Source organism: Amycolatopsis sp. H20-H5 (assembly GCF_035828755.1).
GTDB lineage: Bacteria > Actinomycetota > Actinomycetes > Mycobacteriales > Pseudonocardiaceae > Amycolatopsis.
Genome location: NZ_JAYMZS010000023.1, coordinates 1 through 97,856, shown reverse-complemented (window position 1 = coordinate 97,856; position 97,856 = coordinate 1). Strand labels below are relative to the sequence as shown.

General features: G+C 69.9%; 86 protein-coding genes, 4 tRNA genes and 1 pseudogene. 58 read left to right on the top strand and 33 right to left on the bottom strand.

Features of this window, described 5'->3' with window-relative positions:
* Nucleotides 1-10,546, top strand: a 10,546-nt coding sequence (locus QMK34_RS16040) for an SDR family NAD(P)-dependent oxidoreductase (RefSeq protein WP_442785159.1), incomplete at its 5' end; no start/stop codon positions are given.
* A 522-nt stretch (nucleotides 10,547-11,068) separates the two neighbouring features.
* Here QMK34_RS16040 and QMK34_RS16035 read toward each other — a convergent pair.
* Complete coding sequence (locus QMK34_RS16035; protein WP_326414781.1) at nucleotides 11,069-11,968, bottom strand: LysR family transcriptional regulator; 900 nt, start codon at nucleotides 11,966-11,968, stop codon at nucleotides 11,069-11,071.
* Nucleotides 11,969-12,061: 93 nt separating this feature from the next.
* On the opposite strand from QMK34_RS16035, the gene QMK34_RS16030 reads away from it, so the two are divergent.
* Nucleotides 12,062-13,147 carry an alcohol dehydrogenase catalytic domain-containing protein gene (locus tag QMK34_RS16030; RefSeq protein WP_326414780.1) on the top strand — a complete coding sequence of 362 codons (1,086 nt, stop codon included), beginning with the start codon at nucleotides 12,062-12,064 and terminating at the stop codon, nucleotides 13,145-13,147.
* Nucleotides 13,148-13,746: 599 nt separating this feature from the next.
* On the opposite strand, the gene QMK34_RS16025 is transcribed toward QMK34_RS16030, so the two are convergent.
* From QMK34_RS16025 to QMK34_RS16005, 5 genes are all read right to left on the bottom strand, one after another.
* Nucleotides 13,747-14,682 carry a hypothetical protein gene (locus QMK34_RS16025; protein WP_326414779.1) on the bottom strand — a complete coding sequence of 312 codons (936 nt, stop codon included), beginning with the start codon at nucleotides 14,680-14,682 and terminating at the stop codon, nucleotides 13,747-13,749.
* Nucleotides 14,683-14,777: 95 nt separating this feature from the next.
* Nucleotides 14,778-16,466 carry an ABC transporter family substrate-binding protein gene (locus tag QMK34_RS16020; RefSeq protein ID WP_326414778.1) on the bottom strand — a complete coding sequence of 563 codons (1,689 nt, stop codon included), beginning with the start codon at nucleotides 16,464-16,466 and terminating at the stop codon, nucleotides 14,778-14,780.
* 41 nt (nucleotides 16,467-16,507) lie between these two features.
* On the bottom strand, nucleotides 16,508-18,634 hold the full coding sequence (locus QMK34_RS16015) for an ABC transporter ATP-binding protein (RefSeq protein WP_326414777.1): 2,127 nt from the start codon (nucleotides 18,632-18,634) through the stop codon (nucleotides 16,508-16,510).
* Nucleotides 18,631-19,632, bottom strand: a complete 1,002-nt coding sequence (locus QMK34_RS16010) for an ABC transporter permease (protein ID WP_326414776.1) — start codon at nucleotides 19,630-19,632, stop codon at nucleotides 18,631-18,633. Before QMK34_RS16010 ends, QMK34_RS16015 begins: the two co-directional genes overlap by 4 nt.
* Nucleotides 19,632-20,609 (bottom strand): ABC transporter permease, encoded by a 978-nt coding sequence (locus QMK34_RS16005; protein ID WP_326414775.1) that lies wholly within the window; start codon nucleotides 20,607-20,609, stop codon nucleotides 19,632-19,634. The genes QMK34_RS16010 and QMK34_RS16005 overlap by 1 nt, the downstream gene beginning before the upstream one ends.
* Nucleotides 20,610-20,993: 384 nt before the next feature.
* Here QMK34_RS16005 and QMK34_RS16000 point away from each other — a divergent pair, with 384 nt between their 5' ends.
* From QMK34_RS16000 to QMK34_RS15985, 4 genes are all read left to right on the top strand, one after another.
* A complete protein-coding gene (locus tag QMK34_RS16000; RefSeq protein ID WP_326414774.1) occupies nucleotides 20,994-21,977 on the top strand; it encodes a phosphotransferase family protein in 984 nt (327 codons plus the stop codon).
* Between the two features lie 895 nt (nucleotides 21,978-22,872).
* Nucleotides 22,873-24,681, top strand: coding sequence for an MFS transporter (locus QMK34_RS15995; RefSeq protein ID WP_326414773.1), 1,809 nt, complete (start codon nucleotides 22,873-22,875; stop codon nucleotides 24,679-24,681).
* A gap of 131 nt (nucleotides 24,682-24,812) precedes the next feature.
* Nucleotides 24,813-25,037, top strand: coding sequence for a hypothetical protein (locus QMK34_RS15990; protein WP_326414771.1), 225 nt, complete (start codon nucleotides 24,813-24,815; stop codon nucleotides 25,035-25,037).
* Between the two features lie 29 nt (nucleotides 25,038-25,066).
* On the top strand, nucleotides 25,067-25,702 hold the full coding sequence (locus QMK34_RS15985) for a hypothetical protein (RefSeq protein ID WP_326414770.1): 636 nt from the start codon (nucleotides 25,067-25,069) through the stop codon (nucleotides 25,700-25,702).
* Nucleotides 25,703-25,751: 49 nt separating this feature from the next.
* Here QMK34_RS15985 and QMK34_RS15980 read toward each other — a convergent pair.
* The 4 genes from QMK34_RS15980 to QMK34_RS15965 all read right to left on the bottom strand — a co-directional run bounded on the left by QMK34_RS15980 (nucleotide 25,752) and on the right by QMK34_RS15965 (nucleotide 26,561).
* Nucleotides 25,752-25,826, bottom strand: a tRNA-Val gene (locus tag QMK34_RS15980).
* Between the two features lies 1 nt (nucleotide 25,827).
* A tRNA-Cys gene (locus QMK34_RS15975) sits at nucleotides 25,828-25,898 on the bottom strand.
* Nucleotides 25,899-25,923: 25 nt separating this feature from the next.
* A tRNA-Gly gene (locus QMK34_RS15970) sits at nucleotides 25,924-25,996 on the bottom strand.
* Between the two features lie 139 nt (nucleotides 25,997-26,135).
* The gene (locus QMK34_RS15965; protein ID WP_220241370.1) at nucleotides 26,136-26,561 is read right to left on the bottom strand and encodes an SsgA family sporulation/cell division regulator; all 426 of its coding nucleotides are present in this window, start codon (nucleotides 26,559-26,561) and stop codon (nucleotides 26,136-26,138) included.
* 394 nt (nucleotides 26,562-26,955) lie between these two features.
* Between QMK34_RS15965 and QMK34_RS15960 the strand changes: the two genes are divergently transcribed.
* The 5 genes from QMK34_RS15960 to QMK34_RS15940 all read left to right on the top strand — a co-directional run bounded on the left by QMK34_RS15960 (nucleotide 26,956) and on the right by QMK34_RS15940 (nucleotide 32,910).
* A tRNA-Val gene (locus tag QMK34_RS15960) sits at nucleotides 26,956-27,027 on the top strand.
* An 860-nt stretch (nucleotides 27,028-27,887) separates the two neighbouring features.
* Nucleotides 27,888-29,423 (top strand): sugar transferase, encoded by a 1,536-nt coding sequence (locus QMK34_RS15955; RefSeq protein ID WP_326414769.1) that lies wholly within the window; start codon nucleotides 27,888-27,890, stop codon nucleotides 29,421-29,423.
* Between the two features lie 164 nt (nucleotides 29,424-29,587).
* Nucleotides 29,588-30,202, top strand: a complete 615-nt coding sequence (locus QMK34_RS15950) for a malonic semialdehyde reductase (RefSeq protein WP_326414768.1) — start codon at nucleotides 29,588-29,590, stop codon at nucleotides 30,200-30,202.
* Between the two features lie 141 nt (nucleotides 30,203-30,343).
* On the top strand, nucleotides 30,344-32,371 hold the full coding sequence (thrS, locus tag QMK34_RS15945; RefSeq protein WP_326414767.1) for a threonine--tRNA ligase: 2,028 nt from the start codon (nucleotides 30,344-30,346) through the stop codon (nucleotides 32,369-32,371).
* The gene (locus QMK34_RS15940; protein WP_326414766.1) at nucleotides 32,368-32,910 is read left to right on the top strand and encodes an HIT family protein; all 543 of its coding nucleotides are present in this window, start codon (nucleotides 32,368-32,370) and stop codon (nucleotides 32,908-32,910) included. Before thrS ends, QMK34_RS15940 begins: the two co-directional genes overlap by 4 nt.
* Before the next feature lie 4 nt (nucleotides 32,911-32,914).
* On the opposite strand, the gene QMK34_RS15935 is transcribed toward QMK34_RS15940, so the two are convergent.
* Nucleotides 32,915-33,460, bottom strand: a complete 546-nt coding sequence (locus tag QMK34_RS15935; protein WP_326414765.1) for a YceI family protein — start codon at nucleotides 33,458-33,460, stop codon at nucleotides 32,915-32,917.
* A gap of 110 nt (nucleotides 33,461-33,570) precedes the next feature.
* On the opposite strand from QMK34_RS15935, the gene QMK34_RS15930 reads away from it, so the two are divergent.
* The 6 genes from QMK34_RS15930 to QMK34_RS15905 all read left to right on the top strand — a co-directional run bounded on the left by QMK34_RS15930 (nucleotide 33,571) and on the right by QMK34_RS15905 (nucleotide 37,995).
* Nucleotides 33,571-34,107, top strand: coding sequence for a MarR family winged helix-turn-helix transcriptional regulator (locus QMK34_RS15930; RefSeq protein ID WP_326414763.1), 537 nt, complete (start codon nucleotides 33,571-33,573; stop codon nucleotides 34,105-34,107).
* A 119-nt stretch (nucleotides 34,108-34,226) separates the two neighbouring features.
* Nucleotides 34,227-34,838 carry a phosphatidylinositol phosphate synthase gene (gene pgsA / locus QMK34_RS15925; protein WP_326414761.1) on the top strand — a complete coding sequence of 204 codons (612 nt, stop codon included), beginning with the start codon at nucleotides 34,227-34,229 and terminating at the stop codon, nucleotides 34,836-34,838.
* Nucleotides 34,835-35,752 (top strand): phosphatidylinositol mannoside acyltransferase, encoded by a 918-nt coding sequence (locus QMK34_RS15920; protein WP_326414760.1) that lies wholly within the window; start codon nucleotides 34,835-34,837, stop codon nucleotides 35,750-35,752. The genes pgsA and QMK34_RS15920 overlap by 4 nt, the downstream gene beginning before the upstream one ends.
* A gap of 26 nt (nucleotides 35,753-35,778) precedes the next feature.
* Nucleotides 35,779-36,924, top strand: a complete 1,146-nt coding sequence (locus tag QMK34_RS15915; RefSeq protein ID WP_326414785.1) for a glycosyltransferase family 4 protein — start codon at nucleotides 35,779-35,781, stop codon at nucleotides 36,922-36,924.
* The gene (locus tag QMK34_RS15910; protein ID WP_326414759.1) at nucleotides 36,921-37,412 is read left to right on the top strand and encodes an NUDIX hydrolase; all 492 of its coding nucleotides are present in this window, start codon (nucleotides 36,921-36,923) and stop codon (nucleotides 37,410-37,412) included. The genes QMK34_RS15915 and QMK34_RS15910 overlap by 4 nt, the downstream gene beginning before the upstream one ends.
* Nucleotides 37,413-37,479: 67 nt before the next feature.
* The gene (locus tag QMK34_RS15905; protein ID WP_326414784.1) at nucleotides 37,480-37,995 is read left to right on the top strand and encodes an XdhC family protein; all 516 of its coding nucleotides are present in this window, start codon (nucleotides 37,480-37,482) and stop codon (nucleotides 37,993-37,995) included.
* A gap of 13 nt (nucleotides 37,996-38,008) precedes the next feature.
* On the opposite strand, the gene QMK34_RS15900 is transcribed toward QMK34_RS15905, so the two are convergent.
* On the bottom strand, nucleotides 38,009-40,120 hold the full coding sequence (locus QMK34_RS15900) for an elongation factor G-like protein EF-G2 (RefSeq protein WP_326414758.1): 2,112 nt from the start codon (nucleotides 40,118-40,120) through the stop codon (nucleotides 38,009-38,011).
* A 32-nt stretch (nucleotides 40,121-40,152) separates the two neighbouring features.
* On the opposite strand from QMK34_RS15900, the pseudogene QMK34_RS15895 reads away from it, so the two are divergent.
* From QMK34_RS15895 to QMK34_RS15865, 7 genes and pseudogenes are all read left to right on the top strand, one after another.
* Nucleotides 40,153-40,833: pseudogene (locus tag QMK34_RS15895) on the top strand (FAD-binding oxidoreductase); the annotation flags it as partial.
* A 271-nt stretch (nucleotides 40,834-41,104) separates the two neighbouring features.
* Entirely contained in the window at nucleotides 41,105-41,755 is a 651-nt protein-coding gene (locus tag QMK34_RS15890) for a BBE domain-containing protein (RefSeq protein WP_326414756.1), read from the top strand.
* A 61-nt stretch (nucleotides 41,756-41,816) separates the two neighbouring features.
* Nucleotides 41,817-42,809, top strand: coding sequence for a DUF5937 family protein (locus tag QMK34_RS15885; RefSeq protein ID WP_326414755.1), 993 nt, complete (start codon nucleotides 41,817-41,819; stop codon nucleotides 42,807-42,809).
* A 133-nt stretch (nucleotides 42,810-42,942) separates the two neighbouring features.
* Nucleotides 42,943-43,857: a pyridoxal 5'-phosphate synthase lyase subunit PdxS gene (gene pdxS, locus QMK34_RS15880; protein ID WP_326414754.1), complete on the top strand. Its 915-nt coding sequence runs from the start codon at nucleotides 42,943-42,945 to the stop codon at nucleotides 43,855-43,857.
* Between the two features lie 93 nt (nucleotides 43,858-43,950).
* The gene (locus tag QMK34_RS15875; RefSeq protein ID WP_326414753.1) at nucleotides 43,951-44,448 is read left to right on the top strand and encodes a peptidase inhibitor family I36 protein; all 498 of its coding nucleotides are present in this window, start codon (nucleotides 43,951-43,953) and stop codon (nucleotides 44,446-44,448) included.
* A 487-nt stretch (nucleotides 44,449-44,935) separates the two neighbouring features.
* Nucleotides 44,936-45,301: a peptidase inhibitor family I36 protein gene (locus tag QMK34_RS15870; RefSeq protein ID WP_326414752.1), complete on the top strand. Its 366-nt coding sequence runs from the start codon at nucleotides 44,936-44,938 to the stop codon at nucleotides 45,299-45,301.
* A 63-nt stretch (nucleotides 45,302-45,364) separates the two neighbouring features.
* Nucleotides 45,365-48,205, top strand: coding sequence for an AfsR/SARP family transcriptional regulator (locus QMK34_RS15865; RefSeq protein WP_326414750.1), 2,841 nt, complete (start codon nucleotides 45,365-45,367; stop codon nucleotides 48,203-48,205).
* A gap of 97 nt (nucleotides 48,206-48,302) precedes the next feature.
* On the opposite strand, the gene QMK34_RS15860 is transcribed toward QMK34_RS15865, so the two are convergent.
* Entirely contained in the window at nucleotides 48,303-48,872 is a 570-nt protein-coding gene (locus QMK34_RS15860) for a helix-turn-helix domain-containing protein (protein ID WP_326414748.1), read from the bottom strand.
* Nucleotides 48,873-48,939: 67 nt separating this feature from the next.
* Here QMK34_RS15860 and QMK34_RS15855 point away from each other — a divergent pair, with 67 nt between their 5' ends.
* From QMK34_RS15855 to QMK34_RS15835, 5 genes are all read left to right on the top strand, one after another.
* Nucleotides 48,940-49,656, top strand: a complete 717-nt coding sequence (locus QMK34_RS15855; protein ID WP_326414746.1) for an AzlC family ABC transporter permease — start codon at nucleotides 48,940-48,942, stop codon at nucleotides 49,654-49,656.
* Nucleotides 49,656-49,976, top strand: coding sequence for an AzlD domain-containing protein (locus QMK34_RS15850; RefSeq protein ID WP_326414744.1), 321 nt, complete (start codon nucleotides 49,656-49,658; stop codon nucleotides 49,974-49,976). Before QMK34_RS15855 ends, QMK34_RS15850 begins: the two co-directional genes overlap by 1 nt.
* Before the next feature lie 61 nt (nucleotides 49,977-50,037).
* Complete coding sequence (gene pdxT, locus QMK34_RS15845) at nucleotides 50,038-50,667, top strand: pyridoxal 5'-phosphate synthase glutaminase subunit PdxT (RefSeq protein ID WP_326414743.1); 630 nt, start codon at nucleotides 50,038-50,040, stop codon at nucleotides 50,665-50,667.
* 59 nt (nucleotides 50,668-50,726) lie between these two features.
* Nucleotides 50,727-51,485, top strand: a complete 759-nt coding sequence (locus QMK34_RS15840; RefSeq protein WP_326414742.1) for a YebC/PmpR family DNA-binding transcriptional regulator — start codon at nucleotides 50,727-50,729, stop codon at nucleotides 51,483-51,485.
* A gap of 86 nt (nucleotides 51,486-51,571) precedes the next feature.
* The gene (locus QMK34_RS15835; RefSeq protein ID WP_326414741.1) at nucleotides 51,572-52,093 is read left to right on the top strand and encodes a DUF4262 domain-containing protein; all 522 of its coding nucleotides are present in this window, start codon (nucleotides 51,572-51,574) and stop codon (nucleotides 52,091-52,093) included.
* Between the two features lie 45 nt (nucleotides 52,094-52,138).
* On the opposite strand, the gene QMK34_RS15830 is transcribed toward QMK34_RS15835, so the two are convergent.
* Nucleotides 52,139-52,585: a cupin domain-containing protein gene (locus tag QMK34_RS15830; RefSeq protein WP_326414739.1), complete on the bottom strand. Its 447-nt coding sequence runs from the start codon at nucleotides 52,583-52,585 to the stop codon at nucleotides 52,139-52,141.
* A gap of 72 nt (nucleotides 52,586-52,657) precedes the next feature.
* Here QMK34_RS15830 and ruvC point away from each other — a divergent pair, with 72 nt between their 5' ends.
* From ruvC to QMK34_RS15785, 9 genes are all read left to right on the top strand, one after another.
* Nucleotides 52,658-53,251 (top strand): crossover junction endodeoxyribonuclease RuvC, encoded by a 594-nt coding sequence (gene ruvC / locus QMK34_RS15825; protein WP_326414737.1) that lies wholly within the window; start codon nucleotides 52,658-52,660, stop codon nucleotides 53,249-53,251.
* Entirely contained in the window at nucleotides 53,248-53,847 is a 600-nt protein-coding gene (gene ruvA, locus QMK34_RS15820) for a Holliday junction branch migration protein RuvA (RefSeq protein ID WP_326414736.1), read from the top strand. The genes ruvC and ruvA overlap by 4 nt, the downstream gene beginning before the upstream one ends.
* Before the next feature lie 8 nt (nucleotides 53,848-53,855).
* Complete coding sequence (ruvB, locus tag QMK34_RS15815) at nucleotides 53,856-54,962, top strand: Holliday junction branch migration DNA helicase RuvB (protein WP_326414735.1); 1,107 nt, start codon at nucleotides 53,856-53,858, stop codon at nucleotides 54,960-54,962.
* Nucleotides 54,963-55,115: 153 nt separating this feature from the next.
* The gene (gene yajC, locus QMK34_RS15810) at nucleotides 55,116-55,550 is read left to right on the top strand and encodes a preprotein translocase subunit YajC (protein ID WP_326414734.1); all 435 of its coding nucleotides are present in this window, start codon (nucleotides 55,116-55,118) and stop codon (nucleotides 55,548-55,550) included.
* A 208-nt stretch (nucleotides 55,551-55,758) separates the two neighbouring features.
* The gene (gene secD, locus QMK34_RS15805) at nucleotides 55,759-57,552 is read left to right on the top strand and encodes a protein translocase subunit SecD (protein ID WP_326414733.1); all 1,794 of its coding nucleotides are present in this window, start codon (nucleotides 55,759-55,761) and stop codon (nucleotides 57,550-57,552) included.
* Between the two features lies 1 nt (nucleotide 57,553).
* Nucleotides 57,554-58,798, top strand: a complete 1,245-nt coding sequence (gene secF / locus QMK34_RS15800; protein WP_326414732.1) for a protein translocase subunit SecF — start codon at nucleotides 57,554-57,556, stop codon at nucleotides 58,796-58,798.
* A 7-nt stretch (nucleotides 58,799-58,805) separates the two neighbouring features.
* Nucleotides 58,806-59,324 carry an adenine phosphoribosyltransferase gene (locus QMK34_RS15795; RefSeq protein ID WP_326414730.1) on the top strand — a complete coding sequence of 173 codons (519 nt, stop codon included), beginning with the start codon at nucleotides 58,806-58,808 and terminating at the stop codon, nucleotides 59,322-59,324.
* A gap of 189 nt (nucleotides 59,325-59,513) precedes the next feature.
* The gene (locus QMK34_RS15790; RefSeq protein ID WP_326414729.1) at nucleotides 59,514-61,853 is read left to right on the top strand and encodes a RelA/SpoT family protein; all 2,340 of its coding nucleotides are present in this window, start codon (nucleotides 59,514-59,516) and stop codon (nucleotides 61,851-61,853) included.
* A 29-nt stretch (nucleotides 61,854-61,882) separates the two neighbouring features.
* Entirely contained in the window at nucleotides 61,883-62,662 is a 780-nt protein-coding gene (locus QMK34_RS15785) for an enoyl-CoA hydratase-related protein (protein ID WP_326414728.1), read from the top strand.
* A 30-nt stretch (nucleotides 62,663-62,692) separates the two neighbouring features.
* On the opposite strand, the gene QMK34_RS15780 is transcribed toward QMK34_RS15785, so the two are convergent.
* Nucleotides 62,693-64,045, bottom strand: coding sequence for a diaminopimelate decarboxylase (locus QMK34_RS15780; RefSeq protein WP_326414726.1), 1,353 nt, complete (start codon nucleotides 64,043-64,045; stop codon nucleotides 62,693-62,695).
* Nucleotides 64,046-64,128: 83 nt separating this feature from the next.
* Between QMK34_RS15780 and QMK34_RS15775 the strand changes: the two genes are divergently transcribed.
* Nucleotides 64,129-64,995, top strand: a complete 867-nt coding sequence (locus QMK34_RS15775) for a LysR family transcriptional regulator (protein WP_326414725.1) — start codon at nucleotides 64,129-64,131, stop codon at nucleotides 64,993-64,995.
* A gap of 69 nt (nucleotides 64,996-65,064) precedes the next feature.
* Here the strand turns inward: QMK34_RS15775 and QMK34_RS15770 are convergent, their stop codons facing one another.
* The 4 genes from QMK34_RS15770 to QMK34_RS15755 all read right to left on the bottom strand — a co-directional run bounded on the left by QMK34_RS15770 (nucleotide 65,065) and on the right by QMK34_RS15755 (nucleotide 68,033).
* Nucleotides 65,065-65,253 (bottom strand): DUF397 domain-containing protein, encoded by a 189-nt coding sequence (locus QMK34_RS15770; RefSeq protein ID WP_326414724.1) that lies wholly within the window; start codon nucleotides 65,251-65,253, stop codon nucleotides 65,065-65,067.
* Between the two features lie 4 nt (nucleotides 65,254-65,257).
* Nucleotides 65,258-66,112 carry a helix-turn-helix domain-containing protein gene (locus QMK34_RS15765; protein WP_326414723.1) on the bottom strand — a complete coding sequence of 285 codons (855 nt, stop codon included), beginning with the start codon at nucleotides 66,110-66,112 and terminating at the stop codon, nucleotides 65,258-65,260.
* A gap of 234 nt (nucleotides 66,113-66,346) precedes the next feature.
* Nucleotides 66,347-67,141: an aminotransferase class IV family protein gene (locus tag QMK34_RS15760; RefSeq protein ID WP_326414722.1), complete on the bottom strand. Its 795-nt coding sequence runs from the start codon at nucleotides 67,139-67,141 to the stop codon at nucleotides 66,347-66,349.
* A gap of 10 nt (nucleotides 67,142-67,151) precedes the next feature.
* On the bottom strand, nucleotides 67,152-68,033 hold the full coding sequence (locus tag QMK34_RS15755; protein WP_326414720.1) for a peptidylprolyl isomerase: 882 nt from the start codon (nucleotides 68,031-68,033) through the stop codon (nucleotides 67,152-67,154).
* A 284-nt stretch (nucleotides 68,034-68,317) separates the two neighbouring features.
* On the opposite strand from QMK34_RS15755, the gene QMK34_RS15750 reads away from it, so the two are divergent.
* Both QMK34_RS15750 and QMK34_RS15745 read left to right on the top strand, forming a co-directional pair.
* Entirely contained in the window at nucleotides 68,318-68,905 is a 588-nt protein-coding gene (locus tag QMK34_RS15750) for an MBL fold metallo-hydrolase (protein WP_326414719.1), read from the top strand.
* A gap of 5 nt (nucleotides 68,906-68,910) precedes the next feature.
* Entirely contained in the window at nucleotides 68,911-69,558 is a 648-nt protein-coding gene (locus tag QMK34_RS15745) for a hypothetical protein (protein ID WP_326414718.1), read from the top strand.
* On the opposite strand, the gene QMK34_RS15740 is transcribed toward QMK34_RS15745, so the two are convergent.
* The 3 genes from QMK34_RS15740 to QMK34_RS15730 are packed head-to-tail and all read right to left on the bottom strand — an operon-like array spanning nucleotide 69,530 to nucleotide 72,460.
* On the bottom strand, nucleotides 69,530-69,817 hold the full coding sequence (locus QMK34_RS15740; RefSeq protein ID WP_326414717.1) for a hypothetical protein: 288 nt from the start codon (nucleotides 69,815-69,817) through the stop codon (nucleotides 69,530-69,532). The two genes, QMK34_RS15745 and QMK34_RS15740, sit on opposite strands and share 29 nt — an antisense overlap.
* Nucleotides 69,818-69,854: 37 nt before the next feature.
* Nucleotides 69,855-71,423: a YibE/F family protein gene (locus QMK34_RS15735; RefSeq protein WP_326414716.1), complete on the bottom strand. Its 1,569-nt coding sequence runs from the start codon at nucleotides 71,421-71,423 to the stop codon at nucleotides 69,855-69,857.
* A gap of 59 nt (nucleotides 71,424-71,482) precedes the next feature.
* Complete coding sequence (locus tag QMK34_RS15730) at nucleotides 71,483-72,460, bottom strand: GlxA family transcriptional regulator (protein ID WP_326414715.1); 978 nt, start codon at nucleotides 72,458-72,460, stop codon at nucleotides 71,483-71,485.
* A gap of 133 nt (nucleotides 72,461-72,593) precedes the next feature.
* Between QMK34_RS15730 and QMK34_RS15725 the strand changes: the two genes are divergently transcribed.
* The 9 genes from QMK34_RS15725 (at nucleotide 72,594) to QMK34_RS15685 (ending at nucleotide 80,888) form a co-directional block, all read left to right on the top strand.
* A complete protein-coding gene (locus QMK34_RS15725) occupies nucleotides 72,594-73,298 on the top strand; it encodes a DJ-1/PfpI family protein (protein WP_326414713.1) in 705 nt (234 codons plus the stop codon).
* Nucleotides 73,299-73,429: 131 nt separating this feature from the next.
* Nucleotides 73,430-76,456: an AfsR/SARP family transcriptional regulator gene (locus QMK34_RS15720; protein ID WP_326414712.1), complete on the top strand. Its 3,027-nt coding sequence runs from the start codon at nucleotides 73,430-73,432 to the stop codon at nucleotides 76,454-76,456.
* A gap of 93 nt (nucleotides 76,457-76,549) precedes the next feature.
* A complete protein-coding gene (locus QMK34_RS15715; protein WP_326414711.1) occupies nucleotides 76,550-77,050 on the top strand; it encodes a hypothetical protein in 501 nt (166 codons plus the stop codon).
* A 3-nt stretch (nucleotides 77,051-77,053) separates the two neighbouring features.
* A complete protein-coding gene (locus QMK34_RS15710; protein WP_326414709.1) occupies nucleotides 77,054-77,530 on the top strand; it encodes a hypothetical protein in 477 nt (158 codons plus the stop codon).
* Between the two features lie 178 nt (nucleotides 77,531-77,708).
* Entirely contained in the window at nucleotides 77,709-78,182 is a 474-nt protein-coding gene (locus QMK34_RS15705) for a hypothetical protein (protein ID WP_326414708.1), read from the top strand.
* A gap of 7 nt (nucleotides 78,183-78,189) precedes the next feature.
* Nucleotides 78,190-79,311, top strand: a complete 1,122-nt coding sequence (locus tag QMK34_RS15700) for a PPE domain-containing protein (RefSeq protein WP_326414707.1) — start codon at nucleotides 78,190-78,192, stop codon at nucleotides 79,309-79,311.
* Nucleotides 79,308-79,601, top strand: coding sequence for a hypothetical protein (locus QMK34_RS15695; protein WP_326414706.1), 294 nt, complete (start codon nucleotides 79,308-79,310; stop codon nucleotides 79,599-79,601). The genes QMK34_RS15700 and QMK34_RS15695 overlap by 4 nt, the downstream gene beginning before the upstream one ends.
* Nucleotides 79,591-80,337 (top strand): hypothetical protein, encoded by a 747-nt coding sequence (locus tag QMK34_RS15690; protein WP_326414704.1) that lies wholly within the window; start codon nucleotides 79,591-79,593, stop codon nucleotides 80,335-80,337. Before QMK34_RS15695 ends, QMK34_RS15690 begins: the two co-directional genes overlap by 11 nt.
* A complete protein-coding gene (locus QMK34_RS15685; RefSeq protein WP_326414703.1) occupies nucleotides 80,334-80,888 on the top strand; it encodes a hypothetical protein in 555 nt (184 codons plus the stop codon). Before QMK34_RS15690 ends, QMK34_RS15685 begins: the two co-directional genes overlap by 4 nt.
* Here QMK34_RS15685 and QMK34_RS15680 read toward each other — a convergent pair.
* Entirely contained in the window at nucleotides 80,863-81,732 is an 870-nt protein-coding gene (locus QMK34_RS15680; protein WP_326414702.1) for a helix-turn-helix domain-containing protein, read from the bottom strand. The two genes, QMK34_RS15685 and QMK34_RS15680, sit on opposite strands and share 26 nt — an antisense overlap.
* A 66-nt stretch (nucleotides 81,733-81,798) precedes the next feature.
* On the opposite strand from QMK34_RS15680, the gene QMK34_RS15675 reads away from it, so the two are divergent.
* Nucleotides 81,799-82,575: an ESX secretion-associated protein EspG gene (locus QMK34_RS15675; RefSeq protein ID WP_326414699.1), complete on the top strand. Its 777-nt coding sequence runs from the start codon at nucleotides 81,799-81,801 to the stop codon at nucleotides 82,573-82,575.
* An 11-nt stretch (nucleotides 82,576-82,586) separates the two neighbouring features.
* Here QMK34_RS15675 and QMK34_RS15670 read toward each other — a convergent pair whose 3' ends face one another.
* The 6 genes from QMK34_RS15670 to QMK34_RS15645 form a co-directional block, all read right to left on the bottom strand.
* The gene (locus QMK34_RS15670; protein WP_326414698.1) at nucleotides 82,587-82,949 is read right to left on the bottom strand and encodes a hypothetical protein; all 363 of its coding nucleotides are present in this window, start codon (nucleotides 82,947-82,949) and stop codon (nucleotides 82,587-82,589) included.
* Complete coding sequence (locus tag QMK34_RS15665) at nucleotides 82,949-83,236, bottom strand: hypothetical protein (RefSeq protein ID WP_326414697.1); 288 nt, start codon at nucleotides 83,234-83,236, stop codon at nucleotides 82,949-82,951. The genes QMK34_RS15670 and QMK34_RS15665 overlap by 1 nt, the downstream gene beginning before the upstream one ends.
* The gene (locus QMK34_RS15660; protein ID WP_326414696.1) at nucleotides 83,233-84,282 is read right to left on the bottom strand and encodes a CHAP domain-containing protein; all 1,050 of its coding nucleotides are present in this window, start codon (nucleotides 84,280-84,282) and stop codon (nucleotides 83,233-83,235) included. Before QMK34_RS15660 ends, QMK34_RS15665 begins: the two co-directional genes overlap by 4 nt.
* Nucleotides 84,283-84,295: 13 nt before the next feature.
* Complete coding sequence (locus QMK34_RS15655; RefSeq protein ID WP_326414695.1) at nucleotides 84,296-85,027, bottom strand: transglycosylase SLT domain-containing protein; 732 nt, start codon at nucleotides 85,025-85,027, stop codon at nucleotides 84,296-84,298.
* Nucleotides 85,028-85,120: 93 nt separating this feature from the next.
* Entirely contained in the window at nucleotides 85,121-85,492 is a 372-nt protein-coding gene (locus QMK34_RS15650; protein ID WP_442785158.1) for a hypothetical protein, read from the bottom strand.
* 41 nt (nucleotides 85,493-85,533) lie between these two features.
* On the bottom strand, nucleotides 85,534-85,860 hold the full coding sequence (locus QMK34_RS15645) for a plasmid stabilization protein (protein WP_326414692.1): 327 nt from the start codon (nucleotides 85,858-85,860) through the stop codon (nucleotides 85,534-85,536).
* Nucleotides 85,861-85,996: 136 nt separating this feature from the next.
* Between QMK34_RS15645 and QMK34_RS15640 the strand changes: the two genes are divergently transcribed.
* Nucleotides 85,997-87,526, top strand: a complete 1,530-nt coding sequence (locus tag QMK34_RS15640) for a CYTH and CHAD domain-containing protein (protein WP_326414691.1) — start codon at nucleotides 85,997-85,999, stop codon at nucleotides 87,524-87,526.
* Between the two features lie 24 nt (nucleotides 87,527-87,550).
* Here the strand turns inward: QMK34_RS15640 and QMK34_RS15635 are convergent, their stop codons facing one another.
* On the bottom strand, nucleotides 87,551-88,348 hold the full coding sequence (locus QMK34_RS15635; RefSeq protein ID WP_326414689.1) for a SigB/SigF/SigG family RNA polymerase sigma factor: 798 nt from the start codon (nucleotides 88,346-88,348) through the stop codon (nucleotides 87,551-87,553).
* Entirely contained in the window at nucleotides 88,345-88,833 is a 489-nt protein-coding gene (locus QMK34_RS15630; RefSeq protein WP_326414688.1) for an ATP-binding protein, read from the bottom strand. Before QMK34_RS15630 ends, QMK34_RS15635 begins: the two co-directional genes overlap by 4 nt.
* 374 nt (nucleotides 88,834-89,207) lie before the next feature.
* Between QMK34_RS15630 and QMK34_RS15625 the strand changes: the two genes are divergently transcribed.
* The 5 genes from QMK34_RS15625 to ku all read left to right on the top strand — a co-directional run bounded on the left by QMK34_RS15625 (nucleotide 89,208) and on the right by ku (nucleotide 93,300).
* Nucleotides 89,208-89,576 (top strand): STAS domain-containing protein, encoded by a 369-nt coding sequence (locus QMK34_RS15625; protein ID WP_326414687.1) that lies wholly within the window; start codon nucleotides 89,208-89,210, stop codon nucleotides 89,574-89,576.
* Between the two features lie 260 nt (nucleotides 89,577-89,836).
* Complete coding sequence (locus QMK34_RS15620; RefSeq protein WP_326414686.1) at nucleotides 89,837-90,481, top strand: PAS and ANTAR domain-containing protein; 645 nt, start codon at nucleotides 89,837-89,839, stop codon at nucleotides 90,479-90,481.
* Between the two features lie 52 nt (nucleotides 90,482-90,533).
* Nucleotides 90,534-91,484 carry a non-homologous end-joining DNA ligase gene (gene ligD / locus QMK34_RS15615; RefSeq protein WP_442785157.1) on the top strand — a complete coding sequence of 317 codons (951 nt, stop codon included), beginning with the start codon at nucleotides 90,534-90,536 and terminating at the stop codon, nucleotides 91,482-91,484.
* Nucleotides 91,484-92,368, top strand: coding sequence for a non-homologous end-joining DNA ligase (gene ligD, locus QMK34_RS15610; protein WP_326414684.1), 885 nt, complete (start codon nucleotides 91,484-91,486; stop codon nucleotides 92,366-92,368). The genes ligD (QMK34_RS15615) and ligD (QMK34_RS15610) overlap by 1 nt, the downstream gene beginning before the upstream one ends.
* Nucleotides 92,368-93,300 (top strand): non-homologous end joining protein Ku, encoded by a 933-nt coding sequence (gene ku / locus QMK34_RS15605; RefSeq protein WP_326414683.1) that lies wholly within the window; start codon nucleotides 92,368-92,370, stop codon nucleotides 93,298-93,300. Before ligD (QMK34_RS15610) ends, ku begins: the two co-directional genes overlap by 1 nt.
* A 231-nt stretch (nucleotides 93,301-93,531) precedes the next feature.
* Here ku and QMK34_RS15600 read toward each other — a convergent pair whose 3' ends face one another.
* Entirely contained in the window at nucleotides 93,532-94,971 is a 1,440-nt protein-coding gene (locus QMK34_RS15600) for a DNA polymerase ligase N-terminal domain-containing protein (RefSeq protein ID WP_326414682.1), read from the bottom strand.
* Nucleotides 94,972-95,052: 81 nt separating this feature from the next.
* Entirely contained in the window at nucleotides 95,053-95,796 is a 744-nt protein-coding gene (locus tag QMK34_RS15595; protein ID WP_326414680.1) for an SRPBCC family protein, read from the bottom strand.
* 134 nt (nucleotides 95,797-95,930) lie between these two features.
* Between QMK34_RS15595 and QMK34_RS15590 the strand changes: the two genes are divergently transcribed.
* Nucleotides 95,931-97,679, top strand: a complete 1,749-nt coding sequence (locus tag QMK34_RS15590; RefSeq protein WP_326414679.1) for a pyruvate dehydrogenase — start codon at nucleotides 95,931-95,933, stop codon at nucleotides 97,677-97,679.
* The last annotated feature ends 177 nt before the right edge of the window (nucleotides 97,680-97,856 follow it).

The following is a 97,856-nucleotide window of genomic DNA, read 5'->3' as shown; positions in this document are numbered from 1 at the left end:
CTACCCGACGGCGTCCGCGCTGGCCGGGCACCTGCTCGGTGAACTGTTCGGCCCCGACGCCGACACGACCGTCCCCCTGCGGTCGCTGCCGCCGCTGACCGACGACCCGATCGTGATCGTCGGGATGGGCTGCCGCTATCCCGGGGGCGTCGACTCGCCGGAGAGCCTGTGGCAGCTGGTCACCGGCGGAACCGACGCGATCTCGCCGTTCCCTGCCGACCGCGGCTGGGACCTCGAGAACCTCTACCACGCCGATCCCGACCACCTCGGCACCTCCTACACCCGCTCGGGCGGGTTCCTGCATGACGCGGCCGAATTCGACCCCGGCTTCTTCGGGATGAGCCCGCGTGAGGCGACGACCACCGACTCCCAGCAGCGGCTGCTGCTGGAAACCACCTGGGAGGCCCTCGAGCGCGCCGGAATCGACCCGAAGTCCCTGCGGGGCAGCCAGACCGGCGTGTTCGCCGGGGTGATGTACAACGACTACAGCTCCCTGCTCGGCGACGCTTCCTTCGAGGGTTACCAGGGCAGCGGCAGCGCGGGCAGCCTGGCTTCGGGCCGGGTTTCCTACACCTTCGGCTTCGAGGGGCCCGCGGTCACCGTCGACACGGCCTGCTCGTCCTCGCTCGTCGGGCTGCACCTCGCCGCGCAGGCCCTGCGCTCCGGAGAATGCTCGCTCGCGTTGGCCGGTGGTGTCACGGTGATGTCGACGCCGGGCACCTTCGTCGAGTTCTCCCGTCAGCGCGGGCTTTCCGCCGACGGCCGCTGCCGGTCGTTCTCCGACGACGCCGACGGCGTCGGCTGGGCCGAGGGCGTCGGCATGGTCGTGCTGGAGCGGCTTTCCGACGCGGAGCGCAACGGCCACGAGATCCTCGCGGTGCTGCGCGGCTCCGCGATCAACCAGGACGGTGCGTCGAACGGCCTCACCGCGCCGAACGGCCCGTCCCAGCAACGCGTGATCCGCCAGGCACTGGCGAGCGCCGGACTGTCCACTTCGGACGTCGACGCCGTCGAGGCTCACGGCACCGGCACCACGCTGGGCGACCCGATCGAGGCGCAGGCGCTGCTGGCGACCTACGGTCAGGATCGGGAGACCCCGCTGCTGCTGGGTTCGCTCAAGTCGAACATCGGCCACACCCAGGCCGCGGCGGGCATCGCGGGCGTGCTCAAGATGATCATGGCCCTGCGGCACGGCGTGCTGCCGAAGACCTTGCACGCGGATACGCCGTCGTCCAACGTCGACTGGGAGAGCGGTGCCGTGGTGCTGCTGGCCGAGCAGACCCCGTGGCCGCCGGTGGACCGCCCGCGCCGCGCGGGCATCTCGGCGTTCGGCATCAGCGGCACCAATGCGCACGCCATCCTCGAGCAGGCCCCGCCTGTCGTCGCCCCGGCACCTGGTCCCGTCGAACCGGCCGTGGTCCCGTGGATCCTGTCGGGCAGGACCCCGGACGCCCTGCGCGCCCAAGCGTCCCGGCTCCAGCGGTTCGGCGTCCCGGCCAGTCCGCTCGACGTGGGCTTCTCGCTCGCGACCGGCAGGGCCCTGTTCGACCACCGTGCCGTGGTCCTGGTCTCCCCGGAGCTGACGCAAGGCCTGTCGGCGCTGGCCGCGGGGGAGCAGGACGCGACCGTGACCGAGGGCGCGGTGCGCGCGGGTAAGACGGCGTTCTTGTTCTCTGGTCAGGGTTCGCAGCGGCTCGGGATGGGTCGTGAATTGCACGCCCGGTTCGCCGTGTTCGCCGCCGCGTTCGACGCCGTGGTCGGGCACCTTGGTGACGAGGTGCGGGATGTGGTGTGGGGCGAGGATTCCGAGACGCTGAATGAGACCAGGTGGGCGCAGCCCGCGTTGTTCGCGGTTGAGGTGGCGTTGTTCCGGTTGGTCGAGTCCTGGGGTGTGCGGCCTGATTTTGTGGGTGGGCATTCGATTGGTGAGCTCGTGGCTGCTCATGTGGCCGGTGTTTTTTCGCTGGAGGATGCGTGCACGCTGGTGTCGGCGCGGGCTCGGTTGATGGGTGTGTTGCCTACTGGTGGTGCGATGGTGGCGGTTCAGGCCACTGAGGCCGAGGTCGCGCCGTTACTGAGCGGCGGTGTGTCGATCGCGGCGATCAACGGCCCGGAGTCGGTGGTTGTCGCTGGTGACGAGGCCGAGGTTTTGGCGCTGGTGGCCGGGTTTGAGGGGCGCAAGTCGTCGCGTTTGCGAGTCAGTCACGCTTTCCACTCGCCGTTGATGGACCCGATGTTGGCTGAGTTCCGTGCTGTGGTGGAGGGTCTTTCGTTTGCGGCTGCGCGGATTCCGTTGGTGTCGAATGTGACTGGCGCTGTGGCGGCTGGTGAGCTGGGGGATCCGGAGTACTGGGTCCGGCATGTGCGTGAAGCTGTTCGGTTCGCCGACGGCGTGACGGCGTTGGCGGCCGAGGGTGTCCGGAAGTTCGTGGAGTTGGGTCCGGACGGCGTGCTTTCGGCGTTGGCTGTGCAGTCCGTGCCGGACGACGTTGTGGTTGTGCCGGTGCTGCGCAAGGATCGTCCGGAGGAGATCTCCGTGCTGTCCGCGTTGGCCCGGTTGCACGTCCACGGTGTCCGTGTCGACTGGAGCGCGTTGTTCCCCGGCGCTCGCCGGGTAGACCTGCCGACGTATGCCTTCCAGCGCCGGCGTTTCTGGCCGTCGGGAGCCGGTTGCCAGCCTGGCGACGTCCGCGCCGCCGGTCTCGGTGCCACGGACCACCCGCTGCTCGGCGCGGCCGTGCGGGTCGCCGACTCCGCCGCCGTAGTGTTCTCCGGCCTCCTGTCGCTGCGGACGCATCCATGGCTGGGCGACCACATCGTCCTCGGCTCGGCAATCGTTCCCGGCACCGCGTTGCTCGAACTCGCGATCCGCGCGGGCGATGAGGTCGGCTGCGACCTCGTCGAGGAACTCACGCTCGCGGCCCCGCTGGTCCTGCCCGAGCAGGGTGCCGTCCAGCTCCAGGTGACGGTCGCGGCGCCCGAGGAGTCGGCCAGGCGCGCGGTCAAGGTGTACTCCCGGCCCGAAGGCGCCGAAGACGGGCCGTGGGCCTGCCACGCCACCGGCATGCTCGCGATCGGCGAGTACACCGCACAGTTCGACGCGATCGACGGCGTCTGGCCACCCGCGGGAGCGGAGCTGGTCGAGATCGGCGACTTCTACGCGCAGCGTGCCGCCGACGGTTTCAAGTACGGCCCGATGTTCCAAGGCCTGCAAGCGGTGTGGCGCCGCGACGGCGACGTGTTCGCCGAGCTGACACTGCCCGAGGACGCCGACGCGGGCGCGTTCGGCCTGCACCCGGCCCTGCTCGACGCGACCCTGCACGCCGGAGCCTTCGACGGCCGGGCGGCGGACGACCCGTCCAGGCAGTCGGTGCCCTTCGCGTGGACGGACGTTTCGCTGCACGCCAGCGGCGCCTCGGCGATCCGGGTCAAGCTGGGCCGGGACGCCGCGGGCTCGATGTCGATCGCCGTGGCGGACAGCGTTGGCGCGCCCGTCGCGTCGGTTGGCGCTTTGAAGGTCCGTGCCCTCTCGCCCGAGCAGGTGAGCGGCAGCGCGGTGGACCGTGATTCGCTCTTCAGCCTCGACTGGGTTCCGGTGTCCGTGGCCGTCACCGCGGAGCTCGGCACCTCGATCGTGCTCGGCACCGACCCCTTCGGGCTGACCGACACCCTGCTCGCCGCCGGAGTCCCCGTGGACGTCCACGCCGACCTGGCTTCGGTCGGTTCCCCTGCCGGGCCTGTGCTGGTTTCGCTCGTGAGCGAGTCCGGCGACGTCCCCGACTCGGTGCACGCGACGACGTCCCGGGTTCTCGCGCTGCTGCGGGAATGGCTCGCCGAAGAGCGGTTCGCCGATTCCCGGCTGGTCCTCGTCAGCCGCGGTGCCGAGGTCGCGGTGGCCGCCGCACAGGGACTCGTGCGTTCGGCACAGACGGAGAACCCGGGCCGCTTCGGCCTGATCGACTTCGATGACGCCTCCGCCGGGGCACTGGCCCCGGCACTGTGCTCCGCCGAACCGCAGCTCGTGCTGCGCGACGGAGTGGCCAACGCGGGACGTCTGGTGCGGCTCACCGCCACCGGGACGCCCGTCGAGGGCTGGGATCCCGACGGCACTGTGGTGCTGACCGGCGGCACCGGTGGCCTGGGCGCCATCCTCGCCCGCCACCTCGTCGCCGAGCGCGGTGTGCGGCGTCTGCTCCTGCTCAGCCGTCGAGGCTCGGCGGCGGCAGGCGCGGCCGAGCTGGTGGCGGACCTGACCGAGCTCGGCGCCGACGTCAGCGTCGCGGCGTGTGACGTCACCGATCGCGCGGCACTGGCCACCACGCTGGCGGACGTCGCCGTGGTGGCCGTCGTCCACACCGCTGGCGTGCTCGACGACGGCGTGATCGGTTCGCTGACTCCTGAACGGCTGGGCACGGTCCTGCGGCCGAAGGTCGACGCCGTCTGGAACCTGCACGAGCTGACCCGCGATCGCCCGCTCTCGGCATTCGTCGTGTACTCCTCGATCGCCGGAATCTTCGGCAGCGCCGGACAGGGCAACTACGCCGCGGGCAACGCCTTCCTCGACGCACTGATGCGGCAGCGGCGGGCCGAAGGGCTCCCGGGTGTCTCGCTGGCCTGGGGCCCCTGGGCCCAGACCGGCGGCATGACCGGGGACCTGAGCGACGCGGACATGGACCGCATCTCGCGCTCCGGCGTCCCGCCGCTCACCCCCGAACAGGGCGTCGCCCTGTTCGACGCGGCACTGGACAGCGGCGAGCCCGTCGTCCTCCCGGTGCGGCTGGACCTGCCGGTCCTGCGGACCCAGGACGAGATCCCGGCACTGTTGCGCGGCCTGATCCGGGCACCGGGCCGCCGGTCCACGGGTTCGGCCACCGCGGCCGGGCTGGTCCGACGCCTGGCCGCGCTCGCCGAGGCCGAGCGGCGTACCGCCGTGCTGGACCTCGTGTGCACGCAGGTCGCGCTCGTGCTCGGCCACACCGGCTCCGGCGAGATCGAACCGGGACGCGCCTTCCGTGACCTCGGCTTCGACTCGCTGACCTCGGTCGAACTCCGCAACCGGCTCAACACCGGCACCGGGCTCCGGCTGCCCGCGACCCTGGTCTTCGACTACCCGACCCCGAGCGCGCTGGCCGAGTACCTGCTCGACGAGCTGTTCGGTGCCGACGCCGTCATCCCGGCCCCGACGCGGGCGCACGCCCCGGCGGACGACGACCCGATCGTCATCGTCGGCATGAGCTGCCGCTACCCGGGCGGGGTGGACTCGCCGGAAAGCCTGTGGCGGCTGGTCACCGAAGGCGTCGACGCGATCACCGGGTTCCCCGAAGACCGCGGCTGGGACGTGGGCGCGCTGTACAACGCCGATCCCGACCACCACGGCACCTCCTACACCCGCTCCGGTGGGTTCCTGCACGACGCGGGTCAGTTCGACCCCGCGTTCTTCGGGATGAGCCCCCGCGAAGCGATGACCACCGACACCCAGCAACGGCTGCTGCTGGAAGTGTCCTGGGAAGCGCTCGAACGCACCGGAATCGACCCGGTCTCCCTGCGCGGCAGCCAGACCGGTGTGTTCGCCGGGGTCATGTACAACGACTACAGCGCCACCCTCTCGGCCGACGAGTACGAGGGCTACCAGGGCCACGGCAGCGCCGGAAGCGTCGCCTCCGGCCGGGTTTCCTACACGCTCGGCCTGGAAGGGCCCGCGGTCACCGTCGACACGGCCTGCTCTTCGTCGCTGGTCGCGCTGCACTGGGCCGCACAGGCCCTGCGCAGCGGTGAGTGCTCGCTGGCGCTGGCGGGCGGTGTCACGGTGATGTCGACGCCGGGCACCTTCATCGAGTTCTCCCGGCAGAAGGGCATGTCACCCGACGGCCGCTGCAAGGCCTTCGCGAACGCCGCCGACGGCGTCGGCTGGGCCGAGGGCATCGGCATGCTGGTGCTCGAACGGCTCTCGGACGCGAAGCGCAACGGCCATGAGGTGCTCGCGGTGTTGCGCGGGTCCGCGGTGAATCAGGACGGCGCGTCGAACGGCCTGACCGCGCCGAACGGCCCCTCGCAGCAACGCGTGATCCGCCAGGCACTGGCGAGCGCCGGACTGTCCACTTCGGACGTCGACGTGGTCGAAGCGCACGGCACCGGCACGAGCCTCGGCGACCCGATCGAGGCGCAGGCCCTGCTGGCGACCTACGGACAGGACCGGGAATCCCCGCTGCTGCTCGGTTCGGTGAAGTCGAACATCGGCCACACCCAGGCCGCGGCCGGCGTCGCGGGCGTGCTCAAGATGATCATGGCCATGCGGCACGGGATCGTCCCGCGCACCCTGCACGTCGACGCCCCGTCGGACGAGGTCGACTGGGAGGCCGGTGAGGTCACTCTCGTCACCGAGCAGATGCCCTGGCCCGAAAGCGATCGCCCGCGCCGCGCCGGGGTCTCGTCGTTCGGGATCAGCGGCACGAACGTCCACACGATCATCGAACAGCCCGCCCCGGTCATGGGGAGTACGACCGCCGGCCCCGTCACGGCCGAGGTCGTGCCGTGGATCTTGTCGGCGAAGACACCGGCCGCACTGCGGTCTCAGGCCGCGCGTCTGCTCGACAGGGTCTCCGGCGTCGGTGGATCAGGCCGCCCGGTCGACGTCGGTTTCTCACTCACCAGGGGCAGGTCCCGGTTCGACCACCGCGCGGTGGTGCTCGCGGGCGACCACGACGAAACCGTGCGGAGCCTGACGGCGCTGGCGTCCGGCGAACCGGAAACGGGTCTGATCGAAGGATCGGTCAGCGGTGGCAGGACCGCGTTCCTCTTCTCTGGCCAAGGTTCACAGCGGCTCGGCATGGGCCGCGAGCTCTACGAGCGGTTCCCCGTGTTCGCGCAGGCCTTCGACACGGTCACCGCCGAGCTCGACCGCCACCTGGACCGGCCGCTGCGAGAGGTCATCTGGGGCGAGGACGCCGAAGCGCTCAACGACACCGGATGGACCCAACCGGCCCTGTTCGCCGTCGAAGTCGCGCTGTTCCGGCTGACCGAATCCTTCGGGATCATCGCGGACCGGTTCGCCGGCCACTCGATCGGCGAGCTCACCGCCGCGTACGCCGCGGGTGTGTTCACCCTGGAGGACGCTTGCACGGTGGTCGCCGCGCGGGCCACGCTGATGCGGGACCTCCCGGCCACGGGCGCGATGATCTCCTTGCAGGCCAGCGAAGCCGAAGTCGCGTCCCTTGTGGATGGTCGTGAGAAGGAAGCCGGGATCGCCGCGATCAACGGCCCGATGTCCGTCGTGGTCTCCGGCGAGGTGGACGCCGTCGAAGAGATCGCGCACCACCTCGCCGGTGAAGGCCGCCGGACCAAGCGCCTGCCGGTCAGCCACGCGTTCCATTCGCCGCTGATGGAGCCGATGCTGGCGGACTTCCGGTCGGTACTGGAGAGGGTGTCGTTCGCCGAACCGGCTGTCCCGGTGGTGTCGAACCTGACCGGACAGCTCGCGGAGCCCGGTGAGCTGTGCACCCCGGAGTACTGGGTCCGGCACGTGCGTGACGCCGTGCGGTTCGCCGACGGTATCGAAACGCTGGCCGCGAACGGGGTCACCGTCTTCGTGGAGCTCGGCCCGGACGGGGTGCTGAGCGCGATGGCCCGCGAGACGCTGTCGGGCACTGAGGCCGTGCTTCCCTTGCTGCGCAAGGACAAGCCCGAGCCGAGGTCGCTGGCTTCGGCACTGGCCGGGCTGCACGTCCACGGCGCCGACGTCGACTTCGCCGCGTTCTTCCCCGGCGGGCAGCGCGTCGACCTGCCGACCTACGCCTTCCAGCACGAGCGGTTCTGGCCGGCACCCGACTTTTCGACCGGCGACGTGACCTCGGCGGGTCTAGGCGTCGCCGGGCACCCGCTGCTCGGTGCGGCCGTCGAACTGGCCGGTTCGGCAGGCATGTTGTTCACCAGCAGGCTTTCGCTGCGGACCCACCCGTGGTTCGCCGATCATGTGGTGCAGGGCCGGGCGATGGTGCCCGGGACCGCGCTCGTCGAGCTCGCGCTGCTGGCGGGCGACGAGGTCGGCTGTGCCAGGGTCGACGAACTGACCCTGGCCGCGCCGCTCCTGCTGCCGGACGACGGCGCCGTCCAGCTGCAGCTGTGGGTCGGCGACGCCGACGAGTCGGGCCAGCGAGCCGTGACGATCCATTCGCGGATCGAGGGCTCCGGCGAGCGGCCGTGGACCCAGAACGCGAGCGGGCTGCTCGCCGTCGACGGGCACCCGGCGGAGTTCGACGCCACGGTGTGGCCACCTGCCGGCGCGGATGTCCTGCCGCTGGGGAACTGTTACGAGGAGTTCGCCGAGGCCGGGTTCGCCTATGGGCCCGCGTTCCAGGGATTGCGTGCGGCTTGGCAGCGCGGCGACGAGATCTTCGCCGACGTCGTGCTGCCGGAGGCCGCGGGCCCGGACGCGGCGAAGTTCGGTGTCCACCCGGCCCTGCTCGACGCCACTTTGCACGCGTCGATGCTCGCCACGGGCGAAGGTGAAGGCGGGGGACTGCCGTTCTACTGGGAAGGCGTGACACTGCACGCCTCCGGTGCCTCGGCGGTCCGCGTGAAGCTGACGCGGACCTCGGGCGAGTCGATGTCCATCGCGGTCGCCGACACCGCCGGGCGGCCGGTCGTCTCGGTGGATTCGCTGCTCGTCCGCGCGGTCGCCGCGGGGCAGCTGCGGGACGCCGCGGCCGAGGGAGATTCGCTGTTCCGGTTGGACTGGGTCGCGGTCCCCGCGGAATCGGCCCTCACCGGTTCGATCGCCGTACTGGGCAAGCACTCCGCTGTCGTCGAAGCAGCGGACGTGCTGGTCGCCGCTGACCTGAAGGCGCTGGTCGAGGTGCCGGATGTCGTCCTGGTTCCGGTGCGCGGGGACTCGGCCGACGTGCCTGCTTCGGCGCACGGACTGTCGGCGTGGGCGCTGGGCCTGGCGCAGGAATGGCTCGCGGACGCACGCTTCGCGGCTTCCCGCCTCGTCTTCGTGACCCGTGGCGTTCTCGACGGTGACGACGTCGCCGCGGCGGCGGTGTGGGGGCTGGTGCGTTCGGCGCAGGCGGAGAACCCGGATCGGTTCGGCCTGCTGGACGCCGACCGGGACGCGGTGGCCGGACCGGTGCTGCTGGCCGCACTCGGTACCGGCGAACCGCAGGTGGCGGTGCGTGACGAGGCGGTACTCGCGGGACGGCTGGTTCGGGTCTCCGGCGGCGAGGCAACGGACTGGGATTCCGAAGGCACGGTGCTCGTCACCGGCGGCACCGGCGGGCTCGGCGCACTGCTGGCCCGGCATCTCGTGGCCGAGCGGGACGTCCGGCACCTGCTCTTGGTGAGCCGCGGCGGCCTCGCCGCCGAAAACGCCGAGCTGCTCGTCACGGAGCTCGGGGAGCAGGGCGCGGACGTCACCGTCGCCGCCTGCGACGTGACCGATCGGGCCGCGCTGGCCGACCTGCTGGCCACCGTGCCTGCCGCGCACCCGCTGACGGCGATCGTGCACACCGCGGGCGTGCTGGACGACGGCGTCATCGAAGCGCTCACCCCGGACCGGGTTTCCGCCGTGCTGCGGCCGAAGGTCGACGCCGCCTGGTACCTGCACGAGCTCACTCGCGAACTGCCACTGGCGGCGTTCGTGCTGTTCTCGTCCATCGCCGGGACGTTCGGTGGCGCGGGCCAGGCGAACTACGCGGCTGGTAACGCGTTCCTCGACGCGCTGGCAGGACTGCGGCAGGCCCAGGGACTCGCGGGCGTGTCGATGGCGTGGGGCCCGTGGGCTCAGGGCGCCGGGATGACCGGCACGCTGAGCGATGCCGACCTCGACCGGCTGGAGCGATCGGGCATCCCCGCGCTGTCGCCGGAAGAGGGCGTGGCGCTGTTCGACGCGGCGTTGGGCAGCGGCCACCCGGCCGTGGTCCCGGCGCGACTCGATCTCGCCGCAGTGCGGGCACAGGGCGAGATCCCGGCGTTGCTGCGCGGCCTGATCCGGACGCCGCGGCGGGCGGCAGCAGGCCAGGTCACCGCCGACACGCTGATGAACCGCTTGGCCGGCCTGGACGACGACGGCCGGTACGAGGTGCTCCTGGACCTCGTCCGCGGCCAGGTCGCGTTCGTGCTCGGACACACCGGCGGCAGCGTGATCGAGCCGGATCGTGAGTTCCAGAACCTGGGCTTCGACTCGTTGACCGCGGTCGAGTTCCGGAACCGGCTGAACACCGCGACCGGGCTCCGCCTCCCGGCCACCCTGTTGTTCGACTATCCGACCCCGGCCGGGCTCATCGAACACCTCCGCGGCGAACTGGTCACGGCCGGACCCGGTCCGGCGTCGATCCTCGACGAACTCGACAAGCTGGAGGGCAGCTTCGCGACGGCCACCGTCGACGAGCAGCTGTTCAAGCAGATCGAAGGCCGCCTCGAGGTGCTCCGCACCAAGTGGGCGGCCCGCCGGACCGACTCAGCAGGCGGCAAGGACACCGAGTTCGACTTCGACTCGGCTTCCGACGACGACGTCTTCCGCCTCCTGGACGGCCAACTCGGCCTTTCCTGATCCCCGGACAAACTGAACCGCGCCTGCCCGGAACCTGATTCCGGGCAGGCGCGAGTTGTTTGCCCAGGAAATTGCCGGAGATCTTCTTCGCCGGACCTCGCGGCAGGTCAACCGAGGTTGGCCAGCGGCTGGCCGATGGCGGAAGCGGGCGTACCTGAGAAGGCGTCCGGAAACTGATGTCATGGCGTCCAGTTTTGGTGCCTAGGGCCGCGTGACTGACGGGGACTTTCACACGGTCTGTTCTGGTGAAGGGGACTTTTGCGAGGTTGAGTCGAGGGAGAGTCCCCTTCGGTCGTTACCCCAGGTTTGCCGTGTGCCCTGATGGGAGCCTTCACGGCGTTTAACGCTGTCATGGTGGCCTTCAGGGGCACACATGAAACGGTCATAGCGGTATGAAACGGACGAATGGGTGGATTTTCTGTCCTTTGTGGAGGATAGGGGGCTTCGAAGGACAGGCGCTCGAGGCTTCGAGCGGCGGCTGCTGCGACAGTTCTCAGACGCAAGCTGAGAGACGGGTCGTCGTCACGGCTGGACGGTTGCGGTGATCGCCTGGGTGACTGCCGCGATCGTCGGCGTGGTGGTGCCGGGGAGCCGGGCCACGAAAACCCGGCGGATCTCGGGTGGTGCGCCCTGGACCCGCAGGGAGATCACGCCGGGCGGGACAACCGGCGACAAGCCTTCCGGAATCGTGGTGACGCCAAAACCACCGGCGACCAAGTGCAGTTTCGTCAGCCAGTCGCGTGCACTGTGGACGATGCGCGCTCGCCCCGGCAGGCCCGGCCAGACACCGAGCAATGGTTCCGCGCTGGATGAGGGGGTGGCGATCCAGGGCGCGTCGACCAGTTCGTCGACGTGGACGGACGTGCGGCCCGCGAACGTGCCGGTGGCCGGTGCCGCCACAAGAAGTTCGGTGTCGTGAACGGTCGTGATGTGCAGACGTGGTGACTCGCCGTCCGGTGGCCGGTGCGGTGGACGGGAGGTGAGCACGGCGACGTCGATCGAACCGGTGCGCAACGCCCGAGCCAAGCTGGGCGTGGTGCCCTCGCGGGTGGTGACCCGGACCGGTGGCGCTGTCCTGGCGAGTCGGGCGAGCGCGGCGGGCAGGGTCACCGGTCCGGCGCTGAGGACCAACCCGATCCGCACCAGCTCCGTACGAGGCGCCTCACCGATCAGGTCGCGTTCGGCCGCGTCGACCGACTGCAAAATCGTCCGGGCATGGCGCAGCAGTGTCAGTCCGCGCTGGGTGAGCCGCACCCCGTCGGTCCGCCGCTCGAACAGGGTGGCACCGGCGCTGCGTTCGAGGGCGACCGCCTGGCGCGAGACCGCGGACTGGGTGTAGCCCAGCTGCGCGGCGGCCGCGGTGAAGCTGCCCGACTCGGCGATCTGACAAAGCACCCGAAGGCTCATGCTCGACACGTCCATGCTGACTACGCATACCACAGATGCGAGATCATCGCTTCCCGCATGCCCCTGCTCGGCCTAGCGTGGTGAAGGACGAGACAGAAGGGCTTTCCCATGCGTGCAGCGACACTAACCGCGTTCGGCTCCCCGCTCACGGTGCACGACGTACCCGACCCGCAAGCCGGCAGCGGTGAGGTACTGGTCGAGGTCCTGGCGACCTGTGTGCCCCCGTACGCGGCCGAGGTGTTCAGCGGTGAACGGCACTATCCGCTGGAACCGCCGGTCGTGCCGGGTGTCGGCGGTATCGGCCGAGTGGTCCACGTGGGACCGGACGCGACCAAACTGCGGGTGGGGGACCTGGTGTGGTGCGACTCGACGGTCCGCGCCCGCGACGACGCCCTGACACCGGACATCACGCTGCAGGGCTGGAGCTCCCGCGGCGAGGGCGGCGCGCGACTGGCCCGGTACTTGCATGACGGACCGTTCGCCGAACTCATGCGGGTTCCCACCGAGAACGTGTACCCCCTGCCCGCCGGGGCAGCGGCCGATCCCGCACGCTGGTCCGCACTGGGTGTGCACACCATTCCCTACGGTGGACTGCTGGCCGGCCAACTCGCGGCCGGAGAGACGGCGCTGATCAGCGGGGCGACCGGCAACCTCGGCAGCAGCGCGGTAGCCGTCGCGCTCGCCATGGGTGCCGGGCACGTGGTGGCCCCGGGACGCGACCGGGCCGCCCTCGACCTGCTCGCCGACCGGTTCGGCCCACGGGTGAGCCCGGTCGAACTCAGCGGAGACGAAGACACCGACCGCGTGGCAATGGCCGCGGCCACCGACGGCCCGATCGACATCGTGCTCGACCTCCTCCCGCCCCAGGCACCCAGCTCGGTGGCACGTGCGGCAGCCATGACCGTGCGCGAGTACGGGCGGGTCGTGCTGATGGGCGGCGTCGGCATGCTCGGCGGCGCGGATCTCGCCCTGCCCTACCCCTGGATCATGCGTAACTCGGTGACCGTACGCGGCCAATGGATGTACCCACGCCCGGCGAACATCGGCATGATCCGGCTCATCGCGACGGGTGCCCTGGACCTCGCCCCCGAACACGTCACCCGATTCGACCTCGACCAGGCCAACGACGCCGTCACCTACGCGGCCGCACACGGCGGGCCCTTCGACCGCACCATCCTCACGCCAAGGGCCTAAGAACGCGTCTGAGAACCGTCGCAGCAGCCGCCGCTCGAAGCCTCGATCACCTGTCCTTCGAAGCCGCCCACCCTCCACAAAGGACTGAAAATCTGCCCATTCGTCCGTTTCATACCGCTATGACCGTTTCATGTGTGCCCCTGAAGGCCACCATGACAGCGTTAAACGCCGTGAAGGCTCCCATCAGGGCACACGGCAAGCCTGGGGTGGCGACTGAAGGGGACTTTCCCTCGACTCAACCTTGCAAAGTCCCCTTCACTAGAACAGACCGTGTGAAAGTCCCCGTCAGTCACGCGGTCCCAGGCGCCAAACTGGACGACATGACATCAGTTTCCGGACGCCCTCTAAAACCCGGCGCCGCAGGTCTGGGACAGCCGACCCGCGCGGTACATACGGGTTGGTCTGGATGATCCGGCCAGCACACGCACATGCCGCGACAAGCGCGCCTCGGCGGATCGGGAACCCATGTCATCGCCGCGCTGAGACGATCGGCATGCCAAGCTCGGCCGGTGCTCCTGGCGCAGCCGACGTCCGCGGCGCGTGGACAGTCTGCTGACATGCCGGTCAGCACCTTTCGGTCACGCTTCCCGGCGGTCCGGTCAGGATGGGTCGGAGCCGCGGAGCGCGGCCCACCAAAAGCCGAACGCGCCGATCAGCACCGTGACCGAGAGCCAACCGGCGATGCCGGTTCCGTCGACCAGCGCCCAAAACACCCCGACGACCGGGGCGATCGCGAGTACCGGTAGGTCGGCCCTGAGCTGCCGCGCCAAGGAGACCGGGCGGCCGGCCGCGACGAGCCGGTTCTCGTCCGGTTCCGCGGGATTGTCGAGTCGCCGGCCTCGTGGCTCGGTCGGCCGCACCGCACCGGCCGGGTGGATCCGCTCGTCGCCGACGCGCACCATCACCCAGCGGTCGCGGGCCGGGTCGCCGTGCACCACGACGTCCGCGGGGGACGCGAGACCGATCAGCGCCGGGGAGAAATACACCGGGATCCACCGGGGTGTCGCGGTTTCGGTCTCCAGCCACGAGCGGGCCAGCACTCCGCGCTGGATCTTCACCCGGCGGACCGGCAGCCGCACGAGACCGGCGGCGGCGCGCGCGGGCAGCACGAACCGCGATACCAGCACGGCGACGTCCGTGATCAGGACCAGCAGCGCCGCGATCACCGTCACTGTTGCATAGGTGGACGCGCGGTCCGCGGCCACCAGCGGGGTCGCCCCGCGGATGGCGGCGTGCTCGGGCCGGGCCGCGTCGTAGAAGACGGGTAGCTCACTGTCCACTTTGGGCACTACACCGTCGATGACGACGCTCGCGGTCGCCTCGCCTCCGCCAGGCAGACCGAACCGTACGGTGCTGGTGTCCCCGTCGTTGTGCTGCACTGTTGCCGTCGAACGCGCGGTCATGCCCCGCAGCTGGGCGCTCGCGTCGGAGAACGCGAGAAGCTGCAGCACGAAAAGCACCGCACACGCCACCAGCACCAGCGCACTGGTCAGCAAGATGTGGCGCACCGGTCGAAGCCGCAGGATCTCAGTCACCGGCCGAACCTATTCCCGTGGACGGGGCGGCAGAGGCCAGCGGCGTGGTCCGGAGCTGGTTCCCGGGCCCACGCCGCTGTGCACCGCCGCGCGGCTTACTTGACGAAGCCGATCTTGGCGAAATCGTACGGCGTGTTCGCGAAACCGGGCGAACCGTAGTTGGCCACGGTCTTGCGTACCGCGAAAGCACCGGTCGACTGGAAGATCGGCAACTGGTGCCCTGCCGCCCAGATCTCCTTGTCGACCTCGTTCAGGTCGGCGGCACGCTGGGTGTCGTCGAGCTCCTGCGCCGCTTTGTCGTAGAGCTGGTTGATCTTGTCGTTCCCGATGTGGCCGTAGTTCTGGCCGATGTTCTTCGGGTCCTGGTAGTAGATGCCTTGGCCGCCCGCGATCGGGAACGCCGTGCTGATCCAGCGGAACAGCGTGAGGTCGAAGTTGCCCACGTTGACGTACTGCTTGAAGAACTCCGCGTTGGCTACCGCCTGGACGTCCAGGTTCACCCCGACGGCCTTCAGCTGGGACTGCAAGATCTGGCCGGTCTGCTGGCTGATCGGGGTGCCGGTCGGGATGACCAGCCGGATCTTCAGCTCCTTGCCCGCCTTGGCCCGGAACTCGCCCGACTGCGCCCAGCCAAGCCCGTCAAGCGCCTTCTTCGCCGCCTCGACGTCGAACTTGTACGGGCCGGAGTTGTCCTGGTACTGCTTGGCGCCCTTGAGGTAGATGTGGTTGCCCAGCGGCGCGGTGTCCTTCTGCATCTGCCCGAGGATCGACTTCGCGATGCCGACCGTGTCGATGCCCTTCATCACGGCCAGGCGCAGCGCCGGGTCGTTCAGGATCGAGGACGACGCGCCGTTGAAGGTCAGGTGCGTGTAGTCCGGATAAGTGGACTGGCGCACCACCGTGTTCGGGTCCCCCTGCGCCCGCTTGAAGGCGTTGATGTCGTTGTTCAGGTTGTAGAAGTCGATCTGGCCGTTCGCGAACGCGTCAGCCAGCGCGGGACGCTCGACCTTCTTGAACGTGACGGTGTCCAGCTTGGCCTTGTCACCCCACCAGTTCGGGTCACGCTCGAAGACGACGGTCTTTCCGGTCAGGTCGATCTTGCGCACCTTGAACGGGCCGGCGGTGATCAGCGGTTCAGTGGCCCACGCCTTGTTGAAGGTGTTCGCGTCGGCGTCGAGTTCCTTCGGGTACAGCGGCGAGAACAGCGACTTCCACTCCGCGAACTTCTTACCGAAGGTGATCTTGACGCCCAGGTCGTCAGCGCCTTTTTCGACCTTGGCGATGTCCTGGTAGCCGGTGGTCTGCGAGACCTGGTATGCAGGATCCTTACCGTTGAGGACCTTGGCCTGCGCCGCGAAGTCCTCCCAGGAGAAAGCCCGCCCGTTGCTCCACTTGGCCTTCGGGTTCAGCTTGTACTCGATGACCTGCGGGTCCGAGCTGACGAGCTCCGCGGAGGTCACCAGGTTGGGGTTGGCGGTGACCGTCGCGTCCGCGTTCTGCGGGAAGATGTACGGCAAGATCGCGCCGAACATGCTCTGGCCGTCCAGCACCGTTCCGTCGACCTGGTTGACGTTCCAGTTGTCCGGCAGCTGGTCGACCGGCCACTTGAAATCGCCGCCGTCCTTGACCTGGTCCACCGGCGTCGAGTTGATGTCGGAGTTCTTCACCGCCTGGTTGCCCGCGTCCTGGAGATTCGTACTCGCTCCGCCGCCACTGCAGGCCGACAGCAGCAATCCCAGTGCGGCGATGGGCGTGACAAGAGCCGCCATCCTCCGTCGCTTCATACTTGAAACCTTCTTTCTCTGATGCGCCAACGGATATGTGGCTACACGACTTCACGGGTACGGGCGTAGTGGCAGGCGACGTCGTGGTCGTCCCCGCGGGACTCGCGCGGGGGTTCGACGTCGATGCACCGTTGCCGATGGTCCTCGGACAGTTGTTCGAAGACGAAGCAGCGGGTACGGAACCGGCAGCCCGAAGGAGGGTTCGCCGGGCTCGGCAGGTCGCCGGTGAGGATGATGCGCTCACGTTCGCGCTCCTTCACCGGGTCCGGGATCGGGATGGCCGACAGCAGGGACTGGGTGTAGGGATGTTGCGGTGCCTCGAAAACCGTGTGCACGTCGCCGATTTCGACGATCTTGCCGAGGTACATCACCGCTACGCGGTCCGCGATGTGCCGGATCACGGACAGGTCGTGCGCGACGAAGAGGTAGGACAGGCCGAGTTTCGCCTTCAGTTCGTCGAGCAAATTGATGACGCCCGCCTGGATGGAGACGTCCAAAGCGGACACCGGCTCGTCGAGCACGATCAGCTTCGGTTCCAGTGCGAGGGCCCTGGCGATGCCGATGCGCTGACGCTGGCCGCCGGAGAACTCCGCCGGGTATCGGTCTGCGTGCTCGGATCGCATCCCGACCAGCTGAAGCAATTCGGGGATCCGCCGGTCGATCGCGGCCTTGTCGTACCCGTGCACCTGCATCGGCTCGGCGATGACGTCCCCGATCGGCAGCCGCGGGTCCAGCGCGGCCATCGGGTCCTGGAACACCACCTGCAGGTCGCGGCGGATCGCTTTGCGCGCCTTGGCGTCCAGTGTGGAGACTTCCTTGCCGAATACCTCCAGCGAACCGCCGGCCGGTACGGCCAGGTTGAGGATCTCCATCAGTGTGGTGGACTTGCCGCAGCCGGATTCGCCCACCAGGCCGAGGGTTTCACCTTCGACGATGTCGAAGCTGATGCCGTCCACCGCGCGCACGCTACCGGCCTTGCGCTTGAACACCGCACCCTTGGTGACCGGGTAGTGCTTGGTCAGGTCCGTCAGCTCGAGTACTGTCGTGCGCTCCTTCCTGGGGATCAGTGCGGCCGCGGGTTCGCCGATCAGCTCGGCGCCGTAGATGTCCGCGGCGTCGACCTGATCGCCGGTGAGCTCGTCCGTGCGGATGCACGCGGCGCGGTGCCCGGTACCCGCGGCCGACGCGCCGGGGGCGACGGTGATCAGCTCCGGCTCGGTCGTGTGGCACTCGTCGATCTCCAGCGGGCACCGCGGTGCGAACGGGCAGCCGTCGGGCAGGCCCACGAGGGAAGGCGGCTGGCCTTCGATGGGGACCAGCGGCTGCTTCTCGTGGGCGTCGACCCGGGGGATGGACCCGAGCAGCCCCAGGGTGTACGGCATCCGGGGCCGGGCATAGATGCTCTCCACCGGCCCCGACTCCACCGCGCGGCCCGCGTACATCACCATCAGCCTGTCGGCGAAGCCCGCGACCACGCCGAGGTCGTGCGTGATGATCACGATGCCCGCGCCGGTGACCTCCTGCGCGGTCTTGAGCACTTCGAGCACCTGCGCCTGCACGGTGACGTCGAGTGCGGTGGTCGGCTCGTCGGCGATGATGAGGTCCGGGTCGTTCGCGATCGCGATGGCGATCACCGCACGCTGGCGCATACCGCCGGAGAATTCGTGCGGGAACGCCTTCGCTCGCGACGCCGCGTTCGGGATGCCGACCAGATCGAGCAGTTTCACCGCGCGGTTGTTGGCCTGCTCCTTACTGATCACCCCCTTGCCGTGCACCATCAGCGCTTCGGCGATCTGGGCGCCGACGGTGTAGACGGGCGTGAGCGCGGACAGCGGGTCCTGGAAGACCATCGAGATCTTCTTGCCCCGGATCTTCGACAGCTCGCCGTCCGACTGGCCGATGATCTCGTTGCCCTGGAACCGGATCGAGCCGGAGATCCGCGCCTGCGGTGGCAGAAGCCCCATCACGGCGAGTGAGGACACGGACTTGCCCGATCCCGACTCACCGACGATGCCGAGGACTTCGCCCGCAGCGACCTGATAGGACAGTCCGCGCACGGCGTTGACCCGGCCGGATTCGGACGGGAACGACACTTCGAGACCGGATACCTCGAGCACGGTCCCGGTCGGCTTCTCGGTCTCCGCGCTCAGCGCGGGTGCGGTGCTCATGAACCTGCCCCAGTGGTGACGGTCTCGGATGACGTGGCTACGGCGATCCGCTTGCGCTCCTTGCGCCGCGATCGGCTCGACGACGGGTCGAGAGCGTCGCGCAGGCCGTCACCGGCGAAGTTCACCGCGAGCACGGTGGCCACCAGGAAGCCCGCCGGGATGTAGAACAGCCAGGGGAAGGTGCGGACGGCCTCGGAACCGGAGGCGATCAGGGTGCCGAGCGAGACATCCGGCGATTGGATGCCGAAACCGAAGAAGGACAGCGAGGTCTCGGTGATGATCGCGACGCCGACGTTGATGGTCGCGTCGATGATGAGCAGTGAGGCCATGTTCGGCACGATGTGCTTGGCGATGATCCGCCGGGCAGGCTGCCCCATGAACTTGGCCGCTTTCACGAACTCGCGTTCGCGCAGGGTCAGCGTCATCCCGCGCACGATACGAGCGGTGATCATCCACTGGAACAACGCGATCAGCCCGACCAGGATGAGCCAGGTCTTGCCGCGGAACGCGGGGGAGAGGATCGAGATGATCAGGAATGGCGGCAGGATCAGCAGCAGGTCGACGACCCACATCGAGATCCGGTCCACCCAGCCGCCGAAGTACCCCGCGGCGGCGCCGACGATCGAGGCGACCCCGGTGGAGAACAGCGCGGCCAGCAGACCGATGGTCAGGGACTTCTGCAGTCCGCGCAGCGTCTGCGCGAACACGTCCCCGCCGATCTGGTTGGTACCGAACCAATGCGCACCGTCCGGCGGCAGCAGGTTCGCGGTGGGGTCGAGCTGGTCGTAGGCCCATGGTGAATACCAGGTGTAGGTGAAGGCCAGCAGATAGAACAGCACGATCACGCCGAGGGCCACGAGCGCGAGCTTGTTGCGCAGGAACCGGCGCAGCACAAGCTTGCCGCGTCCGGCCGCCGCGCCGGTGGAGAGCTCGGCCGGAACGCCCTTCCCGGCGGCGACCGCCTGGGCGATCTCGGCTTCGTTCACGGGGGCCGCCATCAGATCCTCACCCTCGGGTCGAGCACTGCGTAGAGCACGTCGGACAGCCAGCCCGCGAACAGCACGCAGACGGCGATGAACAGGGTCACGGTGGCCACGATGTTCGTGTCCTGCTGCTGGATCCCGGTGACCAGCCAGTCACCCATGCCGTACCAGCCGAAGATCTTCTCGGTGAAGATGCCGCCGGTGATCAGCAGGCCGAACCCGAACGCGAACAACGTCGCCATCGGGATCAGCGCCGTGCGCAGTCCGTGCTTGAACAGCGCCTTGCGGCGGGTCAGGCCCTTGGCCTGCGCGGTACGCAGGAAGTCCGAACCGAGCACGTCGAGCATCGCCGACCGCTGGTAGCGGCTGTAGTAGGCCACCTGGGTCAGCACGATGGCCAGTGTCGGCACGATGATGTGCTGGAGCCGGTCGAGCAGCATCGCACCGAAACCGCCTTCGATCCCGCTGGTCTCACCCTGAACGATGAAGAACTGGTACCCGCCGAGCAGGTTGTCGTTCACCGACTGGGCGCCCGCCTTGAGGATCGCGGCGATCACGAACACCGGCGTCGACAGCACCACGAAGGAAAACGTCGTGGCCAGGTAGTCACTGATCTTGTACTGCCTGATCGCGCTGATCACGCCGACGAGCACGCCGATGATGATGCCGACCGTGATGCCGAGGACGAAAAGCCGCAGGCTGACCCCCATCCGGCGGAACAGTTCGTCGGTGATCGGCTGATCGGTGATCGTGCGCCCGAAGTTACCGTGCAGTACGCCGGTCAGCCAGGTGACGAACCGCTCGGGGATCGGCTGGTTGAGGTACAGCTCCGCGGCCTTCGCGTCGATCGTGGCCTGCGGCGGTGCGGGGTTGCGCAGCTTCAGCGAGTCGAGCGGGCTGAACGACAGCGAGGCCAGCGAAAACGCCGCGAAAGTGGCAGCGAGGCAAAGCGCCACATAGTTGACAAAACGGCGCAGCAGGAACCCGGTCACGATGACCTCAATTCAACTGCGGATGAGTCCTGCCGACGGTACGCCGTGCCCGGTCGATCACAGGTTGTACGTGTTCTTGGCCAAGTCACTACCGATGGTGCCTTTCCTGAGCGTGCCCGTGTGGCGCGAATCTAACTCCATAGCGTGAAATTCACAGCACAAGCAGAGGAAGTGAATCGAAACGTTATAGTTTCCCTTCGATCGTCGAGTGGTATACCCCCGCCGACCACTGGGGATAAATTCTGCGTCAAGCCGCCGACGCATCACCAACTTTCGTCGGTAGCGCGCCGGAGCCTATGTATGTGTAGCGGCCGATCCCGATTTTCGGTTTCGATTCAGAGAGGTGAATCGAACTCGTTCCCGTCGACGGCGTAAGGTGTTGTGGTGGAATTCCAGCCCGTCCAACGTGCCGCGGACGCGTTCCAGCAAACGGTGAGCCCGGACCAGATTCAGGCGATCTGCCGGAGGGCGTTCGGCAAGCGGACGCAGATCGTCTCGGCTGTCGAACTGGGCGCAGGGACTTACAACAACACCTATCGCGTCGACCTCGGCGAAGACCGCCCGGTCATCCTGCGTGTAGCGCCGGAACCCGCACGGCAGAACCGCATCGAGCGGGAGCTGATGCGCAACGAGCACGCGAGCTTGCCCTACTTCGCGCCCATCGGGGCGATGCTCCCGCGCACGCTCGCCATCGACTTCACACACGAGGTCATCGGCCGGGACTACCTGATCCAGACGATGCTCGACGGCGTGCCGGGGCCGGAAGGCCTCACCGCGTACCCCCGGCAGCGCTGGGCCTCGTTCTACCGGCAGCTGGGGACGATCGCACGCGACGTCCACAGCGTCACCGGGCCGCATTTCGGGCCGGTGAGGGGCCCCGGGTTCGCCACCTGGAGCGAGGCGATGCTCGCTTCGCTGGACGACACCGCGGCCGACCTCGACGACGCCAGGCTCGACGCCACCGACGTGCGCGAAGTCGCCAAGGCGGCCGCGCAGGACCGAGCGGTCCTCGACGAGATCACCCGGCCACGATTGCTGCACGGCGATCTGTGGACCGTCAACGTCATGCTCGCCAGGGACGCGCCGGAGCCCACCATCACCGGGGTGTTCGACTGCGACCGGACCTCCTGGGGCGACCCGGCGGCCGACTGGACGATCTACCTTGCCTCGCGACGCCCGGATCGAACCGCGTTCTGGGAGACCTACGGCGCCCCGTCGCGCACCCCGGGCGCGACGCGGCGCGCGCTGTATTATCTGGCCCGGCACCTCGGCGCCATCCGGCTGGAAAGGCACCGGCTGGGCAGACCGGACCGCGATCCGGGGACCTACGCCGAGCTGAGTGCCGTGCTCACGCAGCTACTCGCTTGACCCACCGTACTCTCTACTGTGGACATTCCCCCACGGAACCCGAGTAGCACTCGCCCCGCTCGACACTGGCGGATCCGGCACAATTGTAGATCAAGGAGCGCGACAACCATGAACTGTTCCGAAGTCGAGAACAGTCGGAAAGACAGCGCGCACCGGTAACATTTCACGCAGTCTCTAATCGGATAAGGTCGGCGACCTAGCTGGGCCAAGTAGGGCGATAAGTGGCCGAACAACCATGGTTACTGTTTCCTCCAATTCAGTGGGTGGGCAACTGAGGTCGGTGAAGTGGCGCCCGAATGATCGGTCGCTCCGACTTTGCTGAGGTCTGATGCGAATCTTCGGTCTCGGGGATGACACCGGATCCACGGCGAATCGTGCTGGACGATGAAGGTCTGGACCGGCCACTGGAGCCGGTACGAGGGCACGGCTTGGTCACAAGGTGAAGGGCATGGCCCGGCTCTATGACCACGTGACGCCGGAGACGCGCCGACAAGTCCTGGTGGCGTTGGAGTGGTTCCCCCCTCCACCTGCGGCAGACGGCAGCGCCGCGGCGGATCGAGACCTCCCGAGAGGCCGTCGCCTTTTCGTCACCATTGAAGCAGTAAGCCCCGCCCTCCGAGGAGGGACAGGGCTTCTGACCTGTGTAAACTGCTGGTGCGCGATACTGGGATTGAACCAGTGACCCCGTCCGTGTCAGGGAAAAATCGTGTCGCGCCTGACCAGGCGTTTTAAGTACTAAAGCAGGTTGGCAATTCCTAGTTCCTTCTCGATGGGGCGGTTTCCGCTGGGTTGTGGCACGGTGCCGTCACCAGAAAATCGCTTGTTGATCTTGCTCTCGGTTCCGAGGAGTTTTTTCCATGTCTTCTACTTATCCATCTTCGATAACTGAACGAGATTGACCTGCAACGAAATTCACCACCTCTTCGTCACCGTCATGCCCCTGGTCGAAATTGACGGGGGATTGAAAATATGCCCCGGCGTCGAAGTTGACAAGAAGGTGAGTATATGTCCCTGTGTCGCCAAATGGCACCCATGCAACCTGATTGACAGGGTCGTGAAGATTGGTTATCTTCCAATTATCAGGCTCTTATCGATCGAATTGAAGGTGTTCGTGACCGCCTCTCCAACGTTGCCGAAGTCCAGGCAACAGTTGATCCTTGCTGTCCTCATGCTCTCCCAGCTGGTGATCTGGGTGGACAACACCATCCTCAGTGTCACCTTGGAAACTCTTACGGACCCGGTCAACGGACTGGGTGCCAGCCCGGCTGAGCTTCAATGGGCCACCGGCGCATACACTCTGGTCTTTGCCACATTGATGTTCACCGCAGGCGCACTGGGCGATAGCTTCGGCCATCGGACGGTGCTCGCAACCGGAGTGGTGATCTTCGGCGGGGCCTCGATATGGGCGGCGTACGCAGGTGACCCAAGTCAACTGATTGCCGCCCGAGCCGTGATGGGAATAGGCGCCGCGCTGATCATGCCTGCCAATTTTGCCATCCTTTTGTGGACCTTCACCGGCCCCGCGCGGGTAACCGCGATCTCCATTTCCTCGACAGCCGCCGGTGTCGGAATGGCTGCGGGCCCGGTGTTGGCGGGGATCCTTCTCGGTCATTTTTGGTGGGGTTCAGTCTTTTTCGTCAACGTCCCTATTGTGGTGCTGGCATTGGCCGGAATCGCCATGGTGGTCCCTAATTTCCGCAGCCTCACCGTGCGGCCGCTGGACCCGGCTGGGATGTTGCTGTCGAGCAGCGGGCTCGCGGCGTTGGCGTACGGGCTGATCCGTGCGGGGCAGGTGGTCAACTGGGGCCATCCGGATGTCTGGGCGCCGATCGCCGTCGGACTGGCCTTGTTGGCAGCTTTTGTACTCGTCGAACTGCGAATCAAGGCGCCCAGTTTCGATCCCCGGCTGCTCGCGCAACGGGTATTCGGTGGTGGTAACGCGGCCATGGCATTGCTCTTCTTTTGTGTGGCCGCAATCACTTTTTATAACGCGTTCTATCTGCAAGGCGCACTTGGCTTCTCGCCAATGAAGGCAGGCTTGGCCAACATCCCGACCGCAGTCGGCGCGATCGTGGGTGCGCCCCTGAGCGCGCGTCTGGTTCGCCGATGGTCACTACGCTCTGTCGCCGTGCCGGCGCTAGTCGTGGTGGCGCTATCCATGGGCGCGTTCGGGTTGCTCGGACTGCAAACCCCACTCATCTGGATCGAGATCTTGTTGTTCGTCCAGGGCTTCTCGGTCGGCATGATGATGCCAGTGACGGGAGCACTGATCAGCGTCCTGCCGATGGAACGGGCTGGTGCCGGGTCGGCCGTCACCCACACTGCGCGACAGACCGGCAGCGTGATCGGGGTCGCAGTAGGCGGCACGATCATGTCGATCGTATATCGGCGCGCGTTCGAACCCTCGCTGAGCGATGTACCCGAGGCCGCACAGGAACGAGTGCGGAACTCCGCAGAACAGGCCCGCCATGTCGCCTCCGAGATCGGCCGGCCAACTCTTGCGCAGGCTGCCGATCACGCGTTTATCCACGCTATGCACGTCGGCGCGGTCGGGATCATGCTCGCCGCACTTCTCGGAGCAGCTGTGCTGGTGTTTGCCTTGCGATCCGCCGGAAAACCCATGGTGCCGACACAGGAGCCGGACCACGGTCGAGTTGGCATCCGGTCCGAGACCGGGGCCGCCCCCCATTCTTGGAGCGGATAACCAATCCGATTATGACGGCGCTGACGTGGGCAGCAACTGACACAATGGGAATCGGGCAAAAATCTGGCGGAATCTGTGGCTGGATCCTTCGGGAGTGCGCGACGCCGTGCGGGACGTTCGCGGAGAGCTGGTTGGACGCGGTGGCTCCGCGGTTGGAGTCGAACACGGTGGCCAAGTACCGGTCGTTTTTGGACAACCATCTGCTGCCGCAGTGGTCGGGGTGGCCGATGATCGGCAGCTACCTCGAGATTGAGAAGTGGCTCTCGGAGCTGCATGACGACTACGCCGAGGCCTCCGTGTCCTCGATCTTCGCCGCGTTCTCGACGACGATGACCGCGGGGTCCGTGCGCGGCTGATCCCGGCGAACCCGTGTCACGGTGTTCGGGTGTCCGGTGCTGAGTTCGAGATCGAGCACTTGGTGGCGACTCCGGTGCAGGCGTTGCGTGCGGCGATGCGTCTCTACGAGATGGGTCTCGGGTTGAGTGGCTTCACGCTGTGCTTGATGGATTTCTACACGGGAGCACGGTGGGGTGAGGTGCCACCGAGCGTCGCGGTGTTCTACGAGGAGCTGATGGACAGCCACCAGCACCTGTTCGTCATGTGCACTCCGGAGGGGAGGCCGTGGCGTCGGTCGAACTTCCGGTCACGGCACTGGCGTCCGGCGTGGGACGGGTCAGAGCCGGGTGGTGAGGGTTCGCGGGTGGCTGTTCCGGCGATCTTGCCGACGTTCACGTTCGACGAGGGGCGGCACAGTCATGCCACCTGGTTGGTGGAAGACGGGATCCCGGACGTAGTACGCAGGGCACGGCTTGGTCACAAGATGAAAGGCATGGCCCGCGTCTACGACCATGTGACGCCGGAGATGTGTGGTGGCGCTGGAGTCACGCTGGGCTTCGTCGGTGGTCGCGTTGACCGCAGCCGAACGAGTGACACTGGGGGAGTGGGTTCCCCCACCTGCGCCAGACAGCCGTTCAGCGGCGGATCGAGGCCTCGTCTAGGGTCGTCGCCATTGAAGCAGTAAAGCCCCGCCCCTCCGAGGAGGGACAGGGCTTCTGACCTGCGTAAACTGCTGGTGCGCGATACTGGGATTGAACCAGTGACCCCTTCCGTGTCAGGGAAGTGCTCTCCCGCTGAGCTAATCGCGCGAGGTGGAGACGGGATTCGAACCCGTGTACACGGCTTTGCAGGCCGTTGCCTCGCCTCTCGGCCACTCCACCGTGCAAGGCCCGAGAAGGCCTCTCGAGCGGACGACGGGATTCGAACCCGCGACCCTCACCTTGGCAAGGTGATGCGCTACCAGCTGCGCCACGTCCGCATTCCACCACTAGAATGATCTCGGTTCAGCGCCTTTCGACTCTGTACCTTGACCCCGTCGCCGTGGTGTGTAAGAACCATATCGGACCTGAAAACCGGGGTTTACACCGGGGTGTCATCTGCTTGTCGCGAGCCTGTCATCAGGTCAGATCGTTCGGAATGAGGTGGGTGAGCGCGTCGTCGACATCGACCCAGAGGTGCTCATTGCCGGGCAGGACCACGTCGTAGGTCCGGTCGAGGAAGTCGGCGAGCTCCTGTGCCGACGCCTCGAACATGGCGTGGCCGGAGGGCGAGTTCAGTTCGATGAGGACCGATTCGGGGTCTTCGACGGACGGGCGGATGCGCACGTCGCCGTCGCCGGCGTCGGCCAGGAGGCCGTCCGCGAGGAGGTCGCGCGCGTAGACCCATTCGACCCAGCCGGCCCGGCCGGTGCGGAAGGCGGCGACCACCGCGTAGGGGTCGCGAGTGTCGTAACGCAGTTCCACCTTGACCGGAACCGCGGGCGTCCGTGGCGCCAGCAGGTCGAAGACCGCTGTCGAGCGGAGCGTCACGTGATCGTTGCGCATCGTCCTACCCTTCATCTCCCTTCCCGGCCCGGTCGACCGAGTGGCGATGATGTGACGCGCGAGGCGGCCGATTCGGACGCGGGTTTGGTGTAGATCACCCGTCCGGGGTTGTCGGCCCCCCGTTTGCCACCCCATCAGCACCCGCGACGCGCAGCCATCCGCGTGCACCCCTGCAGGCAGTCCACGCACTACATACTGCTCGGTTTCCTCGACGGGCGATAGCACCGTCGCACGGATGTCGAAGGCGCTTCGCGGCGGGCCCCACCCTCCACAACCCCGGCTAGCTCGGGGTTGTGCACTCCGTACTTGCTGGTAAACGGAGGGTGCTCGTGGTGAACCACCCGTTTGCCGGGCCCCGAAAGTCGTGTTGTAGAGTCTGTTTCACACCGCGAGCGGGCGATTAGCTCAGTGGGAGAGCACTTCGTTCACACCGAAGGGGTCACTGGTTCAATCCCAGTATCGCCCACCCTCACCAAGGCCCCGGATCATCAGATCCGGGGCCTTGAGTGTTTTCCGGCGCCGGGCAGTCTTGCCTTTCGCGTGTCGAATCCCCAGGTCAACGCTCGATTGTGCGGCCACCGCGTTGCCATCGAGTCGGTCTGGACCTGATCTTCCCTGGCTCGTCTCGCTCGCTTGATCACGAAGTCTGTCGATCTTCCTTCCGCCGTCGCGGCCGTGCGGGCCCGCGGCTTGCTCCTTTCGTGTCGCGGGTACCCGCGACCGCGGATTGTGATCCTGGGCACTCGACGGTCGCCCTGGGAGGTCTAGACCACACTGAAAGCCGGCTACTGGGAGCCGGATGGCGGTTGCGCCGAGTCGTGGAAGCGGGTCCGGAGTGGTCGTGGTCAAGTCTGCCCGGACGATCCGGTCGATCTGTGACGAAAGTGCAGTCCGGTGACACGCGGACGATGAACGTCACCGGTAAGTTACCGCCGCCGGACGGGTGATGGTCGAATCCACTAAGGACGCGTACCGAGCCGCACCGTCCACAGTGGAACTGCCGGGGACGTTCGGCCGACTGGGTCAACGGTGCTCCGGCGGAGTGCGGTCATTGATTTTCTGGCTACTTTGCGTAGCTGTTTCTGGAGTACGGCTCATCACACCTTGTCATCATCTCGTTATCTCTACGGGATTCATTCCCGCGTATGGGGCACAGGATGTGGGCAGAAACCCTTGTAACGATGCTGCGAGAGTCGCCGATATCTTGGCAGGTGTCGCCCAAGTGGGCACCAGAACGTGGGCAGAGTAGTGATTACTCCCCGAAATCGTTCTCGCTCACTCACCGTGCCCAAGGGGTATCCCTTGATCCCAGTCACTGGAGGTCCGATGGAAGAGTCGGTGCGGCCATCTTCAACGGTCAGCGAGCCACCGCCGCACATCGATCTCAAGTCCATCCCGAGGCCGCCCCGTCCTGCCGCCCGGCTCTCCCCGACCTCGGAGCAGCCGGAGGCGCCTTCCCCGAAGACGCCGTCCACCGCGTGGGAAGCGCGCTACCGCTGGTGGGTCATCGCCAGTGACGTTTTCGCCACCTTGCTGGTGATCGCGATCAGCGCCTTCGTCATCGACCGGGTGGCGCCCCAGGACATGCACGCGTTCGGCACCGCCGCCGCCGTCTTCACCGCTCTCCCGCTCAGCCGCGCCTGGAGCCAGCAGGTCCTTGGTGAAGGCGCCGAGGAGTACCGAAGACTCGGGCGCGGCCTGATCGCGGCCGCCGTGCTGGTGGCGCTGGGCGGGCTGCTCTTCCGGGCGCTCGACGTCCAGCCGTGGGTGTTCATCGTGGTCCCGGCCATCGCCTTGGTGGCCTTCCTGCAGCGTTACGCCCTTCGCCGGGTGCTGCACAGCCAGCGCCGCCGCGGGCACTGCCTCCTGCCGGTGCTCGCCGCCGGCAGCCCGGAGACCGTCGCGGATCTGGTCGCCAGGACCAAAGCCGACCCCTACGTCGGCTGGCGCGTCGAGGCGGTCTGCACGTTCAGCGGGGCCGGTGCGGAGCGGGGCAGTGGTGAGGTCGACGGCGTGCCGGTGGTCGGCAGGCTCGACGAACTGGCCGCCCACGTCCGCCGCGGCGGCTACCGGGTGGTCGCCGTGACCGCCGACCAGTACTGGAGCCCGCGACGGCTGCAGCAGCTCGCCTGGGACCTCGAGGGCACCTCCGCCGAGATGGTCGTCGCGCCGGTGCTGATGGAGGTCGCCGGGCCACGGCTCAACATCTCCGGTGTGCTCGGCATGCCGCTGCTGCGGGTCACCGCCCCGACGTTCACCGGCGCCAGCAGGCTGGTGAAGGAGGTCGTCGACCGCTTCGCCTCGGCGTTGTTGCTGACCCTGTTCTCCCCGCTGCTCGTGGCGATCGCCTTCGCGATCAAGCTCAGCGACCGCGGGCCGGTGATCTACCGCCAGCGCCGTGTCGGCCGGGACGGGCACACCTTCACCATGCTGAAGTTCCGCACGATGGTCACCGACGCGGACAAGATCAGGAAAACCCTTGAGGCCGACAACGAGGCCGCCGGCCCGTTGTTCAAGATGCGCAAGGACCCCAGGGTCACCCGCGTGGGTGCTCTTCTGCGCCGATATTCACTCGATGAGCTGCCGCAGCTGCTCAACGTCGTGGTGGGCACCATGTCCCTCGTCGGCCCGCGACCGCCGCTGCCCGAGGAGACCGCCACGTACGCCCCCGAGGCCCGCCGCCGTCTGCTGGTGAAGCCGGGACTGACCGGCCTGTGGCAGGTCAGCGGCCGCAGCGACCTGACCTGGGACCAGAGCATCCGGCTCGACCTGCGCTACGTCGAGGACTGGTCGCTGGCGCTGGACATGGTCATCCTCTGGAAGACCGCGCGAGCCGTCTTCCTCGGCCAGGGCGCCTACTGAGTTCGGTGTCGGCGCCGCAAGCCGATTTCCGTGAACCGCCGGTCCTTCGGGGCCGGCGGTTTTTCGTGTGTCCCACGGCACAACAGGAATCCTCTCCGGGCGAAATAGTCAAACGCTCAACTAGGTTACCTTGGGTACCGGCCACTACGGAAGGACGCCAACAGATGCCCACCAGCCTTGAGACCGATTCCTTGAACCTCCTGCCCGCCGAGGTCCAGGACCTCCTGTTCCGCGAAGCCCGCACTGCCAACAGCTTCAGCGACGAGCCGGTGACCGACGACCAGATCCGCGCGATCTACGAGCTGGTCAAATGGGCCCCGACCTCGATGAACACCCAGCCGCTGCGCGTGCTGGTCATCCGCTCCGACGAAGCGAAGCAGCGCCTGCTCCCGCACATGGGCGAAGGCAACCGCGCCAAGACCGCGACCGCCCCGGTCACCGTCGTGCTCGCCGCCGACACCGACTTCCACGAGAACATCCCGCAGGTGTTCCCGCACAAGCCGGAGGCGAAGGAGTTCTTCTCCGACGAGACCGGCCGAGGCGAGTTCGCCAAACTGAACTCGCTGCTCCAAGTCGGCTACTTCATCATCGGCGTCCGCGCCGCCGGGCTCGCGGCCGGTCCGATGACCGGCTTCGACGCCGCCGGTGTCGACCAGGAGTTCTTCGCGGACAAGCCGTGGAAGTCCCTCGTGGTGGTCAACCTCGGCAAGCCGGGGGAGAACCCGTGGTTCGGCCGCCTGCCGCGCCTCGACTTCGACCAGGTCGTCGAGACCCTCTGAGTCCCGCCCGCCTTCCACGAAGGCCGCCTTCCCGCCGGGGAGGCGGCCTTCGCCGCGTGGGGGGATCCGTGTGAGGGCCGCACCGGACGCCGACTAGCATGAAAAGTCCACAGTTTGTGAACATTTCCGAGGGAGTCCACCGTGTCCCAGCCGTCGCCAGCAGCAGCCGTAACCGCCTCGCGTGTGGTGGTACCGGCGGGCACGACGGCGGGTGCCGCGGTCCGCGAAGCCGGGCTGCCGACCAAAGGGCCGGACACCGTCGTCGTCGTGCGTGACGCCGGGGACCAGCTGCGCGACCTGACCTGGGCGCCGGAAAGCGACACCGAGGTCGAGCCGGTCGCGGCGAGCACCGAGGACGGGCGCAGCGTGATCCGTCACTCGGCCGCGCACGTGCTCGCGCAGGCTGTGCAGCAGCAGTTCCCCGAGGCGAAGCTGGGCATCGGCCCGCCGGTGCGGGACGGCTTCTACTACGACTTCGCGGTCGAGACCCCGTTCACCCCGGAAGACCTGGTGGCGCTGGAAAAGCGCATGAAGCAGATCGTCAAGGGCGCGCAGCAGTTCTCCCGCCGCGTCTTCGACTCCGTCGACGAGGCGAAGAAGGAACTCGCCGACGAGCCGTTCAAGCTCGAGCTCGTCGACCTCAAGTCCGATGTGGACACCACAGAGGTGATGGAGGTCGGCGGCGGCGAGCTGACCATCTACGACAACCTCGACCCGCGCACCAAGGAGCGCGTGTGGAGCGACCTCTGCCGCGGCCCGCACATCCCCACCACCAAGTACATCCCCGCGTTCAAGCTGACCAGGGTCGCCGCCGCGTACTGGCGTGGCAGCGAGAAGAACCCGCAGCTGCAGCGGATCTACGGCACCGCCTGGGAGTCCACAGAGGCCCAGGAGGCGCACCTCGAGATGCTGGCCGAGGCCGAGCGCCGCGACCACCGCAAGCTCGGTGCGGAGCTGGACCTGTTCTCGTTCCCCGACGAGCTCGGTTCCGGCCTGCCGGTGTTCCACCCCAAGGGGGGCATCATCCGGCGCGAGCTGGAGACGTACTCCCGTGACACGCACGAGAAGCACGGCTACGAGTTCGTCAACACTCCGCACATCAGCAAGGGCGCGTTGTTCGAGACCTCGGGCCACCTGCCGCACTACGCCGACGGCATGTTCCCCGCGATGAAGCTCGAGGGCGCGGACTACTACCTCAAGGCCATGAACTGCCCGATGCACAACCTGATCTTCGGCGCGCGCGGCCGGTCCTACCGGGAGCTCCCGCTGCGGCTGTTCGAGTTCGGCAGCGTGTACCGGTACGAGAAGTCCGGTGTGGTGCACGGGCTGACCCGCGTGCGCGGGATGACGCAGGACGATTCGCACATCTACTGCACCCAGGAGCAGATGCAGGGCGAGCTGCGGTCGCTGCTCACCTTCGTGCTGGACCTGTTGCGCGACTACGGCCTCGACGACTTCTACCTCGAGCTGTCGACACGGGGCGACTCGGACAAGTTCATGGGCGAGCCGGAGGAATGGGAAACGGCCACCGAGGCACTGCGCCAGGCGGCCGTGGCCTCCGGGCTGGAGCTCGTGCCGGACCCGGGCGGCGCCGCCTTCTACGGGCCGAAGATCTCCGTGCAGGCCAAGGACGCCATCGGCCGCTCGTGGCAGCTCTCGACCATCCAGCTCGACTTCAACCAGCCCAAGCGGTTCGGCCTGGAGTACCAGGCGAGCGACGGCTCGCGGCAGCAGCCGGTGATGATCCACCGCGCGCTGTTCGGCTCGATCGAGCGGTTCTTCGGCGTGCTGACCGAGCACTACGCGGGGGCTTTCCCGGCGTGGCTCTCACCCGTTCAGGTGGTCGGCATCCCGATCGCCGAGGACCAGGTGGAGCACCTGCGCGGCGTCGAGGAAGCCTTGCGCGCCAAGGGACTTCGCGCCCAGGTTGACGCGGGAGACGATCGGATGCAGAAGAAGATCCGCACGCACACCACCCAGAAGGTGCCGTTCATGTTGCTCGCGGGCGCCAAGGACGTGGAGGCGGGCGCGGTGTCGTTCCGGTTCCGCGACGGTGGTCAGATCAACGGCGTGGCGGTGGCCGACGCGGTCGAGGCGGTCGCGGGCTGGGTCGCGCGGCGCGAGAACGGTTCGCCGACGGCGGCCGCGCTGGAGGCGGTCCTCTCGTGACGGGAGGCCCGGAGTTCGCCGAGCAGGACGGCGTCGGGATTCCCGACGCCCTCCAGCGGCTCTGGACGCCGCATCGGATGGCGTATATCAAGGGGCAGGACAAGCCGGACGGGGACGAACCCGCGGGCTGTCCGTTCTGCCGCCTGGTCGGGATGGACGACGAGGCCGCGCTGATCGTCGCGCGCGGCAAGCTCGTCTACGCGGTACTCAATCTGTATCCGTACAACCCGGGCCACCTGCTGGTGGTGCCCTATCGGCATGTCGCGGACTACCCGGAGCTGACCGCCGCGGAGACGGTGGAGCTGGCGGAGTTCACTCAGCACGCGATGCGCGTGGTGCGAGAGGTCTCCGCGGCCCACGGCTTCAACGTGGGGATGAACCAGGGCGTCATCGCGGGCGCCGGCATCGCCGCCCACCTGCACCAGCACGTGGTGCCGAGGTGGGGCGGCGACGCCAACTTCATGCCGGTCATCGGGCACACCAAGGTGCTGCCTCAGCTGCTCGGCCAGACCCGCGAGCTGCTCGCCGGCGCCTGGTAGAGCGTCAGCCCTGCAGAGCGGCCTGGAGCTCGATGTCGATCTTGACCTTTTCGGACAGGAAGGCGTTGCCCTCCGGGCCGATGCCGAAGTCGCGGCGGTTCACCGTGGTGGTCGCGGACACGCCGAGGGTGGTGGCGTTGTCGTTGGCCGGGTTGGCGCCGATGCCGTTGAACTCGGCCTCGAGGGTCGCCTTCACGGACTTGCCGCGCCAGGTCAGCTCACCGTCGATGTAGTAGTCGTCACCGTTCTCGCGGATGCCGGTCGACTTGAACGTGATGACCGGGTGCTCGCCCACGTGGAAGAAGTCCTCGGACTTCAGGTGCGTGTCGCGGCCTTCGACACCGCTCGCGACCGAGGCCGCGTCGATCTCGACGGTGACCTGCGAGTCGAGGATCGAGTCCCCGGTGACGACGTCACCCGTGAACGCGGTGAAGTTTCCGCGCGACTTCGCCAGGCCCAGGTGCTTGACCGTGTACGCGACGTCCGAGTGGGCGGTGTCGATGGCCCACTTGCCCGCGACGTAGCCGGGGATGTCGGTGGTGGTGCTCATGAGCTCTCCAAAGATCTTGCTTCGGTGTGATGACCGCCCAGTTGGTTGAGCGCTCAGCAAAACTGTAGCGCACTTTGGTTGAACGCTCAACTAGGGGTACTATGGGTGTCATGTCCGAACCTCGATGGCTCACCGACGAGGAGCAGCACGTCTGGCGTGAGTTCTCCGTGGCCACCCGCATGCTGCAGGCTCACCTCGAAGGCCAGCTGCAACACGAATCCAACATGCCGCACACCTATTACGAGGTCCTGGTCGCGCTTTCCGAGGCACCGGAGCACAGGTTGAGGATGAGCGAGCTGGCCGACGCCCGCAAGTCGTCCCGAAGCAGGCTGTCCCACGCGGTTTCCCGGCTCGAGGCCAACGGCTGGGTGCGTCGCGAGTCCTGCCCGACCGACAAACGTGGCGCCTGGGCCGTGCTGACAGCTGAAGGCTTCGCCGCCATAAAGGCCGCCGCGCCCGGCCACGTCGAGGCGGTCAGGGAGAGCCTCTTCGGGCCGCTCACGGCCGAACAGGTGGTGGCGCTCGGCGAGATCAGCACCGCGATCCGCGAAGGGCTCTCGCCCAGGTGTGCGGCCGCCGCCGCGGCCGCCGAAGCCGAGTCCGCCTGTGCCGGTGAGGTACCCGAAGAGTCGTTCGGGGTCGCCTGAGCCGCACGATCAGGCTCAATTCCGGCGGGTCTGACGGACGGGCGCGTCGGAAGTGTCGGGGCGGGTCGATAGGCTTCGGTCGCCCACCCGCCCCCGCAGCTAGGTGCACCGAAGAACCGATGCTCAATATTTTCGCGCGTGCCTCCGTTTCCCGCGTCACCGATCCGATCGGCAAGGCGCTGGTTCGGGCTGGCATGACCCCGAACGCCATGACCGTCGTCGGCACCGCCGGCGCGGTGATCTGCGCGCTCGTGTTTTTCCCGAACGGCTTCCTGCTCTGGGGCACGTTCACCGTGTGGGGCTTCGCGATGCTGGACCTGCTCGACGGCGCGATGGCCAGGGCCCGCGGCTACGGGACCCCGTTCGGCGCGGTGCTCGACGCCACCTGCGACAGGCTGGTCGACGGTGCGCTGTTCGCGGCGATCGCCTGGTGGTGCTTCGTGGTCGACGACAACCACCCCGCCGCGGCCGCCGCCCTGATCTGCCTCGTGCTCGCCCAGGTCATCTCCTATGTCAAGGCCCGCGCGGAGGCCTCCGGGCTCGCGGCCGACGGCGGGCTGGTGGAGCGGGCCGAGCGGCTGATCATCGCGCTCGTCGGCACCGGCCTGCACGGGCTGGGCGTGCCGTACACCGTGGACATCACCCTGTGGCTGCTCGCCGCGCTGTCCGTCGTCACCCTGCTGCAGCGGACGCTCCTGGTGGCGAAAGCGGCACGGGAGGCCCAGCCATGAGCCGGTTCTCCCAGCGGCTGAGCGACCTCGGGTACGCGGCGGGCTGGCGCCTGGCGCGCATGCTGCCCGCCTCCGCCGGGGCGACGGCGTTCTCGCTGGGCGCGGACCTCGCGGCCAAACGGGACGGCGCGGGGGTCCAGCAGCTGCGGAGCAACCTCGCCAGGGTGGTGCCCCAGGCCGACGAGGTCGAGCTGGACGAGCTGACCAGGCGCGCGCTCCGGTCGTACGCGCGGTACTGGCACGAGACGTTCCGCCTGCCGTCGATGGACCAGCGGGAAGTCAGCAAGAAGGTCGCCGCGTCCATCACCGGCGTGGAGAACCTCGACGCCGCGCTCGCCGAGGGCAACGGCGCGGTGATGGCGCTGCCGCACAGCGGCAACTGGGACATCGCCGGCGTCTGGCTGGCCGACTATCTCGGCGGGTTCACCACGGTCGTCGAGCGGCTCAAACCGGAGTCGCTGTTCAACCGGTTCGTCGCCTACCGCGAGTCGCTCGGCTTCGAGATCCTGCCGCTCACGGGCGACAGCTCGGCCATGCGGGTGCTGCTCAAGCGGCTGCGCGAGAACAAGGCCATCTGCCTGGTCGGCGACCGTGACCTGACCAGCTCCGGCATCCCGGTCAAGTTCTTCGGCGAGCAGACCAGGATGCCCGGCGGGCCCGCGCGCCTGGCCGCGACCACCGGCGCGGCCTTGATCCCGGCGGGCTGCTGGTTCACCGAGGACGGCTGGCAGATCCGGCTGCACCCGCGGATCAGGGTCAACGCGCGGGAGGAAGTCCCGGCCGCCACCCAGGCGCTCGCCGACATCTTCGCCGGCGACATCGCCGCGCACCCCACGGACTGGCACATGCTGCAGAAGTTCTGGCTCGCCGACCTCGAGATCGAGGAAAGCGTCAGCACGGGCGAAGCGAGCTGAGGGTGACCCACCCGAAAGCGCGGGCGATGAACATCGGCATCGTCTGCCCCTATTCGTTCGACGTCCCCGGCGGCGTCCAGGGCCACGTTCTCGACCTGGCGAAGGCCCTGATCTCCCGCGGGCACCGCGTTTCCGTGCTCGCGCCCGCCGACGAGGACGCCGGCCTACCCGAGTTCGTCCACCCGGCGGGCAAGGCCCTCGGCATCCCGTACAACGGCTCGGTCGCGCGGCTGCAGTTCGGCCCGGTCTCCTACGCCCGGGTGCGCCGCTGGCTGCGGGACAACGAGTTCGACGTCCTGCACCTGCACGAGCCGACCGCGCCGAGCCTGTCGATGCTGGCGCTCAAGGTCGCCGACGGCCCGATCGTGGCGACCTTCCACACCGCCACCACCCGATCGCGCACGCTCGCCGCGTTCCAGCCCGTGCTGCGGCCCCTGCTGGAGAAGATCACCGCCCGGATCGCGGTGTCCGCGCTGGCCCGGCGGGTGCAGGTCGAGCACGCCGGGGGTGACGCGGTCGAGATCCCCAACGGCGTCGACGTCGATTTCTTCGCGCGGGCGATGCCGCTGGACGGCTACCCCCGAGCCGGGGGGACGGTCGGGTTCATCGGCCGGTTCGCCGAGCCCCGCAAGGGGATGGACGTGCTGCTGGAGGCCCTGCGCGGGCTGCTGCCGGAATTCGAGGAGCTGCGCCTGCTCGTGGTCGGGCGCGGCGACCCCGAACAGCTGCTGCGCGACGCCGGGCCGGAGCTCGCGCCGCACATCCGCCTGCTGGGCCAGGTCGACGACGAGATGAAAGCCCGGGTCCTGCGCAGCGTCGACGTCTACTGCGCGCCGAACACCGGCGGTGAGAGCTTCGGCATGATCCTGACCGAGGCGATGGCCGCGGGCACCCCGGTGCTGGCGAGCGGACTGGACTCCTTCCGGCGGGTGCTCGACGACGGCAAGGCCGGGATGCTCACCGAAACGGGTGACGCCGGCGCGCTGGCCGACGGTCTGCGAGAGCTGCTCCGCGACCCGGCGCAGCGCGCGTCGCTGGCCGCGGCCGCGGGGGAGCGGGTCGCGATCTTCGACTGGTCCGTGGTCGCCACCCAGGTCCTGCGGGTCTACGAGACGGCCATCGCGGCCGATCCGCGCCGGGTCGGCATCCCCGAGCGGGAGCTCACCCGATGACGGCCCTGCTGTGGGTGCTGATCGGGATCACCGTGGTCGTCGTGCTCGGCGGGCTGTTCCTCGTCGCCACCGCGAACCGGCTCGACCGGCTGCACGTCCGCACCGACGCGGGCTGGGCCGCGCTCGACGCTTCGCTCGCCCGGCGGGCGGTGGTGGCCCGCGCGGTCGCCGTCGTGCTGGGCGCTCCTTCGGGTGACGAGCTTCGGGTGCACGGCGAGCGTGCCGAATCGGCGTCCCGGCAGGACCGCGAGGCCGAGGAGAACGAGCTCACGCTCCTGCTCGCCGAGGTGGACCGGGTCCGGCTCCCGGCGCCGCTTTCGGAGGAGCTCACCGACGCGGAGCACCGGGTGGTCATCGCCCGCCGCGTCCACAACGACGCCGTGCGCGACACTCTCGCCCTGCGCCGCCGCCGCAAAGTCCGCTACTTCAAGCTCGCGGGCACGGCCCCGCTGCCCGAGTACTTCGAGATCGCCGAACCGGCCCTCTGACCGGTAGCGCGAGCCCACCTTCCGCTGCGGTCCTCGCCGGTGCAGACTGGCCGTCGTGAGCACGGAAATCGCCGGGGACCCGGCTGCCTGTGAAGTCGCCCATGGTGGAGCGGAACCCCAGCGGGCCGAGCGGACGCTGGTGGCCGTGTTCGCTTCGCCGGTCTCGCGCTTCCTGCTCTCCTACGCCAAAGACCTCGGCTATCGGCCCGTCCTGTTCGAGCCGGACGCGGCGCGCGCGACGGACGTCGAGGGCTTCGAGACGGTCGCCACCGTTCCCGCGCTCGACGCGAGCGCGGACGTCGTCGTCACCGATCACCACCGTCCCGAGCTGGGCCAGGTGCTCCAGGCCGCGCTAGGGGCAGGCCCGGCGCGCTGGATCGGCGTGCTCGGCAACCCGCGTCACCCCGGCCCGCACATCAGCGCACTGCACGCGCTGGGTGTGGCGGACGCGGAGATAGCCAGGGTGCACCGGCCGGTGGGGCTCAACATCGGCTCTCGCACGCCCGCCGAGATCGCCGTCGCGACCCTGGCGGGCCTGCTCGCCGACCGCAACGGCCGTCCCGGCGGCTTCGAGTTCCCGTAGCGCCGTTGGTGGTTCACTGCGGGACGGTGGCGCCCTCCGGCATCGGCTCGAAGTGGGCGTGGCGGCGGGTGAAGGTCGCGGTGCCCGAGCTCAGCGAGCGCAGGTCGATCGCGTAGCGCAGGAGTTCCGCCGCGGGCACCTCGGCGTGGATCACCGAGCGTCCACCGTCGCCTGCCTCGGTGCCCAGCACACGGCCCCGGCGCGACGAGAGGTCGCCCAGCACCGTCCCGAGATGCTCGTCCGGCAGCCGGACAGCCACCTCGTCGAGTGGTTCGAGCAGCGTGACCCGTCCGTTCGCGGCGGCGTCGCGCAGGGCGAGCGCGCCCGCGGTCTGGAACGCCGCGTCCGAGGAGTCGACGCTGTGCGCCTTGCCGTCCACCAGCCGCACCCGGATGTCGACCACCGGATGGCCGTCGGCGAGCCCCCGGCCCAGCTGTGCGCGGACCCCCTTCTCCACGCTCGGGATGAACTGGTGCGGCACCGAACCGCCGACGACCTTGTCCACGAACTCGAAGCCCGAACCGCGCGGCAGCGGCTCGACCTCGATGTCGCACACCGCGAACTGCCCGTGCCCGCCGGACTGCTTCACGTGCCGCCCGTGCCCGCGCGCCGGCGCGGCGAAGGTCGCGCGCAGGCTGATCCGCACCTGCTCGGTGTCCACCTCGGCGCCGCCGGCGCGCAGCCGTGACAGCACGACGTCGGCGTGCGCCTCGCCCATGCACCAGAGCACCAGCTGGTTCGTCTCCGCGTTGCGGTCCAGGCGCAGCGTCGGATCCCCGGCGACGAGCCGGGAAAGGTTGCGCGCCAGCGTGTCCTCGTCACTGCGAGTCTTCGCCACGACGGCGACGGGCAGCAACGGCTCCGGCATCGCCCACGGTTTCATCACGAGCGGTTCGTCGGGGGAGGACACGGTGTCCCCGGTTTCCGCGGAGCCGACCTTGGTCAGCGCGCAGAGGTCGCCCGCGACACAGTAGGGCACCTCGCGCAGGTTGGCCCCGAGCGGCGAGTACAGGTGCGCCACCCGCTCGTCGAGGTCGTGATCCTCGTGTCCCCGCTCGGCCAGCCCGTGGCCAGAGACGTGGACCGGCCGTTCCGGCCGCAGCGTCCCGGAAAACACCCGGACGAGTGACACTCGGCCGACGTAGGAATCCATCGCGGTGCGGACGACTTCGGCGGCGAGCGGGCCGTCGGGGTCGGCGTTGAGCCCGGCGTGCGGCGCGCCGTCCGGGGAGGTGACCTCGGGCGGGCGGTGCTCCAGCGGCGAGGGGAACGCCCGGACGATGCCGTCGAGCACCTCGGCGAGGCCGACGCCGGTGGTGGCGCACACCGGGATCACCGGGTGGAACGAGCCGCGGGCGACCGCGGTCTCCAAATCGGCGATCAGGATCTCCTCGGGGATCTCCTCGCCGCCGAGGTAGCGCTCCAGCAACGATTCGTCCTCGCTCTCGGCGATGACGCCCTCGATGAGCTCGTTGCGCGCCTGCTCCATCCGCGCCAGCTCGGCCTCGTCCGGTTCACCCACGCGCGGCGGGAACCCGGCCGAGTAGTCGAAGTACCGCTGGGTGATCAGCCCGATGAGGCCGTCACCCGCCGGGAGGTAGAGCGGCAGCACTCCCGCGCCGAACGCCGCCTGGCACGCGGCGATCTCGGCCAGCGGGTCCGCGCGGTGGTGATCGAGGCGGGAAACCACCACCGCGCGGGGCATGCCGACGGCGGCGCATTCCTCCCAGACGGCCACCGTCGCGGCGTCCACGCCCTCCGCGGCGCAGACGACGAACATCGCGGCGTCGGCCGCGCGGAGCCCGGCTCGCAGCTCACCGACGAAATCGGCGTACCCGGGGGTGTCGATCAGGTTGATCTTGTGGCCCTGGTGGAAGACCGGCGCCACCGAGAGCCCGACCGAACGCTGCTGCCGGACCGCGGCGGGATCGTGGTCGCACACCGTGGTGCCGTCCACCACCGAACCGGCCCTGGTGACCGTGCCGGAAGCGGCCAGCAGCGCCTCGGTGAGGGTGGTCTTGCCCGAGCCGGACGGCCCGACGAGCACGACGTTGCGCACCTTGCCCGGATCGTCCACAGCGACGGCGGCCCCGGGGTCTCCGTTCTTGCTCTGCTTGTCGACCATGACCGGTCTCCTCACCTACGGCGGCGTAGCGGGTGTGTCCTCGATCACACACCCGAGGTGGCGGTCGCGGCAAGGTGATCGCCGAGGGACCATCCGAATGTCGACGTGGACTTTCCGTGCACCGGTCGGCACTCAGCGTCAGATCCGGGAGACGGGGGTTGACCGTGGTGATCACCAGGCGTGCGTTCCTGCGGTACGCGAGCGCCGGTTCGGCGGCCGCGGCCGTCACCGGCGCGTGGTCCGGCGAGGGAGACGAACGGGAGTGGGAGCGGCTCCGGCGGAAGCTGGCGGGCCCGTTGTTCCGGCCGTCGGACGCCGGGTACACCGGGGCGAAACAGCCGTTCTTCACCCTCTACGACACACGTCGCCCGGCGGCGGTCGCGCGCTGCACCCGGGTCGAGGACGTCCAGGCCTGCGTGGACTTCGCGGCCCGCACCGGCTGCGCGCTCGCCGCTCGCGGTGGCGGCCACAGCTACGCCGGTTACTCCACAGTGGACGGTGGGCTGGTCGTTGATCTCGGCCCGCTTGACAGCGTCGAGATGGGGCCCGGAAGTACGGTGGTGGCTGGCGCGGGCGCCCGGCTCGGGCAGGTCTACGCGGCTGTCGGCGCGGCCGGGCGCGCGGTGCCCGCCGGGACCTGCCCGACGGTCGGCATCGCCGGGCTGACGCTGGGCGGCGGGATCGGCGTGCTGGGCCGGAAGTACGGGCTGACCTGCGACCTGCTGGAATCGGCGCGCCTGGTCACCGCGGACGGGCGGGTTCTGACGGTGTCGGCGGAGTCGGCGCCGGACCTGCTGTGGGCGTTGCGCGGGGGCGGCGGGGGTAACTTCGGCATCGTCACGTCGTTCACCTTCCGGACGGTGCCGGCCGAGAACGTCACGGCCTACGATCTGACGTTTCCCGTCGAGGCCCTTCCCGCACTGCTCGCCGCCCTGGCCGGAGTGGCTCACCGGACTGCCCGACGAGCTGTGGCCGAACTGCGGGGTGCGCCCGGCGCTCGCCGCGAGCGGCGGCTGTTTCGTCGGGCCGGAGAGCAGGCTCAAGCCGTTCGTCGACGACCTGGTGCGCCGGGTCGGCACCGCGCCGCTCAGGCGGACCGCGGCCGAGTTCGACTATCTCGGCGCGATGAGGCACTACGCCGGTTGCGACGATCTCGGCGGTCAGGCGTGCGCCCCCGGCTGGTCCGGCGGTGGCGGCGGAATCGGCCGCAACGCCTACGTCGGCACTTCGCGGATGCTGACCAAACCCCTGTCCGATCCGCAGGCCGCCGCGGATCTGCTGACCGGCGAGCCCGGCCTGTTCACCATCATCGACGCCGCGGGCGGCGCCATCGGCCGGGTCGGGCCCCACGAGTCCGCCTTCCCGCACCGGGCGGCGCTCGGGAGCTTCCAGGTGCTCCACGACGTGAACGCGTCAGCCGGTGACGAGGCCTACGCCCGGCGCGCGATCGGCGTCGTGCGTGACGAGCTGGGGAAGGAGTTCGGCACCGCGGGGTATGTCAACTACCTCGACCCGGAGATGCCGGACTGGGCGCGGGCCTACTACGGCGACAGCCTGCCGCGCCTGCGCGCCCTCGCCCGGAAGTACGACCCTGAAAGACTTTTCGCGTTCCCGCAAGGGCTTTCGGGTACCTGACCGAACTGTCCACAAGGGAGCGTTCTACACTCCGGCCCAACGAACGGCAGGGGAGGACGGCGTGCTCGAACCGGGTTTCACGGCGGAGGATCTCGCGCACACCCGGTTCGCCTTCTCGCCGCTCTGGGAGATCGTCGCCAGCGTCCGCGTGCTCAACCAGCCCGGCGACCACGCGCTGCACCTGCCGTGGGTCAAGCGCGCGCGGGCCGGCCTGGCCGCGTCCGGGCTCGATCTGCGGTTGCTGTTCGACGTCGTGGCGGGCCCGCGCCTGCCCGGCTTCCTCGCCGTCACCCCGCGCACGCCGGTGCCCGAGCTCGCCGACGAGCTGGCCGATCTGCGGGACGTCCCCGCCAGGGCGGTCCGGCGCGAGCTCGACGCCATGGACCCGCCGCGCTCGGCGAAGCTGACGAAGCTGCACCGCAATCCCGAGGCGGGCCTGAGCAAGCTCGCGTCGCAGATCGAGTCCTACTGGACGGCCGTGCTGGCGGACGACTGGCCGCGGATCCGCTCGCTGCTGGAGGGCGACGTGCTGTTCCGCGCGCAGACGCTCGCCGCGGGCAGGGGCGGCGAGCTGCTCGACGACCTGGCCCCGATGGTGAGCTGGCACGACGGCTGGCTCAGCATCGCCGACCAGCAGGTCTCGAAGCCGATCCAGCTCTGCGGGCGCGGGCTGGTGCTGGTGCCGTCGGTGTTCGTCTGGCCGCGGGTGGTCTCCGAGGCCGATCCGCGCTGGCAGCCGGTGCTGCGGTATCCGCCGCGGGGGATAGCCACTTTGTGGGAGCACGGTGGGGTCGCCGCTCCCGCGGCGCTCACCAGGCTGGTGGGGCGGAGCAGGGCGATCCTGCTCACAGAACTGGCCTCACCCGCTTCGTCGACCGAGCTGTCGTCCCGGACCAGGCTGAGCGCCGAGAGGGTGTCCCGGCACCTGGGGGTGCTGACCGCCGCGGGCCTGGTCAGCGCCAGGGAAACGGGAGGCGCGGCGCTCTACGCGCGAACCCTCGTGGCCGACGGTTTGCTGGCGGACGGCGCGCGCGGCGACGAAGTGGACTGCTGAGATAGCCCCGTACTGGCCCGGGTGAGCGGTCCACAATCGGCTTAACCTGACGGGGCACCTTCCTTCCGCCTGTTACCAGGCCCGCCTGTAACAAGGCCCTGTAACAAGGCGCAGTCTCCGAAAGGCTCCAGCCGTGTCTGACGACCAGTCCGCGAACGCAGTCACCCCCACCACCGGTACCGCCCGGGTCAAGCGCGGGATGGCGGAGATGCTCAAGGGCGGCGTGATCATGGACGTGGTCAACGCCGAGCAGGCGAAGATCGCCGAGGACGCCGGCGCCGTCGCCGTGATGGCGCTCGAGCGCGTGCCCGCCGACATCCGCTCTCAGGGCGGCGTCGCCCGGATGAGTGACCCCGATCTGATCGACGGCATCATCGAGGCCGTCTCGATCCCGGTGATGGCCAAGGCCCGCATCGGTCACTTCGTCGAGGCGCAGCTGCTGCAGTCGCTCGGCGTCGACTACATCGACGAGTCCGAGGTGCTCACTCCCGCGGACTACGCCAACCACATCGACAAGTGGCAGTACACCGTGCCGTTCGTCTGTGGCGCGACCAACCTCGGCGAGGCACTGCGCCGCATCAACGAGGGCGCGGCGATGATCCGCTCCAAGGGCGAGGCGGGCACCGGCGACGTCTCCAACGCGACCACGCACATGCGTCAGATCCGCGGTGAGTTGCGGCGGCTCTCGTCGCTCCCCGAGGACGAGCTCTACGTCGCGGCCAAGGAGCTGCAGGCCCCGTATGAGCTGGTCAAGGAGGTCGCGGCGAAGGGCAAGCTGCCCGTCGTGCTGTTCACCGCGGGCGGCATCGCCACCCCGGCCGACGCGGCGATGATGATGCAGCTCGGCGCCGAGGGCGTGTTCGTCGGCTCCGGCATCTTCAAGTCCGGCAACCCCTCGCAGCGCGCCGAAGCGATCGTCAAGGCCACCACGTTCTACGACGACCCCGACGTCATCGCCAAGGTCTCGCGCGGCCTCGGCGAGGCCATGGTCGGCATCAACGTTTCAGATGTCCCCGAGCCCCACCGCCTGGCTGAGCGCGGCTGGTAACCGCCGTCCTTTCCCTACGGTCAGCGAATCCTTAGCGGTGTTCGCGACCTTGGTCCCGGCACACACGGCGTGTGCCGGGGACGAGGAGGAGACATGCGGGTTTCACAGGTTGTTTCGGTTCTGGCGGGGGCCGCCGCACTGGTGACCATGGCGGCGGTGCCCGCCACGGCCGCGACGAGTGGCGCGGCCGCGCTGGGCAAGATGGGCGTCGACACGGCGAAGCTCGCCCCGGGGTGGACCTACAGTGGCGACAAGGTGAGCTGGGACAACGGGAACACCGAGCTCATCCTGTCGCCCGCTTCGGCGGGTGACTGCACCAACGACTATGTCTGCGTCTGGGAGAAGGACAACTTCACCGGTAGGCGGCTCCAGTTCCACGACGCCGGTCTCCGGAACCTGACCGACTACGGCTTCAACGACAAGGCTTCGGGCTGGTACAACCGGCGAGGCGTGGACGCCCGCTGGTACTACGACATCAACGGCGGCGGAACGTCCCGTTGCATCCAGTCGGGCGCGCGGTCCGCGAAACTGGGCGGTGACAACGACAAGATGTCCTCGCTGCGCATCTACTCGAGCGACTCCGCCTGCTGATTCACGGCCAAGGCTCGTGCGTGGCTGCGCCGGTGAGAACCGGCCTGGCCACTCACGAGCCTTTCTTAGAAGGCGTCCGGAACTGATGTCATGTCGTCCAGTTTGGCGCCGAGGGCCGCGTGACTGACGGGGACTTTCACGCGGTCTGTTCTGGTGAAGGGGACTTTTGCAAGGTTGAGTCGAGGGTAAGGTCCCCTTCGGTCGCTACCCCAGGCTTGCCGTGTGCCCTGATGGGAGCCTTCACGGCGTTTAACGCTGTCATGGTGGCCTTCAGGGGCACACATGAAACGGTCGTGGCGGTATGAAACGGGCGAATGGGCGGACTTTTCGTCCTTTGTGGAGGGTAAGCGGCTTCGAAGGACAGGTGCCCGCGGCTTCGAGCGGCGGCTGCTGCGACAGTTCTTAGCCGCGTTCTTAGCGCTCGCATAGCGAAGTCCGCGAAGGTCCTGGTGGCGCACAAGGGGTGTGCCGGGATCGAGGAGGACGCATGCTCACCAAGACCATGGCCGGCGCGTTGGCAGTGGCGGGGATCTTCGCGATGACGGCGGCCGGTCCCGTCGCGGCGCAGGGCGCGAGCGCACCGGCCAAGCAGGATTGCCCGTCGGGCTACGCCTGTTTCTGGGAGGGGCCGCACTACCTGGGCAGGGTCGTCCGCATCCAGCGGGCAGGGGTCACGACGTTCGTGCCCAAGGTGGCCTCCTGGGACAACAGCCGCACCACGGACATGCGCGTTTACGCGGGCTTCCACCAGGACGGTCCTTCTCGGTGCGTCCAGCCGGGTGAAAGCTCGGCGGGTGTGGAGGGGTTCAAGGCCGGTTCGGTGCGTATCTACCCCTCGGCGTCAGTCTGCTGAACCCGATCGTCACCCGAATGGTGGAAGCCCTGCCCAGACGGGACTGTGACACTTAGGAAATAAATGTCACAGTGGCTGACGTCTGAGGGGGATCAGATGGGCACGGGGGTGTTTTTCTACCGCGTTCTGGGGGCGCCTGCGGTCGATGGGCAAGAGGGCGAGGTCCCACTCGGGCCTCCACAGGCGAGAAAGGTCTTCGCCCTCCTACTCGTCGAGGCGAACAGGGTGGTTTCGCGTGATCGGCTCGCCGAGGAGCTTTGGGGCGATACGCCGCCCGCGTCGGCGAAGGTGCAGCTGCAGGGCCTGATCTCGCAGCTGCGTCGGGTACTGCACCGGCAGGACGAGGGCTGCGCGCCCATCGTGACCTGCGAGAACGGCTATCGGCTCCGGGTGGAACCGGGGCAGTCCGACCTCGACCTGTTCACCACGCTGACCGCGCGGGGGCGGGCCGGGCTCGCGGGCGGCCGGTGGGCGGAGGCCTCGGACCTGTTCCGGCGCGCGCTGGCGTTGTGGCGTGGCCCGGTGCTCGGCGACGTCCTGCTCCTCGGATCGCCGTCGTTGCTGGCGCGCTGGGAGGAACTCCGGCTGTCCACAGTGGAGGACTGCGCGGCCGTGGAGGTGCAGCTCGGTGAGTACGCCAGGGTGATCCACGACCTGCGTGACCTGATCGAGCGGCACCCGTTCCGTGAACGCGCCTGCGGACTCCTGATGACGGCGCTGGCCAGGGCGGGCCGGGCCGCCGACGCGCTCGAGGTCTACCGCGAGTGGCACCAGCGGCTGCGTGACGAGCTCGGCGTGGAGCCGTCGCCGTCGCTGAGCGAGCTGCACGGCGACATCCTGCGGGCCGCGCCCGGGGTGCGGCCGCCGGGTTTCACCGCGCGGCCGGACGGGTTCGTCCCCTGCCAGCTGCCGTCACCGGTGCCCACGTTCGTCGGCCGCGAGGCGCTCCTCGACGACCTGCTCGCCGCGGCGTCGCCTGATCCGGACCGGGACGCTCCGCTGGTACTGGTGCTGACCGGTGTCGGCGGCATCGGCAAGACCGCGCTGGCCGTCCAGCTCGCGCACCGGGTGAGCGGCGCCTACCCCGATGGGCAGCTGTTCGTGTCGCTGCGCGGGACGACGGCCGAACCCCGCCAGCCCGAAGCGGTCTTGGCCGCCTTCCTCCGCTCGCTCGGTGTCCCGCCGGACCGGATCCCGGCGGACCCGGAGGAAGGCGCCTGCCTGTTCCGCAGCGTCTTGCACGGCAGGCGGGTCCTGCTGGTGCTCGACGACGCGGCCGACGAAACCCAGCTGCGGCCGCTCCTGCCAGCGGCACCGGGCTGTGCCGTCATCGCCACCAGCCGGTTCACCCTCGGCGGGCTGGAACTGGGCAGGCTCATCCCGCTCGACGTGCTGCCCGACGCCGAGGCGGTGGCGCTGCTCGCGCGGCTTTCGGGGGACGAGCGGGTCAAGGCTGGCACGCCCGCGCTCGACCGGGTGCTCGACGTCTGCGGTGGCCTGCCGCTCGCGCTGAGGATCGTCGGGAGCAGGCTCGCCGACAAGTCCCGGTGGACCCTGGACGACGTCGCCGAGGCGCTGTCGGAGGAACACAGCCGGCTGGATTGGCTCCGCAACGGGGATCTCGCCGTCCGCAGCAGTCTTTCCCTCAGCTATCGCCAGCTGGATCCCTTGGCGCGCAGGGTCTTCCGCGGACTCGGCCTCGCGCCGCTCGCGGAGTTCCCTGGCTGGACCGCCGCGGTGCTCGCCGAGCTCCCGATCGACTCGGCCGAACGGGCCCTGGACGATCTGCACCGGCGGCACCTGGTGCTGGTGACCGGGCGCGACGGCGGGCGGCCTCGCTACCGCATGCACGATCTGGTGCGCTCCCTCGCTCGTGAAACCGTCGCCGCGGAACCCGGCCCAGACCGGGGCGCGGCCGTGACCAGGGTGCTCGGTGGCTGGTTGTGGCTGGCCGAGCTGGTGGCCGACCGGCTGCCCGGCAGCATCTTGCGGCCGGAGCCTGGCGACGCCGTGCGCCTGCCGCTGGAGGACGTCGAAGTGCGCGCCGCCGCGACCGCCGACCCGCTGGACTGGTTCCAGGCCGAGCAGCCCGCACTGGAGGCGGCCGTGTCGAGCGCCGCCGAACTCGGGCTGGGGGAACAGGCCTGGGAACTCGCGGTGGTGCTGGCGGGGTACTTCGATCACCGTGGCTTGTACGCGGATTGGTCCCGCTGTCACGGCCGGGCGCTCGACGCCGCGAGGGCCGCGGGATGCGTCCGCGGCGAAGCGGGGCTGTTGCGCGGGATCGGCCAGTTGCACATCTACCGGGACGAGTTCACGGCGGCGAGCCGTGCGCTGGGCGAGTCACTGCGGTTGAGTGAGGTGCTCGGCGACGAGCGGGGCGCCGCGCGGGCGCTGACCGGGCTCAGCGTGCTGGCCAGGGTCACCGGGCGACCCGCTGAGTCGTGGCGGCTGGCCGGGCGGGCCTTGGCCGTCTGCGTGCGGGTGGGGGACCGGATGGGGGAGGCGCACCTGCACACCTCCCTCGCCGTGCTCAGTCTCGAGGCGGGCAGGTTCGACCGGGCGGTCGCTGCCCTCGACGCGGCGGCGTGGCTGTGCGCCGAGCTGGGCGACGACCACCGCACAGCGCTGCTGCTCCGCCGCTACGGGCAGCTCCACCTGGCGCGAGGGGACGTCGACCGGGCGATGGAGTGCCTGCGGCGCGCGCTGGACCTGCTGGCGCCGCTGTCCGACGACCAGTGCGCGGCCCAGGTGTGCCTGGACATCGGCCGCGTGCACACGAAGCTGGGCGAGCACCGGGCGGCGGTCCGTGAACTGCGTGGCGCGTCATCGCTGTTCACGGGCGCGGGCAACCTGGGCAGCGCGGCCGCGTGCACCAGACTGCTCGGCGCCTTGGCGCACTGAAAGGACGCGAAGCGCCCCGCCCGGTGAGGTCGATTTGGATGGCCTCTGAAGGCCACCATGAGGGACTCTAACGCCCTCATGGTGGCCTTCAGAGACTTCAGGAGTGCTCGGAGATTTCGACGCCGTAGGTGCCCGGCTCCAGTGCTTCGAAGATGTGCGGGACGTCGCCCGGGTAGCAGATGTAGTCGCCGGGCAGCAGCTCGACCGGCTCGTCGCGGATGCCGACCCTCGCGCGCCCGGCGCTGAGCACGATGTGCTCGACTACGCCGCTCATGTGCGGGTCGGAGCGCCTGGGTTCGCCCGGCTCGGCCCGGATCATGTACACGTCCCGGCGCGCGCCTGGCGGGCACGAGCTGAGCAGGGTGCACGCGTAGTCGGCGTGCTCCGCGAACACCGTCGGCCCCTTGCCCGCGCGGATGACCTGCACTTGGGTCCGCTGCGGTTCGACAAGGCGCGAGAACGGTACGTCGAGTGCCACGCCGAGCGCCCACAGCGTCTCCACGCTCGGGTTCCCGGTGCCGGACTCCAGCTGGGACAGCGTCGACTTCGCGATGCCCGCCCGCTTGGCGACCTCGGTCAGGGACAGCCCCGTGCGGGTGCGCTCGCGGCGGAGTGAGGCGGCGATGACCTCCAGGGGCGCGCCGCCGTTGGCCGGGTTGGGGGACATGCGTTCGCTCCAGCGGTCGTTCTGTTCGGCTTGACGAACAGGTCGTCGATTGTTCATTATATGACACATGCGTTCGATATGGCGAACACTCGATCGGGACCTGGCCCGTGACATCGGCCTGGTCTGCCTCGCCGACCTCGTGGTCGGCGTGTCCTACGGGGCCATCACGGTCACCTCGGGCTTCCCGGTCTGGGCACCGATGCTCCTGTCCCTCCTCGTCTTCGCCGGGGCTTCGCAGTTCATGTTCGTCGGCATTGTGGCCTCCGGTGGCAACCCGATCGCCGCGGTGGTGGCCGGGCTGCTGGCCAACGCCCGGCACCTGCCCTTCGGCTTCGCCATCGGCGACGTGCTGGGCGAGCGCTGGGCGTCCCGGCTCGTCGGCAGTCACCTGATGATCGACGAATCGGTGGCCTTCGCGCTCGCCCAGCGTGACGCCGACCGCCGCCGCGCCGCCTACTGGGCCTGCGGAATCGGCCTGTTCGTCTGCTGGAACCTCGGGGTGGTCGTCGGCGCGTTCGCCGGGACGGTCATCAGCGACACCGACGCGCTGGGCCTGGACGCGGCGTTCCCCGCCGTGATGTTCGCGCTGGTCCTGCCGTCGCTGAAGGACCGGGCGACCCGGCTGCCGGTGCTCGTCGGCGTGGTCGTCGCGCTGGCCACCACCCCCTTCCTGCCCGCCGGGCTGCCGGTGCTGCTCGCGCTGGTCGGCGTGCTCGCCGGAGTCGTGGCCAAGGACCCCGCCGAGCGGCCCGAGCCCGTTCCCGAGCCCGAAGAGGTGTGCTGATGGATCCCGTCGACCTGATCATCGCCACCGTGGTGCTGGCCGCCGGGACCTTCGCGTTCCGGTTCGCCGGGCCCGTGCTGCGCGCCCGCGTCACGTTGTCGCCCCGCGCGGAGAAGCTGACGGCGATGGCGGCCGTCGTGCTGCTGGCCGCACTCGTCGCCATCTGGACGTTCACCCAGGACGGTGGCTTCGCCGGGTACGCCCGCCCGGCCGGGGTGCTCGCCGGGGGAGTGCTCGCGTGGCGGAAGGCGCCGTTCGTGGTGATCGTGCTGGCCGCGGCGGCCACCACCGCGCTGCTCCGGCTCGTTGGCGTCCCCTAGCCGGTGACCAGGCCGTTCCCCGGAGCGCCTAAGCTGGTGGGAACGTCTTTTGGGAGGTCGGGTGGCGATCGCTTCGGGGGCACGGCCGGTGGTCGGCGTGCTCGCACTGCAGGGTGATGTGCGGGAACACGCCGCGATGCTGGAGAGCGCCGGGGCGCGCGCGCTCCCGGTCCGCCGCGAGCGCGAGTTGTCCGAAGTGGACGGTCTGGTGCTGCCGGGCGGCGAGTCGACCACGATGTCCCGGCTGCTGGAGACCTTCGAGCTGCTGGAGCCCCTGCGCGAGCGGATCGCGGGCGGATTGCCGACGTTCGGCTCGTGCGCCGGGATGATCCTGCTCGCCCGCCAGGCGCTCGACGGCAGGCCGGACCAGCAGCAGCTCGGCGGCCTGGACGTGGTCGTGCGACGCAACGCCTTCGGACGGCAGGTCGACTCGTTCGAAGCCGATCTGGACTTCCGTGGCATCGACGGCGGGCCGGTGCACGCCGTGTTCATTCGCGCCCCGTGGGTCGAGAAGACCGGCGACGGGGTGGAGGTACTCGCCGAGGTTCCCGAGATCCCGGGCGCGCCCGAGGTGGCCGCTAGGATCGTCGCGGTCCGGCAGGGGGCGGTGCTCGCGACCGCGTTCCACCCGGAGCTGACGGGGGATGAGCGGGTACACCGGTTGTTCGTCGACATCGTGCGGGAAGCCTGAGTTATCGACGCTGTGTCCGTCCTTGACACCACAGCGGGCACAACACAGATGGAGGAGAGATGAGCGGCCACTCCAAGTGGGCCACCACGAAGCACAAGAAGGCCAACCTCGACGCGAAGCGCGGCAAGCTCTTCGCGAGGTTGATCAAGAACATCGAGGTGGCAGCGCGGACCGGCACCGGGGGTGGCGACCCGGAGGGCAACCCCACGCTCTACGACGCCATCCAGAAGGCGAAGCGCAACTCGGTGCCCGCCGACAACATCGAGCGCGCGCGTAAGCGTGGCGGCGGTGAAGAGGCCGGTGGCGCCGACTGGCAGACCATCACCTACGAGGGCTATGGCCCCAACGGTGTCGCGGTGCTGATCGAGTGCCTCACCGACAACAAGAACCGCGCCGCGATGGAGGTGCGCACCGCGCTCACCCGCAACAACGGCTCGCTGGCCGACCCGAACTCGGTGTCGTACATGTTCAACCGCAAGGGCGTTGTGATCATGCCCAAGGGCGACACGACCGAGGACGACGTCCTGATGGCCGTGCTCGACGCGGGCGCGGAGGAGGTCAACGACCTCGACGAGAACTTCGAGATCGTCTCCGAGGCCACCGACCTCGTGCCGGTGCGCAAGGCGCTGCAGGAGGCTGGGTTCGAGTACGAGTCGGCCGACCTGACGTTCCTGCCCTCGGTCAGCGTCCCGCTCGACGTCGACGGCGCGAAGAAGGTCTTCAGGCTGATCGACGCGCTCGAAGACTGCGACGACGTCCAGAACGTCTACGCGAACTTCGACGTCTCGGACGAGGTCATGGCCGAGGTGGACGCGTAGTTTGACGCGGCGGTAGCCGGAACCGTTGGCATGATCGGGAAATTAACGGGCGTGGGCACTGGGCGTGAACGGCGCCGTACGGCAGAATGGCCGCCGTGACCACCTCCGCCCTCACCGCCGAAGAGCAGCGCCTCATCGCATGGATCGAGTCCGAGGCTCAGGCGAGAGGGAACGCCGTTATCGCGGTTCCCAGTGATGCCAACGGTTCCGGCTTCTGTTTCACCGCCTGCGCGTGGGCGCTGCACAACGTGCCGGAGGCGGTCGTGATCGGCCTGCCCGAGCACATGGGGCCAGTCCTGCTCGACGCCTACGTGGACCGCTCCGCCAACGGGGAGATCTTCGAGGTCGGCAAGCAGTACGACGACTTCTTCCAGGGCGCGCCGGTGGTGTTCGAGCGCGTCGCCAAGGGGCACTACCCCGAGTACTTCGGCAGCGCCTTCCTCGTCTACCCCGACGGCGACTTCCCGGCCCTGCAGCTCGTCGTCGCCACCCCGGAGGGGCGGTTCCCCTGGCACCGCGACGCCCCGGAGGGCTTCGCGGACTGGCAGCCGGTGCTCACCGAGTCCGGCGTCCCGGAGAGCTGGCAGCCGGGCGTCGACGGTCCCTGAGCCGCCGCTCGTCCCGTCTCGAGCGCCATGAACGGTCCGTTCATCTCACTTGCCGAGCGCACGGAGGTCGGCCGCCGCCGCCGGGAACCAGGCGCTCAGCTCGGCCACGGAAGCGAACTCGACCGACTCGTCCGTGTAGGGCGGCACCACGACGGTCCCCAGCAGACTCCACTCACCCAGTGTGACGGTGGCCTGCCAGACACCCGCCGGGACGACCACCTGCGGCCGCTGACCGGCCGCGACGTCGGTTCCGAGCACCGGGCGTGACACCGTGCCGTCCGGATGGAGCAGCAGCATCGTGGCCGCCGCGCCCGCGTGGTGGACGAAGAGCTCCACCCGGTCCAGGCGATGGGGCGCGGAAAACTCCGGCGCCTCGAGCAGGTAGTAGATGGCAGATGCCGTCTCGTCACGCATGCTCTGGGCGAACCGCCCGCCCTCGACAGGGAGCGGTTCAAGGCCAAGGTGTTCGATGAACTCGCGCGGGCTCGGCATGTCTTCCATCCTGCCGTGGATCGCGCCCGGTAGCCTCACACCTCGAACTGGTGTTCGCCGGGAGGGAGTCAGGTGCGCGTGCTCGGGGTCGATCCCGGTCTGACCAGATGCGGTTTCGGCGTGGTCGACGGAGGCAAGGGCCGCACCGTCCGCTGCGTGGCCGTCGACGTCGTCCGCACGCCCGCCGACGCCGATCTTTCGGTCCGGCTGCTGGGGATCTCCGACGCCGTCGAACGGTGGATGGACCGGTACGAACCGGAAGCCGTCGCGGTCGAGCGGGTGTTCGCCCAGCACAACGTGAGCACGGCGATGGGCACCGCGCAGGCGGGCGGGGTGGTCGCGGTCGCGGCGGCCCGGCGCGGGCTGCCGGTCGTCTTCCACACACCCAGCGAGGTCAAGGCGGCCGTCACCGGCTCCGGCCGCGCCGACAAGGCGCAGGTCACCGGCATGGTGATGCGGCTGCTCGGGCTTGAGGTGCGGCCCCATCCCGCCGACGCCGCGGACGCGCTCGCACTGGCCATCTGTCACCTCTGGCGCGAGCCGATGCGGCAGCGGCTCGCCGAGGCGGAGGCCAGGGCCGCCGAGATCGCGAAGACCCACAAGGCGCGGCTCGCCGCCGCCGCGAAACTGGCCAAACAAGCGAAGAACACTGGAGTGGCTCGATGATCTCCTCGGTACGCGGACCGGTGCTGTCCGTCGGGCTCGACCACGCGGTGGTCGAGGTCGGCGGCGTGGGCCTGGCCGTGCAGGCCACCCCGGCCACCCTCTCGATGCTGCGGCGCGGGCAGGAAACCCTGCTGCACACCGCCCTCGTCGTCCGCGAGGACTCGCTGACGCTGTTCGGCTTCGGCGACGTCGACGCGCGGGAACTGTTCGGCCTGTTGCAGACGGTCTCGGGCATCGGCCCGCGGATCGCGCTGGCCACGCTCGCCGTGCTCGATCCGGACAAGCTGCGGTCCGCGCTGGTGGAAGGCAACATCACCGTGCTCACGCAGGTCCCCGGCATCGGCCGCAAGGGCGCCGAGCGGCTCACGCTCGAACTGCGCGACAAGGTCACCGCCCTGCCAGGGATGCCGGGGGAGGCGCCTGCCACCGGAGCGCATTCGGTCATCCGGGCCGAGGTCGTCGAGGCCCTCGCTGGGCTCGGTTTCCCGGCGAAGCAGGCGGAGCAGACGGTCGACAAGGTGCTCGCCGACGGTGACGCGAAGACGACGTCCACGGTGCTGCGGGCCGCGCTCGCCACCCTCGGGCGCAAGCGGTAGGACGCGGCGTGGACTATGACGGCGTGACGGAATTCGACGCCGAGGACGAGACCCTGTCGGCGCTGGCGCAGACGGCCGAGCGTGAGGTCGAGACGTCACTTCGCCCGCGCGTGCTGGACGAGTTCGTCGGCCAGCCGCGGGTGCGTGAGCAGCTGGAGCTGGTCCTCGAGAGCGCGCGACGCCGCGGGGAGCCACCGGATCACGTTTTGCTGTCCGGGCCTCCTGGGCTGGGCAAGACGAGTATGGCGATGATCATCGCGGCCGAGCTCAACGCCGCCATCCGGATCACCTCGGGCCCGGCACTGGAACGCGCGGGCGACCTCGCGGCGATGCTGTCCAATCTGTCACCCGGTGACGTGCTGTTCATCGACGAGATCCACCGCATCGCCCGGCCCGCCGAGGAGATGCTGTACCTCGCGATGGAGGACTTCCGGGTCGACGTCGTCGTCGGCAAGGGCCCCGGCGCGACCAGCATCCCGCTGGAGATCGCGCCGTTCACGCTGGTCGGGGCCACTACCCGGTCCGGCTCGCTGACCGGCCCGCTGCGCGACCGCTTCGGCTTCACCGGTCAGATGGAGTTCTACACCGACGCCGAGCTGGAGCTCGTCGTGCGCCGGGCCGCGACGATCCTCAACGTGCCGATCGACCGTGACGGCGGCGCCGAGATCGCGCGGCGGTCGCGCGGCACACCCCGGATCGCGAACCGGCTACTCCGGCGGGTCCGGGACTATGCCCAGGTCAGGGCCGATGGGAACGTGACCCGCGAGATCGCGCGGGCCGCGCTCGCGGTCTACGACGTGGACGAGCTCGGTCTCGACCGCCTGGACCGGGCCGTGCTGGGCTCGCTGGTGCGGTCGTTCGGCGGCGGCCCGGTCGGCGTGGCGACCCTGGCGGTGGCCGTGGGGGAGGAGCCCAGCACCGTGGAAGAGGTGTGTGAGCCCTACCTGGTGCGCGCCGGTATGCTCGCTCGCACTCAGCGTGGCCGGGTCGCTACCGCGGCCGCGTGGGAGCACCTGGGCCTGCGGCCCCCGGCCGGGCACCCGGCGACCGGGCTGCCCACGGAGACGGGCGGCCGGTTCGATCAGGGCGGCCCCGGGCTGTTCGATCAGGACTGACCTGGTCGTCGAGGTGCGCACCGAGAGCGGTACCGAGAGTTACGAAGTGATGGTGGGTGCTGGCCTTTCCGCTGGCACCTGGCACACTCGGAAGAGCACATCCGCCAAAACCGGACGTATCGTCGACTCCTGGCGTCCGTCGAATGGAGAGTCATGAACAACTTATTGCTGCCGTTGCTCCTCATGCTCGTCGTGGCGGTGCCACTCGTCATGGGTACCCGGAAGCAGAAGAAGGCGGCGGCGGCCCAGAAGGAACTGCAGAACAGCATCGCGCCGGGTGACCGGGTGATGACCACCTCCGGGATGTACGGCACGGTGGCGGACAGCAGTTCGGACGACACGATCGACGTCGAGATCGCCCCGGGCATCGTCACCACCTGGCTGCGCCAGGCGGTGCGCGAGAAGGTCCTGCCGGTCGTCGAGACCGACGAGGACGCCGTCGACGCCGAGGACACCGAGCACCCGATCATCGAGTCGTCCTCGGGCATTGAGAACGAGCGCATTGAGAACGAGCGCATTGAGAACGAGCGCATCGAGGAGCCCTCGACCGCGCAGATCGCGCCCCCGCTGGAGCACGGCAAGAAGTAGCCCCCGCGGCACTCCCACATTCCCGACTTTCGTCGGTGTGGGGTCTACGCCGGGCTCACGCAGCACCGAGTAGTGTCTCGGTGCTGCGTGCGTGTCCGTCGTCATAGTCATGCCCGTTCGAGCCTCGTGCGCAGCGCCACCGGACACCGCCGGTGGGGATTCGTCGAAGCCTATTGGGGAACACCCAGTCCGAGGAGACCGAAGCACAGTGGCAGCATCGGCCGGGCATCTCCGCCCGGGACGCTATCTCGCCTTGTTCGCCCTGATCGTGGTCGTGCTGTACGCGCTGGTGTTCTTCACCGGCGGCGGCAAGCCCACGCCGAAACTCGGCATCGATCTGCAGGGTGGCACCCGGGTCACGTTGACCGCTCGCACGCCGACCGGTGGACAGCCCGACCGAGCGTCCCTGAATCAGGCTCGCCTGATCATCGAGAAGCGCGTCAACGGCATCGGGGTCAGCGGCACCGAGGTGCTTCTCGACGGCAACAACGTGGTCATCACGGTTCCGGGCGAGCAGGGCGACCAGGCGAAGAGCCTGGGCAAGACCGCGAAGCTCGGCTTCCGCGGCGTGCTCTTCTCGACGCCCGTGACGCCGGTGCCGACCCAGCCGCCCGCGTCGACGCCGCCGTCTTCGGGCGCGCCCAGTTCCGGGGCACCGTCCTCGGGCGCGCCGTCTGCCGGAGCGTCGAAGACCCCGGGCGCTGGTGGTGGCGCGGTGGGCGGAGCCCCCGTCCAGCAGCCGCCTGCCACCACACCGAGCCCGAGCAAGCCCCCGGCGTCGACCCCGGCGCCCACACCGCCCCCGAACGACGGCTCGATCGACTCGAAGACCGCCGCGGAGATCCAGGCCGCGCAGAAGGTCCGGCAGAACCCGCTGCTGATCCCGGCGAACCCGAACGACCAGCAGGCCGCCACCGTTGCGCAGCAGCTGACGCAGCAGGCGATGGACTCCATCACCTGCGCGCCCAACGCGAACGACCCGCTGGTCGGCAACGACGACATCACGAAGCCGCTGGTCGCCTGTGGGGACAAGGGCACGACGAAGTACCTGCTGACGCCCGAGTTCCTGCCCGGCACCGACATCGGTGACGCGAGCTCAGGCTTCGACCAGCAGCGTTCCCAGTGGGTAGTGAACCTCACCTTCAAGGGCAACGGCACGAAGACCTGGGGCGACTACACCTCCTCGCACACCGGCAAGCAGGCCGCGTTCGTGCTCGACACCAACGTCGTCTCGGCGCCGACCATCAACGGCGCGATCCTGGACGGCAACACCCAGATCAGCGGCAAGTTCAACCAGTCGGAGGCGCAGGATCTCGCCGTCGCGCTGAAGTACGGCTCGCTGCCGCTGTCGTTCACCTCCTCGGACGCGACGACGGTGTCGGCGACGCTGGGCCTCGCGTCACTGGAGGCCGGTCTGATCGCCGGTGCGATCGGCCTGATCGTCGTGTTCGTCTACTGCCTTTTCTACTACCGCCTGCTCGGCGTGCTGACGATCCTTTCGCTGGGTCTGTCCGGCTCGCTGGTGTACGCCGTGCTGGTCCTGCTCGGCCGCTGGATCGGGTACTCACTCGACCTCGCGGGCATCGCCGGCCTGATCATCGCGATCGGGATCACGGCGGACTCCTTCGTCATCTACTTCGAACGCCTGAAGGACGAGATCCGGGAAGGCAGAACGTTCCGCTCGGCGGTGCCAAGGGGCTGGGTCCGCGCGCGTCGCACGATCCTGGCCTCGGACGGCGTCAGCTTCCTCGCCGCCGCGATCCTGTACCTGATCGCCGTCGGCGACGTCCAGGGCTTCGCGTTCACCCTGGGTATGTCCACGGTGCTCGACCTCGTGGTCGTGTACCTGGTGACGCACCCGCTGGTGGCCATGGTGTCGAAGTCGAAGTCGAAGTTCCTGTCCAATCCCAAGAACCTCGGCCTCGGCGCCGTGCAGGAGCTGGGCTCGCACCGCAGGTCGGCCGCTCCGGTCGTCGGTGGCGCGAACGTGAAGGAGGCCTGACATGGGGGTAGAAGATCTGGGAACGGACGCCGAGGGCTCGCCCAAGACCCCGGCGCCGGCGAAGCGTGAGAGCTTCTTCCACCGCCTGTACGTGGGCACCGGCGCGTTCGATGTCATCGGCAAGCGCAGGCGCTGGTACATCTTCTTCGGCGCGCTCGTCCTGGTGTGCATCGCGTCGATGGGTATCAAGGGCTTCAACTTCGGCATCGACTTCGAGGGCGGCACGCAGATCCAGCTGCCCGCCAAGGGCTCGCACGGCCAGATCACCGAGGACGGGGCGAAGGCCGCCTTTGAGAAGGCGCTCGGCAGGCCCGCCACGGAGGCGCAGAAGGTCGGCACCGGTGCCGCGTCGACCATCCAGATCCGGTCGGAAACGCTGGACCCGGCCGACGTCTTCAAGCTCAAGCAGGAGCTCTTCACCGAGCTCGGCCCGATCGGCTCCAACGGCCAGCCCAGCGTCCAGGCCATCAGTGACAGCGCGGTCAGCGCGTCCTGGGGTGGCGAGATCTCGCAGAAGGCGATCATCGCGCTGCTGGTGTTCCTGGTCGCGGTGACGATCTTCCTGGCGGTCTACTTCGATCTCCGGATGGCCGCGGCGGCGTTGATCTCCCTGTTACACGACATCGTGGTGACGGCGGGCATCTACTCGCTGATCGGCTTCGAGGTCACGCCCGCGACGGTGATCGGCCTGCTGACCATCCTCGGGTTCTCGCTCTACGACACCGTGGTGGTGTTCGACAAGGTCCGCGAGAACAGCCGCGGGCTGCTCGGGCTCACCCGGCGCACGTTCGGCGAGGCGGCCAACCTGGCGCTGAACCAGACCCTGATGCGATCGATCAACACCGCGGTCATCGCGCTGCTGCCGATCCTGGGCCTGCTCATCGTCGGCTACGTTCTGCTCGGCTCCGGCACGTTGCAGGATCTCGCGCTCGTCCAGCTCACCGGCACCCTGGTCGGCGTGCTGTCCTCGATCGCGCTGGCCACCCCGCTGCTGGTCGACTTCAAGATGCGCGACCCGAAGTTCCGCCAGCAGGCGGACCGGGTCCGTGCCCGCCGCGCCAGCCAGGCGCGCAAGGCCGCGGATCGCGCGCAGGACGACGAGTTCGACGCGAACGACGACGAGTCGCTCGATGCGGAGCTGCGTAAGGAAAAGGCGTACGCCGCGGCCGCGAGTGTGCCGGTCAGGCACCAGAAGGCGAACCGCGGGCGTCCCTCGGGCAAGCCGAGCAGCAAGCGGAAGCGCTGAACTGAAGATGGATCTGGACAAGGCCCTCGGCCTCATCGTCGAGGTGCCTGACTTTCCCGAGCCCGGTGTGCTGTTCCGTGACTTCTCGCCGCTGATCGCGCACGCCGGTGGATTCCGGGCCGTCGTCGACGCGCTCGCTGAAACCCTCGACCCCGGCACCGACCTGGTCGCCGGGATCGAGGCTCGCGGGTTCGTCCTCGCCGCCGCGGTCGGCTACGCCCGCGGGCTCGGCGTCGCGCTGGTCCGCAAGCCGGGCAAGCTGCCCAAGGTAGCCGGGCGGATCGACTACGCGCTGGAGTACGGCACGGCTTCGCTGGAGCTTCCGGCCGGGGTGATCCCACCCGGGGCGAACGTGGTCGTCCTCGACGACGTCCTCGCCACCGGCGGCACCGGCGCCGCGGCCGTCAAGCTGATCCAGGACGCCGGCGGTCTCGTCTCGAGGCTGTCCGTGGTCCTGGAACTCGCGGCCCTCGGCGGTCGAGCCCCGCTCGCGGGGACCCCGGTCACCGCCCTCGCCCAAGTCTGACTGCCCCTGAAGGCCACCATGACGGCGTTAAACGCCGTCATGGTGGCCTTCAGGGACTTGGACCCTGTCACTCCGCGTGACTGACCGAAACACGGGATTAGGGTCGGTCTGCGGACCTGCGGCGCGGGCTGTGATGTACGGCGCGTTACTCTGGTGGTCTAGAGGCCGCACGAGCTGCAGGAGGTGCGGGTGAGCCAGGAGCTGGACGCCGCGATGTCGGCAAAGGACGGCGCCGAGGCGAATGGCGCGCCGAAGCCCAACGGAGCCGCGCCCACGCCTTCGGCCACGCGCCGTGTCCGCGCCCGGCTGGCCCGCCGGATCACCGCCCAGCGCGCGGCCCCGGTCAAGCAGGTGCTCGAGCCGCTGGCCGTCATCCACCGCGAGTTGCATCCCAACGCCGACCTCGCGCTGCTGCAGCACGCCTACGACGTCGCCGAGGAGCTGCACCGCGAGCAGCGGCGCAAGTCCGGCGACCCGTACATCACCCACCCGCTCGCCGTCGCGACGATCCTCGCCGAGCTCGGCATGGACACCACGACGCTGGTCGCCGCGCTGCTGCACGACACCGTCGAGGACACCGGTTACTCCGTCGAGGAGCTGAAGGCCGACTTCGGCCAGAAGGTCAGCGAGCTCGTCGACGGCGTCACCAAGCTGGACAAGGTCAAGCTCGGCACGGCCGCCGAGGCCGAGACCATCCGCAAGATGGTCATCGCGATGGCCCGCGACCCCCGCGTGCTGGTCATCAAGCTGGCCGACCGGCTGCACAACATGCGCACGATGCGCTTCCTCCCGCCGGAGAAACAGGCCAAGAAGGCGCGCGAGACCCTCGAGGTCCTCGCGCCGCTGGCCCACCGCCTCGGCATGGCGACCGTCAAATGGGAGCTCGAGGACCTCGCGTTCGCCATCCTGCAGCCCAAGAAGTACGACGAGATCGTCCGCCTGGTGGCCGACCGCGCTCCTTCGCGCGACACGTACCTCCGCTCGGTGATCGTCGACCTGACCAGCAACCTGGTCGCCTCGCGGATCACCGCCAAGGTCGAGGGCAGGCCCAAGCACTACTACTCGATCCACCAGAAGATGATCGTGCGCGGCCGCGACCTCGACGACATCCATGACCTGGTCGGCGTGCGGATCCTGGTCGAGGACGTCCGCGACTGCTACGCCGCCATGGGCGTCGTGCACGCGCAGTGGCAGCCGGTGCCCGGCCGCTTCAAGGACTACATCGCGCAGCCGCGGTTCGGCGTGTACCAGTCGTTGCACACCACGGTGATCGGCCCGGACGGCAAGCCGCTCGAGGTGCAGATCCGCACCTACGAGATGCACCGCACGGCCGAGTACGGCATCGCCGCGCACTGGCGGTACAAGGAGACCAAGGGCACGCACGGCGGCGGCAACAACTCCGTCGACGTCGACGAGATGGCGTGGATGCGCCAGCTGCTCGACTGGCAGCGGGAAGCCGCCGACCCCGGTGACTTCCTCGAGTCGCTGCGCTACGAGCTCGCCGCGCGCGAGATCTTCGTGTTCACCCCGAAGGGTGACGTCATCACGTTGCCGGTCGATTCGACCACGGTCGACTTCGCCTACGCGGTGCACACCGAGGTCGGCCACCGCTGCATCGGCGCCCGCGTCAACGGCCGTCTCGTGGCGCTGGAGCGCAAGCTCGAAAACGGCGAGGTCATCGAGATCTTCACCTCGAAGGCCGACACCGCCGGGCCCAGCCGGGACTGGCTGCAGTTCGCCGGTTCGCCGAAGGCCCGCGCGAAGATCCGCCAGTGGTTCGCGAAGGAACGGCGCGACGAGGCCATCGACGGCGGCAAGGACGCCATCACCAAGGAGGTCCGCAAGGTCGGCCTCCCGATCCAGCGGCTCGTCTCGGCGGAATCCATGGGCTCGGTCGCCACCGAGCTGCGCCACGCCGACATCAGCTCGCTCTACGCCGCGGTCGGCGAGGGCCACACCAGCGCGAAGCACGTCGTGCAACGACTGGTCGCGCTCCTCGGCGGGGTGGACGAGGCGGAGGAGGAGCTCGCCGAACGGGCCACCCCGTCCACGGTCACCCGCCGCCGCGGTTCCAACGACGTCGGCGTGGTCGTCAAGGGCGCCAGCGACGTCTGGGCGAAGCTCGCCCGCTGCTGCACCCCGGTGCCCGGCGACGAGATCCTCGGGTTCGTCACGCGCGGCGGCGGCGTCAGCGTGCACCGCACGGACTGCACCAACGCGGGCGACCTGACCGCCCAGCCGGATCGGCTGGTCGAGGTCGAGTGGGCGCCGTCGGCGTCCTCGGTGTTCCTGGTGGCCATCCAGGTCGAGGCGCTCGACCGGCACCGGCTGCTGTCGGACGTCACCAAGGTGCTGGCCGACGAGAAGGTCAACATCCTGTCCGCCTCGGTCACCACCTCGCGTGACAGGGTCGCGGTCAGCCGGTTCACCTTCGAGATGGGCGACCCGAAACACCTGGGCCACGTGCTGAAGATCGTGCGCGGGGTGGAAGGCGTCTACGACGTGTACCGGGTCACGTCGGCCTCTTGAGGCCGGTGCGGACCACCTAGGGTGCAGTCATGACTGACGGTTTCCAGCTCACTCGCGACGGTGAGATCGCGCGGCTTACGTTCGCCAGGCCGGAAAAGCGCAACGCGATCACCTACGGGATGTGGTCTGCGATCCTCGAGGTGGTGGCCGAGGTCGAGCAGGACTCGGCGCTCAAGGTGCTGCTGCTCACCGGCGCGGGGGAGAACTTCTCGGCGGGCGCGGACATCAGCGAGTTCGGCGAGCTGCGGACGACGGCCGAGGGCGCGGCGACCTACGACAAGGCCGTCGAAGGAGCCGTGGCCGCGCTGTCCGGGATGCGGAAGCCGTCGATAGCGATGATCCGCGGGAACTGCATCGGCGGCGGCTGCCAGGTCTCGGTGGCCTGCGACTTCCGGTTCGCCGCCGAGGGCGCGCGGTTCGGCATCACCCCGGCGAAGCTGGGCATCGTCTACCACTTCGCTTCGACGCGCCAGCTCGTCTCGCTCGTCGGCCCGGCGAACGCGCGCTACCTCCTGCTTTCCGGCGAGCTGATCAAGGCCGCCCGCGCCCGCGAGATCGGCCTGCTCAACGACGTCTTCGCGGTGGACGAGCTGGAAGCGGGCACGCTGGAATTCGCCAGGACGCTGTGTTCGCGTTCGCAGGCTTCGGTGCGGGGGATGAACCGGATCATCGAGAAGATCCTCGCCGGGCAGCAGGAGTCCGACGCCGAGGTCGAGGCGATCCGGCTGGAGGCGCTGCACGGCGAGGACTACGCCGAGGGCGTCGCGGCTTTCCTGGCGCGTCGCGCGCCGAAGTTCACCTTCCGCTGACCGCTGTTTTGGTGGCCGGGCACGGGGCTGTCACGTTGGGAGGAGCGCCGTGGCGTGGGCGCCGCCGGACTCGCGGACGAGTTCGCCGAGCGTCTGCCGGGTGCGGATCGTGGTGAACCGGACCGAGCCGTCGTCGGCGACGGTGAACCCGTGGACCGCCGGTCGCGGCAGGCTGTTGTACGAAAAGTGGGCCGAGAAATAGTAGGCCCCGGTGTCGTAGGCGGCCACGATGTCACCCGGTTCGAGCAGCGGCAGCGGCCGGTTCTTCGCGAGGACGTCGCCCGCGAAGCAGCACGGGCCCGCGATGTCCTGACCGACGGCCGGGCCCTGTTTGGGCGCGCCCGCGGCGCTGAACGCGCCCAGGCGCAGTGGCCACAGGTCGGGCTGCATGACCGTGCGGGTCGCGACCTGGACCCCGGCGTGGGTGACCGCGATCGGCCGCCCTCCGGCGATCTTGGTGTACTCCACCTTGCTGGCCATGAACCCGTTCTTGGCCAGCAGTGACCGGCCGAACTCGGTCACGAACGTGTAGTCGCCGGTGAACAGCCCGGGGACGCGCTCGCGCAGCGTCTCGACGTAGGCGGTGTAGCTGGGGTCGATCCGGTCGTCGGCGAAGTTGACCGGCAGGCCGCCGCCGAGGTCGATGCTGGTGATCTGGCGCCGCCGGAGCCGGTGGTTGATCTCCTCCGCGAGACCGAGGACGGCGGCCACACCGTCGGCGATGAGGTCGAGTGGGCATCCCTGCGAGCCGACGTGGACGTGCAGCCTGGTCAGCCACGGCCGCCGCGAGACGAGCTCGATCAGCAGCTCCCGGTTCCCCGGGTCGCGCAGCGGCACGCCGAACTTCGACGTGCCCGTCGCGGTGCTGGTGTCCCCGATGGTGCCGGTGCCGACCTGCGGGTTGACCCGGATGCCGAGCACCGAGCGCGGCGGGGAGCCGCCGATCAGCGCGTCGAGGCGGTCGAGTTCCTGCACGTTGTCCACGTTGATCGCGGTGCCCGAGGCCAGCGCGTGGCGCAGCTCGCCGACGGTCTTGGCGGGGGAGTCCAGCACGAGCCGCTCGCCGGGCAGGCCCGCCGCCTCGGCGATGGCGGTCTCGCCGGGACTCGCCACCTCGACGTCGATTCCCTGTGCCGCAAGCAATCCGAGCACGGGCACGAGACTGCACGCTTTCGCGGCGAAGGTGTGCTGCACCGTGCCGAGCGGTGCGAAAGCCTCGCGTAACGCCGTCGTGGTCTCGGTGATCCCGGCGAGGTCCAGGAACGCCGCGATCGGTGCGTCCGGGCCGAGCAGGCCTTGGCGAGTGGCGGCGGCGAGCGCGCGTTCCCGGCGGGAGGCGAGAGCGGAGCTGGTCTCGGCGGTGGTTCCCAGGCTGGAGGTCATGGGGTCAAGGACAGCAGCGGACGCGGGTGGGCGTCCAAGACAAGGTGCCACTAATTCCATTGGAACGTCCTATAATCGCTGGTATGGACCTCCGCCGGTGGCACTACTTCGCGGTTCTCGCCGAGGAGATGCACTTCACGCGCGCCGCCGAACGGCTGTACATCTCCCAGCCGTCGCTCAGCCAGCAGATCAGGGCGCTGGAGGCGGACCTGGGTGTGGCGCTGCTGGATCGCTCTGGTCCGCGCTTCACGCTCACCGACGCCGGAACCGTGGCGGCGGTGGAGGCGCGTGAGTTGCTGGAGAGCCTGCGCCGGTCACGCCGACGGGTGGTGGCCGCCGCGCGCGGCGAGAGCGGACGGCTGCGGATCGCCTACACGAGGTCGGCCCCCGGGCCCCGCGCGAGCGGGCTCGTGGCCGAGTACCGGCGGCGTCATCCGGGCGTGGCGATCGAGCTGGAGACCGGGTGGACCGTGCTCAACATCGCCCGGCTGGAGGCGGGGGAGATCGACCTCTGCTTCGTGCGGCCGCCGGTTGAGAGCCCGGCCGTGCAGGTCCACGTGATCGAGGTCGAGGAGGTGCTCGTCGCGCTGCCCGAGGCCCATCCGCTCGCCGCGTTCGACCGCCTCGACCGCGCCCAGATCGCCCGCGAACCCGTGGTGTTCTGGCCGCGTGCCAACGGTTCCGGGCAGTACGACGCGATCAGCAGCCAGGTCTGGCCCGGCGGGGTGCCGCCGGTGGTCCGCGAGGAACCCGAGGACGAGCAGCTGATGAACGCCGTCGCCGAGGGCGCCGGGCTGGCCGCCGTGCCCGAGCACCGGGCCCGGACCCTGCGCACTCCCGGCGTCGTACTCCGGCGGCTCACCGATCCGGTGCCGCGCATCGAGCTGGGCCTCGCCTGCCGCGCCGACCCGGTGGGCCCACTGGTCGGCGCCTTCCTGGCACTCTTGTAACTCCGTCTTCCCGTGCGGCGCGGTCCCTGAAGGCCACCATCACGGCGTTTTACGCTGTGAAGGTGGCCTTCAGAGGCTTCGGACGGTGGTGAGGAGCGCGGTCCACGCGGGGTGGGGGAGCGTCAGGTTTCCGGCGGTGGGGGCCTTCGAGTCGCGGACGGCGGTGAGCTGGGGGGTGAGTGCCACCTCGACGCAGGCGCTTTCTTCGTAGCCGTCGCTGTGGGTGCTCTTGATCCAGGTCAATTCGAAGGCCGCCATCGCGTTACTCCTCCATATGGTCGTATTCGTCCGCGAGCCGGACGAGCCACTCTCTCGAGTGTCCCCTACTCAGGGCATCTAATTCCAGCTTCGCAACCAGGTCATAGTAGGCGTCGACGCACGGCCTGTCGTCGATGAAGATGGTGCCGCCGAACACTGCGGCGTACACCGTAGCCGGATGATCGGTGAACTCCAGAATGGTGAAGTCGCCACCGATCGTGCCGTAGGGCCCTGCTGAGTCCAGCACCACTTGGATCGAGCAGTGCGGCAGCGTGCTGCTCAAGATCAGGAGCAGGATTTGCTCCTGCATGATCCGAGGGCTGCCGACCACTGAACGCAACGCGCGCTCGTGGATGTAGAACGTGCCTTGGGGCGCTTTCGGCCTCTTCAACACGTTCTGCCGGTCCATCCGCGCTTTCACCAGCAGATCGACGCGATCGGCGGCGACCGAGCCCCGCCATTCGAACATCGAGCGTGCGTACGCCTCGCTCTGGTGGAGACCGGACACGACGAGGGGTTCGTAGCTGACGATCCGGTTCGCGAGGCTTTCCTGCAGGATGATCGACTTCATCGGGTCGGACAGTTGGTCGAAGTAGGGGCGGACCCAGTAGAGCTCGCTCGGCGGCTTGGTGAGTTCGAGCAGGCGCAGGCGCTCGGTTTCGTCCACGCCGCAGCCACCGAGGTAGAGCGCGGCGTCGACGGTGGTCATCTCGCGGAAGCCGTTCTCCCAGCGGGAGATCTTGCTCTGCAGCACCCCGACGCGGCGGCTCAGTTCCATGCCGGAGAGGTGTTTGCGCTCGCGGAGGTTTCTCAGTTCCTTGCCCAGTTCACGGCGTCGTACCGTGGATTCCTCAGTCATGCGAGCACGGTAGGGCCAAAAAAACCGCGCGTGGCCGAGGCCACGCGCGGATTCACCTCAAGGGATAACCCTATGCGGTGACGCACTTTCAGGACTTCACCACTCCCAGCCCCACTCCCAGGCCCCAGGGTCCAACACGGTTGCTCGCATGACACCTCCCGCGGTGCTTCCGGTTCGTGACCTGACCAGCGTCACACAGCCGATCCGCGAGTTCTGCGTCATCTGACGCACAGGCTAGATCTCGTCGCGAGGGTTGGTTTCGTAGGCTTCCATGAGCAGCCGCGTGATGTCCGGATCGGACCGCAGCTCGACGTCGTCCACCGAGATGACCGGTGTGCCCGAGGTTTGCGAGTTGGTCACGAACATCGCGTCGAAGCCGGGCAGGTCCGCCGGGTACACCTCGCGGGTCTCCTGCGGAATTCCCTGGCGCCGCAAGCCTTTTCGCAGCAGTTGCAAGGTGATGCCCGGCAGGACCGGCGCTTCGGGCCAGACGATCTTGCCGCCTTCGAGAAAGCCGACGTTCCAAATGGACGCTTCGCTGACGCGCCCGAGGTTGTCGAGGAACAGGGCGTCGTCGTAGCCCGCGATCTTCGCTTCGCGGATGTGGTGCACGATCCCGAACGTGCCGACGTGCTTGACCTCCGGCAGGACCCGTTCGTACCGGACCGACCGCAGGCGCAGGGGTTTCGGCTCGGGGGACTGCGGGGGACCGGTCCGGATCAGCACCTCGGGGGCAGCGGGCGCGCCAGGGTCGTCCCAGTTCAGGGCGCGCGTGAAAACGAGGACGCGCACCGAAAGCGCGTCCTCGTCCTTGATCACCCGCCGCAGGTTCACGAGCAGGCGATCAGTGTCCAGCTCGCTGGCGAAGAGCCGGCGGGTGCTGGTCACGAGCCGATCGAGATGCAGCTCGAGACCGCGCACCCGCCCGCCACGTACCTGCATGGCCGTGAAATGCCCGTAATTGCCCATCGCGGCCACCAGATCTTCGGTGGTGACCGGTGCCCCGTCGAGTTCGACGCGAAAGTCCACGGACTTCCCGTCAGCTGTTGACCGTGGCGCCGGTGAACTTCACCGGCATGTTCGGCGCGCCGGTGCCGTCCTGCGGGTTCGCCGTCGCCGGGTTGACGCCGGCCTTCGTGACCTTGTCGAGGACCTTGAGGCCCTCGTCGCTGATGCTGCCGAAGACCGAGTAGTCCGGGGTGAGCCCCGGCGCGTTCCCGTTGACCATGAAGAACTGGCTGCCCCCGGAGTTCGGGGCCGAGGTCTTCGCCATCGCCAGGATGCCGCGGCCGTAGGTCAGCTGCGGGAAGGCCTCGTCCGGCATCGTGTAGCCCGGCCCGCCCTGACCGTCGGTCTGCGGGTCGCCCTTGGCCGCCGGGTCCCCGCACTGGAGGAACTGGAACTCCGAGGCGCCGAGCCGGTGGCACATGGTGTCGGTGAAGAAACCCTGATTGGCCAGGCTGATGAAGCTCTGCACCGCGCAGGGAGCGAGCGCCCTGTCGAGCGTCAGCGGGATGTCGCCCGCCGTGCTCTTCAGCGTGACGCTGACCGTGCCGGTCGAAGAGACCTTGGCGCCGTCCGGCTTGTTGACCTTCTTCGGTGCCTGGCTCTTGGCGTCCGCCTTGTAGTCACAGGTCACCGGATTCGCCAGGGGCGTCGGCCGCTTCGGCATCGGCGCCCGCTGGGTCGGAATGGTGACTGCGCTCGGCGACGGCGGTGCGGAGCTGGGGGGTGAAGCCGCGGCGTCGCCGCCGCCACTGCTGTTCACGATCCAGACCACGGCGCCCGCCACGATGAGGACGACACCGCCGACCACACCAACGCCGACAATCTTGCGTCGCTTAACCCGTTCTGCCCGGTGCACGAGCTGACGCTCGAGCTTGCGCTTCGCGGCTTCGCGGCGCTGCTGGTTGGTCGACACCCGCCCCTCCCGATTTCTACTCGGTGTCACACGTCTGAGGTAGCGGCAGTGTATGGGCACAGCCTGTGAGGACTCTGTACAGGGGCGGCTGTTTGTTTCAACCCGGTGTCTCATTGTGATCGAATTGGCTCGGGGCGTCACGGAGGCGGACCCGCGCCCGACTCCGCCCCCGTGCGATCGGCGTCGCCGATTCGTCAAGCTAGGCTTACCCGATCGTGATCGGCATCGCCCAGCCGCCGGCGCGGAAACCGGGGTTCGGCGGGCGTGCGTGGAGGAGACGTTCTTTGCTCGTCGTCGGGTTCCCGGCAGGCCCGCTGCAGGCCAACTGCTATCTGCTCGCCCTCGCGGCGGGCGGGGAGTGTGTGGTGGTCGATCCCGGGCAGGACGCGCTGGAGCCGCTCGAGGCCGCGTTGCGTGAGCATCGGCTCACCCCCGCCGCCGTGCTCGCGACCCACGGGCACCCCGATCACGTGGCTTCCGCCGCAGCCCTCGAAGCCGGGCACGGGACGCCGCTGCGCCTGCACCGCTCGGACACCTCGTGGGCCAACGGCGAGACGATCCCGCTCGACGAGGGCGTCCTGTCACTCGCCGGACTCGAGATCACCGTGGACCACACGCCGGGACACACACCGGGCTCGGTGGTCTTCCGCCTCACCACGCCCGAAGGCGGCCGCCTCGTGCTGACCGGGGACACCCTGTTCGCCGGCTCGATCGGCCGGGCCCTTGGTACCGAAGAAGAATTGGACAAGTCCTTGCGCGCCAAGCTGATGGCCCTGCCCGACGACACCGTGGTGCTGCCGGGGCACGGCCCCGCCACCACGATCGGGCAGGAGCGCGCGAGCAATCCGTTCCTGGCAGGCGCGGCCTCGTGACCGGGATGAGCGAGCCGAGCCCCGCACCCGAGCGGCTGCCACTGTTCCACGACGACTCCCGTCAGCGCCGCCGCCGCGGCTGCTCCGGGCTGCTGGGCGTGGCGATCTTCGCGGCCGCGTCCGGCGGGATAGCCGGGCTGATCGGCGGGGAGTTCGCCGGGTTCGTGGCGGCCGTGATCGTCGCGCTGCCGCTGTTGTACCTGGTGCTGTTCAGCGTGCGCCGCCGGATCTGGCTGGAAGGGTCCGAGCTGATCGTGCGCACCTGGGGCGTGCGGCGCGTCGACCTCGTCGCCGCGGGCAGGCTCGACCTCGTCATCGGTGACCTCCGCGGCACCCGCACGGTGAGCCTGCTGGTCAACGCCGGTCAGCGGCGCAAGTCCGCGAAGGTCGACCTCGCCGTCTACTCCGGCGCGGGCGGGCGGGAGATCGGCGTGCTGCCGCTACGCCGCCTGGCGAACGCGCTGCTCAACAACACCGAGGCCAACGGGCTGGTGTTCTCCGAACTCCTGGTGGCGCAGTTGAAGGCCGAGGCCAGGGGCGATTCGGCGGCGGAACGCCCGCTCCACCGGCTGGCCGCCGCGGCCCCGCAGGGCAAGTACGTGCAGCGGTTCACCATGGAGGCCGTCAGCCGTTTCGTCGCGACACTGGACTGACCTCTTCGGGGACGATCTCGCGCGGGCGGCGGTCGAGTTCGTCGAGCCGCTCACGGATCTGTTCCAGCTGGTAGACGAGCTCCGGCAGCTCTCCCGCGGCGAAGGTGGCGAGCCGCTCGCACTGCCTTAGCGACGCGCGCAGCTCGTCGACCGCGGAAGCGATCCGCGGGATCGACTCGAGCGCCTCGAAAGCCGTGCGCAGCACGTGCAGCGTGCGTCCAGCGACCCGTCTCGGCACCCCGAATACGACGTCGAGCACGGCCCCTCCTCGGGGCCCTTTTCCGGGGCGGAAGTGACTAGTGCGCGCTGGTGGTGCTGATGGTGTTCGCGGGAGCGGGTTCCCTGGACGCGATCAGCGCGGCCAGCAGCGTCGTCACCGGGACGGCCGCGACGACGCCGACGCTGCCGACGAGGGTCCGGACGATCTCCTGCGCGATGTCCTCGCTGCCGAGCAGCGCGCCCAGCCCGACGCCGGAGATCGACGAGTACAGCAGCACCGGCAGCGCGGCCCCGGCGTAGGCCATGACGAGCGTGTTCACCGCGGAACCGACGTGGTCGCGCCCGATGCGCAGGCCCGCGCCGTAAAGCTCCCGCCAGCCGAGGCCGGGGTTGGCCTTGCGTAGCTCCCAAACGGCGCTGGTCTGCGTGATGGTGACGTCGTCGAGCACGCCCAGTGCGCCGATCACGACTCCGGCGAGCAGCAGGCCCCGGGTGTCGACGCCGTGGCCGAGCGAGGCGATCAGCGTGGAGGTGCTGTCGTCGAGGCCGGTCAGCGCGGCCGTCGCGGAGAAGATCGCCGACAGCACGCCGATGAGCACGAGACTCGCCAGCGTGCCGAGCACCGCGACCGTGGTCCGCGCGGAGAGCCCATGGGTCAGGTACAACGCGATGAACATGATCGCGCCCGCCCCGAAGATCGCCACCACCAGCGGGTTCTCCCCGGCGAGGATCGACGGCAGCACGAACAGGGCGATCACCAGGAAACTCAGGCCCAGCGCGACGAGCGCGGCCACCCCCTGCCAGCGGCCCAGCACGATCACCGCGATCGCGAACAGCGCCGCCAGCAGCAGCAGCGGGGTCCCGCGCTGGAAGTCGACCAGCTGGAAGGAGGCGGGATCGGCCGGGTTGCCGCCGTTGTAGGACACCACCACGGCGTCCCCGGCGGCGAACCGGGGGGAGCTGGGTTCGATCGGCACCGTGAGCTTGAGCTGTTTCCCGTTCGCCGGGCCGTCGGTCATCGCCAGGTCGACGGTGAGACAGGGCTTCTCGCCAGGCGCGGGCTGGTTGCCGACCTGGACCTGGCCGTCGCCCAGGCAGGGACCGCTGACGGTGGCGGTCACGTTCGCGTGCACCGGCGTGCCCTGCTGAACGACGCTCGTCGGCGACGGCTTTCCCCAGGGATAGAGCAGGACCATCCCGGCCACCGTCGCGACCGCGAGCGGGGTCAGCAGCCAGATCAGCAGCAGGCGCACCCGCTTCGACGCGGGACTGGCGGGGCCGTGGTTGTGGCCGTGCCCATGCCCGACGTCGAGAGCGGGCGTTTCCGTTTTGCGACGGGGTTTCGCCGGGCCGCGCACGGGTTTCCCGTCCTCGGCCGGTGGCCTCGGACGACGGCGTGGCGTGGCGTCGGGTTCGGTGTCCGGTGGTGGCTCGGGACGGGCGCGCCGACGCGGCTCGGCGTTGGCAGGGCCTTCTGGCCGGCCTTCGGGACGGGCACGGCGGCCGCCCTCGGCGGGGATCCGGTGGCCGCCCGTTTGCGGCGAACGGGGCGTTCCGGGCGTGCGGCGGGGCGGGGTAGCGGACGGACCGTCCGATACCCGGCGACTCGGGCCGGTGTCCTCGTCGGAGATGTCGCGGCGGTCCACCGGAACATCCTCCACAGGTCCGTTGGGCCGCCGCCTCGGGGGCGGCCCAACGCCGGGTTTCAGCCGATCGACTGCCGTTGGTGCACCCGCCGGTAGGACGAGGGCGGGGTGTCGAAGTGATCCAGAAAAGCCTGGCGCAGCGTTTCGGTCGACCCGAACCCGCAGCGGCGGGCGATCGAGGCGAGCGGGAGTTCGGTCCCGGCGAGCAGCCTGGCGGCGTTCTCCGTGCGGGTCGCGCGGACGTACTTCCCTGGCGTGGTGCCCAGATGCGCGTCGAACAGGCGCGTCAGCTGGCGGGTGCTGATCCCGGCTCGGCCTGCCAGCACCGGGGTGCCGAGGTCGGCGGCGAGGTGCTCGGAGATGTAGGCGGTGATGTCGCGGACCATCCGGTTGTCCGGCGGCGGGCCGGACAGGAACATGCTGACCTGGGCCTGGTTTCCCGGCCGCTGCAGGTAGGTCACCAGCATCCTGGCCACCTCGCGCGCGATGGTCGGGCCGTAGTCCTCCTCGACGAACGCCAGCGCGAGGTCGAGCCCGCTGGTCACCCCGGCCGCGGTGTAGACGTTGCCGTGCTTGATGAACAACGGCACCGGGTCGACGGTCACCGCCGGGTAGGCCGCGGCCAGCCGCGCGGCGTAGCGCCAGTGGGTGGTGGCGCGGCGGCCGGTGAGCAGGCCCGCGGCCGCGAGCACGGTCGCGCCGGTGCAGACCGAGGCGACGCGCCTGCTCGTGTCGGCCAGCCTGCGGACGTGGTCGAGCAGCCGGACGTCGGCGGCCGCGACCTCATGCCCACTGCCGCCCGCGACGATGAGCGTGTCGAGGTTCCCGGCGACCTGGTCCAGGCGGAGCTGGGGGTTGAGGGTGAGCCCGGATTCGCAGCGGATCGGCCGTCCGTCGACGCAGGCCAGCCGGATTTCGTAGCCGGGACGCGCGCCGAGCTTGTTCGCAGCGTCCAGCACGTCCGACGGGCAGGCGATGTCGAGTAGCTCGGTGTTGGGGTAGCCGACGATCACGACACGTCTGGGGGAACCCGGCATGACGGAACGTTAGCAGCCAGGCCCGGCTATCGGACGTGGTTCGCAGGATTACGGACATTCTCGGCGCGGCGGCTCCGCCGGGCCGACACAGTGTTGACATGACCGAAGTGGTGACATGACTGAAAGTGGCGACATGACTGAAGAGGCGAAGACGATCGCGTTCGTGGTCTATCCCGGGCTGACCCCGCTCGACCTGGTCGGGCCGCTGCAGGTGCTCAGCGGGCTCGCGGGCAGCGGGCTCGGGTTCCGGGTGGTGGTCGTCGGCGAGACCCTGGACCCGGTCGCCACCGACACCCCGCTGCGAATCGCGCCGAGTCACACCTTCGACGCGGTTCCAACGCCGTATGCCCTGGTCGTGCCGGGTGGGGCCGCCCCGACCCTGCGCGCGCTGACTGACACGACGCTGGTGGGCTACCTGCGCGACGCGGCCGCCAATGCCCGGTTCGTGACGTCCGTGTGCACCGGCTCGCTGCTGCTCGGGGCCGCTGGGCAGCTCGACGGCTTGTCGGCGACGACGCATTGGATGTTCCGCGACCTGCTGCCCGCCTTCGGTGCGACGCCGGTGGCGAAGCGCTGGGTGGAGGACGGCCGGGTGATCACCGCCGCCGGGGTGTCGGCGGGCATCGACATGGCGCTGCACCTGGTGGAGAGGCTGGCCGGGGCGCAAGTCGCCCGCACTTTGCAGTACGGCATCGAGTACGACCCGGAGCCGCCGCAGGGCCCGCTCGACTGGAGCGCCCCGCCCTACGGCGATCTCAAGCCGCTGCGCGAGCACGCGCTGCGGGAGGGGCTGTCCGACGCTCCGGAACTGCTGGAGAGACTGCTCGCCCGCGCCTGACGGGTCCCTCGTCCGGGCGGGGCCATCCGGGTGACCCGTGCCGGATTTCCCCGCCCCGATCGGGTGGCCGGTTACATTCGGGCGGAATTCGTCCAGTGTCCTCGCCATGTCCCCGCGGAGCGGTGTTGCAGGTGAAATTCAGGGTGCTCGGCCCGCTGACGGCCTCCGTCGTGCTGCCCTCGGCCGCGCAGCCCCGGCGGCTGCTGGCGGTGCTGCTGGCCAGGCCCGGCGAGTTCGTGCACCGCGACACCCTCGTCGACGAGCTGTGGCCGGAGGGCGCGCCCTCCAGCGCCGCCGCGATTGTCCAGGTGAGCGTCTCCAAACTGCGCAAGGCCCTGTCCCCGGGGGTGCAGCCGGGGTGCGAGGGCCAGCGGTTGCGGTCCGGCCCGCAGGGTTACCGGCTCACCGTCGCCCCCGGTGAGCTCGACGCGGAGGATTTCGTCATGCTGGCCGCCTCTGCCGCGGCCGACCCCGGCCACCGGCGCGACCTGCTGGAGCGGGCGCTCGACTGCTGGCACGGGTCCGCGCTGGCCGACGTCGCGGGCGGGCCGCTGGTCGAGGCGCACAAACTCTGGCTTGAGGACCGGCGCCGCTCGGTGCTCGGCCAGCTCGTGGAACTGGACCTGGGCGAGAGCCGGTTCCGAGCGGTCGCGGAGCGGCTCGGCCCGGTGGTCGCCCAGCGGCCGACCGACGAGCGGCTGGTCGCCCGGCTGGCCGTCGCGCTCGCCGGGCTGGAACACCGCGATTCCGCGCTGGAGCTGCTCCGCCGGACCCGTCGCGAGCTGTGGGACCAGGCCGGGGTGCGCCCGGGTGCGGAGCTGCTCGAGGTGTACCGCGGGATCGCCGGCTGCGAGTGGATCAGCGCCGGACCGCCCGCCCAGCTGCCGCCGCCCGTGCCCGACTTCACCGGCCGGTCCGAGGCACTCGCCGAGCTCGGCCGGGCGCTGCGGTGCTCGCGGCCGATCCTGCTGCACGGGCCTGCCGGGGCGGGCAAGACCACGCTGGCCGTGCAGGCCGCCTGGCGCGTTCGCAAGCGGTTCCCGGACGGGCAGCTCGTCGCCGGGCTCCGCCGGGCCGACGGCGTCCAGGCCGACATCATCGAGGTGCTGGCGGGCTTCGTGCGGGCGCTCGGCGTGGCGGCTTCCGACGTGCCGGGCGGTCTCGCCGACCTCGTCGCGTTGTGGCGCAGTCACACCGCCGACCGGCGGGTGCTGGTGCTGATCGAGGATCCGCAGTCCGAGCAGCAGGTGCGCGCGCTGCTGCCCGCCGGGCCGGGCTGCGTCACGGTGATCACCTCCCGGCGCCGCCTGCCGGGGCTGGACGGGGTCCAGCCGATCGAAGCCGGTGAGCTGACCGAATCCGACGCGTACGCCCTGCTCGGCGCGACCGCCGGTACCGACCGGCTGGCCGCTGAACCCGAGTCTGCGCGCGCCCTCGTCGCGCGTTGCGGCGGGCTCGCCCTCGCCGTGCGCATCGCCGGGTCCAAACTCGCCCAGCGCCCGCATCTGAAGGTCGCCGAGCTGGTCGCCCGGCTCGAGGACGAGCGGCGGGGACTCGACGAGCTCACCGCGGGCGAGACCGGTGTGCGGGCCGTCGTCGCGTCCGCGCTGCGAGAGCGCAGTGGGCCGGAACGGGACGTCCTGCGGACGTTCGCCGCGTTCGGCGGGCGCGACCTGTCCGAATGGTGTGCCGCGGCGCTGCTCGACCTGCCGATGGCCGAGGCGCGGGAAGTGCTCGACACGCTGGCCGATGGCCATCTGCTGCGGGTGACCGGCCGCGACGCGGGCGGGTTCGTCCGGTACACGCTGCCCGGGTTCGTGCGGCTGCTGGTGCGGGAACGGGCGCGTCCCGAGGAGAACCGGATCGACCGGGCCGCCGTGCACCGCGCGCTGAGTGTCACGCTCGCCGTCGCCGAACACGTGCTTTCCTTGGTGGGCACGGAGTTCGTCCGCACCGACGGGAGTGCGGAGCCGACGCCGGACGCCGCGGTCCTCGCCAGGATCGCGGCGGATCCCATCGCGTGGCGCGACGCCGAGGCGGAGGGCCTCGCGGCGGCCGTGCGGACGGCCAGCGCGCACGGCTGGCACGGGCTCACCGAGCGGCTCTCGGACGCCTACATCGCCCTTACCGGTACCCGGCTGGCCGGGACCTCGGCGCAAGCTGTGTCGCTGCTGGGCCTGCAGGCCGCCCGCCGCCGCAGTGACTTGCCCGCCGAGGCGGCGAAACTGCTCAATCTCGGGACGTTGCACTGGGAACACGGCCGCTCCGGCCGGGCGCGGCACTACTTCACGATGGCCAAGGCGCGGTTCCGCGCACTGGACGACCTGCGCGGCACGGGCGCGGCGCTCGTCGCGCTCGCGGACGTCGACGCGGAGGCCGGGGACGCCCCGCTGGCCCTCGAAGGCCTTCGCGAGGCGCTCACACTGCTCCGGGAGTGCGGTGACCTGCCGGGTCAGGCCGTCGCGTCGGCGCACCTGGGCTCGCTGTCGGACGATCTGGGCGACGTCCGGCGCGCGATGGAGAGTTTCGAAGCCAGCATGCTGCTCGCGCAGCGCTGCGAAGACGGGCGGCGGCACGACCAGGCCGCGAAGCGCTACGCCGATGTGCTCCGGCGGCACGGGCGTCCCGACGCGGCCGCCGACCTGCTGACCGGCGCGCTGCGCGGAGCGATCCGCGTGCACGAGCGGCACTGGGAGGCACACGTCCTGCGCAGCCTCGGCGACCTGCACGCCGAGGCTGGCGAGATCGCCGACGGTGAGCGGTGCCTGAACCACTCGCTGGAGCTGTTCACCGAACTCGGCCACCGGCACGCCGCCGCGTACACCCACCGGAGTCTCGCCGAGGCCCGGCGGCTCGCGGGCGATCCCGCCGCCGCGGAGGAGCACCTGCGCGTCGCGATGCGCACCTTCCGCGAGCTGCACGATCGGCGAGGAGCCGGGTACGCGCTGCTCACGCTGGGCAGGCTGCGGGCCGGTACAGGGGCAGGGCAGGCCGAAAAGGTGCTGCGCACGGCGGCGGAACTGTTCCGGGAGCTCGGTTTCCCGTTGTGGGAGGTGCGCGCGCTGCACGAGCTTTCCGGTGTGAGTTCCGCGTCTCCTGAGCGCGAGCGAGTTCGTGAAGCGTTGACAAAGATCAGGATCGGGCCGCTTCCCGTATAGGCCCTGACCGGTGTGCCCGGGGTGGTGTTTGGCGAAGTTATGGCGTCGCGGGCTTGGCTGCCGCCGTCGAATTCCGCACCGAGGAGGCATGCCATGCGTGTACATCCGATGCTGCCCAGGGTCGCCGTCGGGCTCACCGCCGCGGCGGCGACCATGCTGTTCGCGAGCCTGGGCACGGCGTCGGCCGCCACCAAGCTGAGCCAGTCGACGGCCGCGTCCCAGCTGAGCGCGGCCGGGGTGACCCATTCGTCCAGCGGCGGGTGCACGACCAGGTCGAACTCGACCTGCACCTCGTACGAGCAGATCAACTCCACCACCGTCGACGGCGTCATCACGCTCAAGCGCGCGAGCGGCTGCGCCATCAACATCACCGGCGGCACCGAGGTCGGCCACGCGTCGGGCACCTACAGCCATTACAACGGCTACAAGGTGGATACCACCCACAACAGCTGCCTCGACGGCTACATCAAGAACAACTTCAGCTACATCGGCCTGCGTGGCGACGGCTACCCGCAGTGGAAGGCGGCGTCGGGCAACCTCTACTGCGACGAAGGCAGCCACTGGGACATCACCTACTTCACCAGCGGGGGCTGAGCCTTGGACGGTAAGAGAATCGTCGCGTTCGTGGTGGGCGGGCTCGCCGCGGGCGTGTTGTGGGCGGGCCCGGCGGCAGCGGCCCCGGCAAGTGCCGACAGCGCCGACAGCGCCGACAGCATTGCCGGGTGCACCAGCCCGCCGACGCCCAGCTGGTTCGGTACCCGCGAGCAGGAGGCGGCGGGCGTGGCGGGCGACTCCGTGCCCGACTCCTGGGGCAGTTCGCTCAACATCGCGCGGATCGCCTGTTTCGAAAGCAGTTTCAGCCCGACGGCGACCAACGGCCAGTACTACGGGCTCGGCCAGATGAGCCAGACGAGTGTGGGCGCCACCGGGGTGAGCTGGTCGTCGTACGTCAACGGCAGCTCGGCGCACCCGGCGACGTTCTACCAGGTGCTGGCCATGATGCGGTACGTCAAGGATCGCTACGGCGACACGACTGCCGCCTGGAATCACGAGGTCGACTACAACTGGTACTGAGCTGGGACGGTGGTGGCCGGGCGCTGTCTCCGGTGGGTGGGAGGCGTCGCCCGGCCATGGCCGGTTGTCCCGCCGTGCAAGGCTCGTGTCCCGTTGTGCACCAGCCGCCCGGCGGTACTGGCCAACTACGGGGACCGCGGGCGAGGATGGGCGCCGTCGAAAGAGGGGTGGGCGCGAAATGGTCAGGGTGCAGGACACCGCGGACGCGGCGAGCCGCCGGGAGGCGCTCCGGCAGGATCGCCACGCGAACCCGCCCGCCCATGTCGGCAAGGCCGCCGGGGTCGCCAGGCCCGAGGGTGAGGGCGCCACGGGTCTGGTCGCGGACGGCACCGACGGGCTGACGCTGGACTACGCCGAGCTCGCCGCCGCGCAGCGGGCACTCGACGAGCGGTACCGGGAGATCGAGGGCCACCTCGGCAGCGCCACCGAGCTCGGCTCGCCGCTGCGCGACGGCAAGGGCCCGGTGAGCGACCACATGCGGCAGTCGTTCGGCAAACGCGGTGGTGGCGCCGACGGTGGCGTGCAGGCCGCGCTGCGGTCGTACCTGACCGAGCTCGCCGCACTGCGGGAGACGCTCGGCCAGGCGATGGCCGCGCACCAGCGCCAGGACCAGGCCGCGGCCGACGTCGTGAGCACGGCTCCGGCGGAGTGAGGCGAGGATGAGCGACCACCACCGCCGCGACAAGACCAAGCGCGTCAAGCGGATCCAGGCGCGCAACGAGACCGAGGCCGCGTTCGGCACGATCCACTGGGACGGCTATCAGCACCGCGAACTGTGGGACATGGTCAAGTCCGCCGAACCCGCCGTGCTGGGCGAGCACGCGCACCGCTGGGCCGAGCTGGCCAAGGGCGTCGACACCGCGACCGCCGACGTCCGCACCACCGTGCAGAAACTGCTGCTTTCCTGGCGCGGCCCGTCGGCCGTGCAGGCCGCGGAGTCGGTGCACCGCTTGACGGACTGGGCGAGCGACGCCGGGGAGCAGGCGCGCCACATCGGCGACGGGATGGACGTCTACACCGCCGCCCTCACCGAGGCCCGGCGGTCCATGCCCGAGCCGGTGCACTACTACGCCGAACGCTGGTTCCGCGACGGCCGTGCCGTCACCGCGCTGAACGGCCAGAGCGGCGCGTACATGATGGACGAACTGCTCGACGACAAGCTGCCGGGCAAGCAGCAGATGGACGACGCGAAAGCCAGGGCCGTGCGCGTGATGGAGCAGTACGAGGACGCCAGCAAGGGGGTCCGCCACCGGCTGCCGCCGATGTTCGGCACCGCCCCGCAGGTGACCGCCCGCGTGCCGGACGAGCCGCCGCGCGCTGTCGTTGTGGTCCCGATCGGGGGCCCGCTGCCCGGTGATCCCGATCCGCGTGACCGCGCGCCGGGCCCGGTCCCGCAGCCTGGCCCGTCGCCAGTCGCGGGGCGGCCTGGGTACGACGACGGCACGTACGCCGCTTCAGCAGTTCCCGGCGAGCTTTCCGGCGTCGGCGGCCAAGCGGGCTCTGGCGTCAACGGACTGAACGGCGGCGGCGTGCCGGGCGCCGCGGACGCGCTCGACGACGGCGCCCGCAGCGGCCGCGGCTTCGGCGGTGGTCCGGCCGCGGGCGGATTCGGGCCCGGCCAGGCCGGTGGCGCGCGCGCCGGGATGGGCGGTTTCGGCATGATGCCGCCCGGCGCGGGCGCACGGCGTGAGGACGACGAGGAACACCACGACCGATACGCCGTCGGCCACGACCTGCTCGACGACCTGCCGCCCGCCTATCCACCGGTGTTCGGCGAATGACCGGCGGGTACCACGCCGATCCGGACGAGCTGCTGGCGCTCGCCGGTCGGCTGGAAGAGGTGGCGGGGGAGCTCCGTGCCGCCGCGTGCTCGCTCGGCGGCGCGACCGCGGGCGAGCTGGGGCCCGCCGGGATCCCCGCGGCGCTCGCCGGGCTGACCGGCGCGTGGTCGGGCAGACTGCGCTCCGTGGACACGGAATTCGGGTCGGCGGTGGCGGGCGTTCGCGCGGCGGCCAAGGCCTACGCCGACGCCGAAGAGCGCGCCGCCGGCGAACTGCGTCATGGCGGCTGACTACCGGGGGCTGGGCTTCGATCCGGCCCCGGGCAGCACCGACGCCGTCTCGGCCGCCGCCGCGGCCTGTTCCGGCGCTGCCACCCGGCTCGACGCGGCGGCTTCGATGAACGTCGACCTGCCCGAAGCTTGGTCGGGTGACGCCGCCGAGACGCTCGCCGAGCACGCGCTGCGGTCCCGGGCGGCTCTGGACCCCGCGCCCGCCCCCCTGCGAGCGGCCGCGGACGTGCTCGACGGCTGGGCGGGCACCCTGGTGGCGAACCAGCGGAAGGCCGAGCAGCTCGATCGCCGGGCGTTGTCACTGCGCCGGGCGGTGACGGACGCCTCCGACGAGGTCGAGGCCGCCGCCACGGCGGCGCAGTTCGCGACGGGTTCCGCCGCCGCGCCCGCCGAAGCCGCCATGACGGCGGCGTCGACCAGGCACGAAGACCTCGAACGCGAGCTCGAGCGGGTGCTCGACGAAGCCAGGGTGCTGGAGCGTGATCACACGGCCGAGGCGACCCGCGTCGCGCGGCGGCTGGGCGCGCTCGGCGAGGGCGACACCGCGGCCGCCGCCGCGATCCCCGACCGCGAACGGCTTTTCGGTGGCCTGACCCGGAAACTGGACACGTTTTCGGTCGTCGGTCACGAGCTGGGCGCGACGCTGGCCCGCGTCCCGCGTGAGGCGGTCACGCCGCCTTCGGGAGCTGTCGGCGCCTTCGCCGCCGCGCTGGCACGACCGCAGGGCGGCCGGTGAGGCTCACCGCGGTTCCGGGAATCACGCCGGTGACACTGGGCTCGGTCGAGCGGACGACGGCCGACCTGCTCGCGCTGCTGGTGCGGCTGCGCGGGCCGGACGCCGAGCGCGACGTCGGGCTCGAGGCCGCCGCGATCCAGTCCGCCGAACTCGCCCACGCCCACGACGCGGGCCTGCTCGCCGTGGTCGAACACCCCGGCTCTGACCCGGCACTGCTGATCGCCGGGGTGGTGGCGCTCGACCGGCCGATGGACGTCGACTCGGCCGCCGAGCTGAGCTTCTACGTCGCCGATTCCGCCGCGCCCGGCATCCGCGAGGTGAGCACCGCGCACACCGGCCGGGGCTATCCGGTGGTGATCGTCGAACGCATCGCCGTTTCGGGGCCACCCGCTGGCGCGCAACTGCAGGCCGTGGTGATCGACCCGGACCGCCCGCGGATCGTGGTGTTCACCCTGCACTCCCCGGGCGGGCGCGGCTGGCTGGAGGTCGCCGGGGTGGCGGGCACGCTCGTCACCGGCGTCGATCTCACCGCGCCAGCTCCTGTTCCCTGAACTCGCGCGGGGTCTTGCCGGTCGCCTTCCGGAACGTCCGGGAGAAGTGCGCCGCGCTGGTGAACCCGCAGTCCTTGGCGATCTCGCCGATCCCGCGTCCCGCCTTGGCCGGGTCGGCCAGCAGCGTCTTCGACCGTTCCACGCGCAGGCCCTTGATCCGCTCGGAGACCCCGTGGCCGTCGTCGAACAGCTGGTAGAGGCGACACCGGGAGATGTACAGCGCGTCGGCGACCCGGTCCGCGCTCAGCGCCGGATCGCCGAGGTGCTCGCGCAGGTACCGCAGCGCGTCGCGGCGTCGTGAGGCGAGCGCGTCGACCCGGTCCAGCTCGACCCGCAACGCACTGCGCAGCACGAGTTCGGCGAGTCCCAGCAGGTGGTGCGCCAGCCCGTGCGGGTCCAGCATTGGCCCGGCCGCGAGCACGTGCGCCACCGCGCCCGCGAACAGCGCCCGCAGGGCGGCGTCCACCTCGACCGGCCGGAACATCAGCGGATGCAGCTCTTCGAACGAGATGGACAGCTTGGCGGCGGAGACGGTCAGCATGACGACTCCGCGCCGCCCCGGCGTCTCACCCTCCGGCCCTGGGCCGACGGCCTGGACGTGCAGGGTGCAGTCCGCGAAAGTCAGCCTGGCTCCCGATTCCGCGACCGCGCGCGGGACCGTGCAGCGCAGCAGCAGCTGGATCTCCCGTGCGGGCACCTGGCCGCCCAGTATCGCGGCACTGGCGGCGGCCGCCCCGGAGGCGCGCACGACCAGGAACCCCCTGGACACCCCGTCTTCGGGGTCTTCCCGCATGTCCGTCTCCCGCCGATCGGCCGGGAAATCCGGCGTTCCCGCGTCCATCATGGGCGAGAACGCGTTATCGTGCCGAAGGGGGAGTGACGAGCCCTTCCCCGGCTTTGAAGGAGGACCATGGCGCGGCGTTCGTCGACGGCGGCGGGAATCGTCCTGTCGCACCTGGAATTCGACCTCCTCTGGGCGGATCTCGGGCGGGGCGCCCGGCCGTACCCGCTCGACGTGCCCGCGCACGGGCGGACGCGGGCCGAGCGGGGCGAACTGGGCGTCACGGTGTTCGCGAAACTGGCCGAGGCGGGGTTCGCCGACGGCGACGACCTCGACCCCGAGCTGGAAGACCTGTTCGTGCTGCTCGGTTCCCCGGCGCTTTCGGTGGACGCGCTGGTGGTCGGGGAGCAGCCGTGGCGGCTGCTCGCGGCGGTCCGGGGAGCCCATGGCGTGCTGGCCGTGCTCGACGAGGACGAACTCGTCCTGGAGCCGATGCGCGGCGACGACCTCGTCGACACGGTGGCTCGCATGCTCGGCGAAGCGGTACCCGGCCCCGGCGAGCAGGTCCGCCTGCCGCGCGCGGTGTTCTCGGCCGCCATGGACGGGTTCGCCCGCGCGGGTTACGGCGGTTTCGAACGCGCGCTGGCCCAAGCCCGGATCACCGGCCGCGCGGTTCGCCCGCTGGCCACCCTGGTGACTTCGTCGCGCTACGCGGCCGGGCAGCTCGCCGCGAACGCCGGTACCGCCCGCAGCCCGGTGCTGGCCTGGTTCGACACCGAGGCGGGCCGGTACGCGGTGACGCACGAGGACGTCGGCGGTGAGCCGTGGGTGATGGTGACGCCCGCCGGTGGCGCCTGGGTCGCCGACCGCCTCCGGTCGATGCTCGCCGCGGTCTCCGAGACGTAGCCCTTCAGTCCTCAGTGGACGGTGACGGCCCACGGGGCCGGAGTTGGCGTTTCGTCCTCTTCGGACGGTGGCGCGGGCACGGCAGGCGGCAGCAGTCCCTCGCCGAGTCCACCGAGGACGGCCAGCCCGTCGGCCAGCGCCGCCGCCGAAGCCCAGGCCACGAGCCGCCGGACGACGCCGGACAGCGCGGCGGGCGTGAGTTCGAGCGCGGGCCGGGCGAAACGCAGGCCGATGAGCTTTCCGTGCAGATCGACGGTGACGTCTACGCCGTCCGCGCTCGCACTTTTGGTGATCGCCGCCAGCCCGGCGGAGTACGAGCTCTCCGCCGCGTCGGCGTCGTCGAGCAGCTGCTCGACCGAACGTTCGTCGGCCATCAGGCCCTCCAGGAGTCCGGGGTGGTCGCTTCGGCCGCCTCGGTGAATTCGGCGGGCACGCTGAGCCCGAGGGCGTCCGCGGCGGCTTCGTCCAGGCCGTCCGCGAGCGAGTGCCGGGTACGCCGGTTGGCCCGCGCGGTCGCGGTGTCGACCAGTGCGAGGACGCGGCGGGCCAGTTCGGTGGGCCCGAGGCGGAGCGCGCCCGCGTCCAGCGTCAGCTCCTTGAGGCCGCCGCCCGCCGCGACCTCGAGGGCGATCGAGCCGTCGCCCGCCCGTCCGGTGCTCACGGGTGCACCCCGCCGTAGAAGGTGGCGCTCGAGAGCGTGTGGGTGTTGCGCCGCACGGCGTCGCCCGAATTGCCCTCGATCATGGTCACCTTGTCGCCGTCGACCTTCTCGACGATCCCGATGTGCGTGCTGGTCGAGCCGTTCTCCGGGCCGGTGCCGAACAGCAGCACGTCACCGGGCCGGGCCTGGTGCAGGGCGTTCTTGCCGAACGCCTGGCCGTTGTGCTGCCCCCAGCGGTAGACGTCGCCGGTGAAGGGCTTGATCCCGATGTCCACCCCGGCCTTGCGCCACATGGCGGTCGCGAACGAGGAGCACCACGCGGCCGTCGGGCCGTACGGGTTGTTGTTGCTGCCGGGCGGGTTCTCGCGGGTGCCGAGCTCTTTGCGCGCCGCCGCGACGATGTCCTTGCCCCGCGCCGAGGCTTTGCTCGGCGAGGTGTGACCGGGCTTCGAGTGGTTCGCGTACCGGGTGGGTTTCACGGCGTGATCCGCGACGCCGTCGTGCCGGAGGTCCTTATGCAGGGCTCGCAGCTTCTTCGCGGCGGCGGTCAGCTCGGCGTCGACGTGCCTCAGGTTGGTGGCGGACTGTCTCGTGTAGTGCGGAGCCAGGTCGGCGGCCGCACCGACGGCCTTGAGCAGTGCCGCCGGGGACCCGGCCCCGGCGACCGCCACCCCGGCGTCAAGTGTCCGCTTCGCCCGGACGAGGTATTCGTCGACGAGCCGCCGCGCTGCCGTGTGTCTACCATCCACAGTGGACGCGACGGAGGCGACGATCTGCTCTGCCGCGCTCGCCGCCGCGCTCGTCGTCCGTAGCTGCCTGCCGAACTTGGCGGTGGCGTGGCCGAACCCCTCGGACGCGTCGCCCTTCCAGTGGCTCAACACCGTCGCGCTCTCCTGGTGGTGCGCGTCGTGCTGTTCGGTGAGGGAGCTCGCGGTCTGGTGCAAGGCGAACTGCGCCCGGACGGCGTCCTCGGCCTTGCCTGCCAGCTTGTTCCGGTGCGCGATGAGATCCCCGGCGAACTGCCGGGCCAGTGCGGTGGTGTCCATGGCTGCTCCTGGCTCAGGCCGGGTCGCGCAGGTGCGCGGCCGCGGCGGCTTCGTGCTCGGTGTAGGACTTCGAGGCCCTGGCCGCGGCGCTCGCCAGCGAGTCCGCTGTGGCGCCGACGCCCTTGACCTGCTTCTGCAGCGCCAGGCCGAAGTCGCCGAGCGCGTCGGCGAAGCCGGATTCCTTGCCGATCCGGCCGAAGCTGTCGTCGGCGAGGCCGCGCACGCCCTTGACCTGCTTCGCCGCGACCTCTCCGAGTGCGTCGGCGACCTGACGGGAGCGTTTGACGTAACGGTCGAGGGTCGCGCTGTCGACCCGGAGCCTGCCCGCTCCGCCGCCGCCCTTCGGGGTGACGGCGGGGTGCTTGCCGTGCCCGGCCGCGATCTCGTGGGCGGCCTTGCGGGCCGCGGTGAGGTGCTTGCGGTAGGCGCCGTTGGTGTAGGTCGACCACGGGGCCCAGGACTTGCCGTCGGCCGAAAGGCTGTTGGCCACCTTCGCGTTGGCCGCCGGTTCGAACAGGTCCGAGTTCGAGTCCAGGTGGTACTGCTCGCGGCGCTCGGGTCCCATCCCACCGAGCATGTTGATCTGCCACAGACCGTAGGAGTTGTCCGGCGGGGTGGCGTTGTGCGCCCGGGTGTCGCCGCCGGATTCGGCGAGCGCGACCGCCACGGCGGTGGTCAGTCCCTGACCGCGGAAACCCGCGTCGTAGGCGTGCCGCGCGATCTGCTCGGGGCTCAGCTTGCTCATGCGCCCAGCTTGACCGTGCGTGCACCGGCGGCGGAACCGGCGTTGCACGCCTGGACCAGTGCGTTGCACAAACCGCGCGACAGGCGGCAGGCTTCAGGGTTCGGCGCGGTGTGCCGGATGCCCGTGCGTGCGCCTCCGGTCCTTCAACTCGGCTTCGAAGACGTGCCGCCTGCCGCGGAGCAGTTCGTCACGGGAGTCCCGCTCGAGCTCGCGGAACGTCCGGTAGTAGCCGTCGTCGTACTCCTCGACGAGCTGGAAGGTCCACCGGCCGGGCAAAACGTTGCGGCCGATCAGGTCCGTGGTGATCCGGTCGGCCAGCTCGGCGTGCCCGGCCGCGCGCAGCTGCTCGACGGCTTCGTCCAGCTTCGCGTCGGCGCTCCCGGTCAGCTGGTGGAACGAATACAGGTGGCCGCGGGCGCGCTCCACGGTCTCCAGCGCTTCGCTCAGCCTGCCCACCGCGGCCACCGTCTCGTCGGCGACGCCGTCAGGCCGGGTGTGCTCGGGGTTCAGCGTCCCACCGCCTTCAGCAGCTCGGCCTTGGTCATTTTCGACCGGCCGCGGACGCCTTTCCGCTTGGCCTCGTTGTACAGCTGCTCCTTGGTACGCCCGCCGGGACCCTTGCCGGAGCGCAACCCGCCGCGCTTCTGCGGCGACATGTCCTCGACGGAGCTCCGGCTGGCCTGGGCCGACTCGCCGGACTGCGCCCGGTTCTTGTTGACCGTCCGCGCGGCGATCTCCTTCGCCCGCTTCGGGCTCGCGCCCTGCTCACGTTCGGACGCCTTGACGTGCTCGTACTGGCGTTCGCGTTTCCTGCTCCATGACTGGTCGGGCATGAGAGTGTCTCCTTCCTGGCCTGATTGCCGACGGGTACCCACCGGGCCCGGCGGTTATTCCCGCCGCGGGTTTCCGGGCCGCCCGCACCGGGGTACCCGGCTCAGGGTGCACCCGGACGAGTGATGAGGAGATCCCGTGACGAGGACGCGCGACCGTGCCCCGGCGGCGGAAGCCGAGATCGAACGGAAGTACGAACTCGGCCACGGCAGGCCGGTGCCCGCACTCGCGCCGGTCGGACCGGTGACCGGCCGGGCGGAACCGCGCGAAACCCTGCTCGACGCGAGCTACTTCGACACCCGCGATCACCGGCTCGCGCGGGCGGGCATCACCCTGCGCCGCCGCAGCGGGGGAGGAGACGACGGCTGGCACCTGAAGCTGCCCGTGTCCGAGGACCGGCGCGACGAGCTGTCCCTGCCGCTCACCCGGGAGCAGGACGCCGTGCCGCGGCGGCTGACGCGGCTGGTGAAGGCGTACACCCTCGACCGCAAGCTGGTCCCGATCGCCAGCCTGCGGACCAGACGCACTTCGTACGACCTGGTCGACGACCGCGGCGCGGTGCTGGCCACGATGACCGACGACGTGGTGACCGGCGAGGTGGGCGGAGCCGCGGCGCACCTGGACCACTGGCGCGAGCTGGAGATCGAGCTGAGCCGCGGCGCCGATCCAGGCCTGCTCGACCTGCTCGACAGCGCGGCGCGGGCGGCCGGGGCCGAGCGCTCCCGCTGGCCCTCGAAGCTGCGCAGGCTGATGGGTGAGCAGGTTCCCGGGAAGGTGTGCGAGGGCAAGGCACGGGCGGGCGACGTCCTCGTCGCCTACCTGCGCGAGCAGGTGGAAGCGCTGGGGCGCAACGACGTCGGCGTCCGGCGTGGCACCGCGGACTCGGTGCACCAGCTGCGAGTCGCCGCGAGGCGGCTGCGCAGCGCGCTCAAGAGCTTTCCTCACCTCCTGGACCGCGCGGTCACGAGGCCGCTGGCCGAGGAACTCAAGTGGCTCGGCGGCACGCTCGGCCCTGCCAGGGACACCGAGGTGATGGCGGCCCTCCTGCGCGCCGAACTCGCCGAGCTGGCCCCGGAACTCGTCCTCGGCAGCGTGGACAGGTCGCTCACCAGGCACTTCGCGCGCGAGGCGGAGGAGGCGCGCGACGCCGCTCTTCGCGCTCTCGACAGCAAGCGTTACACCCGGCTGCTTCGGGCTCTGGACGAGCTCGTCGAGCGTCCGCCGGTCACCCGGCGAGGGCGGCGGGGGACCAAGGAACTCCGCCACGGACTGGTGAAGGCCGAGCGGAAGCTTCGTCGGAGCGTGTCGGCCGCCGATGGCGCCGAGCAGGGGCGGGATCTCGACGTCGCCCTGCACGAGGTCCGCAAGAAAGCCAAGCAGGCGCGCTACGCGGCCGACGCGCTGCGCCCGGTGACCGGCCGCAAGCTGGGGGAGTGGCGCAAGGGCGTCAAAGCGCTGCAGAGCACGCTGGGCGAGCACCACGACACTGTGGTGGCCAGGGATGTCCTTCGCCTGCTCGGGATCAAGGCCTATGCCGACGGCGACAACGGCTTCACCTTCGGGCTGCTGCACGGCCTGTCCACGGGACGCTCCGGGAAGCTGCGCCGAGAGTTCGTGAACCGGTGGCGTTCCGTCCACAAGGGACCGCGACCGGAGTGGCTCGGCTGAGCCGCCCCGCGGCCATCCGCACGGTCATTCGTCGGCGGTCAGTTTCGCGCGGAGTTCCTGCAGCGTCTGGGAAAGCAGCCGGGATACGTGCATCTGCGAGATGCCGACCCGCTCGGCGATCTGGGTCTGGGTGAGGTTGCCGAAGAACCGCATCACCACGATCGAACGCTCCCGGTGCGGCAGCTCCCGCAGCAGCGGCAGCAGCGCTTCGTGGTTCTCCACGTGCTCGAGCTCGGTGTCGTCCTCGCCGAGCGTGTCCGCCAGCGACATCGTGTCGGACTCGCCGGTGACGGCCTTGTCCACGGACATGGTCTGGTAGGCGTTGCCCGCGATGAGGCCTTCACTGACCTCTTCCACCGTCAGCCCGAGATGCGCGGCGAGCTCGCTGGGCGTCGGCGCGCGGCCGACGCGTTGCGACAGCACGCTCGTGGCTTGGCTGAGCGACAGGTGCAGTTCCTTGAGTCGCCGGGGGACCCGCAGCGACCACGCGCTGTCCCGGAAGTGGCGGCGGACCTCGCCCATGATGGTCGGCACCGCGAACGAGAGGAAGTCGGACCCGCGGTCGGGCTGGAAGCGGTCGATCGCGTGGATCAGGCCGATCCGCGCCACCTGCACCAGATCGTCCCTGGCCTCGCCGCGGCCGGTGAACCGGCGGGCGATGTGCTCGGCCACCGGCAGGTACTCGGTGACCAGACGGGCGCGCAAAGGTTCGTGGCGGGCGTCATCCTCGGGCAGGCCGGCCAGCTCGACGAGCAGGGGCGCGCAATGCCGGTACTCGTCCTGCCGGGCGCTCCGCGCGGTGTGTTCGGGCGGACTGCTCACTCGCGCACACCCGCCGGGCGTTTGGCGAACTCGATGCGGGCTTCCGGGTGCCCGCCGATCTCGGTAGGCAGTATTCGCATCGACACGGAGTCGGTCAGGGTGCCCAGCACGTGCCAGCCGAAGCGCTGGGTGCTCGGTTCGGTGCCGTGCGACAGCGAAGCCGAGACCGAGATCCGCAGCTCACCCTCGAGATCGGTGAACCGGCAGACGAGCGGCAGGCCGGGCTCGGTGTGGTCGAGCAGGCAGGCGCAGGCCTCGTCGACGGCCATCACCGTGTCGTCGATGGCGTCGAGGTCGAAGTCGGCTCTCGCGGCTATGCCCTGGACGAGTAGCCGGACGAGGGACAGCTGGTTCGCCTCGGCCGGCACGCGTAGTTCGATGTGGCCTGGTTCGAGCCGACTCAGTTCGATCTGGGCGTCGAGGGTCTCCGGCGAACGGGGGCCGCCCCCGGATCCGCCGGAGTGGCCGTTCGTGCTTGGGTCCATGATCCGGGGTTACCCAGCCCGCGACCTCCTGACACCGATCGGGGCCGCCGGATATTCACCGGCAGGGAGGGTTGAGCCGCGTGATGATCGGGTAAACGAAAGAACAGTCGTGTGCCAGCCCGGGCTCGTCCACGGCCAGATCCCGCCGGTTCATGCCGAGTAGCCGGCGGGATCGCCCATGTCCGAGAACCCCGCACCGCCCGTGGGTGATCGACCCCCGCGGACTTGACGGTGCCTGCCCGGGGCGTACCGTCATAGTCTCGAGTGACTGGCGTTCAGACAAGTGCACCGGTCAACCCTGTGGTAGATACCGGTTTCCCCGCTGGCTCGACGTGCACCACCGCCGGAGCCGGGAGCCGGGAAGGAGCACCCGAATGCTTCCCATGCCGTTGGACCCGACCGGGCTGCCCGGTCTGACCGTCACCACCGCCGAGCCGGTGCCCGGCATGTTCGTGCTCACCGCCGTCGGTGAGATCGACGCGGCGACGGTGGACCGCTTCCGCGCGGAGCTGCTGGACGTCTGCGCGCTGGGCGACCGGCTGGTCGTCGATCTGTCCCGGGTCGAATTTCTGAGCTGCGCCGGGCTGCGCGCTCTCGAAGACGCCCGGTCCGGCGCGCCGGGGCTCTGCGTCGTGGCCACGCATCACATCGTGCTCCGCGCCCTCGAGATGACCGGCGTCGGCGCGTGGCTGTCCGTGCGCTCCAGCGTCGGCGACGCCTGCCGCGACGCGGTTTCGATCTGATCCCCAACCCAGCGATCCCGCCCGGCTGTCCGGCTCGTCAGGACAGCCGGGTTTCGCGTGTTTCCGGCCCCCGGCCCGTTTCGACGGCCGGACGGCACAACCCGCGCTGAGCCGTCCGGCGCAGCCGTGAGCCGGTCTCCGTCTGTTCGGTGCGGGTGCTCGCGCACCCGATGATCGTCCGGCTACCATCTCTGCTTCCTGGGTCGCCTGCGACGGCGCGACCCGCCTGGGACCACGGTGCCGACAGGAGCAGAGAACACATGTTTCCGGCCTGGAGCGAGCAGGGGAACGAGCTCACCGACGAGCTGGCAGGTCTCTTCCATTTCGATCTCGCCACCGCCGGGTGGCGGTGGTCGCCCGAGGTCTTCCTGATCCTCGGATACCCGCCCGGTTCGACCGAGCCCAGCGCCGAGTTGCTCGGTCCGCTGGCCGAGGTCGTCGAGCGAGCGGCCCGCGGCGGGGAGCCGTTCAGCGTCCGGCATCGCCTGGTGACCGTGGACGGCCGGGTGGTGCCCGTGCTCGTCGTCGGCGAGGCCGAGCGCGACGGGGAAGGCCGGGTGGTCGCCGTGCACGGGTGTTTCGTGGACCTGGACGGCCGCCGGTCGATGGCGGCCGAGCAGCGGGACGAGGCCGTGAACGAGGCCGCGGGCCTGCACCGGGCGATGGCGTCGCGGGCCATCATCGAGCAGGCCAAAGGCATGATCATGCTGGCGTACGGCTGTGACGCCGCGACGGCCTTCGAGCTGCTGATCGAGGCGTCGCAGCGTTCCAACACGAAGTTGCACACGCTGGCGACCCGGCTCGTGACCGAGATGGAGACCGGGAAGGCCCAGCCCGAAGCGGCCCGGCAGCACCTCGAACGGGTGTTCCTGCGGCTCGGCCGGAAGCACTCCTCCGGCGGGTGAGCGATCCTGTTCAGGCGGTTGATCGGCGTCTCGCGCGGGTAGTCTGCTGCCTGTGACGGACCTGGTCCGGCCGGGATGGCTCGAGCCCATGCTGGCCACTCTCACCGAGCGCCGGTTCTCCGACCGGAACTGGGTTTTCGAGCGCAAGCTGGACGGCGTGCGCGCGATCTGCGCGCGCGACGGCGGCGACGTCTCGCTGTGGTCGCGAACCAGGCACGCGATGAACGGCGCGTACCCCGAGATCGCCGACGCGCTGGCCGCACAGGGTGCCGAGCGGTTCGTCGTGGACGGTGAGATCGTCGCCTTCGACGGGAACCGCACCAGCTTCGCGGCCCTGCAACCCCGCATCCACCTCACCGATCCGAAGCGGGCGCGGGAAAGCGGGGTGCGGGTCTTCTACTACCTGTTCGACCTGCTGCAGTTCGACGGCCTCGACGCGCGCCCACTGCCGCTGCGCCGCCGCAAGCAGCTCCTGCGCGAAGCCTTCGACTTCGACGGCCCGTTGCGGTTCGCCCAGCACCGCAACGCCGACGGCGAAAGATTCTTCGAGGAGGCTTGTGCGCGCGGTTGGGAAGGCCTGATCGCGAAACGCGCGGACTCGCCGTATCACCCGGGCCGGTCGCCCGATTGGCTGAAATTCAAATGCGTGTTCGAGCAGGAGTTCGTCGTGGGCGGGTTCACCGACCCGCAGGGCACCCGGACCGGGTTCGGCGCGCTGCTGCTCGGGTACTACGACGGCGGCCGCCTCCGCTACGCGGGCAAGGTCGGCACGGGCTTCGACGACGCCGTCCTACGTGAGCTGGCCGGACGGCTGGGCGAGCTCGAACAGCGCGCCAGCCCGTTCGACGGCCTGGTCCGGGAGCGCGGCGGCCACTGGGTGCGGCCCGAACTGGTGGTGCAGGCCGGGTTCGCCGAATGGACCGGCGACGGCAAACTGCGGCACGCCCGCTTTTCCGGCGTGCGCGTGGACAAGGCGCCCGGCGACGTGGTGCGGGAGGCCTGATGGACCCGGACGAGATCAGGACGTCCAATCCGGACAAGCTGTTCTACCCCGCCGACGGGCTCACCAAGAGCGACGTCGTCGACCACTACCGGACGGTGGCCGAGGTGATGGTGCCGCACCTGCGCGGCAGGCCGCTGACGCTGCGCCGGTACCCCCACGGGATCGAGGGGCAGACCTGGTTCCAGAAGGAGGCCAGCTCCCACTTCCCGGACTGGGTGCGGGTCGAGGAGATCCCGCAGCATCACTCCGCGAGCGTGCGGCACGTGCTCTGCGAGGACGCCGCGACGCTGGTGTACCTGGCCAACCAGGCGGTGGTCGAGTTCCACATCTGGACGTCCACAGTGGACGCCCTGGAGAAGCCGGACCTGGTGGTGATCGACATCGACCCGCCCGAGGGCGTCACGGTCAAGGAGCTGCGCGGCATCGCGCGCGGGGCGAGCCAGGTGTACGAGGCGATCGGGCTCACGCCCTACCTGCAGGCCACCGGCGGCCGCGGTTTCCACGTGGTGGCGCCGCTCGACGCGACCGCGGGCCACGACGTCGTCCGCGCGCTGGCCAGGGGCGCGGCGGAGCTGCTGGTCCGCGCCGACCCGGACCAGATGACCGTGGCACAGCGCAAGGACCGGCGCGGCCACCGGGTCTTCCTCGACACCAACCGGAACGGCTACGCGCAGACGTTCGCCGCGCCCTACTCGCTGCGCGCCCGGCCGGGTGCCGGGGTCGCGACGCCGCTCGACTGGGCCGAGCTCACCAGGGCCAAGCCGGACGGCTGGAACCCCCGGAAACTGAAACAACGGCTGGCGCGCAAGGAAGATCCCTGGCTGGACATGCGCGCGCACGCCGCGTCCGCGACGAAGGCACTCGAGTTGCTCAGGAGGTTCTGATGGCCCGGCCGATCTGGAGTGGGGTGCTGACGCTCGGCCTGGTGACGGTGCCGGTCGAGCTCTACAGCGCGACCGGTGATCACTCCGTGCATTTCCGGCAGTTCGAACGGGGCACCGCCGACCGGGTGCGCAACCGGCGGGTCAACGAGCGCACCGGCGACGAGGTCGGCTTCTCCGACGTCGTCAAGGGGTACGAGCTCGACGACGGCGAGTACGTGCTGGTGGAGCCCGACGAGCTCGACGAGGTCGCGCCCGGCCGGTCACGGGCACTGGAGATCGACGCGTTCGTCGACCTCGGCGAGATCGACCCCGTGTACTACCAGCGCAGCTACTGGCTGGCCCCGGCCAAGGCCGAGTTCGGGCACGCGTACGGGCTGCTGGTCGCGGCGCTGGCCAGGGCGGAGAAGGCCGGGATCGCCAAGTTCGTCATGCGGGGCAAGGAATATCTCGCCGCCGTCCGCGCCGGTGATGGTGTGCTGGCCCTGCAGACCCTGCACTTCGCGGCCGACCTGCGGGACCCGGCGAAGGAGCTGGACAAGCTGCCCGGCCCGGTCCGGCCCAAGGCCAAGGAGCTCGACATGGCGGTGAACCTCATCGAGTCGATGAGCGAGCCGTGGCGGCCGGAGGACTACACCGACACGTACACCGAGCGCGTCGAGAAGCTGGTAAAGGCGAAGAAGAAGGGGCGCAAGGTCACCCCGGACCCGGAACCGGACGAGTCTGGCGAGGTGGTCGACCTGTTCGACGCGCTGTCGCGCAGCGTGCGCCGCGGCCGGGCGAAGCCGAAGAAAGCCAAGGGCGGCAAGGCAAAGCAGCCCGCCCTGGCCGGTCTGAGCAAGGCCGAGCTGGACAAGCTCGCGCGTCAGCGGGACATCAAGGGCCGGTCCAAAATGACCCGCGCCGACCTCGAACAGGCCCTACACGCCTCGTGACACTCGCACCATTTTCGACTGTCCCTGAAGGCCACCATGACGGCGTTAGACGCCGTCATGGTGGCCTTCAGGGACTTCTGGAGCGGACGAGCGTGGCTTGACCACGGCGAAGGCGATCATGGCTCATCAACCGGTTGACCCGGGAAATGAGCCTCGCGACAGCCACGGTTAGCTTCTTGAATCCCTACACCTGCCGCTGTGCGCCGTGAAGGCTCCCTTCACGGCACCGCCTCAGCCGTCGGGCTGGACGTCGGCGGCGTCGGCCTGGGGGAGCAGGCCGCGCCAGCGGGGCGTGCCGAGACACCCGGCGGCCGTCCAGTCGCTGAAAACCACCTCGCCGACCAGGGTGGGCGACGTCCAGTGGGCGTCGGCGACCTGGGCGGCGGGCACCGAGTGGAACGGGGAAGTCTTGCGGGGCAGGCGGCTGAGCCGTTTGGTCAGGCTTTCGAGCTCCGCGGCCGGGAAGCCGACGCCGACGTTGCCGACATAGCGCAGGGCGTCGCCGTGCGGGATGCCGAGCAGCAGCGAGCCGAACGTCGCCGCGCGGCGGCCGCCGCCGGGCCGGAACCCGCCGATCACCACCCGCTGGACCCGCGGCGCGGTGATCGACAGCCAGTCGCCGGTGCGCCGTCCCGGCCGGTAGCGGCTGTCGGCGCGTTTGGCGAGAATGCCCGCCAGCCCGTGTTCCCGGCTCGCGCGGGCCACCGCGCCGCCGTCGCCGCGGTAGTGCGCGGGTACCTGCCAGTGGGGCCCGGCCAGTCCGAGGTCCTCCAGCAGTTCGCGCCGCCGGGAGTACGGCAGTTCGAGGCACGAGTGTCCGTCGAGGTGCAGCAGGTCGGTGGCCAGGAAGAACGCCGGATACCGCGCGGTGAGACGTTTCGTGCCGCTCGCGCGGGCCTCGACGCGCTGGCGGAGGCCGTCCGGGCTGGGGTGGCCGTCCTCGAACACGACCACTTCGCCGTCCAGAAGCGCTTCGGTGGAGCCGAGTTGCCCGCCGAGGCCGCGCAGCTCCGGGAAACCGGCGGTCAGGTCGGTGCCCGCGTCGTCGTACGCGGTGACGCGGCCGCCGCCGACCCGCAGGATCGTCCGCAGACCCGACCAGTCGAACTCGTAGGCCCAGTCCTCGTCCTCCGCTGTCGGCGGCAGCCGTCCCGCGCGCGCGAGCATCGGCGCCAGGAACCCTGGCGTCCGCTGGCGGCCCGGTTCGGCGGGGTCGAGGCGCTTGAGCATCCAGTCGCGTTCGGCGTCCGGGTCGTGCCGGTTGAGGAACAGGTAGCGGCCGCTGGCGCGTTCGCCGTGGAAGACCACCTCGACCTTGTGGTCGTTCCAGTGCAGCGTCTCGTAGCTGCCGTGGTCCCAGATCGTCATCCGGCCGCCGCCGTACTCCCCGGCCGGGATGTCGCCCTCGAAGGTCGCGTACGCCATCGGGTGGTCCTCGGTATGCACCGCGAGCCGGTTGATCCCGGGATCCAGCGGCAGGCCCTTCGGCACCGCCCACGAGACGAGCACGCCGTCGCGCTCCAGCCGGATGTCCCAGTGCAGGCGGCTCGCGTGGTGCTCCTGGATGACGAAGACGTCGTTGCCGCCCGGTGCTTCCGCGTCCTCGGGCAGGGGTTCGGAGGTACGGCCGGGGTGGCGTTTGCGCCGGTACTCGCCGAGTTTCTCCGCCATGGCCCGCGCGGCGCTCCTTCCCGATCGGTAGTCCCAGGGTAGCCGTTCGTGACCACCGGGAAACCCCCGATCGAGTCGGCTTCAGCCGAGCGTGGCGGAAAGCCAGCCGCGCCAGGAGTCCGCCGAGTCGGGGGCCGGGCCGAAGAAGTGGTGCCCGACGCCGACGGACATGCCGATGTCGGAACGGCCGTGGAACCGGTAGAGCGCGGCGGTGGTGCGGATGCCCAGGTAGGACGGGGCGGTGTAGTCGACGACGCCGTCGATCGGTGGCAGCCCGGTCACGGCGAGGCGCACCCGCGCACCGGCGGCGGGCGTCCCCGGCAAGCCCAGCGCTCGCAGCAGGACTGCCCACGCCTCCGGGGCGGCCGAGGACTCGGGGCCGTCGGCCCCGACGAAGGTCGCCGGGCGGCCAGGGAAGTGCTCGAGGTACTGGCCGAGGGTGTGCAGGTACAGCTCCCAGCCGCGGGCGGTCATGTCGTCGTACTCGGCGGTCCAGTCGTCCCCGGCGAACCCGTGGTGCACGAACCGGAGCACCGAGGTGCCACCGTCGGTCGCCTCGATCAGGTACTCGAAGGCATGGAACGTGCCGTCCGGTTGCTCGCCGCCGCGATAGGCGAGCCGGGTGCCCGGCTCCCAGGCGGTGATGGTCGCTTCGTCGGTGTACTCGCCGATTTCGAGCCGGATCTTGCCGCCTTCGCCCGGTTCCACGGTGTGCGGGCCCATGAACCAGGCGTCGATCCCGGGGCCGGTGGCGATGGCTTCCCACACCTGCTCGGGCGCCGCGCGCAGCTCGACCTCCTTGCGTATGGCGAACTCCCTGGTCATGTCCCTCGCTCCTTCGGCCGGTTCCGGAAGGGTCGACCGTGCCATTGACAAGATTAGTTGTCAATGGCACGGTCGGATCAGGCGGGGCCGTTCGATCGGTGCCAGACTGCGGATATCGACTGAAGGGATCGCCCATGACGACCGTGGCCGACCAGCTCATCGCCGTGCTCATCCAATCGGGGGTACGCCGGATCTACGGGGTGGTCGGCGACAGCCTGAACCCGGTGGTGGACGCGATCCGCCGCAGCGGGGGAGCGGCGAAGGGCGGGATCGACTGGGTCCACGTGCGCAACGAGGAGGCGGGCGCGTTCGCCGCGGCCGCCGAAGCCCAGCTGACCGGGCAGCTCGCGGTCTGCGCCGGCAGCTGCGGCCCCGGCAACCTGCACCTGATCAACGGCGTGTTCGACGCGCACCGCTCGGGGGCGCCGGTGCTCGTCATCGCCTCCCACATCCCGTCCGCGCAGATCGGCACCGGGTTCTTCCAGGAGACCCATCCGGAGCGGCTGTTCCAGGAGTGTTCGCACTACTGCGAGCTGGTCAGCTCGGCCGAGCAGATGCCGCGGCTGGCGAGGATCGCGGTGCGCAACGCCGTCGGCCGCCGGGGCGCCGCCGTGCTGGTGCTGCCGGGGGACGTCGCGCACGAGAGCGCCGCCCACCCGGTCGGGACCGCCGGTTCGCTCGGCCACCCGCCCGCGATCGTCCCCGCCGAGGCTGACGTCGCCGCGCTCGCCGACCGGATCGAGCGGGCGGACAAGGTGATGATCATGGCGGGCGCGGGGTGCCGTGACGCCCATCGCGAGGTGCTCCAGCTCGCCGACGCCGTGGGCGCGCCGGTCGGGCATTCGTTGCGTGGCAAGGAGTTCATCCAGTACGACAACCCGTTCGACGTAGGCATGAGCGGGCTGCTCGGCTACGGCGCGTGCTACGACGCCATGCACGACGCGGACCTGGTCCTGCTGCTGGGCACCGACTTCCCGTACGACACCTTCCTCCCGCAGCGCAACACGGTCCAGGTCGACGTCGACCCGGCACGGCTCGGCCGCCGCACGGCGCTCGAGTTCGGCGTGCTCGGCGACGTCGGCGCGACCATCCGCGCGGTGCTGCCGCGGTTGCGGCGGCGCGAGGAGCGCGAATTCCTGCACGCCACCCTGCGCAAACACGAGCGCGGCCTGCAGAAGGTGGTGGACGCCTACCTCCGTGAGGTCGAGGGCAAGACGCCGATCCACCCCGAGTACGTCGCCGACATCCTCGACGAGGAGGCCGCCGACGACGCGGTGTTCACGGTGGACACCGGCATGTGCAACGTCTGGGCCGCCCGGTACCTGACCCCGAACGGGCGACGGCGGCTGCTCGGTTCGTTCGTGCACGGCAGCATGGCCAACGCGCTGCCGCACGCCATCGGCGCGCAGGCCGCGGCGCCGGAACGCCAGGTGGTCGCGCTGTGCGGCGACGGCGGCCTGGCGATGCTGCTGGGGGAGCTGCTCACGCTGAAGACCCACGCCCTGCCGGTGAAGGCCTTGGTGTTCAACAACTCCTCGCTCGGCATGGTGAAGCTGGAGATGCTGGTCGACGGGCTGCCCGAGTTCGGCACCGATCACGACCACGTCGACTTCGCGGCGATCGCGCGGGCGGCCGGGCTGCACTCGATCCGGGTCGAGAAGGCCGGTGACGTCCGCGCCGGGATCCAGGAGCTGCTGGCCCACGACGGGCCTGCGCTGCTGGACGTCGTCACCGACCCGAACGCGCTGTCCATCCCGCCGAACATCACCGCCGCGCAGGTGAAGGGGTTCGCCCTCGCGGCGAGCCGCACGGTGCTCAGCGGTGGCGTCGGGAGGATGCTGCAGCTGGCGAAGTCCAATCTCCGCAACATTCCCCGGCCGTGAAAGCCCGTGGGTGTTCCGTCCGGTGTGAACCGGCCGGAACACCCACGAGCCCTAGTACTACAGAGCTAGATCTATGCGTGTCGGTTCGTGATATCGGCTGCTGGTTGTGCGAGTGTTTGCGTGTGACCATTCCTTCTGCTGGGCGGGCTGGCGTCGCGGGCGGTGCGCCTCGGGAAG

Coding starts and splice junctions, on each gene's coding strand:
- QMK34_RS16035 (WP_326414781.1), bottom strand. CDS start 11,968: ATGGACGTGTCGAGCATGAGCCTTCGGGTGCTTTGTCAGATCGCCGAG.
- QMK34_RS16030 (WP_326414780.1), top strand. CDS start 12,062: ATGCGTGCAGCGACACTAACCGCGTTCGGCTCCCCGCTCACGGTGCAC.
- QMK34_RS16020 (WP_326414778.1), bottom strand. CDS start 16,466: ATGAAGCGACGGAGGATGGCGGCTCTTGTCACGCCCATCGCCGCACTG.
- QMK34_RS16015 (WP_326414777.1), bottom strand. CDS start 18,634: ATGAGCACCGCACCCGCGCTGAGCGCGGAGACCGAGAAGCCGACCGGG.
- QMK34_RS16010 (WP_326414776.1), bottom strand. CDS start 19,632: ATGGCGGCCCCCGTGAACGAAGCCGAGATCGCCCAGGCGGTCGCCGCC.
- QMK34_RS15965 (WP_220241370.1), bottom strand. CDS start 26,561: ATGCGCAACGATCACGTGACGCTCCGCTCGACAGCGGTCTTCGACCTG.
- QMK34_RS15955 (WP_326414769.1), top strand. CDS start 27,888: ATGGAAGAGTCGGTGCGGCCATCTTCAACGGTCAGCGAGCCACCGCCG.
- QMK34_RS15950 (WP_326414768.1), top strand. CDS start 29,588: ATGCCCACCAGCCTTGAGACCGATTCCTTGAACCTCCTGCCCGCCGAG.
- QMK34_RS15935 (WP_326414765.1), bottom strand. CDS start 33,460: ATGAGCACCACCACCGACATCCCCGGCTACGTCGCGGGCAAGTGGGCC.
- QMK34_RS15930 (WP_326414763.1), top strand. CDS start 33,571: ATGTCCGAACCTCGATGGCTCACCGACGAGGAGCAGCACGTCTGGCGT.
- pgsA (WP_326414761.1), top strand. CDS start 34,227: ATGCTCAATATTTTCGCGCGTGCCTCCGTTTCCCGCGTCACCGATCCG.
- QMK34_RS15920 (WP_326414760.1), top strand. CDS start 34,835: ATGAGCCGGTTCTCCCAGCGGCTGAGCGACCTCGGGTACGCGGCGGGC.
- QMK34_RS15915 (WP_326414785.1), top strand. CDS start 35,779: ATGAACATCGGCATCGTCTGCCCCTATTCGTTCGACGTCCCCGGCGGC.
- QMK34_RS15910 (WP_326414759.1), top strand. CDS start 36,921: ATGACGGCCCTGCTGTGGGTGCTGATCGGGATCACCGTGGTCGTCGTG.
- QMK34_RS15900 (WP_326414758.1), bottom strand. CDS start 40,120: ATGGTCGACAAGCAGAGCAAGAACGGAGACCCCGGGGCCGCCGTCGCT.
- QMK34_RS15875 (WP_326414753.1), top strand. CDS start 43,951: ATGCGGGTTTCACAGGTTGTTTCGGTTCTGGCGGGGGCCGCCGCACTG.
- QMK34_RS15870 (WP_326414752.1), top strand. CDS start 44,936: ATGCTCACCAAGACCATGGCCGGCGCGTTGGCAGTGGCGGGGATCTTC.
- QMK34_RS15865 (WP_326414750.1), top strand. CDS start 45,365: ATGTCACAGTGGCTGACGTCTGAGGGGGATCAGATGGGCACGGGGGTG.
- QMK34_RS15860 (WP_326414748.1), bottom strand. CDS start 48,872: ATGTCCCCCAACCCGGCCAACGGCGGCGCGCCCCTGGAGGTCATCGCC.
- QMK34_RS15855 (WP_326414746.1), top strand. CDS start 48,940: ATGCGTTCGATATGGCGAACACTCGATCGGGACCTGGCCCGTGACATC.
- QMK34_RS15850 (WP_326414744.1), top strand. CDS start 49,656: ATGGATCCCGTCGACCTGATCATCGCCACCGTGGTGCTGGCCGCCGGG.
- QMK34_RS15840 (WP_326414742.1), top strand. CDS start 50,727: ATGAGCGGCCACTCCAAGTGGGCCACCACGAAGCACAAGAAGGCCAAC.
- QMK34_RS15835 (WP_326414741.1), top strand. CDS start 51,572: ATGGCCGCCGTGACCACCTCCGCCCTCACCGCCGAAGAGCAGCGCCTC.
- QMK34_RS15830 (WP_326414739.1), bottom strand. CDS start 52,585: ATGCCGAGCCCGCGCGAGTTCATCGAACACCTTGGCCTTGAACCGCTC.
- ruvA (WP_326414736.1), top strand. CDS start 53,248: ATGATCTCCTCGGTACGCGGACCGGTGCTGTCCGTCGGGCTCGACCAC.
- yajC (WP_326414734.1), top strand. CDS start 55,116: ATGAACAACTTATTGCTGCCGTTGCTCCTCATGCTCGTCGTGGCGGTG.
- secF (WP_326414732.1), top strand. CDS start 57,554: ATGGGGGTAGAAGATCTGGGAACGGACGCCGAGGGCTCGCCCAAGACC.
- QMK34_RS15795 (WP_326414730.1), top strand. CDS start 58,806: ATGGATCTGGACAAGGCCCTCGGCCTCATCGTCGAGGTGCCTGACTTT.
- QMK34_RS15785 (WP_326414728.1), top strand. CDS start 61,883: ATGACTGACGGTTTCCAGCTCACTCGCGACGGTGAGATCGCGCGGCTT.
- QMK34_RS15780 (WP_326414726.1), bottom strand. CDS start 64,045: ATGACCTCCAGCCTGGGAACCACCGCCGAGACCAGCTCCGCTCTCGCC.
- QMK34_RS15775 (WP_326414725.1), top strand. CDS start 64,129: ATGGACCTCCGCCGGTGGCACTACTTCGCGGTTCTCGCCGAGGAGATG.
- QMK34_RS15770 (WP_326414724.1), bottom strand. CDS start 65,253: ATGGCGGCCTTCGAATTGACCTGGATCAAGAGCACCCACAGCGACGGC.
- QMK34_RS15765 (WP_326414723.1), bottom strand. CDS start 66,112: ATGACTGAGGAATCCACGGTACGACGCCGTGAACTGGGCAAGGAACTG.
- QMK34_RS15745 (WP_326414718.1), top strand. CDS start 68,911: ATGAGCGAGCCGAGCCCCGCACCCGAGCGGCTGCCACTGTTCCACGAC.
- QMK34_RS15730 (WP_326414715.1), bottom strand. CDS start 72,460: ATGCCGGGTTCCCCCAGACGTGTCGTGATCGTCGGCTACCCCAACACC.
- QMK34_RS15725 (WP_326414713.1), top strand. CDS start 72,594: ATGACTGAAGAGGCGAAGACGATCGCGTTCGTGGTCTATCCCGGGCTG.
- QMK34_RS15715 (WP_326414711.1), top strand. CDS start 76,550: ATGCGTGTACATCCGATGCTGCCCAGGGTCGCCGTCGGGCTCACCGCC.
- QMK34_RS15705 (WP_326414708.1), top strand. CDS start 77,709: ATGGTCAGGGTGCAGGACACCGCGGACGCGGCGAGCCGCCGGGAGGCG.
- QMK34_RS15700 (WP_326414707.1), top strand. CDS start 78,190: ATGAGCGACCACCACCGCCGCGACAAGACCAAGCGCGTCAAGCGGATC.
- QMK34_RS15695 (WP_326414706.1), top strand. CDS start 79,308: ATGACCGGCGGGTACCACGCCGATCCGGACGAGCTGCTGGCGCTCGCC.
- QMK34_RS15690 (WP_326414704.1), top strand. CDS start 79,591: ATGGCGGCTGACTACCGGGGGCTGGGCTTCGATCCGGCCCCGGGCAGC.
- QMK34_RS15680 (WP_326414702.1), bottom strand. CDS start 81,732: ATGATGGACGCGGGAACGCCGGATTTCCCGGCCGATCGGCGGGAGACG.
- QMK34_RS15675 (WP_326414699.1), top strand. CDS start 81,799: ATGGCGCGGCGTTCGTCGACGGCGGCGGGAATCGTCCTGTCGCACCTG.
- QMK34_RS15670 (WP_326414698.1), bottom strand. CDS start 82,949: ATGGCCGACGAACGTTCGGTCGAGCAGCTGCTCGACGACGCCGACGCG.
- QMK34_RS15660 (WP_326414696.1), bottom strand. CDS start 84,282: ATGGACACCACCGCACTGGCCCGGCAGTTCGCCGGGGATCTCATCGCG.
- QMK34_RS15655 (WP_326414695.1), bottom strand. CDS start 85,027: ATGAGCAAGCTGAGCCCCGAGCAGATCGCGCGGCACGCCTACGACGCG.
- QMK34_RS15645 (WP_326414692.1), bottom strand. CDS start 85,860: ATGCCCGACCAGTCATGGAGCAGGAAACGCGAACGCCAGTACGAGCAC.
- QMK34_RS15630 (WP_326414688.1), bottom strand. CDS start 88,833: ATGGACCCAAGCACGAACGGCCACTCCGGCGGATCCGGGGGCGGCCCC.
- QMK34_RS15625 (WP_326414687.1), top strand. CDS start 89,208: ATGCTTCCCATGCCGTTGGACCCGACCGGGCTGCCCGGTCTGACCGTC.
- QMK34_RS15620 (WP_326414686.1), top strand. CDS start 89,837: ATGTTTCCGGCCTGGAGCGAGCAGGGGAACGAGCTCACCGACGAGCTG.
- ligD (WP_326414684.1), top strand. CDS start 91,484: ATGGACCCGGACGAGATCAGGACGTCCAATCCGGACAAGCTGTTCTAC.
- ku (WP_326414683.1), top strand. CDS start 92,368: ATGGCCCGGCCGATCTGGAGTGGGGTGCTGACGCTCGGCCTGGTGACG.
- QMK34_RS15600 (WP_326414682.1), bottom strand. CDS start 94,971: ATGGCGGAGAAACTCGGCGAGTACCGGCGCAAACGCCACCCCGGCCGT.
- QMK34_RS15595 (WP_326414680.1), bottom strand. CDS start 95,796: ATGACCAGGGAGTTCGCCATACGCAAGGAGGTCGAGCTGCGCGCGGCG.
- QMK34_RS15590 (WP_326414679.1), top strand. CDS start 95,931: ATGACGACCGTGGCCGACCAGCTCATCGCCGTGCTCATCCAATCGGGG.